Consider the following 114,629-nt stretch of genomic DNA (forward strand, 5'->3'; position numbering starts at 1 on the left):
GGAGTTCATCTTCGACCGTCTGCGGGCGCGCTATGAAGACGAAGGTGTCGACGTTGCCACCTACCTGTCGGTACGTGCGCTCAAGCCGGGTTCGGCGCTGGACTTCGACCAGCGTGTACAAGCGGTGCAGGCCTTCCGCAAACTGCCGGAAGCGGCAGCGCTGGCGGCGGTGAACAAGCGTGTGTCGAACCTGTTGAGCAAAGTCGAAGGCTCGGTACCGACCGTGGTCGAGGCCAAGTACTTCGACAATGCCAACGAGTTCTCGCTGTACTCGGCGATCCAGCAAGCGGATCAGGCCGTGCAGCCAATGGCCGCGGCGCGTCAGTACAACGAATCGCTGGCCCGCCTGGCGGCACTGCGCGAGCCGGTGGACGCGTTCTTCGATGCGGTGATGGTCAATGCCGACGACGCCAATGTGCGGGCCAACCGTTACGCGCTGCTGGCGCGTCTGCGTGGTCTGTTCCTCGGTGTTGCCGACATTTCGCTGCTGGGTTGAGGAACTGCTGTTGAAACTGCTGATTCTCGATCGTGACGGCGTGATCAACTACGACTCCGATGCCTACATCAAGTCGGTGGAGGAGTGGATTCCGCTGCCCGGCTCGATCGAAGCGATCGCGCAGTTGAGCAAGGCCGGCTGGACGGTGGCGGTGGCCACCAACCAGTCGGGCATTGCTCGCGGTTATTACGACCTGGCCACCCTCGATGCCATGCACGCGCGCCTGCGCGAACTGGTGGCGGAGCAGGGCGGTGAGGTCGGCTTGATCGTTTATTGCCCGCATGGCCCGGATGAAGGTTGCGATTGCCGCAAGCCGAAACCGGGGATGCTGAAAACCATCGCCGCGCATTACAACGTCGAGCTGGCCAATGTCTGGTTCGTCGGCGACAGCCTTGGTGACCTGGAGGCCGCCAAAGCCGTCGATTCACAGCCAGTTTTGGTGAAGACCGGAAAAGGCGGGAAGACTCAGGGCAAGACCCTGCCGGTTGGCACTCTGATTTTTGACGATCTGGCGGCGATTGCCGCAGAACTTATCCACAACTAGAGTACTTCTGAATTTCCTGGTCAGGGATTGCTCGGGAGTGCGCTTGAACAGTCGGGCATTGCCCCGTAACGGTAACCGTCGCCATGTCGATACTGCGGGCCTTCAGAATCTTTGTTTTTTATCTGCTGCTGGGCACAACAGCGTTGCTGTGGTGCAGCCTGAGCTTTTTCATCGCGCCGTTTCTGTCCTTCAAGGCGCGCTATCGTTTCATCAACGTGTACTGGTGCCGTTGCGCTCTGTGGCTGACCAAGGTGTTGCTCGGTATCCGCTACGAAATCAAAGGCGCGGAAAACGTGCCGGACCGGCCCTGCGTGATTCAATCGAACCACCAGAGCACTTGGGAGACATTCTTTCTCTCCGCTTATTTCTCGCCCTTGAGCCAAGTGCTCAAGCGCGAATTGCTTTACGTACCGTTCTTCGGCTGGGCCATGGCCATGCTGCGCCCGATCGCCATCGACCGCGACAACCCGAAGGCCGCGCTCAAACAGGTCGCAGCCAAGGGCGATGAGCTGCTCAAGGACAACGTCTGGGTGCTGATCTTCCCTGAAGGCACGCGAGTCCCCTACGGTACCGTCGGAAAATTCTCCCGCAGTGGCAGCGCATTGGCCGTGAATGCGGCGCTTCCGGTACTGCCGATTGCACACAATGCCGGCAAATTCTGGCCAAAAATCGGCTGGGGTAAACAGTCTGGAGTGATCAGCGTGGTGGTCGGCGAACCGATGTATGCCGAAGGCAGCGGGCCGCGCGCCATCGCTGAGCTGAATGATCGTGTGCAGGCGTGGAACGAGAAAACCCAGCGCGAAATGGGTTCGCTGCCCCCCGCGCCACAGGCCCCGGCTGCAAGTGATCGACTGGCTGTCTGAATTTTGTGGATAACCTGTGTACGCTTTCCCTTTAAAAGACCGTAATCGTTCTCTAACTTATTGATTATTATAGATATTTATAAATAGCGGAATTAAATCAAATCCGTGCATAAGTTTTATTCGGATGTAAAAAAACCGGCTGTTATAGCCGGTTTTTTTGTGCCCGTTCATTCGGCAATCAGCGGCAACTCGATGCGGAATGTGGTTCCCGCATTGACCACGCTGTGACATTCGATGGTGCCGCCATGATGGTCGATCACAGCCTTGACCATCGACAAACCCAGGCCCACACCATCGATACCCTGGGCCGAGGAAAAACGCCGATACTGGCTGAACAGATCAGGCAATTCATCGGCCGCAATCCCCTTGCCCTGATCCGCCAACTCGCAGCGCAACCGCTGCCCGTGACAACTGACCTTCAGTTGCACAGTGGTGTCTGCCGGGCTGTACTTGATCGCGTTCTCCAGCAGGTTGAACAGGGCGCGCGTCAGCAATCCCTGATCGGCCATAAGCAGGCGCTCCTGACATTCTTCATCGACTTGATTCAGCAGTTCGATCTGTTTCTGCTGAGCGATAGGCAAGGCCTGATCCAGCACGTCCAGTACCAGCATCGCGAATAACGTCGGGCGGAACTGGTAGGTCTCGGACTCAGCTCGCGCCAGCAAGACGAAACCATCGGTAAGATCCAGCGCGCGGCGCACTTGACGCTCGATCTGCTCGAACAATGGCGCATCAGCGCCCGCCCGATGGCGATGCACATCGAGCAAGGCGAGGATGGCCGAATGTGGCGCGCGCAGATCATGGGAGAGAAAGCGCAGCAGAACACCGCGCTGCTCCTCGGCCGCACGCTCGGCACTCAAGTCAGTGAGGCTGAGCAACCAGCCGATCGGCGTATCGCCGTCGACAGGCAGCAGCGCCGCTCTTTCCAGGCGCAGACTGCGTTCCTTGTGATCACGAAATTCCAGCAGCGCCAGCGTGGCCAGCGGCGGTCGCGGCGCTGTGGATAATTCCGGATAGCCGAGTCGTGCCAGTTGATCGAGCACGTCATCGCCCACCAACGGATCCTCGAACAACTCGCGAGCCTTGCGATTGCCCAGCAGAATCTTGCCCTGCGGATCACTGATCAGCGTCGCCACCGGCAGGTATTCCAGGCCATCGGCAATAAAGCGCCGGGTATCGCGGGTGCGGCTCATGGCTTGTTCGAGCGCCATGATCTGGCCTTGCAACTGGTCGGCACCGGTGAAACGACTCCGGCGTCGTTCCGGGAAGACTTTCGGCTCGCTGTCCAGACGCGCCAGCTCCCAGCCGAAGTAAGTCAGTACCACGCTCAGGCGTCGCCAGTTCCAGATCAGGTAACCGAACAACATGCCCAGCGCGGCTGGCGTTGGCGACCACCAGTAGCGGACTTCGGCCAGTATGGCGCTGCCGATGAGCGCGCACGCCATGCCGACCAAGGTGACCCACAGCGCCCAACGAGGCCGCCACAGCAATAATCCCAGCACACATGCCACCATCGCCACCGACAGCAGCGCGCCGGGCGCCAGCGAAGGATTGTGCAGAGTGAATTGGGCGCGGTAAGACAGCAAGGCAGTCAGCGGCAATAGCACCAGGCTTATCCACAACCACTCGCGCACCAGTCGCCGGAACAGACGCTGGACCTGGCTCGGCTCACGACTTTCACGTCGGCGTTGAGGGTTACGCATGAGGCAAAGGGCAGGGCAATGGAAATGGTTTCATAGGGCTCAGGTCTGAGGCGTAGATCCGAAGAATCATAGCGGACGTCGACCACCGACGGGCCGCTTCTTTCATCGCGGCCGTAGAGTGGTTATTGTCGACATCCCAGCCCCAGCGACAAGGAACACCGCCGATGCGCGTTGCCATTCTGGACGACGAACCCGCCGAACTGCGCCGGGTTGAGCAAACCCTGGAACAAATGGCCGAAGCCGGCGAGCAGCCATGGTCACTGCACAGCTTCGAGCGCGGCGAAGACTTGTTGCGCCAGCTGCGTCGGGAGACTTTCGACCTGCTGATCCTCGACTGGCAACTACCGGACCTGACCGGCCTGGCGCTGCTGCGCTGGACCCGCGAACACATGGACTCACCACCCGCTGCAATCATGCTCACCAGTCGCGATGGCGAGAACGATATCGTTCAAGCCTTGAATGCCGGGGCCGATGACTATGTCAGCAAGCCATTTCGCCCCAATGAATTGAAGGCGCGGGTGGCAGCGGTATTGCGTCGGCACAGCCAACCGCGCAGCGCGGCGGGTGAAGTGCAGACGTTCCACGATCTGACTTTCGACGACGCCGAACTGACCGTCACCCGTGAAGGCAAACCGATCCTCATGACCGAGCGCGAGTATCGCCTGGCGCGATGTCTGTTCAACAATCTGGGTCGGCCGCTGTCGCGGGATTATCTGTATGAGCGCTTCTGGCCAAACGAAGAGACCACTTCCTCGCGGCCGCTGGATACGCACATCTACCGGCTGCGCAACAAGCTCGGGCTGACGGCGGATCGTGGTTGGCAGTTGCTGACGATCTATGGATATGGCTATCGGTTGGAGAGTGTGGCGACCGGGAATGAGTGAGCCACAACGGCCCAAAGATGATCAAAAATGAATAAGGTCTGAAGGAATTGACTGCCTATCACGAACAATCGAAAGCTGTTTCGTTGCCAACCTGACCCGCACTGAGTATCGAACCTCGATATTGCCGCATCTGTCGGCGCAGACTCGCGAAGGTTGTAAGCGCCTGATCGACTCGCTGGATCGGCCCGACGGTTTCGAGAACCTGTCGACGCAGCTGGGTGATGAATTCATCAGCACCCTCAAGCTGGAGTCCAACTACCCGCTCGCGGGCGATCGCTATTTGTCGGTGGCGGAAAACTGGCTTACCTGCTGGGCAGAGAGCATTCGTGGCAGGAACGCATTGACGTTATCCAACAGCTCGAAGAACGCTTTTGCGTTGCAGTCTACGGTAACGAGGAATGGCAGGCTCAAAGATCTGGTGATCTACCGCGACACTCGGGATCTGATCGAAATCTGCGGCTATTACCTTGAGCATGATGAAGATCGTAGGGCGATTGCCCAGCAGGGCAGGGCGACACTGGCGCAAAACCATACCTTCGTGCAGCGCTTCACCGACATGCTGTCCACGGTGCAGAGTGAGCTGCGCGGTGAGCCGGGGGCATTCAGCCGGTGGTATCGCTGAACTCGTTGCCTCAGGCATAAAAAAACCCCGGCGCACTGGCCGGGGTTTTTCATGAGCGAGCAAACAACCGGGATCAGAAATCCAGATTGGAAACCGCCAACGCGTTGCTTTCGATGAAGTCTCGGCGAGGTTCGACCGCATCACCCATCAGGGTGTTGAAGATTTGGTCTGCGCCGATGGCGTCTTCGATGGTGACTTTCAGCATGCGCCGCACGCTCGGGTCCATGGTGGTTTCCCACAGCTGATCCGGGTTCATTTCGCCCAGACCTTTGTAGCGCTGGATGGTGTGGCGCTTGGTGCTTTCGGCCATCAGCCAGTCAAGGGCTTCCTTGAACTCGGTAACGGCTTTCTTGCGTTCACCACGCTGAATGTACGCGCCTTCGTCGAGCAGGGTGCTCAGTTGCGCGCCCAGGGTGACCACGGTTTTGTAGTCATTGCTGCCGAAGAAGTCGCGGTTGAAGGTGACGTAGTTCGACAGGCCGTGGGAGATCAGTTCGACCTCTGGCAGCCAGACGCCACGTTCACGGTCTTCGCGCAGGCTGGCCTTGTAGACCAGGCCGGACTTCTCGTTGGTACGCAGGCGAACTTCGTACTGGGCCAGCCACTCTTGCATCGCTGCGTGGTCGCCCAGTGTTTCGAGGCTGACGGCCGGCAGGTAGATGAAGTGCTCGGTCAGCTCCTGAGGGTACAGACGCGACAGGCGCTTGAGGGTCTTCATGACCATGCGGAAGTCGTTCACCAGACGTTCCAGCGCTTCGCCGGAAATGCCCGGGGCTTCTTCGTTCAGGTGCAGGCTTGCATCTTCCAGGGCCGACTGCGTCATGTACTCTTCCATGGCGTCGTCGTCTTTGATGTATTGCTCTTGCTTGCCTTTCTTGACCTTGTACAGCGGTGGCTGGGCGATGTAGATGTAGCCACGCTCGATAAGCTCGGGCAACTGACGGAAGAAGAAGGTCAGCAGAAGGGTACGGATGTGCGAACCGTCGACGTCAGCATCGGTCATGATGATGATGTTGTGATAGCGCAGCTTGTCGATGTTGTACTCTTCGCGACCGATGCCGCAGCCCAGCGCGGTGATCAGCGTGCCCACTTCCTGGGACGAGATCATCTTGTCGAAACGCGCTTTCTCAACGTTGAGGATCTTGCCCTTCAACGGCAGGATCGCCTGGGTCTTGCGGTTACGTCCCTGCTTGGCAGAACCGCCCGCGGAGTCACCTTCCACCAAGTACAGTTCGGACAGCGCCGGGTCTTTTTCCTGGCAGTCAGCAAGCTTGCCCGGCAGGCCGGCGATGTCCAGCGCGCCTTTGCGGCGGGTCATCTCACGGGCCTTGCGCGCCGCTTCACGGGCACGGGCGGCGTCGATCATCTTGCCGACCACCAGCTTGGCTTCGTTCGGGTTCTCCAGGAGGAAGTCGGAGAAGTATTTGCCCATTTCCTGTTCCACCGCAGTCTTCACCTCGGAAGACACCAGCTTGTCTTTGGTCTGCGAGCTGAACTTCGGATCCGGCACCTTCACCGAGATGATTGCGGTCAGGCCTTCACGGGCATCGTCACCGGTGGTGGCGACTTTGTGCTTCTTCGCCAGACCTTCCTGTTCGATGTAGTTGTTCAGGTTACGCGTCAGCGCCGAGCGGAAGCCCACCAGGTGGGTGCCGCCGTCGCGCTGCGGAATGTTATTGGTGAAGCACAACAGGTTCTCGTTGAAGCTGTCGTTCCACTGCAGGGCGATTTCCACGCCGATGCCGTCTTCACGCTGGATGTTGAAGTGGAACACCTGGTTGACCGCAGTCTTGTTGGTGTTCAGGTATTCAACGAATGCTCGCAGGCCGCCTTCGTACTTGAACAGTTCTTCCTTGCCGCTGCGCTCATCCTTGAGGACGATGCCGACACCGGAGTTGAGGAAGGACAGTTCACGAATGCGCTTGGCAAGGATGTCCCAGCTGAAGTGAATGTTCTTGAAGGTTTCGCTGGAAGCCTTGAAGTGGATCTGGGTGCCGGTGGTTTCGCTGTCGCCAACGATGGCCATCGGTGCCTGAGGCACACCGTGGACGTAGGTCTGTTCCCAGATCTTGCCACTGCGGCGAACGGTCAGCACCAGTTCTTCGGACAATGCGTTCACTACCGACACACCTACCCCGTGCAGACCGCCGGAGACCTTGTAGGAGTTGTCGTCGAACTTACCACCCGCGTGGAGCACGGTCATGATGACCTCGGCGGCGGAAACGCCTTCCTCTTTATGCACGTCTACCGGGATGCCACGACCGTTGTCTTTAACGGTGATGGATTCGTCCGGGTGGATGATGATGCTGATGTCGTCGCAATGGCCGGCGAGGGCTTCGTCGATCGAATTGTCGACCACCTCGAACACCATGTGATGCAGACCGCTGCCATCGTCGGTGTCACCAATGTACATACCGGGACGTTTGCGTACGGCATCCAGGCCTTTCAGCACTTTAATGCTCGTTGAGTCGTACGTATTTTCTTCGCTCAATGCCTTCACTCCCGATGGTCGTGGGTCTGGGTGATACGGCCCTGTTCCACGTGGAACAAAGCGACTGGCGTTTCCATCTGCCAGCCTTCCCTCAGTAATTCGTGATCTACACAGGTGATGAACACCTGGCAGCGTAAGTCTTCCAGCAAGCGGCACAGCGCGCGACGGTGGCTCTCGTCCAGCTCGGACGGCAAGTCATCCACCAGATAAATACACTGACCGCGGCGGGCCTGGCTGACCAGGTGCCCTTGGGCAATTCGTAGCGCACAGACCACCAGCTTCTGCTGACCCCGAGACAAGATGTCCGCGGCATTGTGTGCGCCCAATCTGAGACGCAAATCAGCGCGTTGCGGGCCGGCCTGGGTATGCCCCATCTGCTGGTCCCGTTGCACGGATCCAGCCAGTACGGCGCTCAAATCGCGGTCCTTGTCCCAGCCTCGGTAATAGCTGAGCGTCAAACCCTCGAGCTCAACCAGTTCGCTCAAGGTCTGTTCGAAGACCGGTTTCAAGGCTGTGATGTAAGCGCGACGGTATTCATCGATTTCAGCGCTGGCCTGGCACAGTTCCCTGTCCCAAACCGCTTGCGAAACGGCGTCAAGTGTACCATGCCGCAGCCAGGAGTTTCTCTGGCGCAAGGCCTTCTGCAAACGCTGCCATGTCGCCATGAAACGCGGTTCGACGTGAAACACACCCCAGTCGAGAAACTGCCGGCGAATCTTCGGCGCACCTTCCAGCAGGCGGAAGCTATCGGGGTTGATCAACTGCAGTGGCAGGATCTCCGCCAGCTGCGCGGCGCTGCGGGCGTTCTGGCCGTCGATGCGAATCTGGAACTCGCCCTGACGATCGCGGGAAATACCCAAGGCACTGTGTCCGCCTTCAGCCAGTTCAACCTGACCAAACACGGTACACGCGAGCTGTTCGTACTGAATCACCGGCAAAAGCCGCGTGCTGCGAAACGAACGGGCGAGCCCCAGCAGATGAATGGCTTCCAGAACACTGGTTTTGCCGCTGCCGTTGGCGCCGTAAAGAATGTTGATGCGGGGGGAGGGGGAGAAGGTCACCGGGTGCAGATTGCGCACCGCGGTGACCGAAACACGACTTAACGACATTCAGGATCAGCTGATTACAGACGCATCGGCATGACAACGTAAGCCGAGTCGTCATTGTCGGACTCTTGCACCAGCGCACTGCTGTTGGAGTCGGACAGGATCAGGCGAACCTGCTCGGTGGTCATCACGCCCAGCACGTCAAGCAGGTAGCTGACGTTAAAGCCGATTTCCAGGGAGCCGCCGTTGTATTCAACGCCCACTTCTTCTTCCGCTTCTTCCTGTTCCGGGTTATTGGCTTGAATCTTCAACTGACCGCTGGCCAATTGCAGACGGATACCACGGTACTTTTCGTTGGACAGAATCGCGGTACGGCTGAACGCTTCGCGCAAGGCCTGGCGATCGCCCAATACCAGCTTGTCGCCGCCCTTCGGCAGAACGCGCTCGTAATCCGGGAATTTACCGTCGACCAGTTTCGAGGTGAAAGTGAACTCGCCCGTGGTGGCGCGGATGTGGTGTTGGCCCAGCACGATGCTGACGTTGCCGTCCGGCTCGGTGAGCAGACGTGCCAGCTCAAGGATACCTTTGCGCGGCACGATCACTTGATGGCGATCAGGCTGGCCGATATCGGCTTTCATCGAGCACATGGCCAGACGGTGACCGTCGGTGGCTACCGCGCGAATGATGCCTTCAGACACTTCCAGCAGCATACCGTTGAGGTAATAACGCACGTCCTGCTGGGCCATGGCGAAGCTGGTGCGTTCAATCAGACGACGCAGTTTGCTTTGTTCCAGGCTGCAAGTCAGCGAGCCCGGACCTTCTTCTACAGTCGGGAAATCGTTGGCCGGCAGAGTCGACAGGGTGAAGCGGCTACGGCCTGCCTTCACCACCAGCTTCTGCTCGTCGACCTTGATGTCGATCAGTGCATCGTTGGGCAGGCTTTTGCAGATATCCATCAGCTTGCGCGCAGGCACGGTGATGGAACCTGTTTCAGCCGGCTCTTCAAGTTGCACACGACCAACCAGTTCGACTTCAAGGTCGGTACCGGTCAGCGACAGTTGCTGGCCTTCGACAACCAGCAGCACGTTGGAGAGTACCGGCAAGGTCTGTCGGCGCTCGACGACGCCTGCGACCAGTTGCAGGGGTTTCAACAGGGCTTCGCGTTGAATGGTGAAATGCATGGTCTAGTCCCTTGCCTTAATAAGCTGCGCTGGTGTTCATCAAGTGGTCAGTGTACGCAGCAGGTTCTTGTAGTCCTCGCGGATGTCCGCGTCGGATTCCTTAAGTTCGTTGATCTTGCGGCAGGCGTGCAACACGGTGGTGTGGTCGCGGCCGCCAAACACATCGCCGATTTCCGGCAGGCTATGGTTGGTCAGTTCCTTGGACAGGGCCATGGCCACCTGACGCGGACGAGCCACCGAGCGCGAACGACGCTTGGACAGCAAGTCAGAGATCTTGATCTTGTAGTACTCGGCGACGGTGCGCTGAATGTTATCCACAGAGACCAGTTTGTCCTGTAATGCCAACAGGTCTTTCAGGGATTCGCGAATCAGCTCGATGGTGATGTCGCGGCCCATGAAGTGCGAGTGGGCGATCACGCGTTTCAGCGCACCTTCCAGCTCACGAACGTTGGAGCGAATGCGCTGGGCGATGAAGAACGCGGCGTCATGGGGCAACTCGACTTTGGCCTGATCGGCCTTCTTCATCAGGATCGCCACGCGGGTTTCCAGCTCCGGCGGCTCGACGGCAACCGTCAGGCCCCAGCCGAAGCGGGATTTCAGGCGCTCTTCAAGGCCTTCGATTTCTTTCGGATAGCGGTCACTGGTAAGAATGACCTGCTGGCCACCTTCAAGCAGGGCGTTGAAGGTGTGGAAAAACTCTTCCTGGGAACGCTCCTTGCGGGCGAAGAACTGAATATCATCGATCAGCAAGGCGTCCACCGAACGGTAGAAACGCTTGAATTCATTGATCGCGTTCAGTTGCAACGCCTTGACCATGTCGGCCACGAAACGCTCGGAATGCAGGTACACGACCTTGGCATTCGGATTCTTCTTTAATAGATGGTTGCCCACCGCGTGCATCAAGTGGGTCTTACCCAGACCAACGCCACCATAAAGGAAGAGTGGGTTGTAGCCGTGCTTGGGATTGTCGGCCACCTGCCAGGCCGCCGCACGGGCGAGCTGGTTGGATTTACCCTCAACGAAATTTTCGAAGGTGAACGTGCGGTTCAGGTAACTGGTGTGCTTGAGCGCACCCTCAACCTGCACAGTGCGTTGCTCGGCGCGAACCGGCGCCTGCTGCGAAGCGGCGCCGGCCATCGGATCGAAGCTGTCGCGGGACGGCTCTTCGCTGACTTCAGCGGTTTTCTGCGTGGAGCGCTTGGCCGGCGCAGGTGCCAGGTTGCTCGCCGGTACGTTATTGGCCTGCGCCTGGGACACCTGCGCGGCCGCCAGTGGCGCGTTCGGTGCGGCACGGGGTGCTGAACTGCGCTTGCTGCCTATTAATAAGGACAGCGCCGGCGTCGAGCCATTGCCGTGCTCATCCAGCAGTTCAAGGACGCGACCCAGGTACTTTTCGTTGACCCAGTCCAGCACGAAACGATTCGGTGCGTAGACGCGCAACTCGTCGCCTTCGGCTTCGACCTGTAGTGGACGGATCCAGGTGTTGAATTGTTGGGCAGGCAGCTCCTCGCGCAAAAGCTCCACGCACTGCTGCCAAAGTTCCACTGACACGGATATCCCCTAAGTTGAAAGCCGGTGAGGCAAAAACAAGCGGCCATTGTAGCGGCGAGCCGTTCACTTATCCACATGCAGGTAGAGCCATCGCCATCATTTATCAATGCGTTGAAGCACTAAAAGGCGACCAACGGCACATGAATAAGCCCTGTGGATAAACGCCTCTGAGGGCACTGGACAACTGGGGGCTAAACCCGGTGGATAACCAGCCTGTGGATAACAAGCCCTTTCACACACAGCTTTTCCGATAGCGCAGCACAGGCTGAACACGGTTTTCCACTGTAGTTGTCATTCTCTGTACACCACACAAAATAAGGCCTGATAGCAGTTATCCACAGAAGATGGCGTATCTAGCTTTTACAAGCTTTACAGAAAAGCTTTAAATAATTCCCTTCTTTATTTCTATATCTGGCTGACAGGCTTTCGAGCTGAAACCCTGCCCGGATCTATTTATAAGGAAACGCTGGTTGGAAATTGACCTGAAGGCTTGCTTTCTCTAGAATCCCCGGTCTCTTAAAACGGGGGCCATTCCGGCCCGTTGTGGACGAACCAGGTAACACGACATGAAACGTACTTTCCAACCAAGCACTATCAAACGCGCTCGTACCCACGGTTTCCGTGCTCGCATGGCTACCAAGAACGGCCGCGCAGTCCTGTCGCGTCGTCGCGCCAAAGGTCGTGCGCGTCTGGCAGTTTGATAATCCGGTACTGGAGGTGAGTCAGGACTTCAGTCGGGAAAAGCGTCTGCTTACTCCCCGGCATTTCAAGGCAGTCTTTGACTCCCCTACCGGCAAGGTTCCGGGGAAAAATCTCCTGCTCCTTGCACGCAACAACGATCTTGATCACCCCCGTCTCGGGCTGGTTATCGGGAAAAAGAGCGTAAAGCTCTCCGTTGAGCGCAATCGCCTCAAACGTCTGATGCGCGAATCGTTCCGTCTGCACCAGGATTCACTGGTTGGCTGGGATATCGTTATCGTCGCGCGCAAAGGTTTGGGTGATGTAGAAAACCCCGAATTGATTCAGCATTTCGGCAAGCTCTGGAAACGTCTGGCGCGCAACAAGCCAGTTCCGGCAGTCAAACCCGAAACTGTAGGGGTAGACAGTACCGATGCGTAAACTGGCCCTCGTTCCGATCCAGTTTTATCGCTATGCCATTAGTCCTTTAATGGCCAGCCACTGTCGCTTCTACCCCAGTTGTTCCTGCTACGCGTATGAAGCCATTGAAAATCATGGCCTTCTGCGCGGTGGCTGGCTGACCTTTCGTCGTTTAGGTCGCTGTCATCCGTGGAATCCCGGTGGTTATGACCCGGTTCCACCTGTCCCTACCTCCCGTTCTTCTTCGATGGCCGAGTAATCATGGATATCAAACGCACGATCCTGATCGTCGCCCTGGCAATCGTGTCCTACGTCATGGTTCTTAAATGGAACCAGGATTATGGCCAGGCTGCCCTGCCGACTCAGAATGTTGCTTCCAGTACGACTACATCCGGTTTGCCGGACACCGCCACTGGCACAAATGCCGCCAGTGACGATATTCCGCGCGCCGCCAGCGATACCAGCGCACCTGCCGAAACGCCGGTCGCCGCCAGCAAGGACCTGATTCAGGTCAAGACCGATGTGCTCGATCTGGCGATCGATCCACAGGGTGGCGACGTTGCGCAACTGACTCTGCCTCTGTATCCACGTCGCCAGGACCGTCCTGACGTGCCGTTCCAGTTGTTCGATAACGGCGGCGAACGTGTGTATCTGGCTCAGAGCGGTCTGATCGGCACCAACGGCCCGGATGCAAACCCGGCCGGTCGTCCGGTTTATTCCTCGGAGAAGAAGGTTTACCAACTGGCTGACGGTCAGGATCAACTCGTCGTTGACCTGAAATTCAGCAAAGACGGCGTCAACTACATCAAGCGTTTCACCGTGAAACGTGGCCTGTACGATGTTGCCGTTTCCTACATTGTGGATAACCAGAGCGCTCAGCCCTGGAACGGCGCAATGTTTGCCCAGCTGAAGCGCGACGCCAGCGCTGATCCATCGTCGACAACTGCTACCGGCACCGCGACTTACCTGGGCGCTGCCCTGTGGACAAGTTCCGAGCCGTACAAGAAAGTGTCGATGAAGGACATGGACAAGGCGCAGCTCAAGGAAACCGTCACCGGTGGTTGGGTGGCCTGGCTGCAACACTACTTCGTGACCGCGTGGATTCCGGCGAAGGGCGAAAACAACATCGTCCAGACCCGTAAAGACAGCAAAGGCAACTACATCATCGGTTACACCGGTCCTACTTTGACCGCTGCTCCAGGTGCCAAAGTTGAAACCAGCGCTGTACTTTACGCTGGTCCGAAAAGTCAGGCTGTGCTGAAAGAGTTGTCCCCAGGTCTGGAACTGACTGTCGACTACGGCATTCTGTGGTTCATTGCCCAGCCAATCTTCTGGTTGCTGCAACACATCCATGCCATCGTTGGGAACTGGGGCTGGTCGATCATCTTCCTGACCATGCTGATCAAAGGGATTTTCTTCCCTCTGTCGGCCGCCAGCTACAAATCGATGGCGCGCATGCGTGCAGTAGCCCCGAAACTGGCTGCGCTGAAAGAGCAACATGGCGATGACCGGCAGAAAATGTCGCAAGCCATGATGGAGCTGTACAAGAAAGAGAAGATCAATCCACTGGGCGGCTGCTTGCCGATCCTCGTGCAGATGCCGGTCTTCCTATCGCTGTACTGGGTTCTGCTGGAAAGCGTGGAAATGCGCCAGGCGCCATTCATGCTGTGGATCACTGACCTGTCGATCAAGGATCCGTTCTTCATTCTGCCGATCATCATGGGCGCGACCATGTTCATCCAGCAGCAGTTGAACCCGACGCCTCCGGATCCGATGCAGGCGAAAGTGATGAAAATGATGCCAATCATCTTCACCTTCTTCTTCCTGTGGTTCCCAGCGGGTCTGGTGCTGTACTGGGTTGTGAACAACTGCCTGTCCATTGCACAACAGTGGTACATCACGCGTAAGATCGAAGCGGCGACGAAAAAAGCCGAGGCGTAACTTGCACTGTGGATAACACCACTCAAAACGCCCCCTAGTGGGGCGTTTTGCTATCTGCCACTTTTGTCTGGATGCCGCTTTATGAGCACACCCCGTGAAACCATCGCCGCTGTCGCCACCGCTCAAGGTCGCGGCGGTGTGGGCATCGTCCGTATTTCCGGGCCGTTGGCCAGCGTGGCAGCAATAGCCATCAGCGGCCGCGAACTGAAACCCCGTTACGCCCATTACGGGCCGTTTTTCAGTGACGATCAGCAGGTGCTGGATGAAGGTCTGGCCCTGTATTTCCCGGGTCCGAACTCGTTCACCGGCGAAGACGTTCTGGAATTGCAGGGCCACGGTGGTCCGATCGTATTGGACATGTTGCTCAAGCGTTGCCTGGAACTGGGTTGCCGCCTCGCTCGGCCAGGTGAATTCAGCGAACGTGCTTTTCTCAATGACAAACTCGATCTGGCCCAGGCCGAGGCGATTGCCGATTTGATCGAAGCGAGTTCTGCACAAGCTGCGCGCAATGCCTTGCGTTCATTACAGGGAGCGTTTTCCCAGCGTGTGCATAACTTGACCGAACAACTGATCGGTCTACGCATTTACGTCGAAGCCGCAATCGACTTTCCGGAAGAAGAAATCGACTTTCTCGCCGATGGCCATGTGCTGAGCATGCTCGACAAAGTGCGTAACGAGTTATCCACAGTGCTTCGCGAAGCCGGGCAGGGTGCGTTGTTGCGCGATGGTATGACCGTGGTTATCGCCGGCCGACCAAATGCCGGAAAATCCAGCCTGTTGAATGCGTTGGCGGGGCGCGAAGCCGCCATCGTCACCGAGATTGCCGGTACCACGCGGGATATCCTGCGCGAACATATCCACATCGATGGCATGCCGTTGCACGTGGTCGATACCGCAGGACTGCGTGACACCGATGATCATGTGGAGAAGATCGGTGTGGAACGGGCGTTGAAAGCCATTGGTGAAGCGGATCGGGTTTTACTGGTGGTCGATGCGACCGCACCGGAAGCACTGGACCCGTTTGCGCTGTGGCCGGAATTCCTCGAATCCCGACCGGACCCGGCGAAGGTGACGCTGATCCGTAACAAATCTGATCTGTCTGGCGAAGCGATTGCTTTGGAAACCAGTGACGACGGCCACGTGACGATCAGTCTCAGCGCCAAGTCCGCCGAAGGCCTTGACCTGCTGCGTGATCACCTCAAGGCGTGCATGGGTTACGAGCAGACGTCGGAAAGCAGCTTCAGTGCACGTCGCCGGCATCTGGAAGCACTGCGCCACGCCAGCGCGGCATTGGAACACGGGCGCGCCCAGCTGACCCTGGCAGGGGCCGGCGAATTGCTCGCCGAAGATTTGCGCCAGGCTCAACATTCCCTGGGTGAAATTACCGGGGCGTTCAGCTCAGATGATTTGCTGGGCAGGATTTTCTCCAGCTTCTGCATCGGAAAATAAATAAAAGGGGCTGTGGATAATTCATCCACAGCCCCTTTTTTTGTTCACCAGTTATAAGACACCGTACCAAGCAGGGTGCGGTCTTCACCCCAGTAACAGCGGCCTGCGTCGTTGCAGCCCGACACATATTCCTTGTCGAACAGGTTTTTTGCATTCAGATCGACACTCCAATGTGTATCGATCTGGTAACCGACGGCCGCGTCCACCAATGTCACGTCACCGGCATCCAGCTTTCCGTACAGCGAAGGCGAGGTGTAGGCAAAGGCACTGTCGAAGTAACGCACGCCACCGGCAACATACAAGCCTTTCAGATCTCCATCGAGAAAGCGATATTTTGCCCATGCCGAAGCCTGGTTGCGCGGCACGCCGGTCATTTGATGACCTTTGACCAGCGACGTTGCCGCATCCTTGGTGATCTTTGCGTCGGTGTAGGTATAAGCCGCGGTGAAATTGAGGTTCTGGGTCAGATTGCTGTTGAGTTCCAGCTCCACACCCTTGGCGCGGCTTTCACCCACCTGGCGATAGGTCGACGTCGTTGCGTCGAAATAGGTGTCGTCCTTCTTGCGCAGGTCATACACCGAAGCGGTGAAGGCAGTATCCCAGCCGATCGGCTCGTATTTGAGACCCACTTCGTACTGGCTGCTGGTGATCGGATCAAGCGGCGCACCGGCGTTGGAAATCTGCTGCACCGGCACGAACGCCGTGGAATAGCTGACATACGGCGTCATGCCGTTGTCGAACTGATACATCACACCGCCCTGGTACGTGAACTTCTTGTCTTCGGAGCTGATGTTGCTGCCTCGGGCCACCTTGTCGCGGAAGTCGCTCTCGACCCAATCCTGACGCCCACCGAGCAGGAACAGCCAGTGGTCGTATTTGCTCTGGATCTGTGCATAAACGCCTTTCATCTGCTGCTCTAGCAGAGTGTTTTGCACGGCAATCGGCGTGGTCGGATCGCGCAGGTAAACCGGGTCATACACATTGATCGGCCCGACAATCCCGGCATTCCAGTCCTGATTGAACGAGGTGCGATCGTAGCTGGCGCCAAACAACACGGTGTTTTCCAGATCGCCCGCCTGGAATTTTCCTTCCAGCTGGTTATCCAGCGAATACACCATGGATTTGTTGAAGCGATCATAGGCGGTCATGTTCAAGCGCGTGCCGAAGCCTGCGTTGTTCAGATTGCCCGGCCAGGTTTCGTGACGGGTAATGCGCGACTGCATGTAGCGCGAGTTCTGGCGGAACTGCCAGTCATCGTTGAACGAGTGGCTGAACTCGTACCCGGTGCTCCAGGTTTCGCGCTCGAAAGTATTCCAGTCCGGGTCGCCGAGCATGCTGTCTTTGGACAGCTTACCGTTGGGGTTGCTCAGCAATGTGCCGGCGGCCGGCAGACCGAGCTCCATATTGGTATGGTCTTTCTGGTAGTTGGCCAGCAGCGTCAGCGTATTGAAATCGTCGAAATTCAGGGTCAGCGAAGGGGCGATATAAATGCGGTCGTCAGGAACGTGATCGGTCTGGGTATCGGATTTGCGTCCCAGCATCACCACGCGCCCGAGGACATTACCGCTGTCATTAAGCGGGCCGGAGACATCGACGCCGATTTGCCGGCGATTGTTCGAGCCATAGCCCAATTGCACTTCACCCCGAGGCGAGGCAGTCGGGCGCTTGCTGACCAGATTGACCAAGCCGCCCGGCGCGTTTTCGCCATACAACAGTGAAGAAGGGCCACGGAACACCTCGACCCGTTCAAGTCCGTACGGCTCGGTGCTGGTGTCATAGCGATTGCCCTGCACGCGCAGTCCATCCCGGAGCAGACCATAGCCGTAATCGGTGGCGTTGAAACCGCGGATGTAAAACAGATCGCCGGCCAGACTGTCGCCGGCGGCGAAGGGCGGGGCGAAGATCCCCGGCACGTAGCCGAGGACGTCGGTGAGTGTCTGGGATTTCTGATCCTTGATGCGTTGTCCGGTTACCACTGACACCGAACGCGGCGTTTCCGACAGCGGTGTGCTGGTTTTCGTACCGATCCGGCTGTTTTGCGCTTTGTAGCCAACGTCGGCGGCGTAATCCAGATCCATTGGATTGGCCAACTGTGCACTGATGTTGGTCGGTGCCAGTTCCAGGGTATCTCCCTCGGGCAAGGGCTGCAGGATGTAGCTGCCGGGTGCTTGCGGCACCGCCTGTAAACCAGAATCTTGCAGCAACTGGGCGAAGCCTTGTTCGACGCTGAAGTCACCACTCAACCCGGCGCTGCGCAGGCGGCTGGTCTGTTGCGGCGAGAACGACAGAATCACATTCGCGGTGGAGGCGAACTGGCTCAACGCATTGTCCAGCGGGCCGGCAGCGATGGCATAGCGCTGGGATGCCGTCGCCGCGAAGGCGCTATTGCTGACCAGACAGGACGCAGCGCTGGCCAGCAATAAGCTGTAGGCAATGCAGTGAGGAGAAAAACGCTGACGGAACGTGGGAAGACGCATGTGTGGATTAGCCCTGAAGGTGGCGAAGAGCCGCGTTGATCGCGATTACTTGTAGGGCCGGGTCAGGACGAAAAAAGATAACCCTGTGTGCAATTATTTTTCCCCGGGCCTTGTTTCAGTCAAACGCTGTGGCTGATCGACACCCAGTAACGGCTGAAATAGCGCACTTTGATCGGCAACGAAGCCTGAAGATTGGCCAGCACTGCGTCGGTCGAATCGAGTCGGAAGGTTCCGGAGACCCGCAGCTCCCTTGCGCGGCGATCGCAGTGCAATACGCCGCTGCGATAGCGACTCAATTCTTCGATGACTTCGCCTAAGCGTGCATCAAGAACGATCAACTGGCCGTTGGTCCAGGCCACTTCTGCTGGTTGGAAAGGATGAATGAGGCCGATATGCCGACTATCGAAGTCCGCACCTTCGCCTGCTTTCAGGATGAGCGGGCCAGTGGATGACCGCGCAGGTTGAACGCTGACTCGATCTTCCAGCACCCCGACCCGTGTTGAGCTCGACAGTTGATGCACCGAGAACCGGGTGCCCAATGCTTGAATTCGCCCGTCACGGGTTTGCACATAAAACGGCCGTAAATCCCCGAGCTTGCCGGTTTGAACGAAGATTTCACCGGCGCGCAGTTGAATCAGGCGTTGCGCTGTGTCGTAAGAAACATCGATCGCGGAGTCGGTGTTGAGCTGGATCTGAGTGCCCTCGGCCAGGCTGATGGTGCGACGCTGGCCCACCCCGGTTTTATAGTCGGCCCAGACGTTGCCAAGGGATGTGTGTCGTTGAGTATGCCAGCCAACGAAGCCTGTACCTGCGGCAAGCAGCAACAGCTTGAGGACCTGGCGTCGGTGCTGACCACTGTTGAGAGCACGTCGTTTCAGATCCTGCGGCAGGGTACCGAGTTGGCGCTGCAATTGTTCCATCTGGTTCCACGCCGCCAGATGCGCCGGATCGCTATCTATCCACAGCTGCCAGGCTTTTTGTTCGGCAAGGCTCGGTGGCTGGGATTGAAACTGCACATACCAACTGGCGGCAGTTTCGAATATCTGACGGTTTGAAGCGACGGCCATCATTGCTGCGCCATGATCAAAGCGCATTCAGTCAGGGCACGGATCATGTGCTTTTTTACCGTGGTCAGCGAAACCTTCAATTGCACAGCAATCTGTTGATAAGTCAGTCCGTCGACTTGCGAGAGGATGAATATCTTTCGGGTCCGCGTTCCAAGATCCGCCAAGGCTTTGTCCACAGCGACCAGAGTTTCGATGATCAGCGCCTTGTCCTCTTCGCTGATAACCGCGGCTTCGGGCCGGCTTGCCAATGTCTGCAGGTAAGCAGTTTCAACGGCGCGTCTTCTATAGCGGTCGACGACCAGGCCGCGCGCCACGGTAGCCAGATAATCCCGTGGCTCACGAATCTGCGTAGCGTTACGCGCCGCGAGGATCCGCAAGAACGTGTCATGCGCAACATCGGCTGCATCGCAGGCGTTGTGCAGTTTGCCCTGGAGCCAGCCATGCAGCCACGAATGGTGTTGCTCGTAAATATGCTCGATCGCAGCGGTATGGGCGGGTAGGGACATGGGGAGAAACTGACAGGTTAATGATAATGCCTATTATTAGCCTCCGTTACGTTCTCTCACAATAGCCATTTCACATCGCGCCACTGGCTCCCAAGCGTCACCGATTCTTCGCAGGCGCTTTGTTTTTGCGCCTGGAAAACGCCATCCACGCGACTTTCTGTGGATTAAGCCCTGTGAGTAACTGGCGCTAAGGCCAGTTGATAACAGGGCCTGAAAACTGGATACAACCGGCCCTGTGGATAAGCAGCACTTTAATCCACAGGTTTAAACCGGTTATCCAAGGGCCTCATCGCCACCTGGGCACAGGGTTTTGAAACTCTGTACACAGCGTGAAATATGGCTTGTAGAGATCTATCCACAGAAACGTTGCTCAGTAAGAATAAACATAAAAACAAAGGTTTTATAAATTTCTCTCTTTTTAATTCTTTTAACCTTGAGTTCTCCACAGCTGGTTAAATTTTGTGCAGAGGGTTCTTTAGAAAGGGCGAAGTCCCTATACTTGCCGACCAGGTCCAGAAACCTGAGCTCAAATTTTTCCTGAATGACCTACTTAAGCAGGCACGAGGTGCGTGGTGGATTTCCCTTCCCGTTTTGAAGTGATCGTCATCGGCGGCGGTCATGCCGGTACCGAGGCAGCACTGGCGTCAGCACGCATGGGGGCAAAAACCCTGTTGCTGACGCATAACGTGGAAACCCTCGGTGCCATGAGTTGCAACCCGGCCATTGGTGGCATCGGCAAAAGCCATCTGGTCAAGGAAATCGATGCCCTCGGTGGCGCGATGGCCATGGCTACCGACAAGGGCGGCATCCAGTTTCGCGTATTGAACAGCCGCAAAGGCCCGGCCGTACGGGCGACCCGTGCGCAAGCCGACCGGATTTTGTATAAAGCGGCGGTCCGCGAAATCCTCGAAAACCAGCCGAACCTGTGGATATTCCAACAAGCTGCTGATGACTTGATCGTCGAGCAGGAACAAGTCCGCGGTGTTGTCACGCAAATGGGTCTGCGTTTCTTCGCCGATTCCGTGGTGTTGACCACCGGTACGTTTCTCGGCGGACTTATCCACATTGGTTTGCAGAATTTTTCCGGCGGTCGTGCCGGTGATCCGCCGTCAATCGCGCTGGCCCACCGTCTGCGTGAGCTGCCACTGCGTGTCGGTCGCCTGAAAACCGGTACGCCACCGCGTATCGACGGCAAGTCTGTGGATTTCTCGGTGATGACCGAGCAACCAGGTGATACGCCGATTCCAGTGATGTCGTTCATGGGCAACAAGGAACAGCATCCGCGGCAAGTCAGTTGCTGGATCACTCACACCAATGCCCGCACTCACGAAATCATCGCGGCGAACCTTGATCGTTCGCCGATGTATTCCGCCGCCGGTGAAATCGAAGGCGTCGGCCCGCGTTATTGCCCGTCGATCGAAGACAAGATCCACCGCTTTGCCGACAAGGAAAGCCATCAGGTGTTCATCGAACCGGAAGGTCTGACCACCCATGAGCTGTATCCGAACGGGATATCCACAAGCCTGCCGTTCGACGTGCAATTGCAGATCGTGCAATCGATCCGCGGCATGGAGAACGCGCACATCGTGCGTCCGGGTTATGCGATCGAGTACGACTACTTCGATCCGCGCGATCTGAAGTACAGCTTGGAAACCAAAGTCATCGGCGGTCTGTTCTTCGCCGGGCAGATCAACGGCACCACCGGTTACGAAGAAGCCGGCGCTCAAGGTCTGCTCGCCGGAGCCAATGCTGCGCTGCGCGCCAAGGGCAAAGAAGCCTGGTGCCCGCGTCGCGATGAAGCGTACATCGGCGTGTTGGTTGACGACCTGATCACCCTCGGTACCCAGGAGCCGTACCGCATGTTCACTTCCCGTGCCGAGTACCGCCTGATTCTGCGCGAGGACAACGCCGACCTGCGTCTGACCGAAAAAGGTCGCGAGCTCGGTCTGGTCGATGACGCGCGTTGGGCGGCCTTCTGCAAAAAGCGCGAAAGCATCGAACTGGAAGAACAGCGCCTGAAAAGCACTTGGGTTCGTCCGAATACCCCTCAGGGCGATGCGATTGCCGAAAAATTCGGCACGCCACTGACTCACGAATACAATTTGCTCAACCTGTTGAGCCGCCCGGAAATAGACTACGCCGGTCTGGTCGAAGTGACCGGGCAGGGTGCGGAAGATCCACAGGTCGCCGAGCAGGTGGAAATCAAGACCAAGTACGCCGGTTACATCGACCGTCAACAGGACGAAATCGCCCGTCTGCGCGCCAGTGAAGACACGAAATTGCCTGTGGATATCGATTACACCAACATCTCCGGTCTGTCCAAGGAGATCCAGAGCAAGCTCGGCGCCACGCGTCCGGAGACACTGGGCCAGGCGTCGCGGATTCCAGGCGTAACCCCGGCGGCGATCTCGCTGTTGATGATTCATTTGAAAAAACGCGGCGCGGGCCGTCAGTTGGAGCAAAGCGCTTGAGTGCCAAGGTCACTTCGCAACACGCCGAAGAGTTATCCACAGGAGCCCGCGCGCTCGGTGTCGAGCTCACTGAAACCCAGCACGAGTTGCTGCTGGGTTATCTGGCCCTGTTGATCAAATGGAATCAGGCCTACAACCTGACCGCCGTGCGTGATCCGGACGAAATGGTTTCCCGCCACCTGCTCGACAGTCTCAGCGTGATGTCGTTTATCGAAAACGGTCGCTGGCTCGACGTCGGAAGTGGCGGCGGCATGCCGGGGATCCCGTTGGCGATCCTGTATCCGGATTCGCAAGTGACCTGTCTGGACAGCAACGGCAAGAAAACCCGTTTCCTGACTCAGGTCAAACTCGAACTCAAACTGGATAACCTGCAAGTTATCCACAGTCGTGTCGAAGCTTTCCAGCCTGCGCAGCCGTTCAACGGGATAATTTCCCGGGCGTTCAGCAGCATGGAAAACTTCACCAACTGGACTCGCCACCTCGGCGATGCCGATACACGCTGGCTGGCAATGAAGGGCGTTCATCCGGCCGATGAGCTGGTAGCATTGCCGGCAGATTTCAAACTTGATAGCGAACACGCCCTGGCCGTCCCCGGTTGCCAAGGCCAACGCCATCTGCTGATACTGCGCCGCACGGCATGATTGGGAACACAAGCAAGAATGGCTAAGGTATTCGCGATAGCGAACCAGAAGGGTGGTGTGGGCAAGACCACCACCTGCATCAACCTCGCAGCATCCCTGGTCGCGACCAAGCGCCGGGTGCTGTTGATCGATCTCGATCCGCAGGGCAACGCCACCATGGGTAGCGGTGTGGATAAACATGGCTTGGAAAACTCGGTTTACGATCTGCTGATCGGCGAATGCGACCTGGGCCAGGCCATGCACTTTTCCGAGCACGGCGGTTACCAGCTGCTGCCGGCCAACCGTGACCTGACTGCCGCGGAAGTGGTATTGCTGGAAATGCAGATGAAGGAAAGCCGTCTGCGCAGTGCGTTGGCGCCAATCCGCGACAACTACGATTACATTCTGATCGACTGCCCACCGTCGCTGTCGATGCTCACGCTTAACGCACTGGTCGCCGCTGACGGGGTGATTATCCCCATGCAGTGCGAATACTTTGCACTGGAAGGTCTGAGCGACCTTGTGGATAACATCAAGCGCATCGCCGAGCTGCTCAATCCGAACCTGAAAGTCGAAGGCCTGCTGCGGACCATGTACGACCCGCGCCTGAGCCTGATGAACGATGTCTCGGCGCAGCTCAAGGAACACTTCGGCGATCAGTTGTACGACACGGTGATCCCGCGCAACATCCGCCTGGCCGAAGCACCGAGCTACGGCATGCCGGCGCTGGCTTACGACAAGCAATCGCGTGGCGCCCTGGCCTATCTGGCTCTGGCGGGCGAAATGGTTCGCCGTCAGCGCAAAAATTCACGCATTGCTGCTGCTCAGCCAACTTAAGGAATCCCCATGGCCGTCAAGAAACGAGGTCTCGGACGTGGACTGGATGCTCTGCTGAGTGGTCCGACAGTCAGCGCGCTGGAAGAACAGGCTGCGCACGCTGACACCCGTGAACTGCAACACCTGCCACTGGACCTGCTGCAGCGCGGCAAATATCAGCCGCGCCGTGACATGGACCCGCAGGCACTGGAAGAGCTGGCGCAATCGATCAAGGCGCAAGGCGTGATGCAGCCGATCGTGGTGCGCCCGATTGGCGGCGGTCGGTTCGAGATCATCGCCGGTGAACGCCGCTGGCGCGCCAGTCAGCAGGCCGGGCAGGAAACCATCCCGGCCATGGTCCGCGATGTGCCTGATGAAACCGCCATTGCCATTGCGCTGATCGAAAACATCCAGCGCGAAGACCTCAATCCGATCGAAGAAGCCGTCGCCTTGCAGCGTTTGCAGCAGGAATTCCAGCTGACTCAGCAGCAGGTTGCCGAGGCTGTGGGTAAGTCTCGTGTGACTGTGGCTAACCTGTTGCGACTTATTGCACTGCCGGAAGTCATCAAGACCATGCTGTCGCACGGTGACCTGGAAATGGGTCATGCGCGTGCCTTGCTCGGTCTGCCGGACAATCAGCAGGTCGAAGGGGCGCGACATGTTGTCGCACGAGGGCTGACCGTGCGCCAAACCGAGGCACTGGTTCGTCAGTGGTTGAGTGGCAAACCGGAGCCTGTGGAAGCTGCAAAACCCGATCCGGACATCGCTCGCCTCGAGCAGCGCCTGGCCGAGCGTCTAGGCTCTGCGGTGCAGATTCGCCACGGCAAGAAAGGCAAAGGCCAACTGGTGATTGGTTATAACTCTCTCGACGAGCTTCAAGGTGTGCTCGCACACATCCGCTGAAACATTTCCTCATGTAGCGCGCAGTCGGAAATCACTACCTGACAGTTGAATAGGGGCAGAACCGCCCCTATACTCTGCGCGCATTTTGTCGGCACAAATTATGCCAAGTTATTGAATTCTGGCAGCCGACCATTGGAGAGCAAACGTGATGGAAACCCGCAAGCCAAACCGCCTGCCCTTCCATCGCCTGGCAGTTTTTCCGGTGTTGATGGCTCAATTTGTCATTCTGCTCATTGCCGCTTTGGCGCTCTGGCAATGGCATGGAGTCGTTGCCGGATACTCGGGACTTTGCGGAGGCCTGATAGCCTTGCTGCCCAATGTTTATTTCGCTCACAAGGCATTTCGGTTTTCCGGCGCCCGAGCAGCCCAGTCCATCGTCCGGTCTTTTTATGCCGGCGAGGCAGGCAAACTTATTTTGACGGCAGTGCTGTTTGCACTGGTGTTTGCAGGTGTGAAGCCACTGGCGCCGATCGCAGTATTCGGCGTGTTCGTGCTGACGCAGTCGGTCAGCTGGTTCGCTCCCCTGCTGATGAGAACAAGACTTTCGAGACCTTAGGGCGTTTGAGGCAACCATGGCAGAGACAACCGCTTCGGGCTATATCCAGCACCACTTGCAGAACCTGACTTTCGGTCAGCTACCCAACGGCGGCTGGGGCTTTGCCCACACCGCAGCAGAGGCCAAGGAAATGGGCTTCTGGGCTTTCCACGTCGATACCCTCGGCTGGTCGGTCGCGCTGGGTCTGATCTTCGTTCTTCTTTTCCGCATGGCGGCAAAGAAAGCGACTTCGGGTCAGCCGGGTGCCTTGCAGAACTTCGTTGAAGTATTGGTCGAATTCGTCGATGGCAGCGTGAAAGACAGCTTCCATGGCCGTAGCCCGGTGATCGCGCCGCTGGCACTGACCATCTTCGTCTGGGTGTTCCTGATGAACGCCGTCGACCTGGTACCGGTCGACTGGATTCCTCAGCTGGCCATCCTGATCTCCGGCGATGCACACATCCCGTTCCGCGCCGTGTCGACCACCGACCCGAACGCGACCCTGGGTATGGCGTTCTCGGTGTTCGCACTGATCATCTTCTACAGCATCAAGGTCAAGGGCATCGGCGGCTTCATCGGCGAACTGACCCTGCACCCGTTCGGCAGCAAGAACATCTTCGTTCAGGCGCTGCTGATTCCGGTGAACTTCCTGCTGGAGTTCGTCACCCTGATCGCCAAGCCGATCTCTCTGGCTCTGCGTCTGTTCGGCAACATGTATGCCGGCGAGCTGGTGTTCATTCTGATCGCTGTGATGTTCGGCAGCGGCCTGCTCTGGCTCAGCGGCCTGGGCGTTGTTCTGCAGTGGGCGTGGGCTGTGTTCCACATCCTGATCATCACCCTGCAGGCGTTCATCTTCATGATGCTGACCATCGTCTACCTGTCGATGGCGCACGAAGAAAACCATTAAGACCAGTCTCGACTAGTCTGATGTTCCTCCCGGTCAAACGGGAGGGAGCTCCTTGCGGGGCAACTGAAACGATTTGTTTTACCGCTTTAATCTAAAAAACCTAAACCATACGACGTAAAAGTCGGGAGGAAAGATGGAAACTGTAGTTGGTCTAACCGCTATCGCTGTTGCACTGTTGATCGGCCTGGGCGCACTGGGTACCGCAATTGGTTTCGGCCTGTTGGGCGGCAAGTTCCTGGAAGGCGCAGCGCGTCAGCCAGAAATGGTTCCAATGCTGCAAGTTAAAATGTTCATCGTTGCCGGTCTGCTCGACGCCGTAACCATGATCGGTGTTGGTATCGCTCTGTTCTTCACCTTTGCGAACCCGTTCGTTGGTCAGATCGCTGGCTGATTACTCGGATCTTCCGGGTAGTTTGGTGTGATGGACAACGTAACTGCGAGGTGTTGGCGTGAACATTAATGCGACCCTGATTGGCCAGTCCGTTGCGTTCCTGATTTTTGTACTGTTCTGCATGAAGTATGTATGGCCTCCGGTCATCGCTGCTCTGCACGAACGTCAAAAGAAGATCGCTGATGGTCTGGACGCTGCCAGCCGTGCAGCTCGCGACCTGGAGTTGGCCCAAGAGAAAGCGGGTCAGCAACTGCGCGAAGCGAAAGCTCAGGCAGCTGAAATCATCGAGCAAGCCAAGAAACGCGGTAACCAGATCGTCGAAGAGGCTGTTGAAAAAGCCCGTATCGACGCTGACCGTGTGAAGGTTCAGGCTCAAGCCGAGATCGAACAGGAACTGAACAGCGTCAAAGACAAGCTGCGTGCCCAAGTGGGCTTGCTGGCTGTCGGCGGCGCCGAGAAGATCCTGGGTGCCACAATCGATCAAAACGCGCACGCAGAGCTGGTTAACCAACTGGCTGCTGAAATCTAAGCGAGGGCGATCATGGCAGAACTGACCACGTTGGCCCGACCTTACGCTAAGGCGGCCTTCGAGCACGCTCAGGCCCACCAGCAACTGGCCAATTGGTCAGCCATGCTCGGCCTGGCAGCAGCGGTGTCGCAAGACGACACCCTGCAGCGCGTGCTCAAGGCCCCGCGACTGACGAGCGCAGAAAAGGCCGCCACGTTCATTGACGTGTGCGGCGACAAGTTTGATGAAAAGGCACGCAACTTCATCAACGTCGTTGCCGAAAACGACCGTCTCCTGCTTCTGCCGGAGATCGCCGCTCTGTTCGACCTGTACAAGGCCGAACAAGAGAAATCGGTAGACGTTGAAGTAACCAGTGCATTTGCATTGAACCAAGAACAGCAAGACAAACTCGCCAAGGTTCTCAGTGCACGACTCAACCGGGAAGTGCGCCTGCAAGTTGCGGAGGACGCTGCCTTGATTGGTGGTGTCGTGATCCGCGCCGGCGACCTGGTTATCGATGGCTCGATTCGCGGCAAAATCGCGAAACTTGCCGAAGCATTGAAATCTTGAGTTTGAAGGGGCAGCAGAGCAATGCAGCAACTCAATCCTTCCGAAATAAGTGAAATTATCAAGGGCCGCATCGACAAGCTCGATGTGACCTCCCAAGCCCGTAACGAAGGCACTGTCGTCAGCGTATCTGACGGCATCGTGCGGATTCACGGTCTGGCCGACGTCATGTACGGCGAGATGATCGAGTTTCCGGGCGGCGTCTACGGTATGGCCCTCAACCTGGAGCAGGACTCCGTAGGTGCCGTGGTATTGGGCTCCTACCAGTCGCTGGCTGAAGGCATGAGCGCCAAGTGCACCGGCCGCATCCTCGAAGTTCCTGTTGGTAAGGAATTGCTGGGCCGCGTAGTCGATGCTCTGGGTAACCCTGTTGACGGCAAAGGTCCACTGGGCAACACCTTGACCGACGCGGTCGAGAAAGTTGCTCCAGGCGTGATCTGGCGTAAGTCGGTAGACCAGCCTGTACAGACTGGCTACAAGGCTGTCGATGCCATGATCCCTGTCGGCCGTGGCCAGCGTGAGCTGATCATCGGTGACCGTCAGATCGGTAAGACCGCTCTGGCGATCGACGCGATCATCAACCAGAAAGACAGCGGCATTTTCTGCGTCTACGTAGCGATCGGTCAAAAGCAATCGACCATCGCCAACGTGGTGCGCAAGCTGGAAGAAAACGGCGCTCTGGCCAACACGATCATCGTGGCTGCCAGTGCTTCGGAATCTCCTGCGCTGCAATTCCTGGCACCGTACTCCGGTTGCACCATGGGTGAATTCTTCCGCGACCGCGGTGAAGACGCGCTGATCGTTTATGACGATCTGTCCAAGCAGGCAGTGGCTTACCGCCAGATTTCCCTGCTGCTGCGCCGTCCACCAGGCCGTGAAGCTTACCCAGGCGACGTGTTCTATCTCCACTCCCGTCTGCTGGAGCGCGCATCCCGCGTTTCGGAAGAATACGTAGAGAAGTTCACCAACGGCGCAGTGACCGGCAAAACCGGTTCCCTGACCGCACTGCCGATCATCGAAACCCAGGCTGGCGACGTTTCCGCGTTCGTTCCGACCAACGTGATTTCCATCACCGACGGTCAGATCTTCCTGGAATCGGCCATGTTCAACTCGGGCATCCGCCCTGCAGTGAACGCCGGTGTTTCGGTATCCCGTGTGGGTGGTGCCGCTCAGACCAAGATCATCAAGAAGCTTTCCGGTGGTATCCGTACCGCTCTGGCTCAGTACCGTGAACTGGCGGCATTCGCCCAGTTCGCTTCTGACCTGGACGAAGCGACCCGCAAGCAACTTGAGCATGGTCAGCGCGTTACCGAGCTGATGAAGCAGAAGCAATACGCACCAATGTCGATCGCTGACATGGCGCTGTCGCTGTATGCCGCTGAGCGTGGGTTCCTGACTGACATTGAAATCGCCAAGGTCGGCAGCTTCGAACAAGCGCTGATCGCTTTCTTCAACCGCGATCACGCCGATTTGATGGCCAAGATCAACGTTAAAGGTGACTTCAATGACGAAATCGACGCTGGCATGAAAGCCGGTATCGAGAAGTTCAAGGCCACCCAAACCTGGTAAGCCGCAGCGGGAGCCGCGAGGCTCCCGCTTGCTAACCTGATAGGTGTTACATGGCAGGCGCAAAAGAGATTCGCAGTAAGATTGCGAGCATCAAAAGCACGCAAAAGATTACCAGCGCCATGGAAAAAGTGGCGGTCAGCAAAATGCGCAAGGCACAAATGCGCATGGCTGCTAGCCGTCCTTATGCGGAGCGTATCCGCCAGGTAATTGGGCATCTGGCCAACGCCAACCCGGAATACCGCCACCCGTTCATGATCGACCGTGCAATCAAGCGCGTCGGTTATGTCGTCGTGAGCAGTGACCGTGGTCTGTGCGGCGGCTTGAACACCAACCTGTTCAAGGCCCTGGTCAAGGACATGGCGGTAAACCGCGAAAACGGCGTCGAGATCGATCTGTGTGTAGTCGGTAGCAAGGGTGCGGCCTTTTTCCGCAACTTCGGCGGTAACGTCGTTGCAGCTATCAGCCACCTGGGTGAAGAGCCGTCGATCAATGATCTGATCGGCAGCGTCAAGGTGATGCTGGATGCCTACCTGGACGGCCGTATCGACCGCCTGTCCGTGGTATCCAACAAGTTCATCAACACCATGACGCAACAGCCTACCGTGGAGCAGTTGATTCCACTGGTGGCAACCCCGGATCAGGATCTCAAGCACCACTGGGACTATCTCTACGAACCGGACGCCAAAGAGCTGCTTGACGGCTTGATGGTCCGTTACGTCGAGTCGCAGGTCTACCAGGCGGTGGTCGAGAACAACGCGGCTGAACAGGCTGCGCGGATGATCGCGATGAAGAACGCTACCGACAACGCCGGTGATTTGATCAGCGATTTGCAGCTGATCTACAACAAGGCGCGTCAGGCTGCGATCACCCAAGAGATCTCGGAAATCGTCGGCGGCGCTGCCGCGGTTTAACGGTTCAAATATTCAGAGGATCCAGCTATGAGTAGCGGACGTATCGTTCAAATCATCGGCGCCGTTATCGACGTGGAATTTCCACGCGACAGCGTACCGAGCATCTACAACGCGCTGAAAGTAGTGAGCGCGGCTGAAACCACTCTGGAAGTTCAGCAACAGCTGGGCGACGGCGTGGTTCGTACCATTGCGATGGGTTCCACCGAGGGCTTGAAGCGCGGTCTGGAAGTCACCGACTCTGGCGCAGCCATTTCCGTACCGGTCGGTAAAGCGACCCTGGGCCGGATCATGGACGTCCTCGGTAACCCGATCGACGAAGCTGGCCCAATCGACACCGAAGAGCGCTGGGGCATTCACCGCGCAGCACCTTCGTTCGCTGAACAGGCAGGCGGCAACGACCTGCTGGAAACCGGCATCAAGGTTATCGACCTGGTCTGCCCGTTCGCCAAGGGCGGTAAAGTCGGTCTGTTCGGTGGTGCCGGTGTAGGCAAAACCGTAAACATGATGGAACTGATCCGTAACATCGCCATCGAGCACAGCGGTTATTCCGTGTTCGCCGGTGTGGGTGAGCGTACTCGTGAGGGTAACGACTTCTACCACGAGATGAAGGACTCCAACGTTCTGGACAAAGTGGCACTGGTTTACGGTCAGATGAACGAGCCGCCGGGAAACCGTCTGCGCGTAGCACTGACCGGCCTGACCATGGCCGAGAAGTTCCGTGACGAAGGTAACGACGTTCTGCTGTTCGTCGACAACATCTATCGTTACACCCTGGCCGGTACCGAAGTGTCCGCACTGCTGGGCCGTATGCCTTCGGCAGTAGGTTACCAGCCGACCCTGGCCGAAGAGATGGGCGTTCTGCAAGAACGTATCACTTCGACCAAGGAAGGTTCGATCACCTCGATCCAGGCGGTATACGTACCGGCGGACGACTTGACCGACCCGTCGCCAGCGACCACCTTCGCCCACTTGGACGCCACCGTCGTTCTGTCCCGTGACATCGCTTCCCTGGGTATCTACCCGGCGGTAGATCCACTGGATTCGACTTCGCGCCAGCTGGACCCGAACGTGATCGGCCAGGACCACTACGACACCGCTCGCGGCGTCCAGTATGTTCTGCAGCGTTACAAAGAGCTGAAAGACATCATCGCGATCCTGGGTATGGACGAGCTGTCGGAAGCCGACAAACAGTTGGTTAACCGTGCTCGTAAGATCCAGCGCTTCTTGTCGCAGCCGTTCTTCGTGGCTGAAGTCTTCACCGGTGCTTCGGGTAAGTACGTTTCCCTGAAAGACACCATTGCTGGCTTCAAAGGCATCCTCAACGGTGACTACGACCACCTGCCAGAACAAGCGTTCTACATGGTTGGCGGCATCGAAGAAGCGATCGAGAAAGCCAAGAAACTGTAATCCCGGCGCCCGGCAACGGGCGCTAATTTAGGTTGAGGCAATCAGATGGCTATGACAGTCCATTGCGATATCGTCAGCGCGGAAGGGGAAATCTTTTCCGGCCTGGTCGAGATGGTGATTGCGCACGGTGCACTGGGTGATCTTGGTATCGCTCTGGGTCACGCGCCGCTGATCACTAATCTCAAGCCGGGTCCGATCCGCCTGATCAAGCAAGGCGGGGAAGCCGAGGTGTTCTATATCTCCGGTGGTTTCCTCGAGGTTCAGCCGAACATGGTCAAGGTACTTGCCGATACCGTGCAACGTGCCGCCGACCTGGATGAAGCTCAGGCTCAGGCAGCTCTCAAGGCTGCCGAGAATGCCCTGAACGAAAAAGGCGCGGACTTCGATTACGGCGCCGCTGCCACACGTCTGGCCGAGGCTGCAGCCCAGCTGCGCACCGTCCAGCAGATCCGCAAGAAGTTTGGCGGTTAATCCGTCAGCCGCTTGTTGTGCGATTGATAAAAAAGGGTAGCCTCGGCTACCCTTTTTTCTTTTCCGAATTCCCAGAAACCGGTCGCAGTCGCTGACCACCCAGGATTGGTAGCCAGTCATGTCTCTCGAAATCGTTATCCTCGCGGCCGGTCAAGGCACTCGCATGCGCTCGGCGCTGCCCAAGGTCCTGCACCCGATTGCCGGCAACTCCATGCTCGGTCATGTTATCCACAGCGCCCGGCAACTTGATCCCCAGCGCATTCATGTGGTGATCGGTCACGGCGCTGAAGTGGTGCGTGAGCGCCTGGCGGCCGACGATCTGAATTTCGTGCTGCAGAACAAGCAACTGGGCACCGGCCACGCCACCGCTCAGGCCGTGCCGTTCATCGATGCCGACACCGTGCTGATCCTTTACGGTGACGTGCCACTGATCGAAGTCGAAACCCTGCAGCGTCTGCTCAAGCATGTCGTGCCGGGACAAATGGGCCTGCTCACCGTAGAGCTGTCTGACCCGACCGGTTATGGCCGCATTGTCCGCGATACCGACGGCAAGGTTGCTGCGATCGTCGAGCACAAAGACGCCAGCGAAGCGCAACGCGCGATCACCGAAGGCAACACCGGCATTCTCGCCGTTCCGGCCAATCGTCTGGCGGACTGGATGAGTCGCCTGTCCAACAACAACGCGCAGGGCGAGTACTACCTCACCGACGTGATCGAAATGGCGGTCAGCGATGGTCTGGTGGTTGCCACCGAACAACCCCATGATCCGATGGAAGTGCAGGGCGCCAATGATCGCAAGCAATTGGCCGAACTCGAGCGTCATTACCAGTCGCGTGCCGGACGTCGCCTGATGGCCCAAGGCGTAACCCTGCGTGATCCGGCGCGTTTCGATGTGCGCGGCGAAGTTACCGTGGGGCGCGATGTACTGATCGATATCAACGTGATCCTTGAGGGCAAGGTGGTCATCGAAGACGACGTAGAGATCGGCCCGAACTGCGTGATCAAGGACAGCACCCTGCGCAAAGGCGTGGTGATCAAGGCCAACAGTCATATCGAAGGCGCCGTTCTCGGTGAAGGCAGCGACGCCGGTCCTTTCGCGCGATTGCGCCCGGGTACTGTGCTCGAGGCACGTGCGCATGTGGGTAACTTCGTTGAGCTGAAAAATGCGCACATGGGCGAAGGGGCCAAGGCTGGCCACCTGACTTATCTTGGCGATGCCGAGATTGGCGCACGCACCAACATCGGCGCCGGCACCATCACCTGCAATTACGACGGCGCCAACAAGTGGAAAACCGTGTTGGGTGCCGACGTGTTCATCGGCTCGAACAATTCGCTGGTGGCGCCTGTGGATATCTCCAACGGTGCGACCACCGCAGCTGGCTCGACCATTACCCAGAATGTGGATAACGCTCAATTGGCAGTGGGCCGTGCGCGGCAGAAGAATATCGATGGCTGGAAGCGTCCGGAAAAAATCAAAAAATCCTGAGTTATCCACAATCTCTGTGGGAGCGAGCCTGCTCGCGAATACGGCTGATCAGCGACTTATTCAGTGGCTGATCCCCCCTTTCGCGAGCAGGCTCGCTCCCACAGCAGCTTCTATCTTTCTGAATTTTTCTCCTCGCGTCTTGACGGCAACCTTTCGATAGAGTTTCATTGCTTCAAGTTATCTTTCGAATCGAAACTTAAGCCGCCATGTCCAAGCGCAATACACCCCAGCGTCGCCATAACATCCTCGCCTTGCTCAATGAGCAGGGCGAAGTCAGTGTGGATGAGCTGGCCAAGCGTTTCGAAACCTCCGAAGTTACGATTCGCAAGGATCTCGCCGCGTTGGAAACCCACGGTTTATTGTTGCGTCGCTATGGCGGTGCGATCACCATGCCGCAAGAGCTTGTCGCGGAAACGGCGCAGAGTATTTCCAAGTACAAGCAGGCGATCGCCCGCGCGGCGGTCCAACGTATTCGCGAACACGCACGCATCATCATCGATAGCGGCAGCACCACCGCCGCAATGATTCCCGAACTGGGCCAGCAACCGGGGCTGGTGGTGATGACCAACTCCCTGCACGTCGCCAATGCCCTGAGCGAACTCGAACATGAGCCGGTGCTGCTGATGACCGGCGGCACCTGGGATCCGCATTCTGAATCCTTTCAAGGCCAGGTCGCCGAGCAGGTACTGCGCTCTTACGACTTCGATCAGTTGTTCATCGGCGCCGACGGCATCGATCTGATTCGCGGCACCACGACTTTCAACGAATTGCTTGGCCTTAGCCGGGTGATGGCCGATGTCGCGCGGGAAGTCATCGTGATGGTCGAGGCCGACAAGATCGGCCGCAAGATTCCCAACCTGGAGCTGCCCTGGAGCAGCATCCATACCCTCATTACCGATGATCGCCTGCCAGTCGAGGCGCGTGATCAGCTTCAGGCCCGCGGGATCACTTTGATCTGTGCGGCTGTCAGTCAGGAGAAATAACCATGTGTGGCATTGTCGGCGCTGTAGCTGAACGTAATATCACCGCCATCCTCCTCGAAGGCCTGAAGCGCCTCGAATACCGCGGCTACGACAGCGCCGGTGTGGCGGTTTACACCAACGACGAAACCCTGGAGCGCATGCGCCGTCCAGGCAAGGTCAGCGAGCTGGAAACTGCGTTGGCCGAACACCCGCTGGCCGGCCGTCTCGGTATTGCCCACACCCGTTGGGCCACCCATGGCGCGCCGTGCGAACGCAACGCCCACCCGCATTTTTCCGGTGACATCGCGGTGGTGCACAACGGCATCATCGAGAACCACGAAGCCCTGCGCGAACAACTGAAAGCACTGGGTTATGCGTTCAGCTCGGACACCGACACCGAGGTCATCGCCCATCTGCTGACGCACAAGCTCAAGGAACAACCGGACCTGGCGGCCGCACTCAAGGCTACGGTGAAGGAGCTGCATGGCGCTTACGGTCTGGCGGTGATCAATGCGCAGCAGCCGGATCGTCTGGTCGCCGCGCGCAGTGGCAGCCCACTGGTGATCGGTCTGGGCCTGGGCGAAAACTTCCTCGCCTCCGACCAATTGGCCCTGCGTCAGGTCACTGACCGTTTCATGTACCTGGAAGAGGGCGATATCGCTGAGATCCGCCGCGACAGCGTGCAGATCTGGGACGTCAACGGCAACGCCGTCGAGCGCCAGACTGTGCAGTACACTGATGGTGCCGAAGCCGCCGACAAGGGCGAGTTCCGCCACTACATGCTCAAGGAAATCCACGAGCAACCGACCGTGGTCCAGCGCACCCTCGAAGGTCGTCTGGGCAACAATCAGGTGCTGGTTGAGGCCTTCGGTCCGCAAGCCGCCGAACTGTTTGCCAAAGTGCGCAATGTGCAGATCGTCGCCTGCGGCACCAGCTATCACGCCGGCATGGTCGCGCGGTATTGGCTTGAAGAACTGGCCGGTATTCCGTGCCAGGTCGAAGTCGCCAGCGAATTCCGCTACCGCAAAGTCGTGGTACAGCCTGACACCCTTTTCGTGACCATCTCGCAATCCGGCGAAACCGCTGACACCCTCGCGGCCCTGCGCAATGCCAAAGAGCTGGGTTTCCTCGCCAGCCTGGCGATCTGCAACGTCGGTATCAGCTCGCTGGTGCGCGAGTCCGATCTGACCCTGCTGACCCAGGCCGGTCGCGAAATCGGCGTGGCCTCGACCAAGGCCTTTACCACGCAACTGGTCGGCCTCTTGCTGCTGACCCTATCGCTGGGCCAGGTTCGCGGGACCTTGGCCAACGGCGTCGAGGCGACGCTGGTCGAAGAGCTGCGTCGCCTGCCCACTCGGTTGGGCGAAGCGCTGGCGATGGACAGCACCGTGGAAAAAATCGCCGAGCTGTTCGCTGAGAAAAACCACACCCTGTTCCTCGGCCGAGGTGCGCAATTCCCGGTGGCGATGGAGGGTGCCTTGAAGCTCAAGGAAATCTCCTACATTCACGCCGAAGCCTACCCGGCCGGAGAACTGAAACACGGCCCACTGGCGCTTGTGGATAACGACATGCCGGTGGTTACTGTGGCGCCGAACAACGAACTGCTGGAAAAGCTCAAATCCAACCTGCAGGAAGTCCGCGCCCGGGGCGGCGAGCTGATCGTGTTCGCCGACGTAAAAGCTGCGATGACCGACGGGGAGGGCGCTCACGTCGTGCAGATGCCGCATATCCACGACATTCTCTCGCCGATTCTCTACACCATCCCGCTGCAACTGCTGTCGTACTACGTGGCTGTGCTCAAGGGCACTGACGTCGATCAGCCGCGCAACCTGGCGAAATCGGTGACAGTGGAATAGTTATCCACAGTTGATCTACGCTCCCACAATCGCAGCCTCGGCTGCGATTGTCGTATCCGCCCCGAGGAATCCCATGGACCGCTTTCAGGAAATGCAGATTTTCGTTGTCGTCGCCCAGGAGCAAGGCTTTTCGGCGGCGTCGCGGCGCCTGGGTCTGTCGGCGGCGAGTGTTACCCGGGCGGTGGCGGCGCTGGAACAGCACATCGGTACGCAATTGCTCGTGCGTACCACGCGCACCGTGCATCTGACTGAAGCCGGGCAACGTTACTGCGATGACTGCCGGCGCATTCTCGCCGAGGTGCAGGAGGCCGAGGATTCGGCGGCAGGCAGCCACGCCTTGCCGCGCGGGCAGTTGACGATTACTGCGCCGGTGTTGTTCGGCGATCTGTTCGTGACCCCGGTCATGGCCGATTACCTGTGCCGTTATCCCGATGTGTCGATCAATGCGTTGTTGCTGGATCGGGTCGTCAACATGGTCGAGGAGGGTATCGATGTCGCAGTGCGTATCGGTGAGCTGCCGGACAGCAATCAGCATGCGATCCGTGTCGGCGAAGTGCGGCGAGTGATCTGCGCCTCGCCGGATTTTCTCGCCAGGCATGGCCGCCCGGAGCATCCACAGGCGTTGGCCGGGCTGCCGGTGGTGGCGACATCGGCGATCGGGCAACAACGCAACTGGCCGTTTCTCGATGGCGATGAAGCACTCAGCGTGCGCACCGAACCGCGCTTGACGGTCACGGCCAATCAGTCGGCTATTACCGCTGCGCGCAAAGGCCTGGGCCTGACGCGCGTGCTATCGTATCAAGTGGCGGACAAGGTTGCGGCAGGCGAACTGGAAATCGTCCTTGCCGAGTTCGAACTGCCGCCGTTGCCGATCCATGTGGTGTATCAGGGGGGGCGCAAGGCGCCCGCGCGGATCCGCAGCTTTGTCGACTTCGCCGTGAAGGCGTTGCGCGAGCATCCGGCCTTGAACGCTGCGGTGTTATTGCAGCCAGTGAAATAATCGATTGCATTGTCTGGTGATTCTTTAGTTTCGCCGATCCGTGGAAGATGACCCCATCGGCGCGCTCTTCCTCGTAGCGACGTCACTTTCCAGCGGAGTCGACCATGCAAGCGATCAAACTCTACAATTTCCCCCGTTCCGGCCACGCCCACCGCGTCGAGTTGATGCTGTCTTTGCTGCAACTGCCGACCGAGCTGATCTTCGTCGATCTGGCCAAGGGCGAGCACAAGCAACCGCAGTACCTGGCGATCAACAGTTTTGGCCAGGTGCCGGCGATTGATGACAACGGCGTAGTGCTGGCCGATTCCAATGCGATTCTGGTGTATCTGGCGCAGAAGTATGGCAACGGTCGCTGGCTACCCAGCGACCCGGTGGGTGCCGCGCAGGTGCAGCGCTGGTTGTCGGCAGCGGCGGGGCCGATTGCTTTTGGCCCGGCGGCAGCACGCTTGATCACGGTGTTTGGTGCGCAACTGAACGCTGAGGAAGTCATTGGCCGTGCGCATAATCTGCTCAAGGTCATGGAGCTGGAGTTGGGCAAGACAGACTATCTGGCAGGCGATGAGCCAACCATCGCTGACGTGTCTGCCTACAGCTACATCGCGCATGCGCCGGAGGGCAATGTCTCGCTGGATGACTACGCCAACGTTCGCGCCTGGCTGGCGCGAATCGAAGCCTTGCCCGGTTTTGTCGCGATGCCGCGCACGGTGGCGGGGTTGCAGAAGACGGCGTGATGTCCCGCGTTCAAGCGTAGGACAGCGCCTTCTCCGCCAACAGTTCCTGATACAACTCGGTCCACTTGCGGCCCATTTCATCGGCAGTGAATAACTGCCGATAGCGCGCTTCGGCTTTGACGCCCATGGCGGCGGCACGCTCCGGGTTCTCCCACAAGGTGCGCATGGCTTCGCGGAACGCTTGTGGATTGCTCGGCGGCACCACCAACCCGGTTTCATTGTGAATATTGATGAAACTGGTACCGGTGCCGATTTCGCTGGAGATCATCGGTTTGCCGTACATCGCGCCTTCGAGCAACGAAATGCCGAAGGCCTCCGAACGCAGGTGTGAAGGGAAGACGATCGCGTAGCTCAATTGCAGCAACGCCACCTTGTCTTCGTCACTCAGGCGTCCGAGGAAATGGATATTGCGCAGGCCCAGCGCGGCGGCCTGTGCATGCAGTTCCTGCTCCAGCGGACCAGCGCCGACGATCACTACCGGATAATCGACGTCTTTCAGTGCGTCGAGCAGGATGTGCAAACCCTTGTAATAGCGCATGACTCCCACGAAGAGAAAGAACTTATCCCCAAGCTGTTTGCGCCAGCGGTGCATCCGTTCGGCATCGGGCTGTGGATAACCTGCTTTGTTCAGGCCGTAAGGGATAACGCGGGTCTTGTCCTGAAACTGCTGCAGCACATCACTGGTGTGCAGATAGTTCGGCGATGCGGCGACGATGCGGTCGGCGCTGGCGAGGAAGCGGTTCATCAGCGGCCGGTACAGCTTGAGCAAATGCTTCTGACGAATGATGTCCGAGTGATAGGTAACCACCGTCGGTTTATCAAGGGCGCTGGCGAAATGCACCAGATCCATGAACGGCCACGGGAAGTGGTAGTTGATCACGTCGGCCTCGGCAGCCAGCGCGCGGAACTGCTTGAACACACTCCAGGAAAACCCGGTGGAGGCGAACTGGATATCCAGTTTCGCCCGGTGCACTTCATGCTGGCCCAGCTGCATCATCGGCGGTGTCGGGTCCGTGCTGAGGGTCAGCACCTGCGCGTCGATGCCATGCTGGGCACCGCTTTCGCACAACTGGAAAATGACTTGTTCGATGCCGCCGACCGAATCGGGCAGGTATGTCTTGAAGAAATGAAGAACGCGCATTCAACCTCCCATGGCCTGGCGGTAGGCACCGGCCGTAGCCTGTGCACAACGCTTCCAGGAAAAAAGCCTTGCCCGCAGCAATCCTGCGTCGCGGCACGCTTGCCAATGCTGCCGGTCGTCGATCAGACGAATCAGCGCATCGCGCAGTCCCTCGGCATCGTCCGCATCAATATAGTTGCCCGCGTCGCCAGCCACCTCCGGCATCGCCGAAGAGCGAGTAGTCACCACCGGCGTGCCACTGGCCATGGCTTCCAGCACCGGCAAGCCAAAGCCCTCATACAGCGATGGAAATATCAGTGCCCGGGCGCCGGCCAGCAGTTGCGCCAATTGCTCATCGGGCAGATAGCCGAGCAGACACACATGGCCGCTCGCCAACGCCTGGCGCAGTGGCTCGTTGAACTGCTCGCGCTGCCAGCCGGCCATTCCCGCAATCAACAAGGGAAAGCGCTGGCGCACAGCGTCGGGCAGCAGGGCGTGGGCCTGCAATGCCAGACTCAGGTTCTTGCGCGGCTCAAGGGTGCCGACACAGAGCAAATATTCCCCTGCCTGGACGGCGTGAGCCTTGAGCACACTGTCGATTTCATGGGGTTGCCGAGGACGAAATCGCTCGGCCACACCTAACGGCGCCACCACGAAACGATGCGCAGGAAGATTGAAATATGCCTGCGCCTCGTCGGCGATTGCCTGTGAGTCGGTGAGAATTACCCGCGCCTGCTCCATGCCGGCGGCCAGACGACGTTCGATCTCCCTCAGACGCGCCGGCGGCTGGGTTTGCGGAAAGTGCAGGTGTGTCAGGTCATGCAGGGTGATCACGGTCGGGCCGTCGAAGGCCAGCGGCCACAGGCTCGGCTCGTGATAAAGATCGATTCCTTGCGCACGCCCCTGATCGAAGCGTTTCTGCTCCAGCCAGCGCCGGGCCTGATAAGCCCCGGGAATTTGCCGCAGCAGCGGCGTCATGCGCGAATAGCCGGGTACTGCAGCTTCCGGCAGGGCCGAACTCCAGCCCCAGCCGTGAAACAGGCTCACGTCCAGGTCGGGTTCGCCGCGCAAGGCTTTGACCAATTCGGCGACGTAGTGGCCGATACCGGTGCGCGGCGCTTGCAGGATGCGGGCGTTAAGAGCAATGCGCATGCGGCCTCGCTTGCAGGCGCGGGGCCTGCAGAACATGGTGCAGGCTGCGTGTCGCCAGTTGCTCGCTCGCCTCGCGCCAGCCGATCCAGCGCCAGTCGGCGACATCGCGGGCGGCGGGAAAATGCCCGCTGCGCTGATACGTCTCGATCAGATCGGCGAGGCTCTGCGGATCGTGCAGATCGAAATAAGCCATGAACTCGCCGCCAATCTCGCGAAACACGGCGATGTCGCTACCCATCGCTGGCAAGCCACGCTGCATGGCTTCTACCAGCGGCAGGCCGAAGCCTTCGACAAACGAGGGAAACACCAGTGCACTGGCGTGGGCGTAGGCATATTCCAGGCTGGTATCGCTCAGGTCGTTGAACATGAACAGGCGCCGGTTCAATTGCGGGTGATTGCGGATGCGGGCGAGCAGGGCGTCGCATTTCCAGCCAATGCGCCCGGCGATGCACAAGCGTGCCGTTGAGCCAGCGGTCCAGGCACGTTCGAAGGCGTCCAGCAGGTACGCGTGGTTCTTGCGCGGCTCGATGGTGCTGACCATCAGAAAAACCGCTTCGGGCGCAGCGAACAGCTCTTTCAGGCGCGGTTCGACCGTTGCTGTGCTGTGATGCAGATCGAGCTCGGAACCCAGATGGAAGAAATCGAACCAGCGCTTGTCGGTCTGCGCTGCACCGATTCTGCGCTGCAATTCGTCACGCACCTGATCACGCACCGTGGCGGAGATCGCCATGTAGCCGTCGGCCGTGCGGGTGACCCAGTCGAACCATTCGTTGAAAACCTCGACCAGACGCGTGTCGTAAAACTGCGCATGCGTCAGGGGAATCAGGTCGTAGATCACCGCGATCACGCCCACGCCCTCGCGTTTGAGCTGTTCGACGTGGGCGAAGAAATCCGAATGCCAGGACGAATCCAGCAGCACCAGTTGATCGCCGGGCTGGTGCTGCAGCGGCGAACAGCGTTTAAGCAGTTGCCTGCGATTGATTCGCCGGATCAGCCGAATCGGCAAGCCGAACACTGCAAACTGGGTCAATCGATAGCCCACATAAAGCACCCGACGCGCCAGTTTCGAAGCGCACTGTGCATCGCGGCGCTGATGCCATTGCCAGAAACGGTGAGCAAGGCGCTGCAAGCGTTCGCCAAAGGTTTCAAGGGTGTTCCAGAACGGTGTATCGAACGGCGCCAGGCGCACAACGCGGTACAGCTCGCCATTGAGCACGACCACCGGCATGCATTCGACACCTTCAGCGCTGGCGGGCAGTTGCTTGATGACGTTGCGCACCACGCGCTGGATACCCGAATTGACCGTCGGGTGTTTGAACACGTGGGTACATTCGACCAGCAGGCGGGTCATGGTGCGCGCTCGACAGTCCGGGCCTCGGTGTCGCGGGTGACCGTGGTTTTCGCGCCCAGCCAGGCGCAGCCGACGAAGTCTTCCTGGCGGTTGTTGATCACGTGGAACACCAGCCCGTAGTCACGCCATTCGAAGTTTCGATCCAGATGCGAGTCCAGACGCGACAGGCTCAGCGACACCGAATAATTGCCCTTGCCCAGGCCCATGACGAAGGCAAAGCGGTAGGTGATGCGCTCGCCGGCGTGCAGGTCGGTCAACGCCTTGTCCAGGCGGTGGGTGTTGATGCCGTACATCATCTGGCCCAGACGATCCTTGAGAATAAAGCCCAGTACCAGCCGTTCGATGTCCTTGCGCACTTCCACCTGTACTTCGAGGACCACCGGTTGGCCGACTTCGACGGCATCGATGCTGCGCTCGTTCTCATCGAGCAGGCGTACGCTCAGAATCGCCGCTTCGCCGGTGCCAGACACCGTTTGCACCTCGCCGCCGGCAAGCATTTGCTGGCGCACGACTTGCCCTTCGCGTTCGGCCATCAGCGCGTTGTAGTAGTCGAGCACCGGTTCCGGTTTGCCGCGCATGGCCATGCGGCCATCCTTGAGCAGGATCGCCGAATCGCAGATCGACTGAATGGCCGAGCGGTCGTGGGAGACAATCAGCAAGGTCGTGCCGGATTTGCGGAAGCTACGGATGCGTTCGAAGCTCTTGTGCTGGAAATAGGCATCGCCCACCGACAGCGCTTCGTCGACGATAAGAATGTCCGGGCGCCGCGCCGTAGCGACGCTGAAGGCCAGGCGCATCTGCATGCCGCTGGAATAGGTCCGCACCGGGTGGTCAATGGCACCGCCGATTTCGGCGAAGTGCTCGATGTCGGGCATCAGGGCTTCGATTTCTTCGAGCTGCATGCCCAGCAATTGTCCGGCCATGATTGCGTTCTGCCGACCAGTGAAGTCCGGATGAAAACCCATGCCCAGTTCCAACAGCGCCGCAACGCGCCCCTGCAGTTCGATCTTGCCGCTGGTGGGTTGGGTGGTGCCGGTAATCATCTTCAGCAAGGTGCTTTTGCCGGCACCGTTGGCGCCAACGATGCCCACCGCTTCACCGGGGGCGATCTCGAATTCGACATCCTGCAGGACCCAGTGCTGGTGATGGCGGATCGGCGCAAAGGGGATCAGCCACTCGGCCAGGCGGGCCCAACGGTTGGGGTATTGCTTATAGGCCTTGCTCAGACCGGTGACGCGAATATGTCCCATCAGAGTTCATCCACCATTTCGCCGACGCGCTGACGAAACAGCCTTAGCCCGATCAGACAAAACACCACGGCGGTGATGAAAATCGGCAACAGCGAACTCCAGACCGGCCACTGACCGTAAAGAAACAGGTTCTGATAACTGCTGAACAGGTTGGTCAGCGGGTTGAGTTGCAGCAGGCGCTGTACCCATTCCGGGAGGATGGTGATCGGGTACACGATGGGGGTCAGCCAGAACCAGAATTGCAGGCATATGCCGAATAACTGACCGACGTCGCGAAAGAACACATTCAACACGCCGAGCACCATGCCCAACCCGGCGCAGAACATCATTTGCAGAGCAATCAGTGGAATCAGCCCCAGCAAGGCCATGCCCGGCCAGCGCCCGGTGATCAGCAGAAAGCCGAGAAACAGGCTGATGATGATCGCGAAATTGATCGCGGCGTTGATCAACACGATCACCGGCAGGCAGATCCTCGGGAAGCTGATTTTCTTCAGCAGGTTGGCGTTTTCCAGAAACATGTTCTGGCTGCGCAGGGTGATTTCCGAAAACAGTCCCCACGCCAGCAGGCCCGCGCACAGATACACGCTGTAGGCCATGCTGTCGTCCACACCCGGCAGGCGCGCGCGCATGATCTGCGAAAAGATCACCGTGTAAACGATGATCATCGACAGCGGATTGAAGATCGGCCACAGCGCGCCGAACAACGAATTGCGATACCGCGCTTGAAACTCTCGCTGCACGCTGCCGAGGATGAATCCACGGTAGCTGCGCAGCGAGCGGTACAGGGAAAGCAGCATTCAAACCGTCCTGCCGTATTGATCTTCGAAGCGAACGATATCGTCCTCGCCCAGGTATTCGCCGCTTTGCACTTCGATGATCACCAGATCGATCACCCCGGGGTTCTCCAGGCGATGTTTGTGGCCGGCGGCAATGAACGTCGATTCGTTCTTCGCCACCAGTGTCGTGCCGGAGCCATTGTTGGTGACCTTGGCCATGCCTTCGACCACCACCCAGTGTTCGTTGCGGTGATGGTGCATTTGCAGCGAGAGCTTGCCACCGGGTTTGACCACGATGCGTTTGATCTTGAAGCGCGGGCCTTCTTCCAGAACGGTGTAGGTGCCCCACGGACGGCTGACCGTACGATGCAGGCGATAGGCTTCGTGGGACTTGTCCTTGAGTTGCCTGGCCACCCGGCGTACGTCTTGTGCACGGTCGGCATGGGCCACCAGCACCGCGTCGGCGGTGTCGACAATGATCAGGTTATCCACACCGACGGTCGCCACCAGCCGGCCTTCGCTTTGCACGAAGTTGTTATGGCTGTCGATGAAGATCGCTTCGCCGCTGGCGCGATTGTTGTCGGCATCGGCGGGGATCAGCGCAGCGACCGCGCTCCACGAACCGATGTCGCTCCAGTCGAAACCAGCGGGTACCACGACGACTTTTTCCGAGCGTTCCATCAATGCGTAATCAATGGAGATGTCAGTGATTTCGGCAAACAGCGTCGGCGACAACTCCTGTTGCAGGCAGCCAACCGTTTCGACCGGCGCGCTGACGGCCATGCAGGCTCGAGTCTGCTCCAACAACTCGGGTGCATGCAGTTGCAGTTCGGCGATAAGCGTAGCGGTGGTGAAGCAGAACATCCCCGAATTCCACAGGAAATTGCCGCTCTCCAGATAATGCGTGGCGGTCTGCAGATCGGGTTTCTCGACGAAGCGCTGCACCTTGGCCGCGCCTTTGGCGTCCAGGGGTGCCCCGGTTTCGATATAGCCGAAGCCGGTTTCCGGTGCGTTGGGGACCACGCCGAAGGTCACCAGATAGCCATCCTTCGCCAGATTGACTGCGTGTTCGACGGCACTTTTCAGCGCGTCCTGATCGACGATCAGGTGATCGGCCGGCATCACCACCATGATCGCGTCGTCGCCATGCAGTGCCTGCAACGACAGCGCTGCCGCCGTGATCGCCGGTGCGGTGTTGCGCCCGGTCGGCTCGAGCAGGAAGTGTCCGCGATGACGCGAGACCTGCGCTGCGCAATAGTGATCCTTGCTCTGGAAGTAGTACTCGCGATTGGTCACTGTGACGATGTCGCCCCAGCCGTCGAGCAAGGCTGCCGCGCGCTGGTAGGTCTTGCCCAGCAACGACTCGCCATCGGGCAAGGTCATGAATGGTTTGGGGTGGCCCTCGCGGGACACCGGCCACAAACGGGTGCCGGCACCGCCGGACAGAATCACCGGAATCAGCATGGCCTACTCCTTGGCGACGCGTTTCATGTCCGCATCCATCATCATGCGGATCAGGCTGTCCAGGTCGGTTTTCGGTTTCCAGCCGAGCACGCGCTGCGCCTTGGCCGGGTTGCCGAGCAGCACTTCGACTTCGGCGGGGCGGAAGAACGCCGGGTCGATCTTCACGTAATCACGATAATTGAGGCCGACGTGATCGAAGGCGATGCGGCACATCTCGCGTACGGTGGTGGTGACGCCGGTGGCCACCACGAAGTCGTCCGGTTTGTCCTGTTGCAGCATCAGCCACATGGCTTCGACGTAATCGCCGGCAAAACCCCAATCGCGCTTGGCGTCGATGTTGCCCAGCGCCAGCTCCTGCTGTTTGCCCTGTTTGATCCGGGCAGCAGCGTCGGTGACCTTGCGGGTGACGAACTCGATGCCGCGCAGCGGGGATTCGTGGTTGAAGAGGATGCCGCTGTTGGCGTGCAGGTTGAAACTTTCGCGGTAGTTGACGGTGATCCAGTGGCCGTAGAGTTTGGCTACACCGTAAGGACTGCGTGGGTAGAACGGCGTGTTCTCGTCCTGCTGCTCGGCCTGGATCAGACCGAACATTTCGCTGGTCGAGGCCTGATAAAAGCGCGTGTGCGGGCTGAATTGGCGAATGGCTTCGAGCAGATGTGTCACGCCCAGACCATCGACGATCCCGGTGGTCACCGGCTGGTCCCAGGACGCGGCGACAAAACTCTGTGCGGCGAGGTTATAGACCTCGTCCGGTGCCGATTTGATTACCGCGCGCTGCACCGAGCAGGCGTCAGCCATGTCACCGTCGAGGTAGACGATATCGGCTTCGACACCCATCTCGCGCAGGCGCCAGCGTGAATCGCTGCTGCGTCGGGCGACGAGGCCGTGAACCTTGTAGCCCTTGTCCAGCAGCAGTTTGGCCAGATAGGCGCCGTCCTGGCCCGTAATCCCGGTAATCAGTGCACTTTTTGTCATTATTGTCGTACTCGCGTCTCCCAGTCGGACAGGATCGCCCGCAGGGATTGTTGTGTGGTGGTGACTGGCGCCCATCCTGTGGCGTTGGCCAGTTTTGCGTGGCTGCCGCAGACGCGGCGCTGGTCGGCGCGGCGCATGCGCGCCGGGTCCTGCACCAGCTCTACGTCGACCTCGGCCAGATCGGCCAATTGCTCGATCAGGCTGCGGATGCTTTGCTCGCGGCCCGAGCAAATGTTGTAGACCTGCCCCGGTGTGCCGTTTTCCAGCAGCGCGAAGTAGGCCGAAATTACATCGCCGACATCGAGAAAATCCCGTGTCACGTCGATATCGCCGACTTGCAGTTGCGGCGCTTGCAGGCCCTGTTTGATGCGGCAGATCTGCCGGGCGGCACTGGCGATGACGAAGCTGTCTTTCTGCGCCGTGCCGATGTGGTTGAAGGGGCGGGCGACCAGTACCGGCCAGCCTTCGCTCAAGCCCCACTGCAGACTGAGAAATTCTGCCGAGAGTTTGCTCACCGCATAAGGATTGCGCGGCAGCGGCGGTTGTTGCTCGGTGATCGGCAAATCCTGTTCGCCGACCTGGCCGTAGACGTCACCTGAGCTGACGTACACAAACGTGCCGGCAAAGCCGCGGGCTTTCAAAGCCTGCAGCAGATTGAGGGTGCCCCGCAGATTGATGTCGAAGGTGCGCGCCGGGTCACGAAAGGCTTCCGGCACGAATGTCTGCCCGGCCAGATGAATCACCGCATCGGGTAATTGTGGCCACAGATCGATGAGGCTGTCGGCGTCAGTGAGGTCGTAGCCCGAAGCGGCAGGCATCAGCGCCCACGGCGAATCCGGCATGGCCAGACGCGATTGAATGTGTTGTCCCACGAAGCCGTTGAGGCCAGTGACGAACAGACGTTTTTTCAAACAGCGACCCCTTGGTCTGTGACTTGCGCCTTTTTCCCACATGCGTTGGGGGATAAGTCTGTCAGACCGGGTCGAATATCCGGAGAAACAGCAGGCGAAGCCGTTGTTGTAGTTGTTTGGTTGCCAATCTGTGCCAATTGCTCGGCAATTTCAACCGGGCAAACCGTGACCGATGAGTTCTCATCAGCTTAGCCCTGTTTATTCTCGCCGGGCGGTTCCCGGAGTCGCGGCGGATGTGTTTAGAATGGCCTTCGTCGCGAGTTGGCCGGTTATTTTCAGGGAGCCGCGGCGCAGGGTGAAACTGACCACTAAAACAAGAACGAAGACGTGCCCGATGATGAAGGACGAGTGCCGGCCCTGCCGCGCCGATCCGACGCCGGCCGTCATAGCATGGAGTAGCCGGGACGGCGCTTCATCGTGGGATGCCATGAATTTCATTCTTTACTCGGACGTCAACGACCATTCCATCAGCGCCAGCCTCGGGCGTCCGGAATACAGCTATTACTTTGTCCTCAAAGCCTATCGCCCGGTGCTGGAAAGCCTGGGGCGCGTGCACGTGGCAGCTGCTGTCGCCGACGTCGATGTGCTTTACCGGCAATTGCTCGCCGCGGGGGAAGACAGCGTATTCCTGTCCTTCACCCCACCGCAGAAAACCCCGGTTGACCTGGAATGCCCGACGATTTGTGTGGTGGCGTGGGAGTTCGATTCGATCCCGAATGAACAATGGGACGACGATCCGCGTCACGACTGGACGCAGATGCTCGCTCGTCATGGCCGGGTGATCACGTTGTCGAGCCATACAGCCCGGGCGATTCGTCGGGCCATGGGCGAGGAATTTCCGGTGCTGGTGCTGCCCACACCGCTGTGGGAAAACTTCACGGCGATTCGTCAGCAACATGTATCGATGCCGATCAATGCGGGAACCACGCTGACGATCAAGGGTTGCATTTTCGATTCACGCACCTTGGGGCTGTCCGCCGATGCGCTGATTCCGACGCCGATTACGCCTGAAGAGGAGGCCGCGCTGGCTGCAGCGATCGAAGCCGCGCGCCCGCCACCGCTGACGCTCAAACGCCGATGGGTTATTGCTCGACATTACCTGCGTTTGTGGGCGCTCAATCCCCGGCACTCGCAGACGGAAGCGGTGCCACGGGTCAGATTTCTCTACAACTGGTACTGGGAGGGCATTCGCGATCTGGTTCCGGACGTGTTGCATGGCTGGCTTGAACAACGTCTGCCCGCCGTGTGCGGCGCGTTGCCGGTGCCGATGGTCGAACCGCTGCCGCTGGAGCTGCCGGACACTTCATCGGTCGTTGAAACCACGGTCGACGGCGTGGTTTACGTCAGCGTGTTCAACCCTCGGGATGGGCGCAAGAACTGGCATCACCTGGTAACGGCATTCTGCTGGGCATTTCGCGAAACGCCCGACGCGACGCTGGTGCTGAAGATTACCCAGAATGATCTGGCGTCCTATTACAGCGAGTTGATGACGCTGCTGGCGCAACTCACGCCGTTCGCCTGCCGGGTGGTGGTGATGCACGGTTACCTCGACGACGCGCAGTACGCCAGGCTCTATCAGGCAGCCAGTTTTTATGTGAACGCGTCACGCTGCGAAGGGCTGTGCCTGCCGTTGATGGAGTTCATGTCCAGCGGCAAACCGGCGATCGCTCCCGATCACACAGCGATGCAAGATTACATCGATGAATCGGTGGCGTTCGTGGTCAAGTCCAGTGAAGAACTGACGATCTGGCCGCAGGACACGCGGATCATCTACCGCACGTTGCGTCACCGTCCCGATTGGGGCTCGCTGAAAAACGCTTACGAAGACAGCTATCGGATGGCCAGGACCCAGCCGCAGCAATATCGGCAGATGTCGGACGCTGCCGTCGAGCGCATGCGCGAGTACTGCGCGTTCGCGCCGGTGCAAAAACGCCTGGCGGATTTCTTTGCCCTGGCACCACGCGCTGCGGACGCTGCACCCGTGACGGATAACGCCTCATGCTGATCATCATTCATTCGGAAACCAACCAGCACACCATCGCGCAGAATCTCGGACGTTCGGAGTACAGCTACTACTTCGTGCTCAAGGAGTATCGTCCGGTGCTGGAACGCATCGGTCGCGTGGTGGAAGTGGCCGATCCGCAGACCGAAGTCGATGCGCTGTACCTGGAATGCCTGAGCCGAGGCGAGGCTTGTGTATTTCTGTCGTTCTCACCGCCGCACCGCACCCCGGTGCACCTGGCGTGTCCGACGTTGCCGGTGTTCGCGTGGGAGTTCAGCACCATTCCCAACGAACCGTTTGCGGGTGAGCCGCGCAATGACTGGCGCACCGTGCTGGCGGCCTGCGGGGCGGCGGTGACTCATTCCAGTTACACGGTCAATGCCGTGCGCGAGGCGATGGGGGCCGATTACCCGATTGTCGCGGTGCCGGCACCGGTCTGGGACCGCTTCGCCGCCCGTGGCGCGCTGTTGCCTGAGCAGCCGCTGTCTGCCGCCTACAGTCTGACCATCAAGGGTCTGGTCGCGGACAGTCGTACCTTGAACCTCAACGCGTTCGGACCTGCTCACCTGCGTAGCGGCGACGGCATCGACTTCGCCGCGCCCGCCAGCGAGCAGACGCTGTTGCTCGATGGCGTGGTGTACACCTCGGTGTTCAACCCCGGTGACGGGCGCAAAAACTGGGAAGACATGCTCAGCGCGTTTTGCGTGAGTTTTCGTGACATCGAAGATGCGACTCTGGTGCTCAAGCTCACGCACCATGACGCCGAAGAGGCACTCAGCGACATCCTCCATCATTTGTACAAAAACCAGTCCTATCGCTGCCGCATCGTCCTGATCTACGGTTACCTCGCCGATCCGGACTACGAGCAGTTGGTGCAGGCCACGCGCTATGTGGTGAATACCTCCTACGGCGAAGGCCAGTGTCTGCCGTTGATGGAGTTCATGTCCTGTGGCAAACCGGCGGTGGCACCGCGCACCACGGCGATGATCGATTACCTGAGCGCCGATAATGCCTTCCTGATCGAGTCTACCGACGAGCTCACGGCATGGCCGCACGACCCGCGCCGGGCATTTCGCACCTTGCGTTACGTCACTGACTGGGCATCGTTGTGCCAAGCCTACAAAGCCAGCTATGAGGTAGCGAAAAACCATCCAGCGCGTTATGCGCAGATGTCAGCACAAGCCGTTCGCAGCTTGCAGGGCTTCTGCAGTCAGGCCGTGGCCGAGCAGCGGTTGCGGCTGTTCATCGCGCAGCTGTTCGAACAGCGCGGGGTTGCCATGGACGTCCCGCAAGCATGAGCAACAAACGGATCATGGACATTGAGGTCCTGCGCGCGGTTGCGGTGCTGGGCGTGCTGTTCCATCACCTGCAAGGCAGTCTGTTCGCCGATCCGGTGCCGTTGCTGGAGAACATTCATGGCTGGGCGCAGCCGTGGTGGGGCGTCGATCTGTTTTTTGCGATTTCCGGATTTGTTATCGCTCGCAGCCTGATCCCGACACTGCAAGGCTGTACGACCCGCCAGGAGTATTGGCAGCAGACGCGCAACTTCTGGCTGCGAAGGGCCTTTCGTCTGCTGCCCTCGGCGTGGCTATGGCTGGCGCTGATGCTGTTGGCCTGCCTGTTTCTCAACCGCTCCGGGGCCTTCGGCACTTTATCCGCCAACCTGCAGGCGACGTTGGCCGGGGTGTTGCAGTATGCCAATTTCCGCTTTGCCGACAGCTTCTTTCATTACGAGTACGGCAGCAGTTTCGTCTACTGGAGCCTGGCGCTGGAGGAGCAGTTTTATCTGCTGTTTCCGCTGCTGATCCTGCTGTTGCGCCGGCATCTGGTCTGGGTGTTGCTGGCCCTGGTTGCGGTGCAGATTCTGGCCGTGCGTACACCGTGGCTGATGGTGGTGCGCACCGACGCGCTGGCCCTCGGCGTGCTGTTGGCAATATGGAGCCAGCAGCCGGGTTATCAGCGCTGGCAGCCAGGATTTCTGCGGCGGCCGTGGGCCGGGGTCGCAACATTGATTGCCATCGGAGCATTGCTGAGTTTCATGGCCACCGACCGCTTCACCTTTGCCCCTTACCGCATCGGCTCGATCGCCGTGCTCAGTGCGGTGCTGGTGTGGATCGCTTCATACAACCGCAACTACCTGATGCCTGCCGGTGCCGTGCAACGTTGGCTGGCATGGGTCGGCAGCCGCTCGTACGGCATTTATCTGATCCACATTCCAGCCTATCAACTGGTGCGTGAACTGATCTTTCGCTTGCAGAGCAGTGGCTTGCCCAGTCCGGCGGGGCATCCGATCGTCACGCTGTTGCTGGCGTTCGGGCTGATCGTGATGCTCAGTGAACTCAACTACCGCTTGATCGAAATGCCCATGCGCCACCGTGGCGCTACGCTGGTCAAACGCCTCGGCACATCCCGATCCGCCATCCCGTCCTCTGGAGCCACCTCATGCTGAGCCTTTTGAAGAAACTCACGACAGCAACGCCGGCACAGCCTGTTGCGCCGGCTGTCGAGAAGACCGATCCGTACATGCTCGGCCTGCACGATGCGATGCTCAGTGGCTGGTTCAATCAGCAAACCGGCGAGCTGTTCAAAGACTTTCCGGTGAGCGCCGATGACATCTTGCTCGACGTTGGCTGTGGTGATGGCGGCAACGTGCATTTCTGTGGCATGCGCGGAGCGAAGATCATCATCGCCGACATCGATGCGGCCAAGGTCGAAGCGACACGTCAGCGCCTGAGCGATACCCCGGCCCGCGATGTCGAATGTCACGTCACCGATTGCAACCCGCTGCCGATTGCCGACGCCACGGCGACACGCGTGGTTTCTACGGAGGTGATCGAACATGTCGACGATCCGGCACAGTTTCTCGCTGAACTGGTGCGCGTCGGCAAGCCAGGTGCGTTGTACCTGCTGAGCGTGCCGCATCCGAGCTCCGAAGATCTGCAGAAGGGCATCGCCGCGCCCGAATATTTCCAGAAGCCCAACCACATTCGCGTCATCAGCGAAGAGCAGTTCAAGGCGCTGGTCAGCGACGCCGGACTGGAGATCGTCAGCCATAGCCAATACGGCTTTTACTGGTCGATGTGGATGCTGCTGTTCTGGGAAGCCAAGGTCGAATTCAGCAACCCCGACCACCCGTTGCTCAATCACTGGGCCAATACCTGGCAGGCCGTACTGGATTCTCCGCGGGGCGCGCAGATCAAGCAGGCGCTGGATGCGGTGGTGGCGAAGAGTCAGGTGATCATTGCGCGTAAACCTGCGGCATCCCTGTAGGAGCTGCGGCACGCTGCGATCTTTTGATCCTGATTGTTAACGCACGATCAAAAGATCGCAGCCTCGTTTCACTCGTCAGCTCCTACGGGGTTTTTGTGTAACCTTGCAGCCCTGTGGTCTCAGGGATTTTCAAGGTATGCGGTTTATTTTGGGTCTGTTCCTTGGCGTGTTGCTCGCGGGTTGCGAGCAACACGTCGCGCCTGCCCTCGACCAGCAACTCTATGTCTGGCAACGCCAGTGGACGCCCGCGCACGAGCCGGCATTGAGCGCCAGTCGCAGTGACTTCTCGACATTGCGGGTGCTGGCATTGCAGGGTTTTCCGGGCACCCGTTGGAGCAGGGCGCAGGTCGATCCAGGATTACTGAAAGCCGATGGCCGACCTTTGATCGCGGTGATTCGCCTCGATGGCCAGCTCCAGTCGCTGGACCCTGAACAGGTCACCGCGCAGATTCTGCAAGTGATCGCCGACTGGCAGGCGCAAGGTCTGACCTTGAGGGGTATCGAGATCGACCATGATGCCGGCAGTGCACGGCTGGCCGCGTACGCTGAACTGCTCGAACACTTGCGCACGGCCTTGCCGCCATCGCTGCCTTTAAGCATCACCGCGCTGCCGGCATGGCTCGACAGCGCGCAATTGCCGGCACTGTTGCAGAGCGTCGACAGCAGCGTGCTGCAAGTCCACGCCGTGAGCGATCCGCGACGCGGTCTGTTTGATCCGCAGCAGGCTTTGAAGTGGGCCAAGGCCTGGGCCCGCGTCAGCGACAAACCGTTCTATCTGGCGCTGCCGGCCTATGGCGTTGCGCTGTTGAATACTGACGGTGGCGCCCCGGTGGTGGAAAGCGAAGTGCAACTTGAGCGCGGCGGGCAGCGCCGGGAATTGCTTGCCGATCCGCTGCAACTCAGCCAATTGGCCAAGACCTTGCGCGAGGATCCGCCCGAGCATCTCGCCGGGCTGATCTGGTTTCGTCTGCCGCTGGCCAACGACCGTCGCGCCTGGAGCCTGACGACTTTACGCGCCGTGGCTCGAGGTGATTTGCTCAGCAGTCATCTGGGCCTGTCGTTCAAAGAGCAGGAAGGACTCTACGACATCCAGCTCGAGAACCGTGGCAATCTCGACAGCCCGTGGCCCGCGCGAATCACGCTGAAGGCGCAGGACTGTGCTGGCGCCGATGCGCTCGCCGGTTATGCATTGCAACAACACGCCGATCTGCTTACCTTCACCCGCCTGCGTGACGGCCGCTTGCCGGCGGGCGGGCAGCGCGCTATCGGTTGGGCGCGCTGTGCACATATTGATCAAGGAGGTTCGCATGTTGACCCGTAACTGGCCCCGCCATCTGCTCTGCCTGAGCCTCAGCCTGCCATTGGGGTCGGCGCTGGCCTGCGGCCCGGACTTCCCGTTGCGCCTGCTCGACAATCGCGCGCAGACGCTGGCCGATCTGCCTGAGGGCAGCTTCAGCTTCGAAATCAGTCGCCTGGGAAAAACCATTGCCGGACTGAAAAACGTCACTGCAGCCACCCACAACCCCAACGACTACGCAGAAGACAATGCGTCTGAACTGGCTCGCGAGCAGGCTGAACAAGTTGGCCTGAGCGCCGAGCAATACGCGGTGGTCAAGCGGCTGCGCGGGCTCAGCGATGCGCGTCACGCCGAGGAGCAGGGCGCCAGTCTGCCGGCGGAACTCCGCTTGTACGTGGCGGGCGCGGTAGCCTTTACCACGGGCGATCATCAATTGGCCACGGAGTATTTCCACAAGGTACTGGCGCTGCCGGCAGACCAGCGTCCGTTGCGCAGCACTTGGGCGGCGTATTCCCTCGGGCGCATCGCTTTCGCCATGAGCAATGAAGCGCACGACCGCATCGAAGCGCTGGAGCAGGCGCGCGCTGCCTTTCGCCAGGCTCGGCAGTTGAGCATCGACGGCTTCAGCGATCCGCTGGAACTGGGCGTTGCCAGCCTCGGAGAAGAGGCGCGGGTGTTGCGCAGCGCGGGCGACTGGAATGGAGCCATCGAACTCTACGAAGCGCAAAATCTGCACGGCTCGGCCGTCGGTTACACCTCGCTCAAGCAAGTGATGAACGAACTGGCCGAGTTGCCTGAGGCGCAGCTGGCAAAACTGCTGCAGCAGCCAGCGGTGCAGCAACTGGTTACGGCGTCGCTGGTCAGTCGTCAGGGCTGGTCATTTGGCGAGCAGCCGCCGAACGAAAAGAAACTGGTGACGCTGCTGCAGAACAGCACTCGTGGCAGCCTCGACAATGCCGATCGATTGGCGGCAATGAGTTATCAACAGGGCGACTATGCGTCTGCCAAGGCCTTCCTCGACAATGCCGGGGACGGCGGGCTCGCTTGGTGGTTGCGGGCGAAACTGGCGGTGCGTGATGGCGACACGACTGCCGCCGCGGCAGCCTACGCCAAAGCCGCCCAGGCTTTCCCGCAGAACGAAGACTGGGGTTATCGCCGCACACCGGACTGGGCGTTTGAAACCGTGCAGCCGAAATGCCGGGTCGAGGGCGAAAGCGCGATCCTCGCGTTGCAACGCGGTGAATACCTGCAAGCATTCGTGCAGCTGTATCGCAGCAACAGCATTTACTGGTTCGATGCCGCCACCGTTGCCGAGCGGGTGCTGACGGTCGATGAGCTCAAGCATTACGTTGATGAGAACGTGCCGGCGCCGCCGCCATTGACTCAGCAGGAGCGCGATAACTACGTGCCGCTGTCGGTGGCCGCCAATCTGCGCAATCTGCTCGGCCGACGTTTACTGCGTGAGGGGCGTTACGAGGAAGCGGTCGCTTATTTCGCCAGTGACGATTTGCAGCACAAGGCCCGACTCTATGGCGAGCAACGCCTAAAGGCCGAGTCGGCGTGGTGGCCGAGCAAACGCGCCAGTGCGTTGTACAACGCCGCGTGGACGGCCCGGGAGTGGGGCATGGACATCCTCGGTTATGAGATGGCGCCTGATTACGCCACCTTCGGCGGCAACTACACGCTGGAGAGCACGAAGCTGGATGTCGGCCCGCTCATTTCCGCAGCGGAAGTGCAGCGCCAGCAGGCCAGCGCCGCACAACCGGATCAGCGGTATCACTATCGTTTTGTCGCCACGGCGCTGGCCAGTCGCGCCGCCGATAACCTGCCGCACGCCAGTCAGGCGTTTGCCGCAGTCCTGTGCAATGCCGCCGGCTGGAACAGCAGCCTTGCAGACCAGAGCGCGCTGTATCAGCGCTACGTCAAGGAAGGCCCTTATGTGCCGTGGGCGCAGGACTTCGGCAATCAATGCCCGTACCCGGACTTCGAGAACGCCGACAAGCGCTACGTCACGCAGGTGACCGATGCCGTGCGGGCGGCACTGCGCCCATACAAGTGGCCAGTGCAGATTGGCGTGGTGGTGCTTGTCGCTGTTGCTGCGTTCCTGATGATCGCGCGTCGTCAGCGCAAGGTGCGCAAAGCCTAAGCCTGCTGAAGGAAGCTCAGGCGTACGGCGAAGCCGATCAACAGGCTGCCGAACAGCCACTGCTGAACGCGCTGGGCCGTTGGACTGTGTTGCAGCCAACGGCCCAATGCCGCGCCGGTCAGGGCGACAACACTGTCGAAAAGCAGGCCGACGCTGACCAGCACCACGCCGAGTACGGCGAACTGGGCCAACACCGACGCGCCGTGGCTGACGATGAACTGGGGCAACAGCACCGAGCAGAACAACAAGGCCTTGGGGTTGAGCAGGTTGGTCAGCAGGCCGCGCCGGATTGCCTCGCGCCACTGGCCCTTGGCAGATGTCTGCGCTTGCGTTTGCAGGCTCGGCACCAGCGAGCTGCGAAAACATTGAATGCCGATCCACAGCAGGTACGCCGCACCGGCGATGCGCACCACGTCAAAGGTCCACGGTGCCGTTTTGAACAGCGCCGCCAGCCCCAATGCCGCCAGTGCCACATGGCAGGCGCGGGCGATGGCCAGGCCCAACGCCGTGGCCAGCGCCGCACCTCGACCTTGCCGCGCACCGGTTTGCAAGAGCAGGATCATGTCCGGTCCCGGCAGTAGCAGAACCACAGCCAGGGTCAGGATAAACAGCCAGAGACTTGCCACGTCGCGCCCTCTTTCGTTGGTGATTTGCACGCGCCAGTCTAGAGCGAGAGGGCAAGGCAGGTGCTTGCGTAGTCAGCTTCAAAATCCTGCGTGTTTGGCATAACCTGCTGGTTTTCCACCGTGTAACTATCGGGATCTGCCAAAGATGAAACTCGACGCCTATGACCGCAAGATTCTCGCCGCGCTGCAACGCAACGGCCGCTTGAGCAATGTCGAGCTGGCGGAGGAAATCGGCCTGTCGGCCTCGCCGTGCCTGCGGCGGGTGCGCATGCTGGAAGAGGCGGGAGTGATTCGTGGCTATCAGGCCAATCTCGATCGCGACGAAGTCGGGCTGGGGCTGACGGTGTTCGTCGGGGTCAAGGTCGAGCGGCACAACGAAGAACGCGCCGAGGCTTTCTATGCCGCTGTCACTGCGTTACCCGAGGTGATCTCGGCCTTTCTGGTGTCCGGGGAGTCGGATTTTTTGCTGCAGGTGGTGGTGCCCGACTTGCGGGCTTATGACCGCTTTGTCAGTGCGCACCTGCTGAAACTGCCGGGAGTGAGCGATATTCGCAGCAACTTTGCCATTCATACGGTGAAAGCACCGGGGGCGTTGCCGCTGGGGCATCTGCCGCTTTAGACCGGGTGGCGCCATTCGCGAGCAGGCTCGCTCCCACAGGGGTAACGCATTCCAATGTGGGAGCGAGCCTGCTCGCGAAGGAGCGCGCAAGGCTTGGAGATTTACATCTGCGTCGCCATCCCCTCGACATTCATTGCCGCCTGACGCAGCGCTTCCGAGCGCGTCGGGTGCGGATGGCAGGTCAGGGCAATATCCTCGGCCGATGCGCTGAATTCCATCGCCACGCAAAACTCGCCGATCATCTCGCTAACGCTCGGCCCGATCAGGTGCACGCCGAGCACTTCGTCCGTGCGCTCGTCGGCGAGGACTTTGGCAAAGCCTTCTGTTTCGTGATTGATCTTCGCCCGGCTGTTGGCGCTGAAGGGAAACTTGCCGACTTTGTAGGCACGGCCCTCGGCCTTGAGCTGTTCTTCGGTCTGGCCAACGCTGGCCAGCTCTGGCTGGGTGTAGATAACGTTGGGGATCAGCGCGTAATTGACCTCGCCGGCCTTGCCGTGAATCTGCTCGACGCAGGCCATGGCCTCGTCTTCAGCCTTGTGCGCGAGCATCGGGCCGGACGTGACGTCGCCAATCACCCAGATCCCGGCGGCTTCGGTGCGATGTTGCTGGTTGGCTAGCATGCCGCGTTGGTCGGTGCTCAGGCCGACGTTCTCCAGGCCAACGCCTTGGGTGTACGGCCGGCGCCCGATGGCCACCAGCACATAGTCGGCTTCGATCAGCTCAGCAGTGCCGCCTGCGGCAGGTTCGACGCTAAGCTGCACGCCTGTAGCGGAGCTGGTGGCGCTGGTGACCTTCGAGCTCAATTTGAAGGCAATGCCTTGTTTGCTCAGCGCGCGTTGCAAGGTTTTGCCGGCCTCGCCATCGACGCCGGGACAGATGCGATCAACGTATTCGACCACGGTGACCTGCGCGCCGAGTCGGCGCCATACCGAGCCCAGCTCCAGGCCGATCACCCCGGCACCAATGACCACCAGATGTTTGGGTACTTCACTCAATGACAGCGCGCCAGTGGAATCGAGGATGCGCTGGTTGTCGATCTCGACGCCGGGCAGGGGAGTGGGCTCGGAGCCGGTGGCGATGATGATGTCCTTGGCGCTGAGCTCGGTTTTGTTGCCCTGAGCATCGGTCACCGAGACTTTGCCCGGGCCGTCGATGTGGCCCCAGCCCTTGATCCAGTCGACTTTGTTCTTGCGAAACAGAAACTCGATGCCTTTGGTCAGGCCGGCGACGCTTTCGTCTTTCTGTTTCATCATTTGCGCCAGGTTCAGCGTCGGTTTGACTTCGATGCCGAGGTTGGCGAACTCGGTGCCCACCGCAGCGGCATAGAGCTCGGAGGCGTGCAACAGGGCTTTGGACGGCATGCAACCAACGTTCAGGCAGGTGCCGCCAAGGGTCGAACGCCCTTCGACACAAGCAGCCTTGAGGCCGAGCTGGCCGGCGCGGATCGCTGCGTTATACCCGCCGGGACCACCGCCCAGAATCACCACGTCATAGTTGCTCATGCGCTTGCTCCATATTGCTCGTTGGGGGATAGCCAAGATTAGTCGCGATAAAAATTACGTGCGTAATATGAGCCTCGCCGAACATTTCGGTCAAGGCTTCAGGCAAGCGACAGCTGCAGCGTCTTTGAATAAGGGTAATTGTGTACGAATATTTCACAGTCTCCGTTATATCGTAACGCTATGAACGCAGGGCCTACATTTTCGGGGTTTTATGCAAGTCGATCTTGAGTTGGACGCCACGCCAGTCACCGGGCTGCCGCGCTTTCAGCAGGCAGCGGCCCAATCACGCAAATTGCGTCGGCTGGCTTATGGACTCGGCGCAGCGGCCTCGTCGGGCTGGGTGCTGGCGTTTTTCGTCGGTCTTTTTGCGCCGCAATCGCTGTGGTTGCCGATGCTGATCAATCAGAGCGCAGCTTTGCTGGTGCTGGTCGCCGGTCTGCAATCAGCCTGGTGGGTGACGCAATGGCGCGCACGGGTGATGCATCCGCCAGTGTCGCAAACGGCAGTCGCTGAGGAGGGCGCCGCAGTCGATGGCTGGTACGAAAGGCTTCTGGAGCGCTTGAGCCAGCGCAGCCGCCATCTGCTCGGGCAGATCGGCGCGCCGACGTTATGGCTCGGCGGCTGGGCGTCGCTGGTGATACTCAGTATTGAGCAGGTCTGGAATCTCACTTTACCTGCGGCGGCCTTGGGTCTTTCGGCGAGCATCGGTGCGGCATTGGCGCTGTTGCTGGCGTTTGCCTTGCTGGTGCTGGAGCGGCAGCTGGCCCAAGAGCCGCCGGCGCAATGGCCGGAAGCGGCGGCACTGGCGCAACTGACCCGGGTGGCGATCATCACCCTACTGATCGGCGCATTGTGCCTGTTGTTTGCCAGTGAGCACGCGGTCTGGCCGGTTCGCGTGGCGGTGCTCAGCGCCATCCTGCCGATGTTGGTTGCCATCGAACTGTTGTTGCGCGCGGTGTTGGCTGTCTTCAGCCCGCGCCGCGAACAACTGGAACCGACCCTGCTGGCGCGCAGTTTTATCGCCGATATGCTGCGCTGGCCACCGCAGCCGTTGTTCGCGTTGCAGGATGAAATGCACAACCGCTTTGGTATCGATCTGCGCCAGATCTGGGCGTTCAGTTACATGCGTCGAGCCTTGTTGCCCGTGTTGGCAATGGTCGTCCTGATCGGATGGCTGCTGACCGGCGTACATGAAATACCCCTGCAAGCGCGTGGCATCTACGAGCGCTTCGGTAAACCGCAACAGGTGTTCGGTCCAGGCTTGCACAGCGGTCTGCCTTGGCCGCTGGGTCGCGTACTCACTGTTGAAAACGGCGTAGTTCACGAGCTGGCAACCAGCGTTGGCGACAAGCCGTCAACCGTGCCGACAGATTCTGCTGAAGGCCCGGCGCCGTTGACCGCCAACCGTTTGTGGGACGCCAGCCACGTCAACGACAAATCCCAGGTCATCGCCAGCAGCCGCGGTGCGCAACAAAGTCTGCAAATCGTCAACATGGACGTGCGCTTTGTTTATCGCATCGGTCTGAACGACGAAGCGGCGCTCGCCGCGACCTATAACAGCGCCGATGTACCTACGCTGATTCGCAGCACCGCCAGCCGCATCCTGGTTCACGATTTTGCCTCGCGCACCCTCGACGGTTTGCTCGGCGACGACAGGGCAGGGCTGGCCGAGGAAATCGATCGCGCGGTGCAAAGCGATCTGAACAGACTGAACAGTGGTGTGGAAATCCTCGCCACCGTTGTCGAAGCGATTCATCCACCGGCCGGCGCGGCGAATGCCTATCACAGTGTGCAAGCGGCGCAGATTGGCGCGCAGGCGTTGATCGCTCGCGAGCGCGGGGCGGCTGCGCAGGCCAGTAACGAAGCGCAGTTGCAGGCAAGCACGGCGGGCGATCAGGCAACGGCAAATGCGCGAGAGATCAATGCCGCCGCGCAAATCGCCGACCTGAAATTCAGTGCCGAGCGGAAAGCCTTCGCCAGTGCCGGTCAGTCCTTCGTGCTGGAGCGGTACTTCGATCAGCTCCGTCAGGGCTTGAGTAAGGCCAGGTTGCTGGTACTCGACCATCGACTCGGCGGCAGCGCAAATGCGCCAACCATCGATCTGCGTACTTTCACACTGCCGACTGATCCATCGTCCGCACGTACCACCGCGCAACCAGGAGCCACCCATTGAGCCAGTCGCCTGTTCATGACGTTCACGACCACAGCGGCCACGACCACGGCCACGGCGGCCATCACCATCATCATGGTCATCATCACCCTCACGGCGACCCGCAAGAGGCCGGACCATTTCCTTGGCGACGTATGAGCTGGGCTGCGTTGCTGGTGACGTTTGCCATCGCCGCCGCGAGTCTGGTGCAAGTGCGCTCCGGCGAAGCCACGGTCATCACCCGTTTCGGCAATCCGTCGCGGGTCTTGCTCGATCCCGGTCTGAGCTGGCGCTGGCCCGCGCCGTTCGAAGCGGCGATCCCGGTGGACTTGCGTCTGCGCACAACCTCCAGTGGTTTGCAGGACGTCGGCACTCGAGACGGCTTGCGCATCATCGTTCAAGCGTATGTGGCGTGGCAGGTGCAGGGTGATCCTGAACACGTACAGCGTTTCATGCGTGCCGTGCAGAATCAGCCGGATGAGGCGGCGCGGCAGATTCGCACATTTGTCGGCTCAGCCCTGGAGACCACGGCCAGCAGTTTCGACCTGGCCAATCTGGTCAACACTGATGCGAAACAAGTGCGCATCGCCGATTTTGAAGCGCAGTTGCGTCAGCAGATCGATCAACAGTTGCTCGCCACTTATGGCGTGCGCGTGGTGCAGGTCGGTATCGAGCGGCTCACTTTGCCCTCGGTCACGCTCAGTGCAACGGTCGATCGCATGCGCGCCGAGCGTGAAACCATTGCTACGGAACGTACAGCGATCGGCAAACGCGAAGCGGCGCAAATTCGCTCCGCTGCCGAGCGCGATGCGCGAATCGTCCAGGCTGATGCAACGGTGAAAGCCGCCGACATCGAAGCGCAGTCCCGGGTCGAGGCTGCGCAGATTTACGGTCGCGCCTACGCCAGCTCGCCGCAGCTGTACAACCTGCTGCGCTCGCTCGATACCCTCGGCACCATCGTCACGCCGGAAACCAAGCTGATTCTGCGCACCGATGCCGCGCCGTTCCGCGTGCTGGTCGATGGGCCGCCGACTCTCGACAGCAAATCCGGATCGCAACCATGAATGAACAAGTTCCACGTGGAACACATGCGTTGAACAGTCCGTGGATTCAGGCGGGGCGTCTGGCGTTTATCGCCCTTTACGCGGTCACCGTATTGGCCGCCTTGGCGTGGGCGTTCTCGAATGTGCGCCAGATCGATCCGCAGAACCGCGCCGTGGTGCTGCACTTCGGGGCGCTGGATCGCGTGCAGAATGCCGGACTGTTATGGGCATGGCCGCAACCCTTTGAACAGGTAGTGCTGTTGCCAGCGGCGGATCGGGTAATCGAGCGTCGGGTGGAAAATCTGTTGCGCAGTGACGAGGCGCTGAAGGCTGATCGTGTGGCTTCTTTCGCCACGCCATTGAGCGATGCCCTCGCCGGCTCTGGTTATTTATTGACCGGTGACGCCGGTGTGGTGCAACTGGACGTGCGAGTGTTTTACCAGGTCTCCGATCCCTATGCGTTCGTGTTGCAGGGCGAGCATGTGCTGCCAGCGCTCGACCGGGTGGTGACACGCAGTGCGGTGGCGCTGTCCGCCGCGCGGGATCTCGATACCATTCTGGTCGCTCGCCCGGAGCTGGTGGGCGCCGACAATCAGGCGGCCGAGCGTCGTGAGCGTTTGCGCGGTGATCTGGTGCAAGGCATCAACGCGCGTCTCGCTGAACTGAAGGCGAGCGGGCAGGGCATCGGTATCGAGGTGTCGCGGGTCGATGTGCAATCGAGTCTGCCGGAGCCAGCGGTCAGTGCCTTCAATGCGGTTCTGACCGCCAGTCAGCAGGCTGACAAAGCAGTGGCTAACGCACGCACCGATGCCGAGAAACTTACCCAGTTCGCCAACGAACAGGCGGACCGCACGCTCCAGGTGGCTCGCGCGCAGGCAGGCGAGCGTATTGCAAAAGCCTCGACCGATACCGCAACCGTCTTGAGTCTGGCCACGTCTGCCGACCCGCAAATGCTCCTGCGTCTGTATCGCGAGCGCATACCGAAGATTCTCGGTCAGGCCGGGTCGGTCACCACCGTCAACCCGAAAGACGATTCCCGGTTGATCATTCAAGGAGCCAGTCAATGACGGCGACCACCGCTGCTCCAAGTCTGTTGTCCTCGGCCGAACAACGTCGCGCCGCGCGTCAGTTGACCTTGGCGATGCTCGCGCTCGGGCTGCTGGGTCTGGGGTTGATCTGGCGCTGGATGCTCCCGGAGCAAATCGGTGTCAGCCAATTGCTGCTCGGTTTGGCCTCGTTGCTGGTGGCGGTTCCGGTGATGCGTTCGGCGTGGTACAGCCTGCGCTACCCAAGCCTGCACGGCATCACCGATCAGTTGATCGCGCTGGCCATGCTGGGTGCCTGGGCGACCGGTGATCTGCTCACTGCGGCGTTGTTGCCGATCACCATGATCTTCGGCCACGTGCTGGAAGAGCGCAGCGTCATCGGTTCTCAGGAAGCGATCAATGCGCTTGGCCAGTTGACCCGCAGCCATGCGCGCAAGCTGCAAGCAAACGGGTCGATCATTGAAGTGGACAACGGCACGCTCAGCGCTGGCGATGTTGTCGAGGTGCGGGCCGGTGATCGAGTGCCGGCGGACGGTCGGGTATTGTCCGGCCAGGCGAGTCTGGATACGGCGTCGATTACCGGTGAGTCGGTGCCGATGGAGGCGGGGGTGGGGATGCTGGTGTTCGGCGGTGCGATCAACCTCGATGGATTGCTGCGCGTCGAAGTCACTCGCACCGGCGACGAATCCACTTTGGGCAAAGTCATCGCCCTGATGCAAAACGCCGAGCGCTCGAAACCGCCGATCACGCGATTGCTCGAACGCTATGCCGGCAGCTACATGGTGCTGGTCTTGTTGCTGGCGGCGGTGACCTGGTTCGTCACCCATGATGCACAGGCGATGCTCGCGGTGTTGGTGGCGGCGTGTCCGTGTGCGTTGGTGCTGTCGGCGCCGGCCACGGCGATTGCCGGTGTCGCCGTCGCCGCGCGTCACGGGATTCTGATTCGCAGCTCGGCGTTTCTCGAAGAACTCGCCGATCTGACCTCGCTGGTGGTCGACAAGACCGGCACGCTGACTTACGGCACCTTGCGTTTACAGTCGATCGACAGCCTCAGCGCGGAAACCGAAGAAGTGCAGGCGCTGGCCGCCAGTCTTGGCGCGGCGAGCAGTCATCCGGTCAGTCGGGCGCTCTCGGGGCTGGTCAATCAGGACGCCTATTGGCCGTTATCAGATATCCATGAGCGCCAGGGCCTTGGTGTCGTAGCGGTGACAGAGAAGGGCGAGGCGGCGCTCGGTCGGCCAGAGTTGTTCGCGCAACTGGGCGTCATCACGACTGCGGTTCCTGAACACGACGGCCCGATCGCCGGGTTGGCCCTGAACGGTGAATTTCTCGCCTGGCTGTTGCTCGCCGACAGCGTCAAACCCGAAGCACGCTTTGCCCTGAGCGAGCTGCGCGAACTGGGTCTGGGACGACAACTGCTGCTGACCGGTGATCGTCACAGTGTGGCCCGAACCCTGGCGCAGGAAGTCGGACTGAACGAAGTCCAGGCGCAAGCGCTACCCGAAGACAAACTCAATCGAGTGCTCCAGGAAATCGATCGCGGCTTTCGCCCGATGGTGGTGGGCGACGGCATCAACGATTCTCTGGCGCTCAAGGCCGGCGTCGTCGGTGTGGCGATGGGCGCCGACGGTGCCGACATTGCCTTGGCGTCAGCAGACATCGTCTTGATCGGCAGTGACTTGCGTCGCCTCGGTACCTGCGTGCGCCTGAGTCGTCAGTGCCGGCGCACTTTGCAGGTCAATGTGGTGATCGGTCTCGGCTGGACCCTGGCCATTGTGGTCTTCGCGGCTTTCGGCTGGCTCGGCGCCGCCGGTGCGATGATCGCGGCGTTGCTGCACAACCTGAGCACTCTGCTGGTGTTGGGTAACGCCGGGCGTTTACTGCGCTTTCAAGAGCCGTTGCTCAAGCTCGGTGCTGAGGAAAAATGAAAGAAAATTCATGAACCGCGGGCTGAACAGGCAGTCATCTATCGTAAGGCGCGTGTTATCTGCAGTTCAGCTGATGCGCCGGTGGCGATAGACCAGGCCAATCGAATCGATAGCCTGCTATTTTTCAAGGTTGGTCTACCCTCAGATCAGACGTCTGAAACAAGGGGGGATTTTCCATGCTCGCGCAACTTCCACCGGCCCTACAGAACCTGCAGCTCCCACTGCGCCTGCGACTCTGGGACGGCCACGAGTTCAATCTGGGCCCGGCGCCCAGCGTAACCATCGTGGTCAAGGACCCGCAGATGGTCACTCAGTTTACCCACCCGAGCCTGGACGCATTGGGTGCGGCGTTCGTCGAGGGCAAGCTGGAACTGGAGGGCTCGATCAGCGAGGTCATTCGCGTCTGCGACGAGCTGAGCAGTGCGCTGCTCGACGAAGACGAAGGCAGTCAGCCGGTTCGCGCACATCACGACAAGGACACCGACGCCAAAGCCATTTCCTACCATTACGACCTGTCCAATGCGTTCTACCAGCTCTGGCTGGACAGCGACATGGCCTATTCCTGTGCTTACTTCGAAACCGGCAGCGAAACTCTCGAACAGGCGCAACAAGCCAAATTCCGCCATCTGTGTCGCAAGCTGCGCTTGCAGCCCGGCGAGTATCTGCTGGATGTCGGCTGTGGTTGGGGCGGCCTGGCGCGGTATGCGGCGCGAGAGTTCGGCGTGAAAGTGTTCGGTATTACCTTGAGCAAGGAACAATTGGCGCTGGCGCAGGAGCGGGTCAAAGCCGAAGGGCTGGACGATCAGGTCGAATTGCAGTTGCTCGACTATCGCGATCTACCGCAGGACGGCCGTTTCGACAAAGTCGTCAGCGTCGGGATGTTCGAACACGTTGGCCACGCCAATCTCGCCGAGTACTGCAAAACGTTGTTCGGTGCGGTGAAGGAGGGCGGGCTGGTGATGAACCACGGTATCACCGCCAAGCACACCGATGGCCGCCCGGTTGGGCGCGGTGCAGGAGATTTCATCGAGAAGTACGTATTCCCCAACGGTGAGTTGCCGCATCTGGCGATGATCTCCGCCCAGATCAGTGAAGCGGGTCTGGAGATCGTTGATGTCGAAAGTCTGCGCCTGCATTACGCACGCACGCTCGATCACTGGAGCGAGCGGCTGGAAGACAACCTCGAAGCCGCCGCGAAACTGGTCCCGGAGCAAGCCCTGCGGATCTGGCGCCTGTACCTGGCCGGTTGCGCATATGCGTTCGCCCGTGGCTGGATCAATCTGCATCAGATCCTCGCCGTCAAAGCGCACCCGGATGGCAGCCACGAATTGCCCTGGACCCGGGACGACATCTACCACCCGTAATACCCAGTGCTTTCAGAGTATCGGCGAAATGAGCCGGGCGATCCGCATGCCGACCTGTTGCAGGCGGTGGATCTCCCGGCTTTCTTCTTTGGCCACTTCGTCGGCCTGCGCGAAGTCGTCGTTGAGCATGTGCTCCACGGCAGCGGCGAATTCAGCGTCGACGGTCAACAGCATCACTTCGAAATTCAAACGGAACGAACGATTGTCCAGATTGGCGCTGCCAATGGCGCTGATCTCGTTGTCGACCAACACCACTTTCTGGTGCAGGAAACCGGGTCGATACCGGAACACCCGAACGCCGGCACGCACCGCTTCAAATGCATACAGGCTGGACGCGGCGTAGACGATGCGGTGATCGGGCCGCGACGGCAGCAGCAGTCGCACATCCACGCCGCGTAATACTGCCAGCCTCAGTGCGGCGAAGACGGCCTCGTCTGGCACGAAATAGGGACTGGTAATCCACACCCGCTGCGTCGCGGCATGAATGGCTTCGACGAAGAACAGCGAGCAGGTTTCGTACGAATCGGCCGGGCCGCTGGCGAGCAGTTGGCAGAGCACGCCGTCCGCCGGGTACTCATCCGGCAGAATCAACGGCGGCAGAGTGCGTGCGGCCCAGAACCAGTCTTCGGCAAACGATTCCTGCATGCACGCGACCACCGGGCCACGTACTTTGACATGGGTATCGCGCCAAGGCGCCAGTGGCGGTTTCTCCCCCATGTATTCATCGCCGACGTTATGGCCGCCGACAAAGCCGACCACGCCATCGACCACGACGATTTTGCGATGGTTACGGAAGTTGACTTGAAAGCGGTTCAGCCAGCCGCTGCGCGTGGCAAAGGCTTTGACTTCGACGCCGGCATCGCGCAGTGCCTGCACGTAATGATGGGGCAGGGCGTGGCTGCCAATGCGGTCGTAGAGCAAGTGGATGGACACGCCTTCGGCAGCCTTCTTCAGCAGCAAATCACGCAAGCGTTGACCGAGTCGGTCGTCGTGAATGATGAAGAACTGGATAAGCACCGCTTCTTTTGCTTGTTCGATCGCCTGAAAAATCGCCTCGAAGGTCGCCGTGCCGTTCACCAGCAGTTGCACTTCGTTATTCGCCAGACACGGCATGCGCCCCAGTTTGGGCATCGCGCGCAGTGAGGCGTAGGCGCTCGAAGCACGGGCGGCCAAGGCCTCTTCCACCCACGGGCGCCAGTTCAGTTCGGAGATCGCCAGGCGCATCTGCTCATTGGCCTGGCGCCGCGCCTTGATGTAGCCATCGAAGGTGCTGCGACCAAAGACCAGATAAGGAATAAGCGTGAGGTAGGGAATGAAGATCAGCGACAATGCCCAGGCAATCGAGCCTTGCGCGGTGCGTACGGTAAGCACTGCATGGATCGCAGCGATCGAACCGAGTGTGTGCAGCAGGGCAATCAGGTAACCGAAAATGTGCGGTCCGAAAAAATCCATGGGGCAGCCTTGCTCCGCGAGATGCAATGCTTAACAGACCATGTTCTGCTGCGAATGTCTCTATTTAATCGGTGCATGAACCGACGCAACCGGCCGGCGTCTAACGGCCACAACTGATCAGGAGTTTCTCGATGAACGTTCGTCTGCTGGGTTTGGCGCTGGGCCTGGGTTTGGCATTGCCGGTGGTTGCGCAGGCGCAAATGCTGCAGCCGGGGTTGTGGGAGATGACGTCGAGCAATCTGAAGGTCGATGACCAGGCCATGGATGTGCAATCGATCCTTGGCCAGATTCAGGGTCAGATCACCCCGCAGCAGCGCGCGGCACTGGAAAAGAACGGCATCAACATCGGCGGTAAAGGCATCCGCGCCTGCCTGACGCCACAGCAAGTGGCGACCAACGATATCCCGCTGGCCGATCCGCAATCGGGCTGCAAGCAGCAGATTACCGAGCGCACCGGCAACCAATGGAAATTCCGCTTCAGCTGCCCGAAAGCCCAGGGCACCGGCGTAGCGACATTCCTCAGTGACCGCGAATTCACCACCGTCGCCAATGGCACCTTCAACGCTATCGGCATCAACCAGAAGGGCAGCCTGGAAACCCGTGCGGTGTGGCTGGGTCAGGATTGCGGCACCGTTAAACCCCGCGCTTGAAACCTTCGCAGCGCTCCCACGGTTGAAATCCGCTTCACTGTGGGAGCGAGCCTGCTCGCGAATAGCCAGAGCACCACGCAGCTCATGGCTGGCTCAGCGCCCTGTACAGCGTGTCGAGGTTGTATTCGAACAGACCGGTGAACGTGCTCGCTGGTCCGCTGGAAGCCAGTGCATCCGAATACAGCGTGCCGCCGATGTGCGCACCACTTTCATCCGCAATCTGCTTGAGCAGGCGCGCGTCCTTGATATTTTCCATGAACACCGCTTTGACCTGGGCCTGGCGAATTTGCGTGATCAACGCAGCAACCTCAGCGGCGGACGGTTCGCGTTCGGTGGACAAACCCTGTGGCGCGATAAAGTCGATGCCATAGGCCTGACCGAGGTAGCCGAACGCATCGTGGCTGGTAACGATCTTGCGATTGCCAGGCGGCAGCGCACCGAGTTTGCGTTTTGCTTCGGCGAGCAGGGCGTAGATCTGCTTGAGATACGTCTGGCTGTTGCGCTCGTAGTCAGCCTTGTTGGCCGGGTCGGCGGCGATCAGCGCCTTGGTGATGTTGGCGACGTACAACTCGGCGTTCGCCAGATTGTGCCAGGCGTGGGGATCCGCAACGGTTTCGCCGTCTTCATCGAGCGAACGTGGAATCACACCGCGACTGGCACTGATCACCGTGGCCTTGCTGTCAGTGCTGGTGACCAGACGATCCAGCCATGGCTCGAAACCGAGGCCGTTCTTGATGATCACTTTGGCTTTGAGCAAGGCCTTGGCATCCTCCGGGTTCGGCTCGTAGGTGTGCGCATCGGCGTCCGGGCCAACCATGTTGGTGATTTGCACGTGCTCGCCGCCGACCTGATGAACCATGTCGGCAAGGATGCTGAAGCTGGTGACCACAGGCAGTTTTTCGGCGGCCGACAACGACATCGAGAGCATCAGGCTGAACAGCACGAGTAGAACGCGCATCGGGAAACACCTCATTGGGATGTGAGCAAAGGCGGGCGGCGCAGCAAACCGTGGACCGGTCCGAACACCACCGAGATCAGATAGCCGGCCCCGGCGACCAACACGATAGCCGGGCCGCTGGGGAGCGAGTAGTAGAACGACAGCAGCAAGCCGAGCCACACCGACAGGCAACCCATGATGGCGGCGACAGCAATCAGTACCGGTAGGCGGCGGCTCCAGAATCTGGAGGCAGCCGCAGGAAGCATCATCAGCCCAACCACCATCAGTGCGCCGATGGCTTGAAAGCCGATCACCAGATTCAGCACGACGAGGGTAAGAAACACGCCGTGGGCCAGAGGTCCGAGACGGCTGACCGTGCGCAAAAAAAGCGGGTCTAGTGTGTCCAGCAGCAGTGGTTTGTAGATCGCGGCCATGGCTACGAGGCTGAACGCCGAGACCCAAAACATGCCGGTCAGCGTCGGCCCGTCCACAGCCAGCGCAGAGCCGAACAGCAAATGCAAAAGGTCGAGACGTTTGCCGGCGATGCCGAGAATCAGCACGCCGCTGGCCAGTGAGATCGGATAGATCGCGGCGAGGCTGGCATCCTCTCGCAGACCCGTACGCCGGGTGATCCAGGCCGCAAGTCCGGCCATGCTCAGACCGGCGCCGAGGCCACCGAGCGTAAGGGCAGGGAGGCTCAAGCCGGCGAACCAGAATCCCAATGCGGCACCGGGGAGAATGCCGTGGGCCACCGCGTCACCGATCAGACTCATCCGCCTGAGAATCAGAAATACCCCCAATGGCGCCGTGCTGCATGCCAGCACCAAGCCGCCGAGCAAGGCGCGGCGCATGAACACGAATTCGCTGAAGGGCTGCCAGAAATGGCTGACGGTGGCGAGCATCACGCCACCCGCATGGACGGTGTCGGCTGGATCAGTTCTCGACTGGTCCCATAAACGCAGTGGCCGTTTCTGATCAGCAGCGTATGCGGAATATGTTGTCGCACTGCGACCAGGTCATGGCAAACCACGACCAGTGTTCGGCCCTCGGCATGCCAGTGGTGAATGTGCTGCCAGAGCAATTGCTGGCCGAGTTCATCAAGTGCGGCGTGAGGTTCATCCAGCAACAGCACCGGGGCATCAGCGAGACTCAGTCGCGCGAGCAGGGCACGTTGTAACTCGCCGCCGGACAGGGCCATCAAAGGACGCTGTTCGAGTCCACTCAAATGCCAGTCTTCCAGCGCGTTTTTCAAGCGCTGCGTGCGCAATTGAGTCGAGAGCCGACGACCCCAGAAACCTGCAGCGATTAGTTCTTCGAGGCTGATCGGGAATTGTCGGTCCAAATGCTGCTGTTGCGGCAGAAAGGAAATACCGCTTTGCCGTGGAACAGCCATTTCCACCTTGCCAGCCAGGGGCTTTTGCAATCCAACGATGACTTTCAACAGACTGCTTTTGCCGCAGCCGTTGGCGCCGATGACGGCGGTCAGGCTGGCGCTTTCGAGTTCCAGGCTCAGAGGTATCGTCAGCGGTTGCCCGGGCGCGCCCCAGACCAGCGATTGGCAGCGGATCATTGTTGCTCCCGCTGCCAACTGCTCTCGGCAACGGCGTCATGGGCGTGCAGGCTTTCGGCGTGGATCACGCGGATATGGAATCGGTTGATGCCCCGCGTGCGTTGCAGTGCCAGGTTGAGGCGGCGGGCGGCGTCTTCGCAGAACATCAGGTTTTGCCCGTTGGCGAGCGCGAAGGCCTGCTCGTCGGGGCGCTTTACTGCGGTCTGAACGGCGGTGCCGAGGGCGGCTTCGGCGTCATTGATGATCGCGGTCAGCGGTAACTCATCGATGAAGTCGTCGAGATGCACGTGCAGTTGCGCGTAGCTGCGTTGGCTGTGCGGGGTCGCTACGATTCCTCTGGGTGAGCCGAGCCATGCCAACACCTCAGCGTGCTGCAGGGACTTGTTGGCGAAATCATCGACAAACTGCTGCTGGATCAATTGCCTTGCCAAGGCTGCGGAGCAGGGGCATGTTGAGGAGTAGGGCACTTCGATTTTTAGTTCCACGTGGAACATTTGCTGTTTCAGGCTTGCTGAAATGGTTGTCGGATAGGATTTCCAGCCTGCCAATGGGCTGATAAGTGCGGGTCGTTTAAGCAGCAAGTCCGTGTGGATGTTCAGATACGCGCAGGCGGATAAGCCTTGGTGACTCACCAAAAATTGTTTGAGCACTTGACGCAGCAAAGCTGGGGAAAGGTTCTCCTCTTCAAGCGCTTCCAGTGCCAGATACAGCCGCGACATGTGTATTCCGCGCGAATTTCCATCATCGAGACTCACGCCAGCGTCTACTTTGGCACTGAGGCGTTGGCCGTCTAGCAAAACGGGTAGGGCAATCCCGCACATTCCGACCCAATCGAGTGGCAATGCCTGACGTGCAGATTGGTTGGCGATATCCGGTAGCGTAAGAGCGTTCATGTTTGAGACCGTCGTGTTGATCTCGGTTTGCGTTACATTATAACAATCCATTCAGCGACGCTTTTTTCATGAAAAGGTTTTCACTAGCAGCCCGTCATCCGGCTGCAAGTGAACCTTGCGCTGCTGCCTCCCGAGCTTGAGAAGCGGTTGATGGTCGTCCAGCCGACACGACGGGTATAGCCAACCCAGGCCTCGCCATCGGAGGCGACACCGGTAAAAAAGGTCAATTGGCCAAACCGGCTGTTGGTCTGCGCCCAATAGCGATGGCCATCCTTCTCGAATCCCCTCAGATACAGCGTGGTGCCGACCGTATTGACGCTATAGGCGTTGCCTTCGGCGTCCACGCAAGCCAGAAGGTTAGCGCTGCGTGTGCAGTGCGCCAGACCGGGAACTTGCGCTTCGACCTGGCCGGCGAGCGCCAGGCCGAAGCTCAAAAGCAGATATTTCAGCGGATTTTTCATTGCGCTTTTCCAGTTTCTTTGACGCGACGAATCGCGAATTCTTCCGCGATGGGCTAGTACGGCTGACTTGTTATACTATAACATTAATTGCGAACCAGCCTGATCTGCCGATAACAACCGTTTGCCTTCATCAACCCCAGTGCAGGAAGCGCAATACGGCAAGCGCGATCAAAAAAGCGCAAGTCGGCCGCGATTTATGAGGATTATCCAATGTCAGCCAAATTGCCCGTTACCGTACTTTCAGGATTTCTCGGCGCCGGAAAAAGTACGCTTTTGAATTACGTACTACGTAACCGCGAAGGTCTGCGCGTTGCGGTAATCGTCAACGATATGAGCGAAATCAATATTGATGGTAGCGAAGTCCAGCGTGATGTCATCTTGAACCGCGCAGAAGAAAAACTCGTTGAAATGAGCAACGGCTGTATCTGCTGTACGTTACGTGAAGACCTGCTTGAAGAGGTCAGCAAGCTCGCAAGGGAAGGACGTTTCGATTACCTGCTGATCGAATCCACCGGCATCTCCGAGCCGCTTCCCGTCGCCGAAACCTTCACCTTCCGGGATGAGCAAGGGCAAAGTCTCGCCGACATCGCTCGTCTGGATACCATGGTCACAGTCGTCGACGGTGTGAATTTCCTGCTCGATTACCAGGCCGCCGAAAGTCTGGCCTCTCGCGGCGAAACGCTCGGTGAAGAAGACGAGCGTTCCATCACGGACCTGTTGATCGAACAGATCGAATTCGCCGACGTCCTGTTGATCAGCAAAATCGACCTGATCAGCCAGCATGAGCGCGAAGAGCTCACAGCAATCCTCAAGCGCCTGAATGCCCAGGCTGAAATCATTCCAATGGTGATGGGCGAGGTGCCGTTGGAGAAAATCCTCAACACTGGTCGTTTCGATTTCGAAAAAGCCGCACAAGCACCCGGATGGTTACAGGAATTACGCGGTGAGCACGTCCCGGAAACACAGGAATACGGCATCGCCTCGACGGCCTACCGCGCCCGCCGGCCATTTCACCCGCAACGCTTCTTCAGCTTCATTGATCGGCCTTGGCTGAACGGCAAACTGCTGCGTTCCAAAGGCTTCTTCTGGCTCGCCAGCAAACCCACCGACGCCGGCAGCTGGTCGCAGGCTGGTGGCTTGATGCGGCATGGATTCGCCGGTCGCTGGTGGCGTTTTGTGCCAAAGAATCAATGGCCGCAGGATCAGGAAAGTGTCCAGGCGATCATGGAAAACTGGACGTCCAGCGTAGGAGATTGCCGCCAGGAACTGGTTTTCATCGGTCAGAACATCGATTTCCTACAACTCACAGCCGAGCTGGATGCTTGCCTGCTGACCGATGAAGAAATGGCAATGGGTGTAGAAGGCTGGCGCTTGCTGCCTGATCCATTCGGCCCTTGGCACGAAGAGGCCGCCTGATGCTCGCACTCAAAGATCATCCGCACCTTACTCGTCAGCAACATCAGGGCCTGACGCCGGAAACGCTGACGCGAATCCTTGAAGACCACACCAATCTCGCCGTCTGGCAACGCCAGCTGCCGTTGCACAACGCCGATTTTGCGCAGTTGGTGCTGTCGCTCAACGAGCCCTTGGCCGAGTCGCTTTGCCTGGAGTTACCTGATGAAGACGCCGAACCGGATCTCGGCGGATTGGCTTCAGGGCTGCGTGATCTGCAAGGTTACGAAGGTTTCATGAGCGATCTGAAATGGCTGATCAGTGCCTTCGCCTGTCTGCTCGGCGCCCGGCGTATCGGCGTGCGTCTGCGCGTGCTGCACAAGGCCATGTGCCCGCGCTTCCACGTCGATCACGTGCCGGTGCGCCTGATCACCACCTACGCCGGGGTCGGTAGCCAGTGGCTTGAAGAGGGGGCGATGGATCGCATGCGACTTGGTCAGGCCAATGCCGAACCGCAAGATGCAGCGACGATTCGCCAGCTCAACAGCGGCGACGTTGCCCTGCTCAAGGGCGAAAAGTGGCACGGCAATGAGGGCTTCGGCCTGATCCATCGTTCACCGCAACCGGCACCCGGTGAGCGCCGCTTGCTCCTGACCCTCGACTGGCTCGGCTGACACTCAGGGCTTGCGCCAGGCGCCCTGGCTTTGCCCTTCGCAGTACGGCTTGAGATACGCCGCATCAGTGGCCACGCCGTAATAGTGGATATCCTGGCGATAAGGCATATTGGCGACTTGCGCGTTGCTGCACACGCCGAAAGCCCCGCTCGGGCACTGATCGACGTATTTCACCTCGACCTTCTGTCCGGCCAGCGTCGGTTGGCAGAAGCCGTCATTGAACAATTTCTGCGGAATCGTCCTGTTCTGCTGACAGACTTTGACGTCGAGCCGTTCGCCCTGTGTGTGCACCACACAGGCCTGGGCCCACGCTTCACTCGACAGCAGCGTCAACAGCAACGACCATCCCGACCAGCGCATCATCAGTCTCCTCAATAACTGTCCGCAGAAAAGTACCCGCCATGTTGCAGAACATTCCGACCCACGTCATCGCCGGCCCGTTGGGTGCGGGCAAGACCAGTCTGATTCGCCAGTTGCTGGCGCAGCGGCCCGCGCACGAGCGCTGGGCAGTGCTGATCAACGAGTTCGGCCAGATCGGTCTGGACGCCGCGTTGCTCACTCGCGACGACGATGGTATCGCACTGGGCGAGGTGGCCGGTGGCTGCCTGTGTTGCGTCAATGGCGCGCCATTCCAGATCGGCCTCGGCCGCCTGCTGCGCAAGGCCAGGCCGGACCGACTGTTTATCGAGCCATCCGGACTGGGCCATCCGGCGCAGTTGCTCAAGCAATTGAACGAGGCGCCGTGGCTGGGCGTGCTGGCGGTTCAGCCGTGTGTTCTGGTTCTGGACGCTCAGGCACTGCAAGCAGGCAAAGCCTTGCCGGACGCTCAGCAGCAAGCGTTGGCCAGCTCGGGGTTGCTGCTGCTGAACAAGGCGGAAAATGTTGATGCAACGGCTCGGGAGAACATTGCCAGCCAGTTGCCACCGGTCAGGATGATCTGGACGCAGCAAGCCCGGTTGTCTCTGCACGAGCTGCCGGGGATGGCAGAAAAAGCAACCGGAGGCGAGGGTCATCTGCCGCTGCCCGCGGGGTTGGCGCAGCTGCCGGCCGTCTGGAGCGATCCGAGCGTGCCGATTTGCCTGAGCCAGGCGCAGGAGGGTGGCTGGAGTATCGGTTGGCGCTGGCATCCTGGACAGATATTTGACCAAGGACGCATCGCTGATTGGCTGGCCGCTCTCGAGTGGAAGCGGGCCAAACTGGTCATCCACGGCAGGGATGGCTGGGTTTCAGTCAATGCGCTGGAAAATGCAGATCTGATTTGGCAGGCCAGCGAATGGCGAAAAGATTCGCGAATTGAGCTGATCTTTACCGGGCCGCAGAACATCGAACAGCTAGACGTCGATTTGACTCAATGCCGAGTTCGGTGAATCAGCTCAAGGCTTCCACTTGGTATGTTCCTGCCGCCACTGGCTCAGCTCGATGACTTCCGCGCGAGGCTTGTGCACTTCGACCACCGGCGGCGTATCGTCGAACGGTGCCGGGTAGGGTGCCAATTCAATCTGCGCACTGTGCGCGCCGAACTGGGTGACCGTGCCGTTGTGGCGGCTTTCGCCGGTCACGGTGAACTCGAAGTTGTACACCCGCGCCAATCGGCGACGGCCGTTGGCATCCTTGATCAGACCGATCTTCTTCAGCGCGACGTTACCGTCCAGCAGCTCGACCCCGACATTGGTGCAATGCTGTTTGACCCGTTCCAGCGCACGCTCGCGCAAGCCGTGGTTGTGCCATAGCCAGGCACCAGCGGCGGCGAACAGCATCAGCACGAAGATGTTTTCCAGGGTCAGCATCTACATCGAACTCCAAAAGATAGCGTCAGCTTAACTGTCTCGCCGGTCTGTCGTACAGGCTGTGTTTCGTCGCATACTGCGCGGCTTGAATTTCAATCGTTTTACGGAATGACCCGAATGAAACGTACGCCTCATCTGCTCGCCATCCAGTCCCACGTGGTGTTTGGCCACGCCGGCAACAGCGCTGCGGTTTTTCCGATGCAGCGCGTCGGGGTCAATGTCTGGCCGCTCAACACCGTGCAGTTTTCCAACCACACCCAGTATGGTCAGTGGGCTGGTGAAGTGCTGGCGCCGCAGCAGATTCCCGAACTGATCGAAGGTATCGCCGCGATTGGCGAGCTGGGCAACTGCGACGCGGTGCTGTCCGGCTATCTCGGCAGCGCCGCGCAGGGCCGGGCGATTCTCAGCGGTGTGGCGCGGATCAAAGCGGTCAATCCGAAGATGCTGTACCTGTGTGATCCGGTCATGGGCCATCCCGAGAAGGGCTGCAGCGTGCCCACCGAGGTCAGCGATTTCCTGCTCGATGAGGCCGCGGCCGTGGCGGACATCATGTGCCCGAACCAGTTGGAGCTGGACAGTTTTTCCGGGCGCAAGCCACAGTCGCTTTTCGATTGCCTGGCGATGGCGCGAGCACTGTTGGCGCGTGGACCGAAAGCGGTGCTGGTCAAGCATCTGGATTACCCGGGTAAACCGGCGGATGGTTTTGAAATGCTATTGGTGACTGCCGAAGGCAGTTGGCACCTGCGCCGTCCATTACTGGCGTTTCCGCGTCAGCCGGTGGGCGTTGGCGACCTGACATCCGGCCTGTTCCTGGCGCGGGTGCTGCTCGGCGACAGCCTGCTGGCGGCTTTTGAATTCACCGCAGCGGCGGTGCATGAGGTGTTGCTGGAAACCCAGGCGTGCGCCAGTTATGAGCTGCAACTGGTGCGGGCGCAGGACCGGATTGCGCATCCGCGAGTGAAATTCGAGGCGACAGCGATCAGCCTGTAAGATCGCGCTGCCTTGATTCGCGAGCAAGCTCGCTCCCACATTTGGTCTTGTGTACGCCACAGGTCCAGTGTGGGAGCGAGCTTGCTCGCGAAAGCGGTCTTCAGATCGCTACAAATCTCAGGCGTCGCCCTTGATCTCCTGATAACGCTTCTCCAGTTCCTGACGAATCTGCCGGCGCTGTTGCGCCTGCATGAAGCGGCGCTTGTCTTCGCTGTTCTGCGGTTGCAGCGGCGGCACCGCGGCTGGTTTGCGCTGATCATCCACCGCGACCATGGTGAAGAAGCAGCTGTTGGTGTGGCGCACCGAGCGTTCGCGGATGTTTTCGGTGACCACTTTGATGCCGACTTCCATCGACGTGTTGCCGGTGTAGTTGACCGAGGCGAGGAAGGTCACCAGTTCGCCGACATGAATCGGCTCGCGGAAAATCACCTGATCCACCGACAGGGTCACCACGTAGCGGCCGGCATAACGGCTGGCGCAGGCGTAGGCCACTTCGTCGAGATATTTGAGCAAGGTGCCGCCGTGGACATTGCCAGAGAAGTTGGCCATGTCGGGGGTCATCAGTACCGTCATCGACAGCTGGGCGTTTCCGGGTTCCATAACGTTCTCACGGATCAAGGCTGATTGCAGAAAGCGCCTCTGCGGGCGCCTGGTGGCTTTTCAAAAAGTACCGTTATCGGGACGCTGCGCGGCTGGCCGCCGTCACGCCGGTAGCGATCTGTTTCCATATATTGCATCGGCTTCCAGAGCGAAGTCGCGGTGTTAACCTGCAAAAGCCCTGCCCAAGGGCAATTCTTACATTAAAAGCGGATTTTTACCCTGCTCGCGCAGAACGTTCTGACGTCTGTCCGCGCGCCTCGTCATCAAGGAGCCCTCGCCATGCATGCCATCAGTTTTATTCAGGACCTGGCAGTGATCATGCTGGTCGCAGGCGTGGTGACCGTGCTGTTCCACCGCTTCAAGCAACCGGTGGTGCTCGGCTACATCGTCGCCGGCTTCATCATCGGCCCGCACACCCCGCCGTTCGGCCTGATCCACGACGAAGAAACCATCAAGACCCTGGCCGAACTCGGGGTAATTTTCCTGATGTTCTGCCTCGGCCTGGAATTCAGCCTGCGCAAGTTGTTCAAGGTCGGGGCGACGGCGTTTATTGCCGCCTTTCTCGAAATCATCCTGATGATCTGGATCGGTTACGAGATCGGCCGCTGGTTCGACTGGAGCACCATGGATTCGTTGTTCCTTGGCGCGATTCTGGCGATCTCCTCTACCACCATCATCGTCAAAGCGCTGAACGACCTGAAGATGAAGAACGAGCGCTTCGCCCAGTTGATCTTCGGCGTGCTGATTGTCGAGGACATCCTCGGCATCGGCATCATCGCACTGCTGTCGAGCATCGCGGTCAGCGGCACGGTGAGTTCGGGGGAAGTGTTTTCCACGGTCGGCAAGCTGTCGCTGTTCATGATCGTCGCGCTGGTCATCGGTATCCTCCTGGTGCCGCGCCTGCTGGCCTACGTAGCGAAATTCGAAAGCAACGAGATGCTGCTGATCACCGTGCTCGGCCTGTGCTTCGGCTTCTGCCTGCTGGTGGTCAAGCTCGAATACAGCATGGTCCTCGGCGCCTTCCTGATCGGCGCGATCATGGCCGAGTCGCGGCAACTGCTGAAAATAGAGCGGCTGGTCGAGCCGGTTCGCGACTTGTTCAGTGCAATCTTTTTTGTCGCGATCGGGCTGATGCTCGACCCGCTGATCCTTATCGAATACGCCTGGCCGATTGCGGTGATCACCGTTGCCGTGGTGCTGGGCAAGATGTTGTCCTGCGGCCTCGGAGCATTTATCGCTGGCAACGACGGCCGAACCTCACTGCGAGTCGGCATGGGCCTGTCACAGATCGGCGAATTTTCCTTCATCATCGCTGCGCTGGGCATGACCTTGCAGGTGACCAGCAACTTCCTCTATCCGGTCGCGGTGGCCGTGTCGGTGATCACCACGCTGCTGACGCCGTACTTGATTCGCGCGGCGGATCCGCTGTCGATCAAGCTCTCGGCAGTCGTGCCCAAGCGTCTCGGCCGGGTGCTCGGCATGTATGGCGAATGGTTGCGCAGCATCCAGCCGCAAGGCGAGGGCGCGATGCTGGCGTCGATGATCCGGCGGATTCTGTTGCAGGTCGGGGTCAATCTGGCGCTGGTGATTGCGATCTTCTTCGCCGGCGCGTACTTCGCCGAGCGCATGTCGTTGTGGCTGCAGGACTGGATCAGCGATCCGAGCTGGCAGAAGGCACTGATCTGGGGCGGTGCGTTGTTGGTCTCGCTACCGTTCCTGATTGCCGCTTATCGCAAGCTCAAGGCGCTGTCGATGCTGCTGGCGGAGATGGGCGTCAAGCCGGAGATGGCCGGGCGTCACACGCAGCGAGTGCGCCGGGTGATCGCCGAAGTGATCCCGATTCTCTCGCTGCTGGTGATTTTCCTGCTGTTGGCAGCCTTGTCGGCCAGTATCCTGCCGACCAACAAGCTGCTGGTGCTGATCGCCGTAGTCGCCGCTGCGGTAGCGGCGCTGCTCTGGCGCTGGTTCATCCGCGTGCACACGCGCATGCAGGTGGCGCTGCTGGAAACCCTCGACAACCACAAGGAGTCATCGGGGCACTGACCACCCGGGGCGTCTGGCGGATCAGCTTTCCAGCCAGACGTCCCGCGCCCAGTGCCACACCGATTCCCAGGTTTCTTCGGCGATCAATTCTTCTTCGGCCTGCCACAGCACCACGGTGCCGTCTTCTTCGACACAGTAGTAGTCGTCGCCGTCCTGACAAATCGGGATCAAGCTGCGATCAACGCCCACATCCCATGCGTTGGCGGCGACTTCCGGCAAATAGGTGTGCGATTGCGGATCGGTGACGGTCACGGGTTCAAGGCTGCCGTAGACCACATCGCTGACGGTCAGCAAAAATTCCTTGAAGACGAACGGAATGTCGATGAACAGTTGTTCTTCGATTTCCACCAGCAGGTCTTCGTCAGGCAATTCCAAAGGAACCGGTACGGGTTCATTGGCTTCGCGCAGTTGTTCGATGATTTCTTCCACGTCCGGGATCCTCTTGCTTGAATGGCGCGGTTTATATGGGCCGGTTTATACAGTAGCTCGCTATAGATGCAACCGTGAAATGAAAAACCCCGGCCGGGGCCGGGGTTCTGTTACCGCAAGTGAAGCGCAGCAGGGATCAGCCGTTCTGGCGGATACCGGCGACCAGCCAAGGCTGGTTGTCGCCCTGCGGACGTTCCATGTTCCAGCTCTCGCTGAACACTTCGCCCTGGTCAAAACGCGAAGTCTTCGAAACGCCGGTGAAGGTCAGGGTGGCGATGGTCTTGTCGGCACGATCATCGACGCCGTCCAGCTGCACCTGCAGGTTGTCGATGTAGGTCGACTGGAAGCCGTCGCCCAGGTCCGCACGCTCACGCTTGAGGAACTCGAGCATTTGCGGGGTCACGAACTCGGCGATCTTGTCCATTTCGTTGGCGTCCCAGTGCTGCTGCAGCGACTGGAAGTGGCTGCGCGCGGCTTCAAGGAAGCGCTGTTCGTTGAACCAGGCCGGTGCGTTGATCACCGGACGGGCGGCAGCCGGAGCGGCCGAACCACCGAAGATCGAACCCATGGCGGCAGGTTTCTGTTCGAACACTTCACGCTGCATCGGCGCGCCGGCCGGAGCGAATTGCTCCTGCTGCTTGCGACGACGGGCGGCGATGAAGCGGAAGATCACGAACGCGATCAGGGCCATGATCAGGATGTCGAAGATCTGCATGCCCTGGAAGCCGTCGCCCATGAACATCGACGCGAGCAGGCCACCGGCGGCGATGCCCGCCAGAGGGCCGAGCCAGCGCGAAGCACCGCCGGCCTTGGCCGCGGCGCCAGCAGCACCGGCAGCGCCAGCGGTCGCTGCTGCGCCGCCCACGCCTGGAGAAGAAGGAGCCATCTGGCTGGTCTGGTGCGTCGGCGCAGCGCCGGCGCTTTTGCCACCACCAAAGCGCTTGGCGTTGGCGTCGAGGCTCATCGTCAGGCCGATGCACAACGCCATGGCGATGCTAAGAAAACGTTTCATAAAGGGTATTCCCGTTTTGTGGAGACACGCGCGCCATGTTGCACAGCTGAAGTGTTACTGGCTAGCGAGAGAGTGTTTCGGGCTTTTGCCTGACAGGTCGCGTTCAGCTTGGCGAGGCAATCAGCCGATGTACTTTTGTCTGTAGGAAAAGGCGTTAGGTTCAGAGAGATTGTGGGTCAGAACACCGAACTCTGTGGGAGCGAGCCTGCTCGCGAAAGCTGCACCGCGGTGTATCAGATCAACCGCGGTGATTTCATTCGCGAGCAGGCTCGCTCCCACAAAAAAGCGAAACCGGCGTCAGATGGCTTCCAGCTTGGCATAGCCGAGCATCAGCCATTTGCTGCCTTCGCTGAAGTTCACCTGTACCCGGGCCTGGGCGCCAGAACCTTCGAAGTTGAGGATCACGCCTTCGCCGAAAATCGAGTGACGTACGGCCTGACCGAGCACAAAACCGGTTTCCGGAATCTCGCTGCCGCTGAACAGGCTGCTGCCGCTCATCGACTGGTTGCCGCCGAACGGTCGGCTGACGCTGTTGGACAGACGAACTTCCTGAATCAGGCCTTTCGGCACTTCCCGTACGAAACGCGACACCTTGTTGTAGGTTTCGCTGCCGTAAAGGCGCCGGGTTTCTGCATAGGTCATGACCAGATTCTGCATCGCCCGGGTGATGCCCACGTAGGCCAGACGCCGTTCTTCTTCAAGACGCCCGGGCTCTTCCAGGCTCATCTTGTGCGGGAACAGGCCTTCTTCCATGCCCACCAGGAACACGTAAGGGAATTCCAGGCCTTTGGCGCTGTGCAGGGTCATCAGCTGAACGCTGTCTTCGTGCTCGTCGGCCTGAGTGTCGCCGGCCTCCAGAGATGCGTGGCCGAGGAATGCCGCCAGTGGCGTCAGCTCTTCGTCCTCTTCGGTGTTCTCGAAGTTGCGCGCGGCGCTGACCAGTTCCTCAAGGTTTTCTACCCGGGCCTGGCCTTTCTCACCTTTTTCCGCCTCGTGATAAGCGATCAGGCCGGACTGCTCGATGACGGTTTGCGTCATCAGGTGCAGCGGCATCTCGGCGCACTTGGCGGCGAGGTTTTCGATCAGCTCGATAAACGCACCAAGCGCACTGGCGGCGCGACCGGTCAGGCCTTTGTTCGCCACCAGTTGGCGCATCGCTTCCCACATCGATACATCGCTGTGCCGCGCATGTTCGCGAATGGCTTCGACGGTTTTCTCGCCGATGCCCCGCGCCGGCACGTTGATGACCCGCTCCAGCGCCGCGTCGTTGCCGCGACCTTCGAGCAAGCGCAGGTAGGCCATGGCGTTCTTGATTTCCGCGCGTTCGAAGAAGCGTTGGCCACCATAGATGCGGTACGGAATGCGCTCGCGCAGAAGGGCTTCTTCGAGCACTCGTGACTGGGCGTTTGAGCGGTACAGAATCGCGATATCGCTACGGGCCAGGCCGGTTTTCAGCGCACTTTCGATGGTTTCGACCACGTAGCGTGCTTCGTCGTGTTCGTTGAATGCCGCGTACAGGTTGATCGCTTCGCCGTCGCCGCCGTCGGTCCACAGCTCTTTACCGAGACGCCCGGTATTGTTGGCGATCAAGGCGTTGGCGGCTTTCAGAATGCCAGCGGTGGAGCGGTAGTTCTGCTCCAGACGAATCGTCTCGGAGTCCGGAAAGTCGGAAGAGTACTGATGAATGTTTTCGATCTTCGCGCCGCGCCAGCCGTAAATCGACTGGTCGTCGTCGCCGACCACCATCAGGCTGTCGCCGCCCTTGCCGAGCAGGCGCAACCAGGCGTACTGCACGGCGTTGGTGTCCTGGAACTCGTCGACCAGAATATGCCGGAAGCGCTTTTGATAATGCGCCAGCAGGCCCGGATGATCGCGCCACAGGTCGAGGGCGCGCAGCAGCAGCTCGGAGAAGTCGATCACGCCGGCACGCAGGCACGCTGCCTCGTAGGCTTCGTAGATGCCGCGCATGGTGGCGAGGAACAGGTCGCCGCTGGCCTGAATGTGTTGCGGTCGCAGACCTTCGTCTTTCTGCCCGTTGATGAACCACTGCGCCTGCCGCGCCGGCCAGCGTTGCTCGTCCAGGCCCAGCTCGCGGATCACCCGCTTGACCAGCCGTTGCTGGTCATCGCTGTCGAGGATCTGGAAGGTCTGGCTCAGGCCCGCTTCCTGCCAGTGCGCCCGCAGCAAGCGGTGCGCGAGGCCGTGGAAGGTGCCGACCCACATGCCGGCCGGGTTGATGCCCAGCAACTGCTCGATACGATGACGCATCTCGGCAGCGGCCTTGTTGGTGAAGGTCACCGACAGGATGGAGTGAGGCGAGGCGTTCTCGACCTGGATCAACCAGGCGATACGGTGCACCAGCACTCGGGTTTTACCGGAACCGGCGCCGGCCAGGACCAACTGACGGCCAACGGGGGCCGCTACGGCCTGGCGTTGGGCATCGTTGAGGGAGTTCAGCAGAAGGGAGAGATCATCGCGCATCGGGGCATTCTAGGGTGCGCCGCAGGCCCGGGCAAACCGTGCGTTGCATTAGCCGATGAAAGTGCTGCCGATGACGACCGGTCGGTCACTGGCTGCAGGCTTCGGCCCGTCTCGCCTGAGGGGTTGCGGCGGTGCGTTTGCTGCGGAAAATTTACCGGCAATTGTGCTCGGCAGCAGTTTGGCAACGGGATCGGCTTGTGTATGCTCCGTCCACGTTTCGGGCGCACGCCCTCCTTATAAGAACAAGAACGTTGCCCATGACCCTCAGCGCCGAACTGTCGGGGCCCTCCGTGGACCCCCGGGTGATCCGCAAGCACTATGCCGTCGAAATGGCGGTGGAGCGCACGCGTCTGCTGTATCAGGGCTCGTTGTTGCCCACGCTGTTCATGTTGATCAACGGTCTGGTCTGCGCCGCTTTGCTCTGGAGTCCGCAGCGCTACTTCGTGGTCAGCGTCTGGCTGGTGTGGCTGCTGTCGCTGGTTGCGCTGCGGGTGATTCAGGTGGCCGCGTTCGATTCGGCGATTCCCGATCGCCAGGCCCAGCCGATCTGGTTCCGCATGTTCCTGCTCGGTTCGACCATGACCGGCCTGACCCTCGCCGGTGCCGGCATCGCCTTGGTACCCGCCGACAATTTCATTCAGCAGGCCTGGGTGTTCGGCCTGATTGGAGCGGCAACGCTATCGGCCAGTGTCGCTTATGCCGTGAGCCTGCCGGCGTTCCTGTCGTTTACCTTGCCGTGTCTGCTGCCAGCGATCGGCTACCTGTTCTGGGGTGGCGACGATCAGGCACGGGGCTGGGGCTGGCTGGGATTGATCCTGCTCGGTTCGCTGAGTGTGGTGGCGTGGCAGGTCAATCGTCTGATTGACCGTGGATTGCTCCGGCGTTTTCAGAATCAGCATCTGATCGAGCATTTGCAACAAGCGCAAACCCGCAGCGAACAACTCAATCTGGAGCTTGGCAAAGAGATCGAACAGCGCCGCTGTGCCGAGGCGCAGTTGCGTGAAGCGCAGGTCGACCTCGAGGATCGCGTGGCCCAGCGCAGCCGCGAACTGGATGCCGCCAATCAGGCCCTGAGCAAAAGCGAAGCGCGGCTGGCGCTGGCACTGAAGGCCAGCGAACTCGGCTTATGGGACTGGAATCTGCAGACCGACGAAGTCCACCACACGCAGGTTCAGGAACTGTTCGGCCTCGCCCCGGAATACGTGACTGCACTGCTGCGCGATCTCAAACCGCGACTGCACCCCGAAGACGTGCCGTCACTCCAGTTCGCGCTGGTCGAGCATTTGAAGGGGCGCACCGAGGATTATCAGGTCGAATATCGCTTGCGCCACGGCGACGGCCACTGGGTGTGGATCGAGGACCGTGGCCGCGCCGTGGAGCGCAGCGCCAACGGCCGGGTGATCCGCATGGTCGGTACCCGCCGCGATATCAGCGCCAGCAAAAGTCTCGAAGAACAGCAACGGCTGGCGGCGACGGTGTTCGAGGCGGCCAGCGAAGGCATCGTGATTCTCGATCCGGACTACGCGCTGATCGCGATCAACCAGGCTTTCAGCCGTGTCACCGGTTACGAGATCGACGACATGCTCGGGCGCAACGTCGTCGAGCTGCCGTGCAGCCGCGATGCGCGCCGTCACTATGTTGCGATCCGTCATGCACTGGAGCAGCACGACAGTTGGCAGGGTGAGCTGGTGGAAACCCGCAAGAATGGCGAAATGTATCCGCAATGGCTGCAACTCAACGCCGTGCGCGACAGCCGCGGCAATGTCAGCCATATCGTTGGCTTCTTTGCCGACCTCTCGGCGCGGCGGGCGTCGGAAGAACGCCTGCGCTATCTGACCCATTACGACGAGCTCACCGGTCTGGCCAACCGTTCGCTGTTCCGCGAACGCCTGCATGAAGCCCATCAGCGGGTTCGGCAGGGCGGGCGCCGCAGTCTGGCGCTGCTGCACATCAATCTGGATCGTTTCAAATTGCTCAATGACAGCCTCGGCCATGAAGTCGCCGATCAGTTGCTGCAGAAGATGGCGCGCCGGCTGGTCAATGCCTTGCCGGAAGCCGACACCATTGCGCGCTTGTCCGGCGACGAATTTGCCGTGCTGTTCGATGCCTACGGCAACCTGTCGAGCCTGGCGCGGGTGGCGACACGGTTGTCGGCCAAGTTGCGTTTGCCGCTGAGTGTTGACGGGCATGAACTGGTGGTGAGCGCCTCGATGGGCATCAGTCTGTTGCCCGACAACGCGCGGGAGATCTCGGTGCTGGTCAGCCAGTCGAATATGGCCATGCAACATGCCAAGCATCTGGGCGGCAACAACTTCCAGTTCTACACCGACAGCCTGCAAGCCAGCACCCTTGAGCGCTTGCAGCTGGAGAACCACTTGCGCCGAGCCATTGAAGAACGGCAACTGACGGTGTTCTACCAACCGAAACTGTGCCTGCAAAGCGGTCGCCTGAATGCCGCCGAAGCGCTGGTGCGCTGGGATCATCCGAGCATGGGCCAGGTGCCGCCGGCGGATTTCATCGGCCTCGCCGAAGAGACCGGGCTGATCGGGCCGATCGGTGAATTCGTCTTGCGTCAGGCGTGCTGGCAGGCGTGCGAATGGCAGCGCCAAGGGCTGGCGCCGATCCGCGTGTCGGTGAACCTGTCGGTGCATCAGTTGCGCCAGGGAAAACTGGTCAGCCTGGTGCGGCAGGTGCTGGAAGAAACCGGGTTGGCCCCGCACTGCCTTGAGCTGGAGCTGACTGAAAGCCATTTGCTCGACAGCGTCGAACACATCATTGCCACCTTCCAGCAACTGCGCGATCTGGGGGTGAAACTGGCGATCGATGATTTCGGTACGGGGTATTCGTCGCTCAGTTACCTCAAGCGCATCCCGGTGGATTACGTGAAGATCGATCAGGCGTTCATCCGCGGTTTGAGCGAGGGCAGCGCCGACGCAGCGATCACTCGGGCGATCATTGCCATGGCCCACGGACTGGCCTTGAAAGTGGTGGCAGAGGGCGTCGAGCGGCAGGATCAGCTGGAATTTCTGCGCGTCGAGCGCTGCGACGAGGTGCAGGGTTATCTGATCAGCCGGCCGGTGGACGCTGCCGGTCTGGCCGGGCTTTTGCGCGATCAGGCAAATCCCCAGTAAGGGCTACATGCAGCTCAGCAGGCCTGATACAGGGACATTGAGTTACGCATTGAGCAGGCAAAATGCCCATTCATGTAGTATAACTACAAGCGTGCTACATCCTTGCCCACAAGAAGAGTCCAGCCCCTTGAATCTGCTGCAACACATCGCCCAGTCACGTCACCTGTTACGCAAGTCGGAGCTCAAGGTCGCCGACCACGTGCTGCTTGACCCTGCGGCAGTGATGCACAGTTCCATGGCCGACCTGGCTCACAGCGTCGGCATCAGCGAGCCAACCATCGTGCGCTTCTGCCGCGCCATCGGTTGCTCCGGCTTTCAGGATCTCAAACTTAAACTGGCGCAAAGCCTGGCCGCCGGCGCCAGCTTCGGTCAGTTCGCCATCCACGAAGACGACTCCGTCGCTGATTACAGCCTGAAGATTTTCGACACCACGCTGCACACCTTGATGGAGGTGCGCGAGAAGCTCGATCCGGTGGAGTTGCAGCGCGCAGTGACGCTGATGTCGCAGGCGCAACGCGTCGAGTTCTACGGCTTCGGGGCCTCGGGCGCGGTGGCGGCGGATGCGCAGCACAAGTTCTTCCGTTTGCTGCTGACCGCAGCGGCGTATTCCGATCCGCACATGCAGGCGATGTCGGCGGTAACGCTGAAGCCCACCGACGTGGCGATCTGTATTTCCCAGTCGGGACGTTCCAAGGATCTGCTGATCACCGCCAACCTCGTTCGCGAGAGCGGGGCGTCGCTGATCACTCTGTGCCCGAGCCAGACACCACTGGCGGAGTTGTCGACGGTGAACCTGGCGATCGATGTGCACGAAGACACCGAAATCTATACACCGCTGACCTCGCGCATCGCTCACCTGGTGGTGATCGACGTGCTGGCGATGGGCGTGGCCATGGCGCGGGGGCCGAGCCTGGTCAATCACCTCAAGAGCGTGAAGCGCAGTCTGCGCAGTTTGCGCTTGTCGCCCAAGGCCGTGAAAGCGCTGGATGACTAAGATCAAAAGATCGCAGCCTTCGGCAGCACCTACATTTGGAATGCGTTCCCTGTAGGAGCTGCCGAAGGCTGCGATCTTTGCTTTTTGACGGAAACTTTCATCAAACCGTCATCCCCCACGCCTATCTTGAAACTCCCGTACTCGCCCTGGGAGACTCGAAATGGCTCAGCCCTACGAAGAACGCAACAGCGCCGCGAAAACCCGTCGTCAGCAGGAAGATCAGCGCCGCATGGAATTCCGCCGTGCGATTGAAGATCGCTTCGAACTTCGCCAGCTTCAGGCTGAAATCGGCGACTTTCCTGAGATCACTCACTGGCAGGCAGCGCCCGCAGCTTCCCGTCGAAACGCTCAACCAGCGCAATAATCTGCGCCCGCTCGCTGCGGATAAACGCCAGGAAGGCGTGCGCCACCGGTGACAGCCGTTTGGCTTTGGCCTGCACCAGACACCAGCTGCGCATCAGTGGCAATTCTTCGACCGGCAGCTCGACCAGGCCGCCGGTCGCCAGCTCCAGGTTCAGGGCGTGGCGCGTCAGCAGCGCCAAGCCCAGACCCGCCAGCACGCATTCGCGCTGAGCTTCGGCGGACGCCACTTCCTGGGTCTGGGTGAAGTGCACGCGCTTTTCCTTGAAGTATTCCTCGCAGGCCAGACGCGTACCCGAGCCCGGCTCGCGGATCAGCAGCGTATACGGCTCCAGATCCTGCAAGCGCAACGGGCCCATATGCGCCAACGGGTGATCCGGGCGCGCCACGGCAACAATCGGATTGTTCAGAAACGGCAGAAAATCCAGGCCCATGTCCTGCGGCACCATCGACATGATCACCAGATCGTCGCGGTTGTCCGAGAGGCGACGGATAACCTGGCCACGATTGACCACAGTCAGTTGCAAATTGACTTCCGGATGCTGGCGCTTGAACGCGGCGAACAGGTGCGGCACGAAATATTTGGCACTGGACTCCACAGCCAGTTTCAACTGACCCTGTAGCGAACCCTGCATGTCCGACAGCTGCATATCGAGGTTTTCCAGCCGTCCGAAGATGTCGCGGCTGGCACGTTGCAGCGCTTCCGCCGCCTCGGTCATGTACAGTTTTTTGCCGACATAGTCGAATAGCGGCTGGCCAATCAGCTCTTCAAGCTGACGAATCTGTAGGCTGACGGCCGGTTGTGTGAGAGACATTTCCTCGGCTGCGCGGCTGTAGGAACGTAAATCGCACACCTCATTGAAGATCTGCAGTTGACGCAATGTCATACGCATCAAGGACTTACGCATAGAGTTCGGACTCGGTCGGCAGGCAGATGTTTCAACTATAAGTGTTTACTTATGCCTGACCCAATTTTTATTCATTTTTGTTAATCCCTTGGCAGCGCTAGTGTGGACCTGCGACTGAATTGAAACATTTGGTCACGCGTCGACCTGGGTCTAGCAGGTCGTGGTGCCACCGGCTCAAGGGAACCTCCAAGTGATAAAAAAGATCCTGATCGCCAACCGTGGTGAGATTGCCGTACGCATCGTACGAGCCTGCGCCGAAATGGGCATTCGCTCGGTTGCGATTTTTTCCGACGCCGATCGCCATGCCTTGCATGTGAAGCGTGCGGACGAGGCCCACAGCGTCGGAGCCGAGCCACTGGCCGGCTACCTGAACCCGCGCAAGCTGGTCAACCTGGCCGTGGAAACCGGCTGCGATGCGTTGCATCCCGGCTACGGCTTCCTTTCGGAAAACGCCGAGCTGGCGGAAATCTGCGCTGAGCGCGGCATCAAATTCATCGGCCCGTCGGCGGAAGTCATCCGACGCATGGGCGACAAGACTGAAGCACGGCGCAGCATGATCAAGGCCGGCGTACCGGTAACGCCTGGTACCGAAGGCAATGTCTCCGGCATCGAAGAGGCTTTGGTCGAAGGCGACCGTATCGGTTACCCGGTCATGCTCAAGGCCACCTCCGGTGGTGGCGGCCGCGGCATCCGCCGCTGCAACAGCCGCGAAGAACTCGAACAGAACTTCCCTCGTGTCATATCCGAGGCCACCAAGGCGTTCGGTTCGGCGGAAGTGTTCCTGGAAAAATGCATCGTCAATCCCAAGCACATCGAAGCGCAGATCCTTGGCGACAGTTTTGGCAATGTCGTGCATCTGTTCGAGCGTGACTGCTCGATTCAGCGGCGCAACCAGAAGCTGATCGAGATCGCGCCGAGCCCGCAACTGACCCCGGAACAGCGCGCCTACATCGGCGACCTGTCGGTGCGCGCCGCCAAAGCCGTGGGTTACGAGAACGCCGGCACCGTGGAGTTCCTGCTCGCCGAGGGCGAGGTGTACTTCATGGAGATGAACACCCGGGTCCAGGTGGAACACACCATCACCGAAGAAATCACCGGCATCGACATCGTCCGCGAGCAGATCCGCATCGCCTCCGGCCTGCCGCTGTCGGTGAAGCAGGAAGACATTCAGCACCGGGGCTTTGCGTTGCAGTTCCGTATCAACGCCGAAGACCCGAAAAACAACTTCCTGCCCAGCTTCGGCAAGATCACTCGTTACTACGCCCCCGGCGGACCGGGCGTGCGCACTGATACGGCGATCTACACCGGTTACACCATTCCACCGTTCTACGACTCGATGTGCCTGAAGCTGGTGGTCTGGGCACTGACCTGGGAAGAGGCGATGGATCGTGGCCTGCGCGCCCTCGACGACATGCGTTTGCAGGGTGTGAAAACCACCGCTGCTTATTACCAGGAAATCCTGCGCAACCCGGAATTCCGTAGCGGCCAGTTCAACACCAGCTTCGTTGAAAGCCACCCGGAACTGACCAACTACTCGATCAAGCGCAAACCCGAAGAGCTGGCCCTGGCCATCGCCGCCGCCATTGCCGCCCACGCAGGCCTGTGAGGAATACAAGAATGAGCAAGAAGATCTTTGTCACCGACACCATCCTGCGCGACGCTCACCAATCGCTGCTCGCCACCCGCATGCGCACCGAAGACATGCTGCCGATCTGCGACAAGCTCGACAAGGTCGGCTACTGGTCGCTGGAATGCTGGGGCGGCGCGACGTTCGACGCCTGCGTGCGCTTCCTCAAGGAAGATCCGTGGGAGCGCCTGCGCCAACTGCGTGCGGCGCTGCCTAACACACGTCTGCAAATGCTCCTGCGCGGGCAGAACCTGCTCGGCTATCGCCACTACAGCGATGACGTGGTCAAAGCCTTCGTCGCCAAGGCCGCGGTAAACGGTATTGACGTGTTCCGCATCTTCGATGCAATGAACGATGTGCGTAACCTGCGCGTCGCCATCGAAGCGGTGAAGGCTGCCGGCAAACATGCGCAAGGCACCATCGCCTACACCACCAGCCCGGTGCACACCATCGACGCCTTCGTTACCCAGGCCAAGCAAATGGAGTCCATGGGCTGCGACTCGGTAGCGATCAAGGACATGGCCGGTCTGCTGACTCCATACGCCACCGGTGAGCTGGTGCGCGCGTTGAAAGCCGAACAGTCGCTGCCGGTGTTCATCCACTCCCACGACACCGCTGGCCTGGCCGCCATGTGCCAGCTCAAGGCGATCGAAAACGGTGCCGATCATATCGACACCGCGATCTCCAGCTTCGCCTCGGGCACCAGCCACCCGGGCACCGAGTCGATGGTCGCCGCGCTCAAAGGCACCGAATACGACACCGGTCTGAACCTCGAACTGCTCCAGGAAATCGGCCTGTACTTCTATGCCGTGCGCAAGAAGTACCACCAGTTCGAAAGCGAATTCACCGCTGTCGATACCCGTGTGCAGGTCAACCAGGTGCCGGGCGGGATGATCTCCAACCTCGCCAACCAGTTGAAGGAGCAGGGCGCCCTGAACCGCATGGGCGAAGTGCTCGCAGAAATTCCGCGCGTACGCGAAGACCTCGGCTTCCCGCCGCTGGTGACGCCGACTTCGCAGATCGTCGGCACCCAGGCGTTCTTCAACGTGCTGGCCGGCGAGCGTTACAAGACCATCACCAACGAAGTGAAGCTTTATCTGCAGGGCGGCTACGGCAAGGCACCGGGCGTCGTGAATGAAAAACTGCGGCGTCAGGCGATCGGCAGCGAGGACGTCATCGACGTACGTCCGGCCGATCTGCTCAAGCCGGAAATGACCAAGCTGCGTGCCGATATCGGCGCACTGGCGAAGTCCGAAGAAGACGTACTGACCTTCGCCATGTTCCCGGACATCGGCCGCAAGTTCCTCGAAGAGCGCGCCGCCGGCACCCTTACCCCTGAAGTGCTGCTGCCTATCCCGGAAGCGGGTGCCGTTGCCTCGGCGGGTGGCGAAGGCGTGCCGACCGAGTTCGTCATCGACGTCCACGGCGAGACTTACCGCGTCGACATCACCGGTGTCGGCGTCAAGGCCGAAGGCAAGCGCCACTTCTATCTGTCCATTGACGGCATGCCGGAAGAAGTGGTGTTCGAGCCGCTCAATGAATTTGTCAGCGGCGGCAGCAGCAAACGCAAACAGGCCTCGGCACCGGGCCATGTCAGCACCACCATGCCGGGCAACATCGTCGATGTGCTGGTCAAGGAGGGCGACACCGTCAAGGCGGGCCAGGCCGTACTGATCACCGAAGCGATGAAAATGGAAACCGAAGTACAGGCTGCCATTGCCGGCAAGGTCACCGCGATTCACGTGGCCAAGGGCGACCGGGTCAACCCGGGCGAAATCCTCATCGAGATCGAAGGCTGAGATAACAGTCGCGATCCAATGCTTTAAACCTCGGGGGAGCAGGTGCTCCCCTTTTTTTTGCCTGTGATTTTTCGACCTTGTCAGGGACCACATGTGGGAGCGAGCCTGCTCGCGAATACGTCAAGTCAGCCAACATCATCTTCGAGTGTTCCACCGCTTTCGCGAGCAGGCTCGCTCCCACAGGAGTGGTGTTCAGCCCGTCAGAACGCCATGCGCCACTGACCCGCTACGCCATACGTCCGGCTGTCATTGCCCAGCTCACCCGTCAAGCCCACACCCAGGGTGTGCGCCGCCGACAGACCAATATCCAGCCCCGCATCCACTGACAGACTGTTTCGATCCAGCGCCGCGCCGGTCACTTCGAAACGCTTGCCGCCCTTGAGCAGTTGCTGGCGGGTGTCGCTGTCGATCTCGCCGAAGGTATGTTTCCACCCTGCGCTCAATCGCGGGGTCAAATGCATGCCGTTATCCAGCGTGTTGACCTGCGCAACCCGCAGGCCAAGAGTGCTGCTGAAGTTGTCGCGGGTCTGCCCATAGACTTTCAGCGCCGCGTCGCCCCCTTTTTCGTTGTAGCTGTCGCGTTGATAGCGCTGATAGCCGAGGCTGGCGTAGGGCTCGAGGGTTACGCTATCGCGGCCCAAATTGAACCCGGCTTCGGCGAAGGCCTGTTGAGTATTGGCGTCGTAGTTGCCTTTCAGACGATCACCGAAACCCTTGAACGCGACCCGCCGTGTGCTGCTGCCGTCATGGCTGGCGTAGGTGGCGCCGAGACGCAAAGACAGTGGGCCATCCTGACGCACGGCGTAGGCGCCCAAGTGCCAACTGTCGAGATCGCCGTCGTACTGGCGGGCATCGAGTTTCGTCTGTGATTTGCCACCGAGCAGGCCGACATGCCACTGCTCGTCGAGTCGCCAGTCAGCGCCCACGACCAGCCCTTGCGTGGCATGTTGGAGGATGCCGTCGGCGTCGCGGTCAACCTTGCCGCCGTGGCCCAGCGCCTGAACCCACACCCGCCCGGAGTCTTCACTGCCTGCCGCCTGACGAGGTGAACTGCGCGGACCGAAAGTCGAACCGGAACGGTTGTCGAGTTGCCGCATCGCCGAGAGCATGCTTGCACTCACTGGGGTGATGCTGCTCAGCGTGGCTTTGGCCAAGTTGGCATTGCTGCCGCCGGCGAGTTGGTCGAGCGCGATGGGCGCGGTGGTTTTATCGCTGGTCAGCAGTGCGGCGACGGCTGTGTTGGTGGGCTTTGCAAGCTCAGGCGCGGGCGGTGTGGCGGCTTCGCTGGTTTGTGCAGTCATGATTTCGTTGGGTGTCGATGATTCCACCGATGCGGAGTCTCCAATCAAGTTCGCAACTGAGGTCGGGACGGGCGCTGGAGCTGCGATCACCGCTGTCATTGAGACGGGAGCAGGCGTTGGCATTATGGGTGTTGAGATCGGTTCGGGCTCTGGCTCGATGATACTGCCTGCAAGCGCGCCTGCATTTTCGGTAGGCGCAAGGCTTTCAAGCGCTACGTCATTGCGAGCGTAAGTCAGTGCAACCGACTTCTTGTTGTATTGAGCTGTGGCGGTCATATACGCCAGATCATTCTCGATCCTGCCAAACTCGCCTTTCACCTCACGGGCTTCGATGATTTTGTACTGGCTGCTCTGCGGAAATTCACCCGCAGCTGCGACGACCTTGAGGGTGGCGCCGTCAAGCTGGGCTGTGCCATCAACCTTGATTGTAGGGCTACCGGTGGGTGTGACCTCGTAAGCCAGTTCGGCACCAGGCGCCAAATGCAAATTGCCTTTTACTCGGGGAGCGCCAAGCGCTGCATTGACGGTGAGCAGCCCACCCACCTCAAGATTTGCCACCGTGCCTTTACCGGCGAAACTGCCGCCATTCTGTACATACACATCACCCTTGATGCTGCCGAGGTTGGTCAGCGCTCCGCCACTATTGACCATAACGCCTTCATGAAAATCACCTTTGGGGCTCAGCGTCCAGTCTCCTTGGGCGACGAATAATCCATTGAAGTTGCGTGTGTCGCTCAACGTGCCGCCGTTCGCAGCATCCAGGAACAGCACATTGTCGCCCTTGCCCCCATCCAGTCGGCCAGTGAAGCTCGCGCCGTCTTTAAGGGTAATCAAGTCGTTGACGTCAGTACCCTTGAATACAGTTTCCGGTGTAATGAAGGTAATCGGAACCGTGCTTGCGGCGTTGAGAAAACCCTGGAGCCGTTCCAACGCCTGTTGCTTGGGGCGGGTTTCGAGCTGCTCTATCGTTTCCACGCTTTGAGGCTGCTCGATTGCTTCGCTGGATTGCTCGGCATTAGCCAGCGCTACGCCACCCAGCGCCAGTGAAATAGCCAGAGCCAGGTGTTTTGGTGCGAATAGGTGTTGAGTGGGCATGAGGTTCGATTTCCGTATCGAGAAAACCCAACTCTATTGCTGCCCGAAAAAAACCGATGTCGGCTGCTTCCACCAGCCACGCAGGCGACGTCGGATCGTTTTGTGGAAAATCCTCACTGGCTTTCGCAAACAATTCTTTTGCGCGGCGCCAGTTGTTCTTTTTCCTACAGCTTTCGATTGAAGAAGGCATTTTTATCGGCGTGATGTTAAATGCTTTCTGCATTATTTTGCACTTGGTAAGTCAATAGCGAGGGCTGATGTGCATTCTGTTGCAGATTCACAGCGTGTTTAGCTGCAGGAATGCACTATATTGCAATTATCGAAGATTTCGCTTTCTTGAAACGCATTAAAATGCACACGGAATCAATATGTATAACCTGACGCTCCAGATCTTCACCGCCGGGCAATGGCACGATGCGATGATTCTTGACTTCGATGATCCGGAAAAAGGCTTCGAAAGCCGCTGCAGTTTTGGCTATGAAGCGGACTATCTGGTGGAAAACATTGAGTTGATCGGGTCGCCTTTTTCCCACGCCGTGAGTGCCCTGTATCCGCTGGATTGGGAAGGTCGGCGCGCGAAGACGCCGGCCTTTGTCCACGACATCGCACCGGCAGGCGCAGCCAAGCGGTTTCTGCTCGCCCGCCTGGGTCAGGAAAGACCCGCCGAGATCAGCGCCGATCTGTTTCTGCTGGGCCGCAGTACACCGGCTCCCATTGGCAACATGCGAATAAAGGAATCGGCGGAAGCAGTCGATGAGAGGAAGCCGATCGGATTCATGCGCGAGGAGGTCATTAGCCGCGACAACCGCTTTCTTGAATATGCCTGCGAGCTGGGCGCGGCCATCGGTGGCGCGACGGGGGCAGGTGGTGAAGCTCCGAAGCTATTACTGGCAGAGAACAGCGCCGGGCTTCTGTATCCCGATGCGGTATTGGACGATGAAGAAGTGCGACAGCACTGGTTCGTGAAATTCGCCAGAAACAGGGGCGGGCAGACCGACCAGGACATCCTGCGCAGCGAATTCCATTACTACAAAGCGCTGCAGACATTGGGCATCGAGACGGTCGCGGCAGAAGGCTTGGCCTTGGAAGAGGCGACCAAACCGAGTTTGTGGATGCGGCGTTTTGATCGACAAGTGAAAGATGGGGCGGTGTCGCGTTTCGCCGTCGAATCGATTTATTCGCTGGCTGAAGTGACGACGCCAGGGAGCGCCATGAATCATCTGGAAGTGATCCGCATGCTCGCCGGGCTCTGGCGCAAAGCGGGTCAGGCCAGCCAGATTCCCGGCCTCGTCGCCGATTATCTGCGTCGCGACCTGATCAATAAAATCCTCGGAAACTCAGATAACCACGGTCGTAACACGGCGATCATCCGGCAAGAGAACGCTTTCCAACTCGCGCCGATCTATGACCTCGCCCCGATGGTCATGGATGACGAAGGCGTGACTCGTACGACCAAATGGCCAAGAGAGTTGGAGCGGGCGGGAGACGTAGATTGGCGAGGTGTCTGCCGCGTACTGGCCGATAGCACAGATCCGGACGAACCGTTGGCGGGGCTGGATGCCTCGGTGCTCTTCGAAGGACTGCGCGCGGATGCCCGCCGTCTGGCCGCACTGCCGGATATTCTTGCGGCCAGCGGTTTGCCCGCCAGAACCATGAATCACCCGAGCGTTCATCTGAAAAACCTCGAGCAACGTTTGAAAGAGTGGGACCTGCAATGAGTCTGACCGTCCTCGAGCGCACGGCGCTCATCGAAAGCATTCAGCAATCACTGACCCAAGGCACTCTGGAAATCGGTGACGCCGTGCGCCGTTTACGGGTCGAAGTCACCGGTCTGCATCAGTCCCAGTTCGCGAAGATGTGCAAGATTTCAGTGCGCACGCTGGTGCATATCGAACATGGCGAAGGCAATCAGACCCTGAAGTCGCTGAACGCGGTGTTCCGCCCATTCGGCATGAAAATGGGCGTTGTGCGAATACGCCGGGACACCGTTTGAATACGCTTCAGCCACGCCGCACATACGCCTTGCCGTAATGCCGCTCCATCCGTGCCTGAATCAGCTCCAGTCCGATCGACATCAGCCAGTAGATGATCGCCGCCGTGGTGAGCATTTCGATGTAGCGATAGCTTGAGCGGCCATAGGATTGGGCGAGGAACATCACTTCCCACACGCCCATCACCGAGATCAGCGACGAGTCCTTGAGCATCGAGATGAACTGGTTGGTGGTCGGCGGGATAATCGTGCGCATGGCCTGGGGCAGGGTGATGCGCCAGAAGATCACGCTTTCGCGCAGGCCCAGCGCCAGGGAGGCTTCGCGTTGGCCGTGATCGACACCGAGAATGCCGGCGCGGAAGATTTCGCTCAGGTAGGCGCCATAGTTCAGCGACAGGGCAATGATGCCGGCGACGATGGCGCCGGGGACGATGCCCAGTTGCGGCAGGCCGAGGTAGATCAGCAGGATCTGGATCAGCAACGGCGTGCCGCGAAAGAACGAGGTGTAGAAACTGGCGATGCCAAACGCCACGGCGCTGTTCGACAGGCGCGCCAGCGCGGTAATGAAACCGAGCAGCGACGAGGCGATGATCGAGCAGGCGCAGAGGAACAGTGTCAGCGCTGCGCCTTGCAGAAAGCCGTTGGGCGCGAGCTTCAGGCCGACCAGGTTAGGCAGTTTGTCGAGGATGATCGCGAACTTCAGGTCGAAGCTTAGGAAGAATCCGGCAAACAGGCAGAACAGCGCCGCCCACGTCAGGCACAGGCGTGTACGGAACCCGAAAAACTTTTGCAGGCGTGTTTCAGCCACCGGTTGCGGTGGCTGTGGCGGGGTTGGAAAAGAACTCATTGGCTGATGTCGGCGCCGATCCATTTCTGCGACAGCTTGCTCAGGGTGCCGTCCTGTTTCAGCTGCGCGAATACCTCGCGCACCTTGGCGTCCCACTGCGGATCACCCTTCTCGATGGCCACCGAATTGGGCTCCGAGTACAGCGGTTCGCCGGCCAGTTTGAAGCGCTGGTCCTGGTTCAAACGCGGTTTTGCGGTGACCAGATTGGTGAGGATCGCATCCAGACGCACGCCGGCGCCCAGGCCCAGATCCTGGAAGGCGACGTTGTCGGTGTCGTACGGAGCGATCTGCACATCCTCGAACGGATACTGCAACTGCGTATCCTCGGCGCCTTCGATGATCAGGTTCTTGTTCAGGTAGCTTTCATAGCTGGAAGCGCTAGTCAGGCCGACTTTCTTGCCGCTCAGATCCTTGGCGCTCTGAATGCGCTCATCCTTGGCGTTGATCACAATTACCGCCGGCGAAGCGTAGTACTCGACCGGGAAGTCGAACACTTCGGCGCGGGCCTTGCTCGGGGTCATCGAGCAGATGCAGATGTCGTAGCGCCCGCTCCAGCGGCCGGCGGCGATGACGTCCCAGGACGGGGTTTCCAGACGAAGTCTGACGCCGAGTTTATCCGCCACCGCTTTGGCAACGTCGACATCGAAACCGTCGAGTTGATTCTGCTCATTGAGAAACGAGAAGGGCGGATAGCTTTCCATCAGCACGCCGACCAGTTCTTTTTTCTCCTCGACGCGGTCCAGCGTCGCGCCGCCGAAGGCTTGGGTGGAGGCGGCCAGAATGGTCAGGCCCAGGGCCAATAGCGGTTGGAATTTCACAGTCGATCCCTGTTGAAAAAAGAGGTTGTTATTAACCGAGTGGTGCGTATTAAATAGTTATAAGAACGACTCTGATAGTGAGTTATTTTCATAAGCATATGAGTGAAAAGCATATGGGCGCAGCAGGAACGGTCATTCTCGATGGCGGCATGGGCCGTGAGTTGCAACGCGCCGGAGCGCCATTCCGTCAGCCCGAGTGGTCGGCGCTGGCGCTGAGCGAAGCGCCGCAAGCGGTTGAAGCGGTGCATGCCGCTTACATCAGCAGTGGCGCCAATGTGATCACCAGCAACAGCTACGCGGTGGTGCCGTTCCACATTGGCGAGGCACGCTTTGCCGCTGAGGGGCAGGCCTTGGCTGCCTTGGCGGGGGAGTTGGCGCAGCGTGCAGTGCAGGCTTCGGGCAAAGCCGTACGGGTGGCCGGTTCGTTGCCGCCGTTGTTTGGCTCGTACCGTCCGGATCTGTTTGAAGCCGATCGGGTAAGCGAATTGCTGACGCCGTTGGTCAACGGTCTGGCCCCGCACGTTGATCTATGGCTGGCGGAAACCCAGAGCTCGATCGTCGAGGCGCGGGCCATTCACGCCGGGCTGCCGCAGGATGGCAAACCGTTCTGGCTGTCATTCACCCTCAAGGATGAAGACACCGATGAAGTGCCGCGCCTGCGCTCCGGTGAGCCCGTTGCCGAAGCGGCGGCGGTGGCGGCTGAGCTCGGCGTCGAAACGTTGCTGTTCAACTGCAGCCAGCCTGAAGTGATTGGCGCGGCCATCGACGCGGCGCGCGCAGCGTTCGAGCGTCTCGGCGTGAACATCAACATCGGCGCGTACGCCAACGCGTTTCCTCCGCAACCGAAGGAAGCCACGGCCAACGACGGGCTCGACCCGCTGCGTGATGACCTCGATCCGCCGGGGTACCTGCACTGGGCGCTGGACTGGCAACAGCGCGGCGCCAGCCATCTCGGCGGCTGCTGCGGGATCGGGCCGGAGCATATTGCGGTGCTGGCGCAGAAACTGCGTCGATAAGCCTGACCCCGCCAATTGTGGGAGCGAGCCTGCTCGCGAAAGCGGTCAGTCAGTCAACATTTGCAGTGACTGACACACCGCTTTCGCGAGCAGGCTCGCTCCCACAGGGTATTTGAGAAATTCAGCTACGGCATTCGGCCAGACCTTTCACTTGGCCATCGGGAGTCTGGTTTTCATCGCTCAGCCAGCGCTCGAACCCGGCAGCAATCGCCGGCCATTCCGAATCCAGAATCGAATACCACGCGGTATCGCGGTTCTGCCCTTTGACCACCATGTGCTGGCGAAACACCCCTTCAAAACTGAAGCCCAGGCGCTCGGCCGCATATTTGGAGCGGGCGTTGCCGTTGTTGCACTTCCATTCCAGCCGCCGATAACCCAGCTCGAACGAATACTTGGCCAGCAGATACACCGCCTCGGTGCTTTTCGGCGAGCGCTGCATCGGCGCGCCGAACGTGACGTGGCCGATTTCGATGCGGCCCTGCGCCGGGACGATCGACATCAGGCTGAGGATGCCTTGCACCTGACCAGTCACACGGTCGATGACGCTGAAGAAATACGGGTCGCTGTTGGCTGCATGATTGTTCAGCCAGGCGTTGAACGCATTGCACTCGCGAAACGGCCCGTAAGGCAGATAATCCCAGAGTTTCGGATCGGCGCCCGGCCCTTCGAGGGCAGCGTAAAGTTGCTCGCCATGCCGCTCCGGGTCGAGTTTCTCCAGACGAATGAAGCGGCCGTCGAGCAGGGTGGTGGAGGGGGCGGGGACGCCTTTCCAGTCAGCGAGTGAAGCGGTCATGTGCGCGTCTCCTTAAAGGGCTTGGCGAAACTGAATGAGGCCTGGGCGTTCGGCGATGCGCTCGTAGAGCTGGATCGCGGTCGCGTTGGTTTCGTGGGTCAGCCAGTGGACTTTGCAGCAACCATCGGCCTTGGCGGTAGCGTAGACATGTTCGATCAACAGGCGGCCGACGCCGGTGCCCCGGGATTCGGGCACGACCAGCAGATCTTGCAGGTAGCAGGAGTTTTCAATGCTCCAGTTCGAGCGATGATAGATGTAATGCACCATGCCCAACGCTTTGCCATCGGCCCAGGCGAGGGCCGCGTGGGTCGGTTCGTTCGGATCGAGAAAGCGCTGCCAGCTGCTCTGGGTGACGGCGTCCGGCAGTTCGGTGTTGTAGAAGCGCAGATAGGCCTGCCACAGCGGCAGCCAGGCGGCGTGGTCATTGGCGCCGACCGGGCGAATGTCGATCTGGGTCATGCGGGTTTCCTTAGCGCATCAAGCTGGCGAGGGTTTGATCGTTGGCGTCGGAGCTGGCGGCGAGGCCTTCGCGCACGCCGGCAATGTCTTCGGCGCTGCGGTTCTGGCTGAGCTTGCGTTTGCCTTCGAGGCGGTCGATGGGAATGGCAAAACCGACAATGGCCTTGAGCATGCCGTCGATGTAATCGGCTGGTGCATCGTTGACCGACCACGGCTGGGCGCGGCCCGCTTCGTGTCGGTCGGTCAGGGTGCTGACGATGTCGAGCAGGCGCCCGCCATCGCTGAACGTTTCGGCATGGCCATAGGCGTGTACGGCGATGTAGTTCCAGGTCGGCACGACTTTGCCGTGTTCGGCTTTGCTCGGATAGAAGCTTGGACTCACGTAGGCGTCGGGGCCGGCGAAGATCAGCATGGCCTCGGCGCCGTCACGCAGGTCCTTCCACTGCGGATTGGCTTTGGCCAGATGCCCATAGAGCGTGCCGTATTCGCCCTGTTCACGATGCAGCAGTACCGGCACGTGGCTGGCTTGCAGTCCGCTCTCACCGTGGCTGACCAGAATGGCCAGGCGTGTGGCAAGGATCAGTTCGTGCAGTTGGGACAAGTCTTCGATGGCAAAGGCGCGTGGTGTGTACATGGACAGATTTTCCTTGGCGAATGCCTGCATCCTAGGCAGGCTATTGGTCTGTTGTAAGAGCCATTGCCGAGCCATTTCACAGGTCCATTTGCCATGCCTGATCTGCCAATGTTGTCGATGCCGTTCAATCCGGCCGGAATCGAGCTCGATCGGCGCCAGGGCTTGAGCCGCCAGCTCTATCAGGCCCTGCGTCTGCGCGTGCTCGACGGACGTCTGGTCAGTGGCACGCGCTTGCCGGCCAGCCGCGACTTGGCCGCGGCCCTGGGAATTTCCCGCAACAGCGTGGTGCGCGCCTACGATCAGTTGTATGCCGAAGGCTTTATCGAAGGACGCGTGGGCGACGGCACCTATGTCGCGCAATTGGCTCAGGGAACCACGCCGAAGAAAAAACTATCCACAAATTCATCCACAGGCTTGTCAACAGGCTTACCCACAGCCTTATCCACAAATTGGTTGGATTTACCTGTGAATCCATCCAGCAAAGTTATCCACAGTGGCGGATTTTCCCGCATCGAAAAGCATCATTTGCCCCGGCCTCCGAGCGGTCCACCGCGGGCATTTCGGGTGGGCGTTCCAGCGTTCGATCTGTTCCCTTTCGAGGTCTGGGCCAGGCTGAACGCGGCTTTCTGGCGCAAACCGGATCTGCAGCAACTGTGTTACGGCGATCCAGCCGGTGACGCGCGACTGCGCACCATGATCGCGGCCTATCTGCGTAGTTCACGGGGCATGCACTGCACGGCTGAGCAAATTGTGATCACCAGCGGTGCGCAGCAGGGCATCAGCCTTTGTGCACAGCTACTGGTCGAGCCGGGGGACGGCGTCGCGATCGAGAATCCGGGCTATCGCGCGGCCGGGCATGCGTTTGCGGTGGCGGGGGCGCGCTTGCACGGTATTGCTGTGGACGCAGAGGGCATGGACTGCTCGGCGTTGTCGACCATCGGGGACTGTCGGGTGGCCTATGTGACTCCTTCTCATCAGTACCCGACCGGGGTGGTGATGAGCCTTGCGCGGCGCCTCGAACTGCTCGCCTGGGCGGAGCGCAGCCAGGGCTGGATCGTCGAAGATGATTACGATGGCGAATACCGCTACACCGGTGCGCCGCTGGCGCCGTTGGCGGCGCTCGATCGGCAGGGGCGAGTGCTGTATGTCGGTACCTTCGGCAAGGTTGCTTTTCCGGCTTTGCGCCTCGGTTATCTGGTGCTGCCTGCGGCGTTGGTCGACGCGTTCTCGCAGCGCCGGGCGGTGGATGTCCGGCATTCCGAAGTCAGCACCCAGGCAGTGATGGCCGAATTCATGGCGGCCGGGCATTTTCAGCGGCACATCCGCCGGATGCGCCGTGCCGCGCTGAGCCGCCGTAATACCTTGCTCGACGGTTGGCCGGCGCAGATCCCCGGTGTGGGCCCTCTGCCTGCCGTCTCTGCCGGATTGCACCTGACTGTGGCGGTGGACGGCATTGCACGCGAGCAGCAATTGATCGAGCAGGCTGCCAGCGTGGATGTCGAAATCAACGGGCTGAGCAATTACTGGCTGCCCGACTCCTTGACGTCACCCGACCAGCGCGCCGGTCTGGTGCTGGGCTTTGCGGCTGTGCCGGAGGTTGCGATCAAAGCGGCGCTGACTCGGTTACAACACGTGTGGCGGCCGTGAAGAATACGGTTTCGGCCAGCTGACTTGAAAGAATCTCGCTGCGATGAATTTCGATCACCTGCTGATTATTGAGGCCGCGCAGGTCGTGCGCACCGCCGAGCCGACGCTGTGCCACGGTTTTCATATGTGCGGCGCCGATGGGTGTCAGCGGTGCATCGACACTGGGATAGTGAAAATGCGCATAGCACAGTACTTGCCTGGTTTTCGCGTCGCGTACTTCATATTCGTCGAGGAAGTCGTTGGCGTGTTTGCTCAGCTTGCGTCGAGTAACGGTTTTGGTGATCTGGACCTCGCCCTGGTTTTTCAGCCACTCGACCCCCGCTGCCGTCGGAGGTTGCTGTTTGATCATTTGACTGCGCAGGCTGGTGCCTTTCTTGTAGAGGCGGTTCGCGGTTTCGGTGAGGGTGTGACCGAGGGTTTCCGTCCCGGGCGACGAGCCGGCAGTGAGATTGCTGACCGTCAGCGCTTCATCGATTGCAGCGTTTGCCTTGCGCAGGCGAGCAGCGTATTTGTGATAGGCCTCTTCAATCTCCACCGGAAGTCGTTGGGCGCGTTTGATGCGGGCCTGGGTAAGCTGTTCGAATGCGGGCAGGTCATCGATCAGGGTCTGCGCCTGCTCGATGCTTTTTTTAAGATTCGGCGTCGTCCCGGCAGGAGTCGATTGCGTCTTGCCGTGTTCGACCCATTCCCCCGGTGACTTCTCATGAAACGTGGCGATCACCCCGGTCAGCTCGCTGCGCACTTCGACCAGATCGGTGTCCTGGCCATCAATACTCTTTTTTCGTTCGCCGACCAGGGTGCCTTTGAATCGGGTCTTGATGATTTTGCGGCTGGAGGCAGAGCCTGAAGAAGGTCTCGACGGGCCGGGCTGTGGATCGAGCAAGTGTTTGTTACGTAACAGATCGGCCAGCCGCCTGTCTGTTTGGGCCTTGAACTCGATCACTCGAGTGCGCACGTGCCCCAGTCGAGCGGTCTGAATCTGCTCGGGAAACTCTGCGGCGAAATCGGCAAAGCGTTGATCCACAGAGGTAAATTGCTGCGAGACGTTGCTCAGGGCGTCGATTCGTTCGCGCAAATTACTCAGGCTCTCGTCGGCAGTCAGATTCAGCGAACTCTGAATATTCAGCGCAGCGTCTTCAATAAGACGTTCCAGTGTCTGCTGCGCATCGGCGCGCTTCGCTGTTTCGCCGGGCTTGATGCAAATCTCCTGACCAAAACTGATCTGCAGCAGTTTGAGATCATTCAAATCGTAGGTCGGCAGCGCCTTTCGATAAGTGGCAAGGGTTTCTACGGCGTCTTTGCCAAGCAGTTCGAGCTCCCCAAAGCGGCTATGCGCCGACTCGATCTTGTCGATGATGCTCTGGGTCTGATCGGTCATTTGTTCACAGGTCTGGACAAAGGCCTGTCGCTCGACGCGGGGGTCCTGCGCAATCATCGCCATCGCCTTCGCTACATTGGCCTGGTAGTCGGTGGAATGCTGGCTAAGCCATTCCTGGCCAAGAAACAGCTGCATCTCCAGCCGCTGGATCATTGTCGTGCGGTAGTTGGGTATGTCCTGCAGGAGGTTCAATGCCTTGATTTTCTCGATGTTCGCGCCGTAGTCCCTGTTTTGCGCATCGAGGGTGTCCAGATAGGCTTGGCGTGCCGCGGCAAGGTCTTGTGGCTGGGCATTGAGCATTGCGCTGTGGGCCTGATCGAGTCGGGTCTGTTTGTCCTCCATGGTCAGGTCGAAAGCGTGGAGTTCGACGCCCAGTTTTTTCGCCTGCCTGTCGCTTTTGCTCTTGGCTTCCTTGCGCCGATTGCGCAGCCCGCCTCCGCGCAGACGCAAGCGCATGTCGACGATCCATTGACCGCCTCGGGTTCGGCTCAGCAAAGGACCTGCCCGTGGCGGTTGCTGACGCGAGTCGATGATCTGCACGTCTTCGTTGTCATTGATCGCCACTTCAAACCAGCGTTTGCCGACCGGCGCATACCATTTGTTCTGATCTGCATAGAGGTGCTGATGCCGACCGCTGCTGACGGCTTCACCAAGCCCTTCGGGTTTGGCGACCATGAAGCGATCCAGCAAGGATGCCAGCGCCAGGGGCGAACGCATTAGCGCGGCCATGGCGTTGACAGAGGACTCATGGGCAGCGGGCAGTTCGGTGTTGGTGATGTCCGGCAAGCGCAGCGGTTTGACCGGCGCAGGGCGCGGGGTTGTTGTCGGCGGCGCTTGCTCTGATTCGACAAAGGCCGATTCGGCGGGGGGCGTGTCGCCCACCGCCGCGCGATGAGCGAGCACCATGCCCAGCGCGAGGAAAATATCGGCCAGCGCCGTCCAGGCAAACTTGCCGGACTCTTGATTGGTGACGTCGCTGATCTCCTGCAAGTCGTCCATGATCTGCCAGATCCATGCCGCCGTGCCGACACTGCGACCCAGAAACGGCAATGCCGCATTGAACAGCATCCAGCCGCCGCTTTTGAGCGTGGCCCAACGTGATTCGGCATTGGAGACGGACTGGCGGTCGGCTTGAGTGATGACAGCCTGAACGTTAGTGGTGTGCAGGGTCGCCAGAGTGTCGCCTTCGAGGACGCCAGTGCCCAGAGCAACGGGGCCGGACATATCCAGGGAGGCAAGCGGGTTGACCAGCAATTGCGGGATCGTCCAGATCGACGGCAATTTGGCGGTAAACACGAATTGGCTGTAGTTGAATCGCACATCGTCCGGTAACCAGGCCAGTACCGATTCACGCAGTTGTCGCGAATGCCGGATCGAATACAGCAGGTTGGCATGACTGGGGTACTGAATCAGTGCCGTGTCGAACAGTGGCCGATAAAGCACACAGGGTCCCTTGCTGGCGTCGCGCGGGCCGATGATGAACATGTTGGTCACGGTGTCGACCGCTGAGCTCATGCGATGGGCTGCGAACGCCAATGGCCGGATGACGATTTCCTGCCCGTCGACCTGACGCCCCTCGGCACTGTTGTCGAGGGCGGCGACGACGTATCGGTAACCCTGCTCATCAATACCTGCGGTGCCACGGATCTTGTGTTGCAGTGCCAGCAGCGGCAGTTCGAGGACCAACTGACGGGTGTAGAGCGTCTGCAATGCAGCCGCCTGCACGGCATCGTCGACCAGCAGCTTCTTCAAGTGCGCGGGGTAGGTTTTGCCAATGTCTACGCTCCTCACCAGTTGCTCGACATAAGCAACGGTCATCCAGTCAGGCAATGCACTGTCGTCCTTGTAGCGCACGGTTTTATTGCCCAGCGGCAGACCTGCCAGGTTTTGCAGGGCGAGCTCGGTCAGCGACAGGTTCCTGGTCTGAATATGGCCCGGCAAGACGAACGTGCCCCATACCTCGAGACTGGCGATGCTGATCTCGATGTTGTCGACCTTCACGTCGCTCGCGGTCGGGTGGTCCTGGAGAATCTGCCGCGTCAGGGCTTCTCGAGTGAAGGTTTGCAGACTGGCGACCTGTGCCTGAAACGACCGGCCCTTGTTTGCATGCTGCAGTACCGTCAAGTCCAGCAGATAACGACTGAAAGTGGCCTGATCGTCGGGCGCGGCGTTGTCCAGCCAGGCTGGCAGCATCGGGCGCAGACGGTCGACACGGGATTTGATGGCGGGTGGCGGTTGCCGGGGGCGACCGCTGTGAGGGTAAAGCAGATCAAACGATGGCTCTTCAAAGAAATTGATCTCGCCGAGAGCGTCGCCTTCCAGTGCGATCAGCGTGCAGGCCTGATGATCGAAGAAGTCGCCTTGCGGTTCCACCAGCCGCCACTTGAGCTTGTGGGCAGAGGTGCGTTGCCAGTATTTGCGCGGCAATGCTTTGCCGAGCTCATCCAGCGAGTCGAATTGCTGGAAGCCATGGATCACTGAATACGTCAGGATCATCGTGCGCTGTCCGACGGTCCCGATCACTACGGCGCTGTCCAGCAAGGTCAGGTGCCTGCCTTCCTTGCCGGCGGCTTCGCTCAGATCGAGGTCAATCAGGCAGGCACGGGTCTTGTAGGGGTCGGCGGGCAAGCGCTGCTCCTTGTCCGGAGCCTTGAAAACGGCCCTGGCCATGGCCACTTGATCGGTATCCCAGCCGGTATGGGCGCCGACGTTCCACACGTTACGCAGGGCGTCCGACATTTGCTGCCAGCGTGGCTGATTCGCCGCGGTGAATGCGCCCCAATAAGCGATATGTTGTTCTTTGAAGGACACGAACATCAGGGGCGCGAGTTCGTTGAGCAGGCGGCCGACGGCGTCGATCTTCACCGGTAACTGGATGGCCAGTTTGCCGGGCTGCAACGTCAGAAAATGCTCCGCATCGAGGTAGGTCACAGTGGTTCCGTTCAGCGAGAGCCGAACCAGAGCATCGGTCAGTGATTCGATCTGCTCGCGGCCGGGGACGATGCGCTGGTTTTCAATGACCCAGGACGGTGTCACCACCATGGCTTGCTGCGGATCGATGTCCAGCGAGGGGTACAGCTCCTTGAGTGCCGGTTTCAGCGTTTTCGAGGCGACCTCGCGCAATGAAGGGCCGGTCATCAATTGAGTCACTACATCAATGGTATTGGGTTGGAGAAAGTCGGGCATGGGCAATTCCTGATCTGACGATAGAGATTCATGTCAGGGCAAGGTAGAGGTCGCCTCGCAGCGGTGTGCGGTAGATAAATCTTGCGGGCAAAAAAAGACCCGCGAGTGCGGGTCGTCGCAGAGTTGCGCAGTTACTCAGCGCTTTCGAAACCTTCAAGGACGTTCACTGCGTTGATCCCGATTTCCTCCACCGCGTAACCGCCCTCCATCACGAAAAGCACGGGTTTGCCAAGGGCGGCAATGCGTTTGCCCATCGCCAGGTAATCCGGGCTGTCGAGTTTGAACTGCGAGATCGGGTCGTCCTTGAACGTGTCGACACCAAGCGAAACAACGATGATGTCCGCGTCATAGCGCGCGATCTCTTCGCAAGCCTGATCGAGCGCCGCGCTCCAGACCTCCCAACCGGAACCGGCCGGCAGTGGGTAGTTGAAGTTGAAGCCTTCACCGGCGCCTTCTCCGCGCTCGTCGTCATAGCCGAGAAAGAACGGAAATTCCGCTTCCGGGTGGCCGTGGATCGAGGTGAACAGCACGTCGCTGCGTTCATAGAAGATTGACTGGGTACCGTTGCCGTGGTGGTAGTCGACGTCGAGAATCGCGACCTTCTGGTGGCCCTGGTCGAGGAACGCCTGGGCAGCGATGGCGGCGTTGTTGAGGTAGCAATAACCGCCCATCAAGTCACTGGCGGCGTGGTGTCCCGGCGGACGGCACAGGGCGAAGGCCGCGCGTGCGCCACGCTGGATTTCAGCCTGCGCGGTAAGCGCCACTTGCGCCGCGCTGTAAGCCGCTTGCCAGGTGCCGGCAGTAATCGGTGCGCCGCCGTCGAAGCTGTAGTAACCAAGCTGGCCATGCAGGCTGGTCGGTTTGATCGCACGCAGTGTGCGCGCCGGCCAGGTGTAGGGCAGCAGATCGCCGTCGGTGTTGAATTCGGTCCAGCGATCCCACGCGCTCTTGAAGAAGTCGAGGTAGTCGCGGCTGTGCACGCGCGCGATCGGCTCGAGACCGAAATCCTTCGGCGCTTCGACCGCTCCGAGGTTCTGCTGTTTTACCCGCTGCAGCACGTGATCGGCGCGGGACGGCATCTCGAAGCACGGCTTGAGCTGGCCATCGATGAGTTCGCAGCGGCCATGGTGCAGGTGGTGATCGTCCGAGTAGATCGTCAGCATATGTTGTTCTCCGCAGGGCTGATTCGGTTGCATCCAGTGTTGCGGCGCGAAGTGAATCGGAGAACGTCGGGTGCGGCCAAAAGGGGATCGATATGGCCGAAACCTGTGTCCGCAATTCGCCCCTTGATAACGCGGGTCCAGGCATGGAATACGAACCCTTGCAGGAGTGAGCCTGCTCGCGACAGCGGTCTGTCGGCCGCCCGAAGCGTTGGATGATAAATGGCTATCGCGAGCAAGTTCACTCCTACAGGGGAGCATCAATGCGGGCGAAACTGACTCGGCGCCACACCGCTCCAGCGTACAAACGCATGGCGGAAACTCGCGGTCTCGCTGAAGCCCAGCGTCTCGGCGATCCGATAGATCGGCAACTGATTCTCGCACAACATCTGTTTGGCCCGCTCGAAGCGCAGTTCATCGAGCAGTTCCTGGTAGCTGCTGCCCATGTCTTTCAAATGTCGGCGCAAGGTCCGCGGCGAGCATTTCATTTGCTGCGCAAGGCCTTCGAGCCCCGGCGCGGCATTCAACTGCGCGCTGAGCAACTGACGAATCCGCCCCAGCCAGGCCTGACGTCCGGTGAACTCCAGATTCTGCTTGCGGCAGCGTTCGGCCATGGCCTGATGGGTAATGGCGTCGGCCAATGGCAACGGCTGATCGAGCCAATGGCGGTCGAAGGCGAACGCATTGTCTTTGGCCGAGAAATGCAGCGGCGAGTTGAAAGGTTCGGCATAGCTGTCGCGATAGTCCGGCGCGGCATGTTCGAAGCGCGTGGCGCGCAGCGGCAACCGATGGCCGAGCAAGTCGTCGCAGATGACTTTCAGCGACACCAGGCAAAACTCGGCGTTGAACACCGCCATGGCCGGGCTTTCGCGGTAATCGGCGGCGACGAACCAGACCTGCTCGCCATCATCTTCCAGGCTCAGTTCGAACAGCGTGCCCAAAAGCGCCGGATAACGGATCGCCAGACGCAAAGCGTCACCGAAGGTGGCACAGGTCAGCAGGGCGTAACCGAGCATGCCGTAACAGGACACGCGCATGCGCCGGCCCAATTCGAGGCCGATGTCACGCTTGAGCGCGACCGCGTTGGTGCAGACCTGCATCTCCTGATGGGTGGTGATGCGCGTATCGGCACGCTGCAGATCCGCCGCAACAATGCCGCTGCCGGCCAGCAACGCCTCGCTCGACAGGCCTTCGGCCTTGAAGGTGTTGAGGATCAGCGAGACCGCGTTGAGGGTGGTGAGGTGGGAGTGCAACATAAATAGTTTCCGGCCATGGAATATGAAACTCAGCAATTTATGTGCCGTTCACCTGTATTTGATGAATCGAAAATTGGATCAGAACAAAGTTTATAAAGCTGAGCGGGCAGTTATTTAAAGCAAACATCATCTTTTTATTTAATTCAGTTGATTGCCTGAAGCTCTATATTGATCGGCTAGAACATGGCGCATGTCCATCTTAAAGTTCCGACTGGTTGACGTCTACTGTCAGAAATTACAGGTTTCAAGCAGTTTTTTAACCGCTCGTCGTATATATAAAAACTGGAAATTGTTTTTTGACAGTGCGCGAAGTTGAGGCTAGGTTGCCATTGTGCCTCTGGCTAAGAGGTCATTTAGATAACTTCGTTTTGATAAGTTGGGAAGGAGATTTATATGAGTCTTTCAAAGCCTGATAAATATACGGCGGATTTTTTCAAAGGGATAAAAAAAGCAAGCGAGGGTCAAATCAAAGTTGAAGTGGATGGAGACGAGCAGACGTTTCCAGTTATCCGCGCCGAAGTTCGTGAAAATGATGTTGTTATGGAATTCGATATGAGCGGCGGGGATCCGGCCTTCAATCGCATGATTTTTATTGCTATTGACAAGTCCGCCCTGAATCAGAAAGTGGTTTTTACCGCACCGGGTGACCCCGTCTATTTTTTGTTCCAGAACGCTCCACAAGAGTGGTTGGCAGCGAGTGGCTGGATTCGTGTCGAATGGCAAAAGGGCAGCACGAAAATCGAAGGGTTGCTGGATGAGGTCCATGGTGAGCGGGAGGAAGATTCCAGACTTTCCAGAGGCAAATTTTCAGTGACATTGAGTTGATCATGCAAACCTTCCTGCAAACAGGCTTTGCAGGAAGGTTTGATTATGTAAGCAATGCTTATCAGAGGCGGTCCCCGCAAAGGTCAAATTCGACAAGTCGGCGCACTTCCTGTGTATCGAGCCCTGCACCAAGCAGCCCATGCAACTTGCCGAACGCCGCCTCGCGAGTCATGCCCCCACCGGACAACACGCCGACCTCACGCAGGCGGCTGCCAGCCTCGTAGACATCCAGCTCAACCCCGCCTTCATGACATTGCGTCACCGCTACTACCACCACGCCGTTATCCCGCGCCCGGCCAAGGCTGGCGAGGAACTCGGGGTTATCGCTCGGCCCGGTGCCGCTGCCGTAGCACTCCAGCACCAGACCTTGAATGCCGCTGTCGAGCAGTCCGTCGAGGACTTCCGCGCTGATGCCCGGGAACAGTGGCAACACCGCCACCTTGGCCAGTTGCTTTGGCTGGTTGTAGTTCAACGACGCTGGAATCGAAGGCGCTTTCACGCCGCCGCCCTGACGCTCAAGTCGTTTGAACGGATGACGGCCAAAACTGCGCACTTTCGCGCAGCGGGTGGGCGCCAGCAGTTCGCCGTGGAAGTACAGGTGCACACCCGGCGCCAGGCCTTGGCCGAGGGCGACCAGCGCGCCGCCGAGGTTTTCCCAGGCATCGCTGTCGGTCACGCCTGCCGGCAGCATCGAACCGGTGAAGCACACGCGGGCGTGCAGGCCGAGCAGCTGGAAACTCATCGCCGCGGCGCTATAGGCCAGGGTGTCGGTACCGTGCAGGATCAGCACGCTGTCGCAGCCTTGCCCGTCCACGGCATCGACCACCGCTTCGCGCAGTTGCTGCCAGTAGGCCGGGGTCATGTTGGCGCTGTCGATCAGCGGCGACATTTCCCGAAATTGCCACTGCGGCACCACCAGTTCAGGCTGACTGTGCAGGTAGTCGCGCATCCGCGCTTCGAAACCGGACGCCGGGGCCAGGCCGTTGGCGCTGGCCTGCATGCCGATGGTGCCACCGGTGTAAAGCACCATGACGTGTTGAGCGGCGGGATAGGAATTGGCAATCATCTGAGGTCTCCACATGAGATGACATTGTAGGAGTGAGCCTGCTCGCGATAGCAGTCTTTCAGCCAACATAAATGTTGAATGATGAATCGCTATCGCGAGCAGGCTCACTCCTACAAGTTATTGCATCACAATAACCGACGGGCGCAGGGGATGCGCCCGTCATCCACCTGTCAGCGTTGCGCTGCAGGCACGCCTTGCGGCGCAGTATCAGTCTGGCCGGCAGTTGCCGGCGGATTGGTCGGCCAGGCTTTCAGGTCCAGATCCAGATCGGTGAACTTGCTTGAGTCGAACACCGGCTGTTTGACGCCGGCGCGGCGCTGCTCGTCGTAGTCGCGCATCACGCGCAGGCCGACCTTGAACAGCATGGCCAGGGCCACGAGGTTGACGAACGCCAGGCAGGTCATGGTGATATCGGCAAAGGCGAACACCGTCGTCAGGTCCTGCATCGAACCCCACACCACCAACGCCAGCACCAGACCGCGGAAAAGCATCAGCAGCGCGCGGTTGCGGCTGAGGAACTGCAAGCTGTTCTCGCCCAGGTAGTAGTTGTAGAGGATGCAGGTGAAGACGAACAGCGACAGTGCGACGCTGACGAACATGCGACCCCAGTCACCCACCACGGCAGCCAGCGAGTTCTGGGTCAGGACGATGCCGTCACCCTCGAAGCCCGGCGTGTAGAACCCCGACAGCAGGATCAGCAGCGCGGTGCAGGTGCAGATCACGAAGGTGTCGAGGAACACGCTGAAAGCCTGGACCACGCCCTGCGCGCCCGGGTGCTTGACCGCGGCCACGGCAGCGACGTTCGGCGCACTGCCCAGACCCGCTTCGTTGGCGAACACGCCACGCTTCACGCCCATGACGATCGCGCTGCCGAGCAGACCGGCAAAGGCCGGGTCGAGGCCGAAGGCGCTCTTGAAAATGGTTTCCAGCATGGCCGGCACATGTTCGATCTGGGTGCCGATCACGTACAGGGTCACGCCGATGTAGGCCAGGGTCTTGATCGGTACCAGCAGGTCGGACACCGAAGCGATGCGCTTGATCCCGCCGATGAAGGTTATGGCCAGCAGCACCGCCAGGACGATCCCGGTGTGGCGCGGATCGAAGTCGAAGGCGTTCTGCAGCGAGTGGGTCACGGTGTAGGACTGCAGGCCGATGAAGGCGAAACCGTAGGTGACCAGCAGCAGAACGGAGAACACTATCGCCATGCCTTTGAGCTTGAGCCCGTGCTGGATGTAGTAGGCCGGGCCGCCACGGTACAGGCCGTCGCCATCGGCGCGCTTGTAGACCTGGGCCAGGGTGCACTCGAAGAAGCTGCTGGACATGCCGACCAGTGCGGTCACCCACATCCAGAACACCGCACCCGGACCACCGAGGGTCACGGCGATGCCGACACCGGCGATGTTGCCCGCACCGACGCGGCCGGCGAGGCTGAGCATCAAGGCCTGGAACGAGCTGAGTTGCCCGGCGCTGCCTTTGAGGCTGTCGCGGAACACCGCGAACATGTGGAAGAAATGACGCAGTTGAACGAAACGCGAGCGAATCGTGAAGTAGCTACCGAGCCCGACAATGAGCACGATCAGTACTTTCCCTGAGAGGAAGTCGTTGATGACTTCGAGCATGGATTTTTCCTCGCTGTTTTTTGTGGGTGCAAATGCTGGATCGGAGAAACATCGTGTTACACCGGTCTGCGCGCGGCACGACGGGTGAGGCGAAGGTTTCGTCCCGGATCCATATCGCGGGTTTTGTTATTAGTTCGGGTTTCGCATGGGTTGTGGCCTCGTTACCGACGACCGCTCACGCGAAGAGGGGCGGCACTATACCGATCAGTGGCGCGCCCGTCTGCACGGTAGTGGTGCAAGCGACGAAACGAGGTTGCTGCAAGATCAAAAGATCGCAGCCTTCGGCAGCTCCTACAGGTGCACGTCAATTATGTAGGAGCTGCCGAAGGCTGCGATCTTGGCGGTATCGAATACACAAAGCATCTAACGTCCTGCCCGCAAAGAAGTTAAAAAAAAGGGCTCGGGGACAAAATCCCCAAGCCCTCAAAAGGTGAGAGGTGTCTAGTCCCTCGACCTGGTGAGCGGTGCTACAAAGTCGCGTCGGCTCAGGCTTTGAGCGGAACCAGACGCGGGGCAATCATGTTTTCCGGGCGCAGGATGTCGGCGAGCATGGCTTCGTCGAGCAGACCTTCTTCGCGCACCAGTTCCAGCACGCCACGGCCGCTTTCAAGGGCGATACGGGCGATGCGGGTGGCGTTCTTGTAGCCGATGTACGGGTTCAGTGCGGTGACCAGACCGATCGAGTGCTCGACCAGTTCACGGCAACGCGCTTCGTTGGCGGTGATGCCGACGATGCAGTGCTCGCGCAGCATGTCCATGGCGCGTTGCAGCAGGCGGATCGAGTCGAGGATCTTGAAGGCGATCAGCGGCTCCATCACGTTCAGCTGCAACTGGCCGCCTTCGGCTGCCATGGTCAGCGCCAGATCGTTACCGATGACCTGGAACGCCACCTGATTCACGGCCTCCGGGATCACCGGGTTGACCTTGCCGGGCATGATCGAGCTGCCTGGCTGACGCGCCGGCAGGTTGATTTCATTGATGCCGGTGCGTGGGCCGCTGGACAGCAGGCGCAGGTCGTTGCAGATCTTCGACAGCTTGACCGCGGTGCGCTTGAGCATGCCGGAGAACAGTACGAAGGCGCCCATGTCGGAGGTCGCTTCGATCAGGTCGGCGGCCGGTACCAGCGGTTGCCCGCTGATCAGCGCCAGACGCTGTACCGCCAGCGCCTGATAACGCGGGTCAGCGTTGATGCCGGTGCCGATCGCGGTGCCGCCCAGGTTGACTTCGGTCAGCAGTTCCGGGGCCAGCGTCTTCAGACGCGCGAGGTCTTCGCCCATGGTGGTGGCGAAGGCACGGAATTCCTGGCCGAGGGTCATCGGCACGGCGTC

At 59.7% G+C, this 114,629-nt stretch carries 100 protein-coding genes (2 of these 100 only partly in view); 56 read left to right on the top strand and 44 right to left on the bottom strand.

From position 1 onward, the window contains the following. The 3 genes from glyS to AC0Z4S_RS06805 form a co-directional block, all read left to right on the top strand. Positions 1-496: the 3' end of a glycine--tRNA ligase subunit beta gene (gene glyS / locus AC0Z4S_RS06795; protein WP_253497485.1), read on the top strand. Its footprint begins 1,559 nt before the window's first position; only the last 496 of its 2,055 coding nucleotides appear in the window; its start codon lies beyond the left edge, outside the window; its stop codon occupies positions 494-496. Positions 497-500: 4 nt separating this feature from the next. Beyond that, the gene (gene gmhB / locus AC0Z4S_RS06800; RefSeq protein WP_253505076.1) at positions 501-1,040 is read left to right on the top strand and encodes a D-glycero-beta-D-manno-heptose 1,7-bisphosphate 7-phosphatase; all 540 of its coding nucleotides are present in this window, start codon (positions 501-503) and stop codon (positions 1,038-1,040) included. Positions 1,041-1,123: 83 nt separating this feature from the next. Continuing rightward, complete coding sequence (locus tag AC0Z4S_RS06805) at positions 1,124-1,903, top strand: lysophospholipid acyltransferase family protein (protein ID WP_485622498.1); 780 nt, start codon at positions 1,124-1,126, stop codon at positions 1,901-1,903. 167 nt (positions 1,904-2,070) lie between these two features. Here AC0Z4S_RS06805 and AC0Z4S_RS06810 read toward each other — a convergent pair whose 3' ends face one another. Further along, positions 2,071-3,606: a sensor histidine kinase gene (locus AC0Z4S_RS06810; RefSeq protein ID WP_485622499.1), complete on the bottom strand. Its 1,536-nt coding sequence runs from the start codon at positions 3,604-3,606 to the stop codon at positions 2,071-2,073. A gap of 164 nt (positions 3,607-3,770) precedes the next feature. Between AC0Z4S_RS06810 and AC0Z4S_RS06815 the strand changes: the two genes are divergently transcribed. Further along, complete coding sequence (locus tag AC0Z4S_RS06815; protein ID WP_485622500.1) at positions 3,771-4,490, top strand: response regulator transcription factor; 720 nt, start codon at positions 3,771-3,773, stop codon at positions 4,488-4,490. Positions 4,491-4,611: 121 nt separating this feature from the next. Further along, positions 4,612-5,112: a glycosyltransferase family protein gene (locus tag AC0Z4S_RS06820; RefSeq protein WP_485622501.1), complete on the top strand. Its 501-nt coding sequence runs from the start codon at positions 4,612-4,614 to the stop codon at positions 5,110-5,112. A gap of 73 nt (positions 5,113-5,185) precedes the next feature. Here the strand turns inward: AC0Z4S_RS06820 and gyrB are convergent, their stop codons facing one another. The 4 genes from gyrB to dnaA are packed head-to-tail and all read right to left on the bottom strand — an operon-like array spanning position 5,186 to position 11,381. Beyond that, complete coding sequence (gene gyrB, locus AC0Z4S_RS06825; protein ID WP_024014948.1) at positions 5,186-7,603, bottom strand: DNA topoisomerase (ATP-hydrolyzing) subunit B; 2,418 nt, start codon at positions 7,601-7,603, stop codon at positions 5,186-5,188. 5 nt (positions 7,604-7,608) lie between these two features. Further along, entirely contained in the window at positions 7,609-8,712 is a 1,104-nt protein-coding gene (gene recF, locus AC0Z4S_RS06830; RefSeq protein WP_485622502.1) for a DNA replication/repair protein RecF, read from the bottom strand. A gap of 14 nt (positions 8,713-8,726) precedes the next feature. Beyond that, positions 8,727-9,830 (bottom strand): DNA polymerase III subunit beta, encoded by a 1,104-nt coding sequence (gene dnaN, locus AC0Z4S_RS06835; protein ID WP_007911887.1) that lies wholly within the window; start codon positions 9,828-9,830, stop codon positions 8,727-8,729. 39 nt (positions 9,831-9,869) lie between these two features. After that, positions 9,870-11,381, bottom strand: coding sequence for a chromosomal replication initiator protein DnaA (gene dnaA, locus AC0Z4S_RS06840; protein WP_485622503.1), 1,512 nt, complete (start codon positions 11,379-11,381; stop codon positions 9,870-9,872). A 566-nt stretch (positions 11,382-11,947) separates the two neighbouring features. Here dnaA and rpmH point away from each other — a divergent pair. The 5 genes from rpmH to mnmE all read left to right on the top strand — a co-directional run bounded on the left by rpmH (position 11,948) and on the right by mnmE (position 15,869). After that, positions 11,948-12,082 (top strand): 50S ribosomal protein L34, encoded by a 135-nt coding sequence (rpmH, locus tag AC0Z4S_RS06845; RefSeq protein WP_003213577.1) that lies wholly within the window; start codon positions 11,948-11,950, stop codon positions 12,080-12,082. A 16-nt stretch (positions 12,083-12,098) separates the two neighbouring features. Continuing rightward, positions 12,099-12,500, top strand: a complete 402-nt coding sequence (gene rnpA, locus AC0Z4S_RS06850; protein WP_253505072.1) for a ribonuclease P protein component — start codon at positions 12,099-12,101, stop codon at positions 12,498-12,500. Beyond that, entirely contained in the window at positions 12,493-12,738 is a 246-nt protein-coding gene (gene yidD / locus AC0Z4S_RS06855; RefSeq protein ID WP_027901580.1) for a membrane protein insertion efficiency factor YidD, read from the top strand. The genes rnpA and yidD overlap by 8 nt, the downstream gene beginning before the upstream one ends. A 2-nt stretch (positions 12,739-12,740) precedes the next feature. After that, the gene (gene yidC / locus AC0Z4S_RS06860) at positions 12,741-14,420 is read left to right on the top strand and encodes a membrane protein insertase YidC (RefSeq protein WP_101159734.1); all 1,680 of its coding nucleotides are present in this window, start codon (positions 12,741-12,743) and stop codon (positions 14,418-14,420) included. An 81-nt stretch (positions 14,421-14,501) separates the two neighbouring features. Beyond that, positions 14,502-15,869: a tRNA uridine-5-carboxymethylaminomethyl(34) synthesis GTPase MnmE gene (gene mnmE, locus AC0Z4S_RS06865; RefSeq protein ID WP_485622504.1), complete on the top strand. Its 1,368-nt coding sequence runs from the start codon at positions 14,502-14,504 to the stop codon at positions 15,867-15,869. Between the two features lie 44 nt (positions 15,870-15,913). Here the strand turns inward: mnmE and AC0Z4S_RS06870 are convergent, their stop codons facing one another. From AC0Z4S_RS06870 to AC0Z4S_RS06880, 3 genes are all read right to left on the bottom strand, one after another. Continuing rightward, entirely contained in the window at positions 15,914-18,346 is a 2,433-nt protein-coding gene (locus AC0Z4S_RS06870) for a TonB-dependent siderophore receptor (protein ID WP_485622505.1), read from the bottom strand. Between the two features lie 119 nt (positions 18,347-18,465). Next, on the bottom strand, positions 18,466-19,413 hold the full coding sequence (locus tag AC0Z4S_RS06875; protein ID WP_485622506.1) for a FecR domain-containing protein: 948 nt from the start codon (positions 19,411-19,413) through the stop codon (positions 18,466-18,468). After that, a complete protein-coding gene (locus AC0Z4S_RS06880; protein WP_485622507.1) occupies positions 19,413-19,919 on the bottom strand; it encodes a sigma-70 family RNA polymerase sigma factor in 507 nt (168 codons plus the stop codon). The genes AC0Z4S_RS06875 and AC0Z4S_RS06880 overlap by 1 nt, the downstream gene beginning before the upstream one ends. A 572-nt stretch (positions 19,920-20,491) precedes the next feature. Between AC0Z4S_RS06880 and mnmG the strand changes: the two genes are divergently transcribed. From mnmG to AC0Z4S_RS06970, 18 genes are all read left to right on the top strand, one after another. After that, on the top strand, positions 20,492-22,390 hold the full coding sequence (gene mnmG / locus AC0Z4S_RS06885) for a tRNA uridine-5-carboxymethylaminomethyl(34) synthesis enzyme MnmG (protein ID WP_122603541.1): 1,899 nt from the start codon (positions 20,492-20,494) through the stop codon (positions 22,388-22,390). After that, positions 22,387-23,031 carry a 16S rRNA (guanine(527)-N(7))-methyltransferase RsmG gene (gene rsmG, locus AC0Z4S_RS06890; RefSeq protein ID WP_401206387.1) on the top strand — a complete coding sequence of 215 codons (645 nt, stop codon included), beginning with the start codon at positions 22,387-22,389 and terminating at the stop codon, positions 23,029-23,031. The genes mnmG and rsmG overlap by 4 nt, the downstream gene beginning before the upstream one ends. A gap of 18 nt (positions 23,032-23,049) precedes the next feature. Continuing rightward, positions 23,050-23,847: a ParA family protein gene (locus AC0Z4S_RS06895; RefSeq protein WP_016772400.1), complete on the top strand. Its 798-nt coding sequence runs from the start codon at positions 23,050-23,052 to the stop codon at positions 23,845-23,847. 9 nt (positions 23,848-23,856) lie between these two features. Beyond that, entirely contained in the window at positions 23,857-24,729 is an 873-nt protein-coding gene (locus AC0Z4S_RS06900) for a ParB/RepB/Spo0J family partition protein (protein ID WP_485622508.1), read from the top strand. A gap of 148 nt (positions 24,730-24,877) precedes the next feature. Next, positions 24,878-25,285 (top strand): F0F1 ATP synthase subunit I, encoded by a 408-nt coding sequence (locus tag AC0Z4S_RS06905; protein ID WP_008084411.1) that lies wholly within the window; start codon positions 24,878-24,880, stop codon positions 25,283-25,285. Between the two features lie 16 nt (positions 25,286-25,301). Further along, positions 25,302-26,171: a F0F1 ATP synthase subunit A gene (atpB, locus tag AC0Z4S_RS06910; protein WP_016772402.1), complete on the top strand. Its 870-nt coding sequence runs from the start codon at positions 25,302-25,304 to the stop codon at positions 26,169-26,171. Between the two features lie 133 nt (positions 26,172-26,304). Then, positions 26,305-26,562, top strand: a complete 258-nt coding sequence (atpE, locus tag AC0Z4S_RS06915; RefSeq protein ID WP_003097235.1) for a F0F1 ATP synthase subunit C — start codon at positions 26,305-26,307, stop codon at positions 26,560-26,562. A 58-nt stretch (positions 26,563-26,620) separates the two neighbouring features. Further along, on the top strand, positions 26,621-27,091 hold the full coding sequence (locus tag AC0Z4S_RS06920; protein WP_016772403.1) for a F0F1 ATP synthase subunit B: 471 nt from the start codon (positions 26,621-26,623) through the stop codon (positions 27,089-27,091). 12 nt (positions 27,092-27,103) lie between these two features. Continuing rightward, on the top strand, positions 27,104-27,640 hold the full coding sequence (locus AC0Z4S_RS06925; RefSeq protein ID WP_016772404.1) for a F0F1 ATP synthase subunit delta: 537 nt from the start codon (positions 27,104-27,106) through the stop codon (positions 27,638-27,640). A gap of 21 nt (positions 27,641-27,661) precedes the next feature. Next, positions 27,662-29,206 (top strand): F0F1 ATP synthase subunit alpha, encoded by a 1,545-nt coding sequence (gene atpA / locus AC0Z4S_RS06930; RefSeq protein ID WP_253497449.1) that lies wholly within the window; start codon positions 27,662-27,664, stop codon positions 29,204-29,206. A 50-nt stretch (positions 29,207-29,256) separates the two neighbouring features. Further along, a complete protein-coding gene (atpG, locus tag AC0Z4S_RS06935) occupies positions 29,257-30,117 on the top strand; it encodes a F0F1 ATP synthase subunit gamma (protein WP_008084419.1) in 861 nt (286 codons plus the stop codon). A gap of 27 nt (positions 30,118-30,144) precedes the next feature. Next, positions 30,145-31,524: a F0F1 ATP synthase subunit beta gene (gene atpD / locus AC0Z4S_RS06940; protein ID WP_027610292.1), complete on the top strand. Its 1,380-nt coding sequence runs from the start codon at positions 30,145-30,147 to the stop codon at positions 31,522-31,524. Between the two features lie 45 nt (positions 31,525-31,569). Continuing rightward, entirely contained in the window at positions 31,570-31,995 is a 426-nt protein-coding gene (locus tag AC0Z4S_RS06945; RefSeq protein ID WP_016772407.1) for a F0F1 ATP synthase subunit epsilon, read from the top strand. A gap of 118 nt (positions 31,996-32,113) precedes the next feature. Then, positions 32,114-33,481, top strand: a complete 1,368-nt coding sequence (gene glmU, locus AC0Z4S_RS06950; protein ID WP_485622509.1) for a bifunctional UDP-N-acetylglucosamine diphosphorylase/glucosamine-1-phosphate N-acetyltransferase GlmU — start codon at positions 32,114-32,116, stop codon at positions 33,479-33,481. 206 nt (positions 33,482-33,687) lie between these two features. Continuing rightward, positions 33,688-34,464, top strand: a complete 777-nt coding sequence (locus AC0Z4S_RS06955) for a DeoR/GlpR family DNA-binding transcription regulator (protein ID WP_485622510.1) — start codon at positions 33,688-33,690, stop codon at positions 34,462-34,464. Between the two features lie 2 nt (positions 34,465-34,466). Next, positions 34,467-36,299, top strand: a complete 1,833-nt coding sequence (gene glmS, locus AC0Z4S_RS06960) for a glutamine--fructose-6-phosphate transaminase (isomerizing) (RefSeq protein WP_485622511.1) — start codon at positions 34,467-34,469, stop codon at positions 36,297-36,299. A gap of 73 nt (positions 36,300-36,372) precedes the next feature. Continuing rightward, a complete protein-coding gene (locus AC0Z4S_RS06965) occupies positions 36,373-37,299 on the top strand; it encodes a LysR family transcriptional regulator (RefSeq protein WP_485622512.1) in 927 nt (308 codons plus the stop codon). Between the two features lie 104 nt (positions 37,300-37,403). Continuing rightward, entirely contained in the window at positions 37,404-38,030 is a 627-nt protein-coding gene (locus tag AC0Z4S_RS06970; protein WP_485622513.1) for a glutathione S-transferase family protein, read from the top strand. Positions 38,031-38,040: 10 nt separating this feature from the next. On the opposite strand, the gene AC0Z4S_RS06975 is transcribed toward AC0Z4S_RS06970, so the two are convergent. Genes AC0Z4S_RS06975 through AC0Z4S_RS07010 form a run of 8 tightly spaced genes read right to left on the bottom strand, consistent with a single transcriptional unit; the run spans position 38,041 to position 47,029 of the window. Then, positions 38,041-39,171, bottom strand: a complete 1,131-nt coding sequence (locus tag AC0Z4S_RS06975; RefSeq protein ID WP_485622514.1) for a glycosyltransferase family 4 protein — start codon at positions 39,169-39,171, stop codon at positions 38,041-38,043. Next, positions 39,172-40,302 carry a glycosyltransferase family 4 protein gene (locus AC0Z4S_RS06980; protein WP_485622515.1) on the bottom strand — a complete coding sequence of 377 codons (1,131 nt, stop codon included), beginning with the start codon at positions 40,300-40,302 and terminating at the stop codon, positions 39,172-39,174. Then, positions 40,286-41,653, bottom strand: a complete 1,368-nt coding sequence (locus AC0Z4S_RS06985) for a glycosyltransferase family 4 protein (RefSeq protein WP_485622516.1) — start codon at positions 41,651-41,653, stop codon at positions 40,286-40,288. Before AC0Z4S_RS06985 ends, AC0Z4S_RS06980 begins: the two co-directional genes overlap by 17 nt. Continuing rightward, on the bottom strand, positions 41,650-42,903 hold the full coding sequence (locus AC0Z4S_RS06990; RefSeq protein WP_485622517.1) for an ABC transporter ATP-binding protein: 1,254 nt from the start codon (positions 42,901-42,903) through the stop codon (positions 41,650-41,652). Before AC0Z4S_RS06990 ends, AC0Z4S_RS06985 begins: the two co-directional genes overlap by 4 nt. Beyond that, a complete protein-coding gene (locus tag AC0Z4S_RS06995; RefSeq protein WP_471878913.1) occupies positions 42,903-43,700 on the bottom strand; it encodes an ABC transporter permease in 798 nt (265 codons plus the stop codon). The genes AC0Z4S_RS06990 and AC0Z4S_RS06995 overlap by 1 nt, the downstream gene beginning before the upstream one ends. Further along, positions 43,701-45,143, bottom strand: a complete 1,443-nt coding sequence (locus tag AC0Z4S_RS07000) for a mannose-1-phosphate guanylyltransferase/mannose-6-phosphate isomerase (RefSeq protein WP_253497422.1) — start codon at positions 45,141-45,143, stop codon at positions 43,701-43,703. Positions 45,144-45,146: 3 nt separating this feature from the next. Continuing rightward, positions 45,147-46,118 (bottom strand): GDP-mannose 4,6-dehydratase, encoded by a 972-nt coding sequence (gene gmd / locus AC0Z4S_RS07005; protein ID WP_253497418.1) that lies wholly within the window; start codon positions 46,116-46,118, stop codon positions 45,147-45,149. After that, complete coding sequence (locus AC0Z4S_RS07010; RefSeq protein WP_253497415.1) at positions 46,118-47,029, bottom strand: GDP-mannose 4,6-dehydratase; 912 nt, start codon at positions 47,027-47,029, stop codon at positions 46,118-46,120. Before AC0Z4S_RS07010 ends, gmd begins: the two co-directional genes overlap by 1 nt. A 427-nt stretch (positions 47,030-47,456) precedes the next feature. Between AC0Z4S_RS07010 and AC0Z4S_RS07015 the strand changes: the two genes are divergently transcribed. From AC0Z4S_RS07015 to AC0Z4S_RS07040, 6 genes are all read left to right on the top strand, one after another. Next, positions 47,457-49,034, top strand: coding sequence for a glycosyltransferase (locus AC0Z4S_RS07015; protein ID WP_485622518.1), 1,578 nt, complete (start codon positions 47,457-47,459; stop codon positions 49,032-49,034). Beyond that, positions 49,028-50,329: a glycosyltransferase gene (locus AC0Z4S_RS07020; RefSeq protein WP_471878916.1), complete on the top strand. Its 1,302-nt coding sequence runs from the start codon at positions 49,028-49,030 to the stop codon at positions 50,327-50,329. Before AC0Z4S_RS07015 ends, AC0Z4S_RS07020 begins: the two co-directional genes overlap by 7 nt. After that, positions 50,326-51,480, top strand: coding sequence for an acyltransferase family protein (locus AC0Z4S_RS07025; RefSeq protein WP_485622519.1), 1,155 nt, complete (start codon positions 50,326-50,328; stop codon positions 51,478-51,480). The genes AC0Z4S_RS07020 and AC0Z4S_RS07025 overlap by 4 nt, the downstream gene beginning before the upstream one ends. Continuing rightward, on the top strand, positions 51,474-52,301 hold the full coding sequence (locus AC0Z4S_RS07030; protein ID WP_485622520.1) for a class I SAM-dependent methyltransferase: 828 nt from the start codon (positions 51,474-51,476) through the stop codon (positions 52,299-52,301). Before AC0Z4S_RS07025 ends, AC0Z4S_RS07030 begins: the two co-directional genes overlap by 7 nt. Before the next feature lie 136 nt (positions 52,302-52,437). Further along, the gene (locus AC0Z4S_RS07035) at positions 52,438-53,622 is read left to right on the top strand and encodes a DUF3142 domain-containing protein (RefSeq protein ID WP_485622521.1); all 1,185 of its coding nucleotides are present in this window, start codon (positions 52,438-52,440) and stop codon (positions 53,620-53,622) included. Beyond that, positions 53,609-55,744, top strand: a complete 2,136-nt coding sequence (locus AC0Z4S_RS07040) for a hypothetical protein (protein WP_485622522.1) — start codon at positions 53,609-53,611, stop codon at positions 55,742-55,744. The genes AC0Z4S_RS07035 and AC0Z4S_RS07040 overlap by 14 nt, the downstream gene beginning before the upstream one ends. Here the strand turns inward: AC0Z4S_RS07040 and AC0Z4S_RS07045 are convergent. Continuing rightward, a complete protein-coding gene (locus tag AC0Z4S_RS07045; protein WP_485622523.1) occupies positions 55,741-56,370 on the bottom strand; it encodes a LysE family translocator in 630 nt (209 codons plus the stop codon). The two genes, AC0Z4S_RS07040 and AC0Z4S_RS07045, sit on opposite strands and share 4 nt — an antisense overlap. Before the next feature lie 145 nt (positions 56,371-56,515). Here AC0Z4S_RS07045 and AC0Z4S_RS07050 point away from each other — a divergent pair, with 145 nt between their 5' ends. Continuing rightward, the gene (locus tag AC0Z4S_RS07050; RefSeq protein ID WP_485622524.1) at positions 56,516-56,989 is read left to right on the top strand and encodes an Lrp/AsnC family transcriptional regulator; all 474 of its coding nucleotides are present in this window, start codon (positions 56,516-56,518) and stop codon (positions 56,987-56,989) included. A 101-nt stretch (positions 56,990-57,090) separates the two neighbouring features. Here AC0Z4S_RS07050 and lpdA read toward each other — a convergent pair whose 3' ends face one another. Then, on the bottom strand, positions 57,091-58,491 hold the full coding sequence (gene lpdA / locus AC0Z4S_RS07055; RefSeq protein ID WP_485622525.1) for a dihydrolipoyl dehydrogenase: 1,401 nt from the start codon (positions 58,489-58,491) through the stop codon (positions 57,091-57,093). Positions 58,492-58,702: 211 nt separating this feature from the next. On the opposite strand from lpdA, the gene hflK (AC0Z4S_RS07060) reads away from it, so the two are divergent. The 5 genes from hflK (AC0Z4S_RS07060) to cfaB all read left to right on the top strand — a co-directional run bounded on the left by hflK (AC0Z4S_RS07060) (position 58,703) and on the right by cfaB (position 66,021). Then, positions 58,703-60,664, top strand: a complete 1,962-nt coding sequence (gene hflK / locus AC0Z4S_RS07060; protein ID WP_485622526.1) for a protease modulator HflK — start codon at positions 58,703-58,705, stop codon at positions 60,662-60,664. Next, entirely contained in the window at positions 60,661-61,704 is a 1,044-nt protein-coding gene (gene hflC / locus AC0Z4S_RS07065; RefSeq protein WP_485622527.1) for a protease modulator HflC, read from the top strand. Before hflK (AC0Z4S_RS07060) ends, hflC begins: the two co-directional genes overlap by 4 nt. Next, complete coding sequence (gene hflK / locus AC0Z4S_RS07070) at positions 61,701-62,750, top strand: protease modulator HflK (protein ID WP_485622528.1); 1,050 nt, start codon at positions 61,701-61,703, stop codon at positions 62,748-62,750. The genes hflC and hflK (AC0Z4S_RS07070) overlap by 4 nt, the downstream gene beginning before the upstream one ends. Next, positions 62,747-64,657 (top strand): heavy metal translocating P-type ATPase, encoded by a 1,911-nt coding sequence (locus AC0Z4S_RS07075; RefSeq protein WP_485622529.1) that lies wholly within the window; start codon positions 62,747-62,749, stop codon positions 64,655-64,657. Before hflK (AC0Z4S_RS07070) ends, AC0Z4S_RS07075 begins: the two co-directional genes overlap by 4 nt. Before the next feature lie 176 nt (positions 64,658-64,833). Beyond that, positions 64,834-66,021 carry a C17 cyclopropane fatty acid synthase CfaB gene (gene cfaB, locus AC0Z4S_RS07080; RefSeq protein WP_253497375.1) on the top strand — a complete coding sequence of 396 codons (1,188 nt, stop codon included), beginning with the start codon at positions 64,834-64,836 and terminating at the stop codon, positions 66,019-66,021. Between the two features lie 12 nt (positions 66,022-66,033). On the opposite strand, the gene cls is transcribed toward cfaB, so the two are convergent. Then, a complete protein-coding gene (cls, locus tag AC0Z4S_RS07085; RefSeq protein WP_485622530.1) occupies positions 66,034-67,473 on the bottom strand; it encodes a cardiolipin synthase in 1,440 nt (479 codons plus the stop codon). Between the two features lie 131 nt (positions 67,474-67,604). Between cls and AC0Z4S_RS07090 the strand changes: the two genes are divergently transcribed. Beyond that, positions 67,605-68,123 (top strand): DUF3617 domain-containing protein, encoded by a 519-nt coding sequence (locus tag AC0Z4S_RS07090; RefSeq protein WP_042608032.1) that lies wholly within the window; start codon positions 67,605-67,607, stop codon positions 68,121-68,123. A gap of 82 nt (positions 68,124-68,205) precedes the next feature. On the opposite strand, the gene AC0Z4S_RS07095 is transcribed toward AC0Z4S_RS07090, so the two are convergent. The 5 genes from AC0Z4S_RS07095 to AC0Z4S_RS07115 all read right to left on the bottom strand — a co-directional run bounded on the left by AC0Z4S_RS07095 (position 68,206) and on the right by AC0Z4S_RS07115 (position 71,984). Continuing rightward, positions 68,206-69,081 carry a metal ABC transporter substrate-binding protein gene (locus AC0Z4S_RS07095; RefSeq protein WP_485622531.1) on the bottom strand — a complete coding sequence of 292 codons (876 nt, stop codon included), beginning with the start codon at positions 69,079-69,081 and terminating at the stop codon, positions 68,206-68,208. Between the two features lie 11 nt (positions 69,082-69,092). Continuing rightward, positions 69,093-69,962 (bottom strand): metal ABC transporter permease, encoded by an 870-nt coding sequence (locus tag AC0Z4S_RS07100; protein WP_485622532.1) that lies wholly within the window; start codon positions 69,960-69,962, stop codon positions 69,093-69,095. Beyond that, the gene (locus AC0Z4S_RS07105) at positions 69,962-70,630 is read right to left on the bottom strand and encodes a metal ABC transporter ATP-binding protein (protein ID WP_485622533.1); all 669 of its coding nucleotides are present in this window, start codon (positions 70,628-70,630) and stop codon (positions 69,962-69,964) included. Before AC0Z4S_RS07105 ends, AC0Z4S_RS07100 begins: the two co-directional genes overlap by 1 nt. Continuing rightward, the gene (folE2, locus tag AC0Z4S_RS07110; protein ID WP_485622642.1) at positions 70,627-71,523 is read right to left on the bottom strand and encodes a GTP cyclohydrolase FolE2; all 897 of its coding nucleotides are present in this window, start codon (positions 71,521-71,523) and stop codon (positions 70,627-70,629) included. The genes AC0Z4S_RS07105 and folE2 overlap by 4 nt, the downstream gene beginning before the upstream one ends. 83 nt (positions 71,524-71,606) lie before the next feature. After that, on the bottom strand, positions 71,607-71,984 hold the full coding sequence (locus tag AC0Z4S_RS07115) for a glutamine synthetase (protein WP_485622534.1): 378 nt from the start codon (positions 71,982-71,984) through the stop codon (positions 71,607-71,609). Between the two features lie 210 nt (positions 71,985-72,194). Here AC0Z4S_RS07115 and zigA point away from each other — a divergent pair, with 210 nt between their 5' ends. Further along, the gene (zigA, locus tag AC0Z4S_RS07120) at positions 72,195-73,400 is read left to right on the top strand and encodes a zinc metallochaperone GTPase ZigA (RefSeq protein WP_485622535.1); all 1,206 of its coding nucleotides are present in this window, start codon (positions 72,195-72,197) and stop codon (positions 73,398-73,400) included. Then, a complete protein-coding gene (locus AC0Z4S_RS07125; protein WP_485622536.1) occupies positions 73,400-74,050 on the top strand; it encodes a DUF1826 domain-containing protein in 651 nt (216 codons plus the stop codon). Before zigA ends, AC0Z4S_RS07125 begins: the two co-directional genes overlap by 1 nt. Before the next feature lie 3 nt (positions 74,051-74,053). Here AC0Z4S_RS07125 and AC0Z4S_RS07130 read toward each other — a convergent pair whose 3' ends face one another. Beyond that, entirely contained in the window at positions 74,054-74,410 is a 357-nt protein-coding gene (locus AC0Z4S_RS07130; RefSeq protein ID WP_485622643.1) for an NADH:ubiquinone oxidoreductase, read from the bottom strand. 41 nt (positions 74,411-74,451) lie between these two features. Between AC0Z4S_RS07130 and AC0Z4S_RS07135 the strand changes: the two genes are divergently transcribed. Continuing rightward, positions 74,452-75,417, top strand: coding sequence for a CobW family GTP-binding protein (locus tag AC0Z4S_RS07135; protein ID WP_485622537.1), 966 nt, complete (start codon positions 74,452-74,454; stop codon positions 75,415-75,417). Between the two features lie 6 nt (positions 75,418-75,423). On the opposite strand, the gene AC0Z4S_RS07140 is transcribed toward AC0Z4S_RS07135, so the two are convergent. Further along, the gene (locus AC0Z4S_RS07140; protein WP_076564658.1) at positions 75,424-75,837 is read right to left on the bottom strand and encodes a DUF3301 domain-containing protein; all 414 of its coding nucleotides are present in this window, start codon (positions 75,835-75,837) and stop codon (positions 75,424-75,426) included. A 117-nt stretch (positions 75,838-75,954) separates the two neighbouring features. On the opposite strand from AC0Z4S_RS07140, the gene pdxY reads away from it, so the two are divergent. Continuing rightward, positions 75,955-76,827 carry a pyridoxal kinase PdxY gene (pdxY, locus tag AC0Z4S_RS07145; protein ID WP_042608042.1) on the top strand — a complete coding sequence of 291 codons (873 nt, stop codon included), beginning with the start codon at positions 75,955-75,957 and terminating at the stop codon, positions 76,825-76,827. A gap of 117 nt (positions 76,828-76,944) precedes the next feature. Here the strand turns inward: pdxY and AC0Z4S_RS07150 are convergent, their stop codons facing one another. Then, positions 76,945-77,427: an acyl-CoA thioesterase gene (locus AC0Z4S_RS07150; protein WP_016772447.1), complete on the bottom strand. Its 483-nt coding sequence runs from the start codon at positions 77,425-77,427 to the stop codon at positions 76,945-76,947. A gap of 279 nt (positions 77,428-77,706) precedes the next feature. Here AC0Z4S_RS07150 and AC0Z4S_RS07155 point away from each other — a divergent pair, with 279 nt between their 5' ends. Further along, positions 77,707-79,470, top strand: a complete 1,764-nt coding sequence (locus tag AC0Z4S_RS07155) for a cation:proton antiporter (protein ID WP_471878939.1) — start codon at positions 77,707-77,709, stop codon at positions 79,468-79,470. Positions 79,471-79,491: 21 nt separating this feature from the next. Here the strand turns inward: AC0Z4S_RS07155 and AC0Z4S_RS07160 are convergent, their stop codons facing one another. The 3 genes from AC0Z4S_RS07160 to uvrD form a co-directional block, all read right to left on the bottom strand. After that, a complete protein-coding gene (locus tag AC0Z4S_RS07160; protein ID WP_122596783.1) occupies positions 79,492-79,899 on the bottom strand; it encodes an SMI1/KNR4 family protein in 408 nt (135 codons plus the stop codon). A gap of 136 nt (positions 79,900-80,035) precedes the next feature. After that, entirely contained in the window at positions 80,036-80,911 is an 876-nt protein-coding gene (locus tag AC0Z4S_RS07165; protein ID WP_122506273.1) for a Tim44 domain-containing protein, read from the bottom strand. Positions 80,912-81,208: 297 nt separating this feature from the next. Then, the gene (gene uvrD, locus AC0Z4S_RS07170; protein WP_041476575.1) at positions 81,209-83,392 is read right to left on the bottom strand and encodes a DNA helicase II; all 2,184 of its coding nucleotides are present in this window, start codon (positions 83,390-83,392) and stop codon (positions 81,209-81,211) included. Positions 83,393-83,649: 257 nt separating this feature from the next. On the opposite strand from uvrD, the gene AC0Z4S_RS07175 reads away from it, so the two are divergent. From AC0Z4S_RS07175 to AC0Z4S_RS07185, 3 genes are all read left to right on the top strand, one after another. Continuing rightward, positions 83,650-86,523, top strand: a complete 2,874-nt coding sequence (locus AC0Z4S_RS07175) for a putative bifunctional diguanylate cyclase/phosphodiesterase (RefSeq protein WP_485622538.1) — start codon at positions 83,650-83,652, stop codon at positions 86,521-86,523. Positions 86,524-86,650: 127 nt separating this feature from the next. Next, entirely contained in the window at positions 86,651-87,517 is an 867-nt protein-coding gene (gene hexR / locus AC0Z4S_RS07180) for a transcriptional regulator HexR (RefSeq protein WP_007962240.1), read from the top strand. A 160-nt stretch (positions 87,518-87,677) separates the two neighbouring features. Next, complete coding sequence (locus AC0Z4S_RS07185) at positions 87,678-87,881, top strand: PA3496 family putative envelope integrity protein (protein WP_080902479.1); 204 nt, start codon at positions 87,678-87,680, stop codon at positions 87,879-87,881. Here the strand turns inward: AC0Z4S_RS07185 and AC0Z4S_RS07190 are convergent. Continuing rightward, positions 87,823-88,785 (bottom strand): LysR family transcriptional regulator, encoded by a 963-nt coding sequence (locus AC0Z4S_RS07190; RefSeq protein WP_485622539.1) that lies wholly within the window; start codon positions 88,783-88,785, stop codon positions 87,823-87,825. The genes AC0Z4S_RS07185 and AC0Z4S_RS07190 overlap by 59 nt on opposite strands. 190 nt (positions 88,786-88,975) lie before the next feature. On the opposite strand from AC0Z4S_RS07190, the gene AC0Z4S_RS07195 reads away from it, so the two are divergent. Both AC0Z4S_RS07195 and oadA read left to right on the top strand, forming a co-directional pair. Then, positions 88,976-90,391 carry an acetyl-CoA carboxylase biotin carboxylase subunit gene (locus AC0Z4S_RS07195; protein ID WP_024014853.1) on the top strand — a complete coding sequence of 472 codons (1,416 nt, stop codon included), beginning with the start codon at positions 88,976-88,978 and terminating at the stop codon, positions 90,389-90,391. Positions 90,392-90,402: 11 nt separating this feature from the next. Continuing rightward, the gene (gene oadA, locus AC0Z4S_RS07200) at positions 90,403-92,211 is read left to right on the top strand and encodes a sodium-extruding oxaloacetate decarboxylase subunit alpha (protein WP_253497334.1); all 1,809 of its coding nucleotides are present in this window, start codon (positions 90,403-90,405) and stop codon (positions 92,209-92,211) included. Between the two features lie 200 nt (positions 92,212-92,411). Here the strand turns inward: oadA and AC0Z4S_RS07205 are convergent, their stop codons facing one another. Then, positions 92,412-94,607 carry an autotransporter outer membrane beta-barrel domain-containing protein gene (locus tag AC0Z4S_RS07205; RefSeq protein ID WP_485622540.1) on the bottom strand — a complete coding sequence of 732 codons (2,196 nt, stop codon included), beginning with the start codon at positions 94,605-94,607 and terminating at the stop codon, positions 92,412-92,414. Continuing rightward, a complete protein-coding gene (locus AC0Z4S_RS07210) occupies positions 94,528-94,830 on the bottom strand; it encodes a hypothetical protein (RefSeq protein ID WP_485622541.1) in 303 nt (100 codons plus the stop codon). The genes AC0Z4S_RS07205 and AC0Z4S_RS07210 overlap by 80 nt, the downstream gene beginning before the upstream one ends. A 145-nt stretch (positions 94,831-94,975) precedes the next feature. Here AC0Z4S_RS07210 and AC0Z4S_RS07215 point away from each other — a divergent pair, with 145 nt between their 5' ends. Both AC0Z4S_RS07215 and AC0Z4S_RS07220 read left to right on the top strand, forming a co-directional pair. Beyond that, entirely contained in the window at positions 94,976-96,325 is a 1,350-nt protein-coding gene (locus AC0Z4S_RS07215; RefSeq protein WP_485622542.1) for a HipA domain-containing protein, read from the top strand. Continuing rightward, entirely contained in the window at positions 96,322-96,600 is a 279-nt protein-coding gene (locus tag AC0Z4S_RS07220; RefSeq protein WP_042608052.1) for a helix-turn-helix domain-containing protein, read from the top strand. The genes AC0Z4S_RS07215 and AC0Z4S_RS07220 overlap by 4 nt, the downstream gene beginning before the upstream one ends. Positions 96,601-96,607: 7 nt before the next feature. On the opposite strand, the gene AC0Z4S_RS07225 is transcribed toward AC0Z4S_RS07220, so the two are convergent. After that, positions 96,608-97,444: an amino acid ABC transporter permease gene (locus AC0Z4S_RS07225; protein ID WP_471878945.1), complete on the bottom strand. Its 837-nt coding sequence runs from the start codon at positions 97,442-97,444 to the stop codon at positions 96,608-96,610. Continuing rightward, positions 97,441-98,262 carry an ABC transporter substrate-binding protein gene (locus AC0Z4S_RS07230; protein ID WP_485622543.1) on the bottom strand — a complete coding sequence of 274 codons (822 nt, stop codon included), beginning with the start codon at positions 98,260-98,262 and terminating at the stop codon, positions 97,441-97,443. Before AC0Z4S_RS07230 ends, AC0Z4S_RS07225 begins: the two co-directional genes overlap by 4 nt. A gap of 113 nt (positions 98,263-98,375) precedes the next feature. On the opposite strand from AC0Z4S_RS07230, the gene AC0Z4S_RS07235 reads away from it, so the two are divergent. Beyond that, a complete protein-coding gene (locus AC0Z4S_RS07235) occupies positions 98,376-99,278 on the top strand; it encodes a homocysteine S-methyltransferase family protein (RefSeq protein WP_485622544.1) in 903 nt (300 codons plus the stop codon). Between the two features lie 121 nt (positions 99,279-99,399). On the opposite strand, the gene AC0Z4S_RS07240 is transcribed toward AC0Z4S_RS07235, so the two are convergent. The 3 genes from AC0Z4S_RS07240 to AC0Z4S_RS07250 are packed head-to-tail and all read right to left on the bottom strand — an operon-like array spanning position 99,400 to position 101,164. Then, on the bottom strand, positions 99,400-100,071 hold the full coding sequence (locus AC0Z4S_RS07240; protein ID WP_485622545.1) for a GNAT family N-acetyltransferase: 672 nt from the start codon (positions 100,069-100,071) through the stop codon (positions 99,400-99,402). Between the two features lie 12 nt (positions 100,072-100,083). After that, the gene (locus tag AC0Z4S_RS07245; protein WP_485622546.1) at positions 100,084-100,530 is read right to left on the bottom strand and encodes a GNAT family N-acetyltransferase; all 447 of its coding nucleotides are present in this window, start codon (positions 100,528-100,530) and stop codon (positions 100,084-100,086) included. 10 nt (positions 100,531-100,540) lie between these two features. Then, positions 100,541-101,164: an FMN-binding negative transcriptional regulator gene (locus AC0Z4S_RS07250; RefSeq protein ID WP_485622547.1), complete on the bottom strand. Its 624-nt coding sequence runs from the start codon at positions 101,162-101,164 to the stop codon at positions 100,541-100,543. Between the two features lie 93 nt (positions 101,165-101,257). Here AC0Z4S_RS07250 and pdxR point away from each other — a divergent pair, with 93 nt between their 5' ends. Then, complete coding sequence (gene pdxR, locus AC0Z4S_RS07255) at positions 101,258-102,811, top strand: MocR-like pyridoxine biosynthesis transcription factor PdxR (RefSeq protein WP_485622548.1); 1,554 nt, start codon at positions 101,258-101,260, stop codon at positions 102,809-102,811. On the opposite strand, the gene AC0Z4S_RS07260 is transcribed toward pdxR, so the two are convergent. The 3 genes from AC0Z4S_RS07260 to AC0Z4S_RS07270 form a co-directional block, all read right to left on the bottom strand. Then, entirely contained in the window at positions 102,768-107,375 is a 4,608-nt protein-coding gene (locus AC0Z4S_RS07260) for a dermonecrotic toxin domain-containing protein (RefSeq protein WP_485622549.1), read from the bottom strand. The two genes, pdxR and AC0Z4S_RS07260, sit on opposite strands and share 44 nt — an antisense overlap. A gap of 131 nt (positions 107,376-107,506) precedes the next feature. Beyond that, positions 107,507-108,538 (bottom strand): histone deacetylase family protein, encoded by a 1,032-nt coding sequence (locus AC0Z4S_RS07265; RefSeq protein WP_485622550.1) that lies wholly within the window; start codon positions 108,536-108,538, stop codon positions 107,507-107,509. A 257-nt stretch (positions 108,539-108,795) separates the two neighbouring features. Next, the gene (locus AC0Z4S_RS07270) at positions 108,796-109,791 is read right to left on the bottom strand and encodes an AraC family transcriptional regulator (protein WP_485622551.1); all 996 of its coding nucleotides are present in this window, start codon (positions 109,789-109,791) and stop codon (positions 108,796-108,798) included. Positions 109,792-110,184: 393 nt separating this feature from the next. Here AC0Z4S_RS07270 and AC0Z4S_RS07275 point away from each other — a divergent pair, with 393 nt between their 5' ends. Further along, positions 110,185-110,616, top strand: a complete 432-nt coding sequence (locus tag AC0Z4S_RS07275) for a hypothetical protein (protein ID WP_485622552.1) — start codon at positions 110,185-110,187, stop codon at positions 110,614-110,616. 61 nt (positions 110,617-110,677) lie between these two features. Here the strand turns inward: AC0Z4S_RS07275 and AC0Z4S_RS07280 are convergent, their stop codons facing one another. From AC0Z4S_RS07280 to aspA, 3 genes are all read right to left on the bottom strand, one after another. After that, positions 110,678-111,682, bottom strand: coding sequence for an asparaginase (locus AC0Z4S_RS07280; protein ID WP_485622553.1), 1,005 nt, complete (start codon positions 111,680-111,682; stop codon positions 110,678-110,680). A gap of 170 nt (positions 111,683-111,852) precedes the next feature. Beyond that, complete coding sequence (locus AC0Z4S_RS07285) at positions 111,853-113,301, bottom strand: alanine/glycine:cation symporter family protein (RefSeq protein ID WP_485622554.1); 1,449 nt, start codon at positions 113,299-113,301, stop codon at positions 111,853-111,855. 485 nt (positions 113,302-113,786) lie between these two features. Then, positions 113,787-114,629, bottom strand: partial view of an aspartate ammonia-lyase gene (aspA, locus tag AC0Z4S_RS07290; RefSeq protein ID WP_016772472.1) — the 3' portion only. The gene runs 582 nt beyond the window's last position; only the last 843 of its 1,425 coding nucleotides appear in the window; its start codon lies beyond the right edge, outside the window; the stop codon is at positions 113,787-113,789.

The organism is Pseudomonas sp. 1L-B-1-E-C1, assembly GCF_057291835.1.

Excerpts from the sequence above, each read along its gene's own strand:
- AC0Z4S_RS06970 (WP_485622513.1), top strand. The coding sequence starts at position 37,404 with ATGCAAGCGATCAAACTCTACAATTTCCCCCGTTCCGGCCACGCCCAC.
- rpmH (WP_003213577.1), top strand. The coding sequence starts at position 11,948 with ATGAAACGTACTTTCCAACCAAGCACTATCAAACGCGCTCGTACCCAC.
- pdxR (WP_485622548.1), top strand. The coding sequence starts at position 101,258 with ATGCCTGATCTGCCAATGTTGTCGATGCCGTTCAATCCGGCCGGAATC.
- AC0Z4S_RS07260 (WP_485622549.1), bottom strand. The coding sequence starts at position 107,375 with ATGCCCGACTTTCTCCAACCCAATACCATTGATGTAGTGACTCAATTG.
- oadA (WP_253497334.1), top strand. The coding sequence starts at position 90,403 with ATGAGCAAGAAGATCTTTGTCACCGACACCATCCTGCGCGACGCTCAC.
- AC0Z4S_RS06985 (WP_485622516.1), bottom strand. The coding sequence starts at position 41,653 with ATGACCCGCCTGCTGGTCGAATGTACCCACGTGTTCAAACACCCGACG.
- AC0Z4S_RS07250 (WP_485622547.1), bottom strand. The coding sequence starts at position 101,164 with ATGTACACACCACGCGCCTTTGCCATCGAAGACTTGTCCCAACTGCAC.
- atpG (WP_008084419.1), top strand. The coding sequence starts at position 29,257 with ATGGCAGGCGCAAAAGAGATTCGCAGTAAGATTGCGAGCATCAAAAGC.
- AC0Z4S_RS06870 (WP_485622505.1), bottom strand. The coding sequence starts at position 18,346 with ATGCGTCTTCCCACGTTCCGTCAGCGTTTTTCTCCTCACTGCATTGCC.
- AC0Z4S_RS07210 (WP_485622541.1), bottom strand. The coding sequence starts at position 94,830 with ATGCAGAAAGCATTTAACATCACGCCGATAAAAATGCCTTCTTCAATC.
- AC0Z4S_RS07185 (WP_080902479.1), top strand. The coding sequence starts at position 87,678 with ATGGCTCAGCCCTACGAAGAACGCAACAGCGCCGCGAAAACCCGTCGT.
- AC0Z4S_RS07140 (WP_076564658.1), bottom strand. The coding sequence starts at position 75,837 with ATGCTGACCCTGGAAAACATCTTCGTGCTGATGCTGTTCGCCGCCGCT.
- AC0Z4S_RS07090 (WP_042608032.1), top strand. The coding sequence starts at position 67,605 with ATGAACGTTCGTCTGCTGGGTTTGGCGCTGGGCCTGGGTTTGGCATTG.
- mnmE (WP_485622504.1), top strand. The coding sequence starts at position 14,502 with ATGAGCACACCCCGTGAAACCATCGCCGCTGTCGCCACCGCTCAAGGT.
- AC0Z4S_RS06815 (WP_485622500.1), top strand. The coding sequence starts at position 3,771 with ATGCGCGTTGCCATTCTGGACGACGAACCCGCCGAACTGCGCCGGGTT.
- AC0Z4S_RS07150 (WP_016772447.1), bottom strand. The coding sequence starts at position 77,427 with ATGGAACCCGGAAACGCCCAGCTGTCGATGACGGTACTGATGACCCCC.
- atpB (WP_016772402.1), top strand. The coding sequence starts at position 25,302 with ATGGCAGAGACAACCGCTTCGGGCTATATCCAGCACCACTTGCAGAAC.
- AC0Z4S_RS07030 (WP_485622520.1), top strand. The coding sequence starts at position 51,474 with ATGCTGAGCCTTTTGAAGAAACTCACGACAGCAACGCCGGCACAGCCT.
- yidD (WP_027901580.1), top strand. The coding sequence starts at position 12,493 with ATGCGTAAACTGGCCCTCGTTCCGATCCAGTTTTATCGCTATGCCATT.
- AC0Z4S_RS07265 (WP_485622550.1), bottom strand. The coding sequence starts at position 108,538 with ATGCTGACGATCTACTCGGACGATCACCACCTGCACCATGGCCGCTGC.
- AC0Z4S_RS07240 (WP_485622545.1), bottom strand. The coding sequence starts at position 100,071 with ATGACCGCTTCACTCGCTGACTGGAAAGGCGTCCCCGCCCCCTCCACC.
- dnaN (WP_007911887.1), bottom strand. The coding sequence starts at position 9,830 with ATGCATTTCACCATTCAACGCGAAGCCCTGTTGAAACCCCTGCAACTG.
- AC0Z4S_RS07100 (WP_485622532.1), bottom strand. The coding sequence starts at position 69,962 with ATGCTCGCCACCGTCAGCCATTTCTGGCAGCCCTTCAGCGAATTCGTG.
- atpD (WP_027610292.1), top strand. The coding sequence starts at position 30,145 with ATGAGTAGCGGACGTATCGTTCAAATCATCGGCGCCGTTATCGACGTG.
- yidC (WP_101159734.1), top strand. The coding sequence starts at position 12,741 with ATGGATATCAAACGCACGATCCTGATCGTCGCCCTGGCAATCGTGTCC.
- AC0Z4S_RS07095 (WP_485622531.1), bottom strand. The coding sequence starts at position 69,081 with ATGCGCGTTCTACTCGTGCTGTTCAGCCTGATGCTCTCGATGTCGTTG.
- AC0Z4S_RS07000 (WP_253497422.1), bottom strand. The coding sequence starts at position 45,143 with ATGCTGATTCCGGTGATTCTGTCCGGCGGTGCCGGCACCCGTTTGTGG.
- AC0Z4S_RS06875 (WP_485622506.1), bottom strand. The coding sequence starts at position 19,413 with ATGGCCGTCGCTTCAAACCGTCAGATATTCGAAACTGCCGCCAGTTGG.
- AC0Z4S_RS07275 (WP_485622552.1), top strand. The coding sequence starts at position 110,185 with ATGAGTCTTTCAAAGCCTGATAAATATACGGCGGATTTTTTCAAAGGG.
- AC0Z4S_RS07075 (WP_485622529.1), top strand. The coding sequence starts at position 62,747 with ATGACGGCGACCACCGCTGCTCCAAGTCTGTTGTCCTCGGCCGAACAA.
- AC0Z4S_RS07115 (WP_485622534.1), bottom strand. The coding sequence starts at position 71,984 with ATGAAAAATCCGCTGAAATATCTGCTTTTGAGCTTCGGCCTGGCGCTC.
- hflK (WP_485622526.1), top strand. The coding sequence starts at position 58,703 with ATGCAAGTCGATCTTGAGTTGGACGCCACGCCAGTCACCGGGCTGCCG.
- AC0Z4S_RS07165 (WP_122506273.1), bottom strand. The coding sequence starts at position 80,911 with ATGAAACGTTTTCTTAGCATCGCCATGGCGTTGTGCATCGGCCTGACG.
- glmU (WP_485622509.1), top strand. The coding sequence starts at position 32,114 with ATGTCTCTCGAAATCGTTATCCTCGCGGCCGGTCAAGGCACTCGCATG.
- atpA (WP_253497449.1), top strand. The coding sequence starts at position 27,662 with ATGCAGCAACTCAATCCTTCCGAAATAAGTGAAATTATCAAGGGCCGC.
- AC0Z4S_RS07270 (WP_485622551.1), bottom strand. The coding sequence starts at position 109,791 with ATGTTGCACTCCCACCTCACCACCCTCAACGCGGTCTCGCTGATCCTC.
- AC0Z4S_RS07205 (WP_485622540.1), bottom strand. The coding sequence starts at position 94,607 with ATGCCCACTCAACACCTATTCGCACCAAAACACCTGGCTCTGGCTATT.
- cfaB (WP_253497375.1), top strand. The coding sequence starts at position 64,834 with ATGCTCGCGCAACTTCCACCGGCCCTACAGAACCTGCAGCTCCCACTG.
- AC0Z4S_RS07285 (WP_485622554.1), bottom strand. The coding sequence starts at position 113,301 with ATGCTCGAAGTCATCAACGACTTCCTCTCAGGGAAAGTACTGATCGTG.
- AC0Z4S_RS06965 (WP_485622512.1), top strand. The coding sequence starts at position 36,373 with ATGGACCGCTTTCAGGAAATGCAGATTTTCGTTGTCGTCGCCCAGGAG.
- AC0Z4S_RS07130 (WP_485622643.1), bottom strand. The coding sequence starts at position 74,410 with ATGCGCTGGTCGGGATGGTCGTTGCTGTTGACGCTGCTGTCGAGTGAA.
- pdxY (WP_042608042.1), top strand. The coding sequence starts at position 75,955 with ATGAAACGTACGCCTCATCTGCTCGCCATCCAGTCCCACGTGGTGTTT.
- AC0Z4S_RS07125 (WP_485622536.1), top strand. The coding sequence starts at position 73,400 with ATGCTCGCACTCAAAGATCATCCGCACCTTACTCGTCAGCAACATCAG.
- AC0Z4S_RS07035 (WP_485622521.1), top strand. The coding sequence starts at position 52,438 with ATGCGGTTTATTTTGGGTCTGTTCCTTGGCGTGTTGCTCGCGGGTTGC.
- gmd (WP_253497418.1), bottom strand. The coding sequence starts at position 46,118 with ATGACAAAAAGTGCACTGATTACCGGGATTACGGGCCAGGACGGCGCC.
- AC0Z4S_RS06905 (WP_008084411.1), top strand. The coding sequence starts at position 24,878 with ATGGAAACCCGCAAGCCAAACCGCCTGCCCTTCCATCGCCTGGCAGTT.
- AC0Z4S_RS07135 (WP_485622537.1), top strand. The coding sequence starts at position 74,452 with ATGTTGCAGAACATTCCGACCCACGTCATCGCCGGCCCGTTGGGTGCG.
- AC0Z4S_RS06895 (WP_016772400.1), top strand. The coding sequence starts at position 23,050 with ATGGCTAAGGTATTCGCGATAGCGAACCAGAAGGGTGGTGTGGGCAAG.
- AC0Z4S_RS06945 (WP_016772407.1), top strand. The coding sequence starts at position 31,570 with ATGGCTATGACAGTCCATTGCGATATCGTCAGCGCGGAAGGGGAAATC.
- zigA (WP_485622535.1), top strand. The coding sequence starts at position 72,195 with ATGTCAGCCAAATTGCCCGTTACCGTACTTTCAGGATTTCTCGGCGCC.
- AC0Z4S_RS07025 (WP_485622519.1), top strand. The coding sequence starts at position 50,326 with ATGAGCAACAAACGGATCATGGACATTGAGGTCCTGCGCGCGGTTGCG.
- AC0Z4S_RS07280 (WP_485622553.1), bottom strand. The coding sequence starts at position 111,682 with ATGATTGCCAATTCCTATCCCGCCGCTCAACACGTCATGGTGCTTTAC.
- AC0Z4S_RS06805 (WP_485622498.1), top strand. The coding sequence starts at position 1,124 with ATGTCGATACTGCGGGCCTTCAGAATCTTTGTTTTTTATCTGCTGCTG.
- AC0Z4S_RS07050 (WP_485622524.1), top strand. The coding sequence starts at position 56,516 with ATGAAACTCGACGCCTATGACCGCAAGATTCTCGCCGCGCTGCAACGC.
- AC0Z4S_RS06980 (WP_485622515.1), bottom strand. The coding sequence starts at position 40,302 with ATGCGCATTGCTCTTAACGCCCGCATCCTGCAAGCGCCGCGCACCGGT.
- AC0Z4S_RS06975 (WP_485622514.1), bottom strand. The coding sequence starts at position 39,171 with ATGCGCGTTCTTCATTTCTTCAAGACATACCTGCCCGATTCGGTCGGC.
- atpE (WP_003097235.1), top strand. The coding sequence starts at position 26,305 with ATGGAAACTGTAGTTGGTCTAACCGCTATCGCTGTTGCACTGTTGATC.
- AC0Z4S_RS07175 (WP_485622538.1), top strand. The coding sequence starts at position 83,650 with ATGACCCTCAGCGCCGAACTGTCGGGGCCCTCCGTGGACCCCCGGGTG.
- AC0Z4S_RS07015 (WP_485622518.1), top strand. The coding sequence starts at position 47,457 with ATGAATTTCATTCTTTACTCGGACGTCAACGACCATTCCATCAGCGCC.
- AC0Z4S_RS07040 (WP_485622522.1), top strand. The coding sequence starts at position 53,609 with ATGTTGACCCGTAACTGGCCCCGCCATCTGCTCTGCCTGAGCCTCAGC.
- AC0Z4S_RS06810 (WP_485622499.1), bottom strand. The coding sequence starts at position 3,606 with ATGCGTAACCCTCAACGCCGACGTGAAAGTCGTGAGCCGAGCCAGGTC.
- AC0Z4S_RS07155 (WP_471878939.1), top strand. The coding sequence starts at position 77,707 with ATGCATGCCATCAGTTTTATTCAGGACCTGGCAGTGATCATGCTGGTC.
- cls (WP_485622530.1), bottom strand. The coding sequence starts at position 67,473 with ATGGATTTTTTCGGACCGCACATTTTCGGTTACCTGATTGCCCTGCTG.
- AC0Z4S_RS06990 (WP_485622517.1), bottom strand. The coding sequence starts at position 42,903 with ATGGGACATATTCGCGTCACCGGTCTGAGCAAGGCCTATAAGCAATAC.
- AC0Z4S_RS07190 (WP_485622539.1), bottom strand. The coding sequence starts at position 88,785 with ATGCGTAAGTCCTTGATGCGTATGACATTGCGTCAACTGCAGATCTTC.
- folE2 (WP_485622642.1), bottom strand. The coding sequence starts at position 71,523 with ATGAACGCTCTTACGCTACCGGATATCGCCAACCAATCTGCACGTCAG.
- AC0Z4S_RS06955 (WP_485622510.1), top strand. The coding sequence starts at position 33,688 with ATGTCCAAGCGCAATACACCCCAGCGTCGCCATAACATCCTCGCCTTG.
- lpdA (WP_485622525.1), bottom strand. The coding sequence starts at position 58,491 with ATGAGCAACTATGACGTGGTGATTCTGGGCGGTGGTCCCGGCGGGTAT.
- AC0Z4S_RS07225 (WP_471878945.1), bottom strand. The coding sequence starts at position 97,444 with ATGAGTTCTTTTCCAACCCCGCCACAGCCACCGCAACCGGTGGCTGAA.
- AC0Z4S_RS07235 (WP_485622544.1), top strand. The coding sequence starts at position 98,376 with ATGGGCGCAGCAGGAACGGTCATTCTCGATGGCGGCATGGGCCGTGAG.
- glmS (WP_485622511.1), top strand. The coding sequence starts at position 34,467 with ATGTGTGGCATTGTCGGCGCTGTAGCTGAACGTAATATCACCGCCATC.
- AC0Z4S_RS06900 (WP_485622508.1), top strand. The coding sequence starts at position 23,857 with ATGGCCGTCAAGAAACGAGGTCTCGGACGTGGACTGGATGCTCTGCTG.
- AC0Z4S_RS07220 (WP_042608052.1), top strand. The coding sequence starts at position 96,322 with ATGAGTCTGACCGTCCTCGAGCGCACGGCGCTCATCGAAAGCATTCAG.
- AC0Z4S_RS06995 (WP_471878913.1), bottom strand. The coding sequence starts at position 43,700 with ATGCTGCTTTCCCTGTACCGCTCGCTGCGCAGCTACCGTGGATTCATC.
- AC0Z4S_RS07245 (WP_485622546.1), bottom strand. The coding sequence starts at position 100,530 with ATGACCCAGATCGACATTCGCCCGGTCGGCGCCAATGACCACGCCGCC.
- AC0Z4S_RS07020 (WP_471878916.1), top strand. The coding sequence starts at position 49,028 with ATGCTGATCATCATTCATTCGGAAACCAACCAGCACACCATCGCGCAG.
- recF (WP_485622502.1), bottom strand. The coding sequence starts at position 8,712 with ATGTCGTTAAGTCGTGTTTCGGTCACCGCGGTGCGCAATCTGCACCCG.
- uvrD (WP_041476575.1), bottom strand. The coding sequence starts at position 83,392 with ATGCGCGATGATCTCTCCCTTCTGCTGAACTCCCTCAACGATGCCCAA.
- AC0Z4S_RS06925 (WP_016772404.1), top strand. The coding sequence starts at position 27,104 with ATGGCAGAACTGACCACGTTGGCCCGACCTTACGCTAAGGCGGCCTTC.
- AC0Z4S_RS07105 (WP_485622533.1), bottom strand. The coding sequence starts at position 70,630 with ATGATCCGCTGCCAATCGCTGGTCTGGGGCGCGCCCGGGCAACCGCTG.
- hflK (WP_485622528.1), top strand. The coding sequence starts at position 61,701 with ATGAATGAACAAGTTCCACGTGGAACACATGCGTTGAACAGTCCGTGG.
- AC0Z4S_RS06880 (WP_485622507.1), bottom strand. The coding sequence starts at position 19,919 with ATGTCCCTACCCGCCCATACCGCTGCGATCGAGCATATTTACGAGCAA.
- AC0Z4S_RS07215 (WP_485622542.1), top strand. The coding sequence starts at position 94,976 with ATGTATAACCTGACGCTCCAGATCTTCACCGCCGGGCAATGGCACGAT.